We start from the raw sequence: 115,343 nt of genomic DNA on the forward strand, positions 1-115,343 counted from the left end.
ATTTCATTTTGGATGGAAGCCGCTTGCCCGGGCGAGGGAGGGGGTACGGCGCTGAGTTGATCTTGCAGTTCTTGGATAACGCGGCGGTATAAATCGCGAAAGGCTCTTGCCATCTGCTCGGCCAGGGAGGGAATGTGGCTTTGGCCCGGGCCGCCGCGGACTCCCGCGATGCGCTCGATCAAGTCGTCGACGCGATCCCGCGCGGTCTGCCGGTCGAGGCTGCAAAAGCCTTGCAGCGAGGGATGAAAGTCGGGAGAACCGCCTCCCCAGCCGAAGCGCACGCCGTAGGCTGGAAACTCATCGTCGCGGTCCAGAACGCGCAGGTCGATGCGCTGCGGCATGGCGAGGATGGCCCGTGCCGCTTGGACGTAGGCTGTTGAATATCCGGCCGGAGCGGTGGGCAACACATAGACGGCCGGTATGCGGTGATCGCCGTTGTGGCTTGCACCGGTACGAGAAAACTCCCAGCGATTGTCCATGAGTTCCGTTTCGGTGTCCATGCGATAGGGGCCTAGCGACGCCAAGAGCGGAAAATCCCTCGTCAATGCCGCGCGGCCGCTGCGGAAGTGCCGTCCGGGATCGAACAGGTCTCGGTTGACCGCAAAATCGCCCACCGTGGGGCCTCGCATGACGGGCATGTCCACCCGAGGGTCTTGCAGCGCAGCCGCATCGGGGTCGCCGCCGACCCCTAATTGCGCGTTGGCGGGCCAATATGCCGGTCGCGGGACGGCCTGGAGACTCCGCGGGTAGCGACTTGCCCAAACAGTCTGCCGGGCGGTCGCCAGCTCTCGGATGCGCCACGACGCAGCCGTTCCGAAATTGATCATCAAAGCCATGAGGAACAGCAGCAGCGGCAACGCGATTACCAACTCCAGCGGCGCCAACCCGGCGCGGTAGCGGCAAAGTGAGTCCCGCCGTCCCTGAGCGCGATGGCTCAGACCGATTGCGGACGATGCAGCCCGGAGATTTCGGCTCGGCACGCCCAGGCGTAAGAGATACCGGCCTGTGGTTCCGCTCATGGCAAGGTCACCGATCAATGGGGGCTGATTCGCTGAATATCCGCCGTGGAAAGGCCGGCCAGATTCGGGAGTTGTACATCCCAGCCGGCAAACTCCGGCAAGGGCGGTCTGGTCTGCAAGATCGCGGGGAGCGAATCGACCGTCGCCGGCGTCAATTGGCAGGTCCAGTGTTGATTCCACAGGTCCCAATGCTCGGGGACGGGCTGCCGAACGACCTCCCAATGACCGCCGCCCGGCGGCGGAGTTGCTTCATCATCGGACGGCAATTCCGGAAAGTCGCCCGGTATGCCGCCGAGCGGATTGTCTGAACCCGGCACGATATACATCCAAACCAATCTCTTTCGCGGAACGAAGACGCGGACCTGAGCAAAGGTCACCGTGTCGGCGGCGAGGGGATGGTGGAAGACTCCCGGCAGCATGGCCCGCATGGGACGCCAATACGCTACCCCGATGAACGTGAAATAGCGGTCGAGATGATCGTTGCCGTTGATGATTTCATCCCGCGTTTCTCGAATCAAAAATGGAAGATTGCGAGTCTCGTTTTCCTGCAACAATTGCTCCAATTGTCCGCAGGTGAAGCTTCGCCATAGACTCGAGAAGCGACTCATTTTCGCCTCGCGATCGAAAAAGTACATGGCGCGGTTGTTCCACATGCCCAGGTAGCGCCGCGCCTGACTGCGTCGCTGGCGCTGGGCCGCGGCGAGGTTTTGAGGCTGATCGGGCGAGGAATCGTGGACGGGATCCACGACCGGCAGCGTTGGTTCCACCCATTCGCCGGCACCGCCGACCGGCAGGACGGAGGTCCGCCAAAGCACGCCGAGCATCTCGCCGCGTCCCAAATCCGGGCGACCGTTTCGCCTTGCCGTCTCCAGGGCGGCCTGTTGGGCGATGTCCGGGAAAGCCGCCGCGACGGCTCGCTGGTATTGCGGGATCAGCTCTTCCGCCAAGATGAATTCCAGCGTCGGCAGGATCCGTTCGGATGCCGCCGCCGCCCAGTCGCTGTAGACTCGCACCAATTCCTGCTCCAAGGGAGTCTTGGCGGGAATGGCCGTTGCTAAAGGGATGAACTTGGCGAAATTGGACTGCGTAAAGATCGGCGCCTCTTCGTTCCAAGCAGCCAGAATGTCGGGAACGAAGGTCTCGGCGTTGCGGTCCCGGGCCTCGCGCATAAAGGCCGTCAACGCGAACACATCGCATAACAGGTGATTGCTGAAGGCGAGGGCATTCATGCCTCGGGCAATCGCCACGCCGCCGGAATAGGCCACGGCGTCGGCCGCATTCTGCATGCGAATCTTGTGGTCGGCGGCCTTGCCCACATTCATCACCATTCCCAGAAGGATGGTCAAAACGAGCACCGCGAACACCGACACCAGGCTCATGGCGCCGCTTTGGTCGTGCGGCAGGGCAAGAATGTTGCCGAAAGATTCGGCGAGGAACCGGGGCCGCTCGGCGGAGAGGCAGGATTCTCGAGTGATGGTCGATTCTCGAGTCATGGTCGATGCCTCCGGCGGGGGCGCCGCGTCGTAAAACGGGGCGGCTCCCTGCGTGCTAGGTCGCAGAAGGTGCTAGGTGCCGGATAATAGATACGTGTAAGGCACGACGGATTTCTCACCTTCATTCCCTAGGGTGATGCTTGCCGCGAGAGGGTAAACATAGATGCCGTTACGCAGCTTGATGTTTTGGGCCGCGGTGTCGGGGCGGCCGCCGGACGAAACGATGGGCCGCGCCAAGAATCGTCCGGGGCCGGGTAGCAACGCCATGTCGTGCCGGACCGTGACGGTGACCGAGTCCTGAAAACCGAGTTCGTTGGCATAGAACTCGCCCGGGTCATTCGGCAGGAGATACGGCACCAAGGGCGGATCTTGATTGGAGTGGAAGAATCGCACCTCGATATCCGTGAAGTTCAGGGCGTAGGCGAGCTTGTTTACCAGACGCCGGGCGATCCGCGGATTACGATCAAAATCCGGAACATTTTGGCGATAGATCGTTTGCAAGATTGCGGCCGGCGGGCCGGCATTTGCCGGTAGCGGCAACCCGAGGTCGCGGGAGGGACAGATGGGCATCACGGCCAGCGCAGCCGCGGAGGCGATCTTGGCGTATTTCGGCCCGCCCGGCAACACAAGAAAAGTCAACCCGCCCGAGCCTGGGCCGTAGTTGGGATCGCCGGGATCCAAGATCGGTGCCGTTTGATCTTCCGCGTACGGGTCCAAGTAGTAGCTGCTGATTCGGTTTTCCGGTTCGATCGACTCCACCCGAGCGGGAATCCAGACGATCGCCGCTCGCGCGGCCGCAAAGGCCGCATAATGAACGATCACCGTACCGATCATGATCTGACTGACTTGCACGATGAAGAGAATAATCAAGACGAAAAAGGGCAGGGTCAATACGAAACTTAGGCTCTGAACCGCTCCGCCTTGATCGGCATGAAGTCGCGAGAGTTTCCGAAAATCGGGGGCGGCTTGCGAGGCGCGGCAAATTGGTATTAATAGCAGAACGGCGGCCGCTAAGACGGCAAACCATGGCATGCAAGCCTGGAAGATCACGGTAGCCATCATGCCGATGCTCCCAATTCGGCATGCCCCAACTTTTCTCCAGAGCCGCACCCCGACCGGCAAACACCGCTTGCCGTGAGAACGGCGTTCGCCCAAGTCTTACCACGGTCTATGGAGAAAACAGAGGCAGCCATCGCTCGGCAAGCTCGAAACGGACGACGATCACGGCCAAAAAAGCGCTGGGCGCCAAAAACAACGGCGGCTCGAGTTGTTTCCTTTGGTCGGGCGTCAAGGGATTGAATCCACCCAAACGGATGCTCCAAAGCAAGTGACGTGTGACGGAGGCAACCAAGCGAATCGGACCGAGACGCCAAACCAGCAAGATCAATCCCGCGCACGCCCCGAGGACGAACGTCCAAAGCATGGCGACGACGCCATGTTCCGGGCCGAGAAAGGCCCCGATCATGGCGATCAACTTCACGTCCCCGCCCCCCACGCGAAAAAACACGTAGCAGGCGACCATCACCAGCCCGCATACAGCCAAGCCCATCAGGCTAGCCGTCATTCCGATCCAACCGGCTACTGCCGCCGAGTCTCGGGACCACCAGCCGGCCGCCAGGCCTAACGACCCGACGCCGTTCAATACGAACGCCGACACGATTCCAGGGTACGTGATCCAATTGAAGATCTTGCCCCACGCAACGTCCGTGACCACGGACGCGGCCAACAAGATCAAAAGCACGACGGTCGCCAACATGGGCCGGGCCTTTGTCGCTACTCGACCGGCCGAAACGTGGCGGTCTCGGGCTTACTGAATCGCGTTGGATCGCTCCGCCTCGAGGTCTTGCAGGCCTTGCGTGAAATAGCCTTTGACCCGCGGCCAACCCACGCGGATGAGGAAAATGAGGATCGGCAGCGCGATCGCTCCGATGATGAGGATCGTCTCCAAACTGACGGCTCCTCGTTCATCGCGGTGGATCCGCGCCAGCAGCGTCCGGATGCCAACTTTGCTCATGCGTCGGCCCTCGACAAGAGACAGGCTTCTCTGTACCGTTTTCCGAGCGGGGGAATTCGCCGGATGCGGAGACGCCCGACATCACGACCGCCTCCCCCTGTTTAACTATATCCGAATCAGCAACCCGCCACAACAAGAAAACGCCGGATCGGCGGTACGGCTCCTTTTACATGAAAGGCCAAACGAGCAAGACGTACACCATTTCGTAGGCCAGCCGAATGATGCGCGGGCCGGCCCACATCGAAAACGCCGCGGCGGGGAGAATGACCCCCATCACGAGGATGTAGTCCAGCGTGGCGGCGGCGCCTCGCCGATCTGCGGGCGCGTATTCCTTGCGACGGTTGCGTCGTTCTCGTCTTCCGAAACGGCAATTCATCTCGTGTTCTCGAACTTGCCGCCTGATGCCGGCAACGACATTCGTCGAAGCGTGCTCAACGCGTCTCCCACAGCTCGCCGGACGCCCGAACGCGATGCGCGATACCCTCCTGCTTGGGAGCATCCGCAAATGTCGGACGACGCCCGGAAAAGGCCAGTTCCGCTCGCAATCGCCCCTCGGCGTCCCGTCCCAACAATCTGGACGTGAAAAGGTCCTCCACGGTGTATTGTCCGGATTCGCTCAAACCTCGGACTTCAGCGATCCGCGTCACCTTTCGCGACCCGTCCTCTTGAAACCGAGCGATCTGGACCACGAGGTGGATCGCCGCCGCCACCTGCATTCTAGCCACGTGCACGGGGATTTCCACGTCCGACATCAGGGACAGGGTTTCCAGCCGTAGCAAGGCGTCGCGCGGCGAACTGGCGTGGATCGTCGTCAGGCTGCCGGAGTGGCCGCTCAACATCGACTGAATCATATCCAGGGCTTCACCGCCGCGTACTTCGCCCACGATGATACGATCGGGGCGCATCCGCAGCGAGTTGCTGAAAAGCTCGCGGATGGTCAAACCGCCCTGCCCGTCCCGGCCCCCGTGTCTGGCCTCCAGATACACGACGTGGGGCTGGCCGAGCTGAAGCTCCGAAGTATCCTCGATGACCACAATCCGCTCTTCCGCGGGGATCGCCCTTGTAATGGCCCCGAGCAGGACCGTCTTTCCCGTACCCGTTCCCCCGGAAATGAGAATGTTTTTCCTCAACAATACGCAGATTTCCAGGAACTCTTGGGCGGCTTCGGAGAGGCTGTTCAGACGCACCAGATCGTCCAAGGAACGCGCTTCGCGGGAAAACTTCCGAATGGTCAAGCACGTTCCATTTCGGGCACTGGGTGGAATGATGGCATGGACGCGCGAGCCGTCGGGGAGGCGGGCATCCAGAACCGGTCTCGCGTCGTCGATTTCCCGTCCCACCCACTGCGCAATATTGTGAATCGCGGACCGCAAAGCGTCCTCGCTGTTGAATTGAGCGGAGGTCTTTTCCAGCCGGCCGGCCCGCTCCACATAGACTTCGCTCGGTCCGTTCACCATGATCTCCGTTACGGCATCGTCGTCGATGAACGCCAAGATGGGCGCCAAGAAGTAGCGGGTGCTGGATTCGAAAATGGCGTGTCGGGACATCAGATGTTCGTGGTCGGAGAGGACGCCGGATGGAATGCCATTCGCAAGGACGGTTCGCGAGCCTATTGCCTGCCCGACTTCATGGTAACGTCCTTAAGGCCGGTAACGCAATCGAAGACCATGCCCTTTGGGTAATTCGACGCGGCAAAAATGTGAAACGCAGGTAATCGCGCGGAAAACGCGGCGAATGCCTCTCCCGGAAGACCCGCGGGAAGGGCAGCGCTCGGCCCGGACGCAGAGCGTTTTCGGGCTGTCGTGAGCGGACCGCTGAAACCGTGGGGGCCACGCCCAAGCCGTTGTTTTCCGGCTGATCGAAAGTCGGCTCATTCAGCGGTTGTGACGCGGGATGCCTCTCGTAGCGCTGGGATAAGAGACCTATCCCCCTACCCCCCCTTGGTGTAGTGTTGGGGGCTATCATCCTTTCCAAGGGGGCACGTAGTCGCTCATAGACGGAGCAGGCTGTCTTGCCGGGAACCGGATTTTTGCTATCTTAAAAGTTTCAGCTAGTGGGGGCTTCTTGAACCTACGTTCAGGATAGGGGGCTCTCCCTAGCATGTGTCAGAAGTTCGCCAGCGTAGCTCAGCCGGTAGAGCACTGCTTTCGTAAAGCAGAAGTCAAGGGTTCGAGTCCCTTCGCTGGCTCTGTTGCGTGTCTGCGCCGGGGTGTGGACGTCGGCGGTGCGCGGCGGCCTTTCGCGAGAAATTGACCAAGGCCTCCTGCGGTAATGCGGTGCTAATGCGGACGTAAAGTCGTCCGGGCGCTACCGCCTAATTGGGATGGCGGCAGTTCCGTGTCCTCGCTTTTCCCCCGGAGGCTTGGTGGGCAGTTGGGGCCTCCATCGGCGGCTTATTTACAGTCTTGGATGGGGCGCAGCCGAATGGACGTTGCCACTCGGAGATAATTGATGATCGAATCCACGGCATTCGATGTGCGGCAAACCGTTCTTAGCAACGCTTTTTTCGGACCGGAGGAGGTTCACCGTCTGGCGGCGGCCATGGCGGAGGACCCGTCTCAATTCCGGCAGTTGCGGGATGCGGTGGGAGAGTTGGAGCTTCGTGACGAGCAGACGCCGGCCAGCAACGTCCGGCTGGGATGCTGCTTGTACCTGCTCGGCCGTTATCCGCAAGCCATCGCTGCCTTGAAAAAAGGAGACGGCGGAGCGCTGGCGCACTTTTACCTCGGCAAGTGCTACGTTGCGGTGGAGCAATACGATTCGGCTTTGGAGTCGTTTGCCGCGGCCAAGAAAGCGGGCTATCACGCCGACGAGTGCGCCGTGGCCCAGGCGGAGGTGCTGCGGCTCAAGGGCGATCCGGCCGGTGCTTTGGCCGTCCTGGACAAGCTCTCCGGCGCGATCGAGCAAACGGCGGAGTACCTTTATCAACGGGGTGCCATCGTCGCGGCCTTGAAGGCCAATCCTGAGGAGGTGGTCGCTCTTTACGAAAGAGCCGTGCAGGTGGATCCCCACCATCCCGGTGCGTTGTTCGGGTTGGCCGTCGAGAACGATCGACACGGCAACGATGACGAGGCACTGCAACTCTACGAGCGGTGTGCCTCTCGCTTTCCGCCGCATCTAGGCGCCTTACTCAATTTGGGCGTCCTGTATGAAGACCGCGAGGATTACGAGCGGGCGGTGAAGTGCTATCAGAGGATCTTGGAATCGTATCCCGATCACCGCCGTGCGCGGCTCTATTTGAAGGATGCCCAGGCGGCGGGGAACATGGTGGTGGATGAGGATTCCGCCCGCAAGCACGACCGCCTCGCTCAGATTCTCAGCACCCCCGTCAGCAACTTCGAGCTTTCGGTCCGCAGTCGCAATTGTCTTCAGAAGATGGGAATCCATACGCTGGGCGATCTATGCCGGTGTTCCGAGCAGGAATTGCTCGCCAGCAAGAATTTCGGTGAGACCAGCCTCTCTGAAATCAAGGACATGCTGGCGTCGAAGGGATTGCGACTGGGGCAATTGCTGCCCGACCGCCGCGGCGAGCCGGTTCCCGAAGAAGAGGAGCCGCTCCCGGTGGGAGACGAGCCGGTCCTGTCGAAGTCCGTGATGGAGTTGAACCTCTCCGTGCGTGCCCGAAAGTGCTTGGGACGCCTCGGGATCAACACCGTCGGCGAGCTGATCCGGAAGACCGGCGACGAGCTGTTGGAGTGCAAGAACTTCGGGGTGACCAGCCTGAATGAGGTTCGGGAGCGCCTGCGCGATCTCGGCTTGAAACTGCGCGGCGAGTGAACCGGTAATTGCATCCCAAGACGGCGGCTTTGCCCGTGGTCCGATCCGATCCCGCCGGAAACGCGGATTCGTCCAGCCGTCCTCGGCTGCGCCGGATGTCCCAAGCGAATATCGCGCTTCGCCGTCGCCCGGGTGAGCGGTCGCGAGGCGAGATCCGACCGGTTCTCCAAAGTCTGATGCCCGGCCATGTCCAATGATTTCTTCCGGCTTCTCCATGTTGATAAGCAATCGGGCGCACGCCGCGGCCGATTGGCGACATCGCACGGACTTGTGGAGACGCCGGCGTTTATGCCCGTAGGCACTCAGGGTACCGTCAAAGGCGTGATGCCTGCGCAGTTGCAAGCGACGGGGACCCAGATGATCCTGGCCAACACCTATCATCTGATGTTGCGGCCGGGCGAAAGCGTCGTGGCGGAGTTGGGCGGTTTGCATCGGTTTGCCTGTTGGTCCGGCCCGATCTTGACCGACAGCGGCGGTTTTCAAATCTTCAGTTTGGCCAAGCTGACCCGCGTCGACGAATCCGCCGCGGTGTTTCGGTCCCACGTGGACGGGTCCGTCGTCGTGCTATCTCCCGAGCGCGCCGTGGCCGTTCAGGAGGCTTTAGGGGCGGACATCATCATGGCGCTGGATCATGTCATCGCATTGCCGGCACCACGGGACGCGGTCCAAGATGCGATGCAGCGGTCGATTCGCTGGGCCGAGCGATGCCGGGTTGCGCAATGCCGCCGCGATCAACGTTTGTTTGCGATCGTTCAGGGGGGCGTAGACGAGGATCTGCGGGTCTACTGTGCCCGCGAGTTGGCGGCCATGGACTTTCCCGGATATGCCGTGGGCGGGCTAAGCGTGGGGGAGACCGCCGCGGAGATGTACCGAGTTCTTGAGATCACGACGCCGCACTTGCCGGAAGGAAAACCGCGTTATTTGATGGGAGTGGGTCGGCCGACGGACCTGTTGGAGGCCGTTCGCCGGGGCATCGATCTCTTCGATTGCGTGATGCCCACCCGCAATGGAAGAAACGCCATGGCTTTTACGCACCGCGGTCCCATCCGCATTCGCAATCAACGATACGAACGAGACGCGAGCCCGCTTGAAAAAGGCTGCTCGTGTCCCGCCTGCCAATTTCCGCGTGCCTATCTGCGGCATCTATTCTTGGCGAGGGAAATGCTGGGCCCGATTCTACTGACGCTGCACAATATCACGTACTATCAACGCCTCATGCGGGAGGTCCGCGACGCGATCGAAGCGGATAGCTTCGGGGAATATTACCGGGAGCGCACGGCGCATTGGGGGTCGGCAACGGCGGATGCGGCGGAGTGATCGTAGCGTACGTGTTGGACCGCAGGGGTTTCGGCGGCCCGGCCGATGGAAGGGCGTGCCGCCCCCTTCTTTCCGCGAACACCTTGCGACGACCCGATCTTGGGAGGATCCGGCGGCGTTCGGCCATAGCAAGCGTTCATATCCGCCACTTCGGCGGCTATCGCCGCGCGCAGCTCGGGAGGGTCCAGCACTTCCGCGTGCCTGCCAAAACTGAGGATCCAGCGGGCGATCTCTTCGGTACCGTCCAGATCGAATTCGGCGATCACTCCCCCGCCGCGCTGGGGCAACAAGGTCTGCGACGGGTGCCACTGCGACTCGGAGACGTAGCGTGCGACTTCGGGCGAAAACAAAACCCGTACGTGATGATCGCCCTCCCCGTGGAAGATTCCGAACGATTTGGCGAGGTGCTCTTTGAGGCTGAAGTCCTGGGGGACGTCGAAGGTCTCGGACGTGGTTTCGACATTCTCGACCCGGTTCATCTTCCAGTGGCGAATCTCGCCGTGATTCACGGCCAAGCCGATCAGATAGAGCGATCCGCGGTGGAACGTGAATCCGTAGGGGCGGACGGGATACGTCGCCGTCTCCTTCGCCTTCAAAGATCGATACGAGAGATGAACGACCTTACGCTCTTCCACGGCGATGACCAGCTCGTCGATCAGGTCCGCCATTTTGGAATAGTCGGTTCGCCCGAACGTCGTGGAGTGAAACGCCCCCGCCAAATGCTGCACATACCGTAGGGCGTCCGGCTTGAGCATGGTACGAATCTTCTGGAAGGCGCTCTGGGCGGCCTCCCAAAACACGGTTCCCGCCAAGGGTTCCATGAACGAACGGCCGAGGTGAAGGGCGATGGCTTCATCGTACGCCAAGAATACGCCCGGGTGCGCGGCCTCGTCGCGAAGCTTCCAACGCTTTCGACCATACTCCACGACGGTCTCTTCAATGGGGAAACCGGCCAGCGCGAAGGTCTCCAGGTCGCGCCGGATCGTCTTGGTGCTGACGTTCAGTTCGGCGGCGAGTTCTCGTACCGTGACGCCGTAATGCCGCGACGACAAGGTGCGGAGAATCGTCCATTGACGCACCAAGGCGGATTGCCGTGACATGTTCCACTCCAGCAGTCCATCGTACGGCCCGGCGGCAGCGACCACGTCCCGGGCGACCCGGCGAAACAATCTCAGCATCGTCATGCCGCAGCCCCTTGAAAACGGCATTGGACGGCCCGCCTATTATAAGCTCTCGGCGGACCGCCGTTCAAACCGAAGAGTTGTCGTCTGCCGCTCGATGCCGAAGCACCGGCCCGGCGGATGAAAACGCGCGCGGCCGGGGGCCCGTCGCACGAGCTTCGCCTGACGGTTTTCGCTCGGCTCTGCCCTAGCTCGTGGACGGGCCTTTACCGCATCGGCGGCGGTCGGCCGGACTTCCCGGCGAAGACAGCGTCCAGCCGCCTTACCTCGCTCCGGCCCCGGGTCAGCTCAGCCCTCACGTCCTCGCTTTGCCCCGACGGTTTTTTCGTGCCTCATGCACGTCTTACGAAAACATCATAATGCCGGGGGCGGACAGGAGCGGTCCAACCCTACACGACGCCGACTCCGGCGATAAGGTCACCGCCCGCTCGCTCTGAGCGCGGCGATCGCGGGATGATGTTGGGGACGATGTCGATATGGTAAAATCGGCGAGCGCCGTGAAGCCGCGGAGGCAGCCCTAAAGGACCTGCCCCACGGAACGCTTGACCTCGCTCGCGTTGGAGATGATGCCATGAAGTCCTTCGGTGAGCTCGCACGCTTCGTCATCGCATCGTTCGCCCTGGTTGCCCTGACGCTTGTAGCCGATGACGCACGGGCGGAGTCGAACCGCGCGGTGCCGGTACCGCTACCCTCGCATCCGGGGAACGTCTTTCTCGAGGGCGAGGAGATCGTGGTGCCGTTGCTCGACGGCGCGTGGCAGCTCTTGGACGTCGATGACCGTGTCCTCGCAGCGGTCGAAGCGGTGAACGAAAAGGCCGCTCTCGGCAAACTACCGGTGGGCTTTTATCGGTTGAGGCGGGACGTTGCGGCGGACGACTGGGTTTCCTTAGCGGTTCTGAAGGCTTTGCGAGTACCGACGCCCGACACGTCGCCGGTGGCCGTCGATGTGGCGATGAGCTGGTTCTATCCGCCGGAGAAAATGCCCGACGTCGCCAGTTTGTGCGCTTTGGCCGGGGTCAATTGGGTTCGTGATCGGCTGGCGTGGCGGGAAATCGAACCGCAGCGCGGCGTCTTCGCAAATAACACGCGTTACGACGCGGCGGCGAAGGCCCAAAGCGCCGCCGGATTGAAAGTGCTTCAAGTGAACCACAGCTCGCCGGAATGGGCTAATTCCGATCACCGCCGTTTCCCACCGGACCTGCGAGACTGCTATAACTTCCACCGCCATATTGCCGCCCGCTGGGCAGGTCTCGTCCTTGCCTTCGAGCCTTGGAATGAAGCCGATATTCAGGTTTTCGGCGGTCACACGGGAGCGGAAATGGCATCGCTCCAAAAGGCGGCCTACTGGGGGATCAAAGCGGGCAATCCCGACGCCGTGGCATGCTGGAACGTTTTCGCTTCCCACAATCGTGCTCAATTGGAAGAGATCCGGGCGAATGAGACCGGGCCTTATTTCGAGACCTTCAATTTGCACCATTACGCGCCGTTCGATGCCTATCCCTCGCTGTACGCCGATTTCCGCGAGGTTTCGGGCGGGCGGCCCCTTTGGGTCACGGAATGCGCCATGCCGCTTCGCTGGAGCGGGGACGAGGCGAAAAAGGAGTTGTCCGACGAGGATCTCAAGGAACAGGCTCGGCGGCTGGTCAAGGTTTTTGCAGGTTCTCTCCATGAAGGATCGCGAGCCACGTTCTATTTTCTCTTGCCCCATTATGTCGAGGGCCCGACGCAGTTCGGCATCCTCCGTCCCGATCTGACTCCGCGACCGGCGTACGCGGCCTTGGCGGCGGTGGGACGATTGCTGGCGGATGCCCGGCCGATCGGGCGCGTGAATCACGATCGCTATCGAATCTACGGATTCAGCGCGCAGCCCGACGGGCAGGAGGCGATCGTGTTGGTCGCCTGGAGCGATCAAGGCATCGGGCCGTACTCACTGCCCGAGACGCCGAAAGCGAGTTACGATCACCTGGGCAGACCGTTGGTTCCCGCCAAGGATGTGGAGCTGACGGCGTCGCCGCAATACTTCCTTTTCGAAGGGCAGCCTTACGCGGCGACTGATCTTGAATCATCCCCGCCGCCGCCCGAGACGATTTCGGACCGACCGTGCCCCGTTGTTCTCCAGGCCGTGTGGCCGGAGAGCGCGACCGATCTCAAACAGTCGGCTTATCGGATACCGGCGAACGTGGGCGAGATTCCGATTTTCGTCTACCATTTCGGTGTGGGAACGGCCTTAGGAAAAGTCCAGGTAGACGCGCCGAGCGGCTGGACGTTCGATTTGCCGTCGGTTGCGGAGCTGGAGCCGGGCGATCGGTTGGCGTGGCGATTGCGTTTGCAACCGCCTCAGGGCATCGGGGCGGATGTCCATACCGTTCGCATCTCTGGTGATTTCGGCGAACTCGGCAATGCCGTGTTGTCGTTCCGCGTGGTTGTCGAAGACGCAGGGAAATAGCCGCGATCGAGACACGGTGCGCGACGATCGACGCGTCGTCAACTGCTAGGGAGCGACGTCCCACAATCGAACCAAAAGCACCCCGTGCCGCGCAATCCGGCGAGAAATGCCGGTCTCGAAAACGCCGAGATCCGTTTGAGGCCAGAGATCGCGGACGCGCTGCGCTGGCGATACCCCCAACTCTTCCCAAGTCACCGATATTTCTCGTGGAAACTCGCTCAGGTTGAACAACCCCAGCGCCCGAGATCCATCCGCCAAAGGCTTGATCAGAATCAATTCGTCCTCGTTGCGTCGCGCGATGCGGGCCTGTTTTCCCAATGGATCTTGATCAACGGCGATCACTTCTCGATTGCATAGGATGTTGAGCGTGAAGTCGTCCAGCTTGGTCATATCGCCGGAGAAAATCAAAGGCGCGGCCATCAGGCACCACATGGACATGTGCGAGTACTGCTCGTTGGGTGTGAGAGTGGTCGGGCGTCCCTCCCCGCCGGTCCGGGCGTCTCCCACCCAACCGATCAACAGATAGTCGGGATCGTTCCAATGGCCGGGACCGGCATACTCCCAAAGGCTTGCATTCTTCAGTCCCACCTGATAAATCCCGCGACTCAGTTGGCCGCCCTCTAGACCTAGGTCTCCGGTGGTCCGCCAGCAATGGCCGCCGACTTTCTCACCCCATTCCCAGACGCTATCCATTCCGTATTGGCACAGATTGAAAACGATGTCGCGATCCAGAAGGCTCAAAATGCCCCCCATCAAGGCGTAGGGACGCATGAAGTCCTCCCTGGTCTTGGCGGGTGCGACTCTACCGTAGGAACACCAGTCGTATTTCAGAAAGTCGAAACCCCACTCCGCGAATTTGCGGGCGTCGATTTCTTCGTGTTGGTAGCTTCCTACATATCCGCCGCACGTCAGCGGTCCGGGCGAAATGTAGATTCCCGCCTTCAGTCCCCGCGCGTGGATGTAATCGGTCAGGGACTTCATATCGGGAAACTTGCCGTTGGGGCGGACGGCCCCTTGTTCGTCCCGCGGCGGTCCTCCCAAAATCGGGTCGGGCGAGTTCGGATGGACCATCCAGCAATCGTCGATATTGACGTAAGCGTAGCCGAAATCGGCCATGCCCGAGGCGATCATGGCATCCGCCGCCGCCCGCATATCGGCGTCCGAAACGCGGTGATAATGGATGTACCAGCTATTCCAACCCATGGGCGGCGTGAGCGCCAGCGTTTGGCCGACGACGACGGTCAAGCGGCCGTCGTCCCGCCCGAACTCATTCTCGGCGTGGATATCGACGGCGTATTCGCCGGGCTGATCCGGAGCCGCTCCGCGTAGGATCCCCGTTTCGGCATCGAGGGCGATCGAAGGCGGCAAACCGTCGGCGGTAAACTGGATCGGCCGATGACCCGTGCACGGAATACGGTACAAAAAGGGGCGTCCCGGTCGGCAGCCGTAAACCGCTGCATGGTTCAGTACCGGCTTGGCCGGCGGTGGGGGCGTCAGGATGACCGCCTCCTCTTGGGGCGCGGCAACGGGCCGCGGGGGGCGGCCCTGGAACGTGAACCGCGCGTCCGCCCAATCCGCGTGGTCGAAATCGATGCCGTCGTCGGCCGACCCGACGTAAAGAACTAGTTGTTGCACCCCTTGCAGATCGACGTCCAAAGTCTTTACCTCCTCGCCTCCGCGGAGGATGCCGCTGTCGTAGAGGATTCGCCCGTCTCCGTAAACACGGAACACAACGCTCCCTTTTCCGCCCGCCGAGTCATCGACTCCTACCAATGCGGAAAAATTCGTAACCCGCCCGTCCAATTCCAAATGCATGACGGATACGGCATGCGTTCCCAGTCCGGCCTCGAACTGCCGACCCGCGATGGACATGGGCTTTTCCACGCAATTCTTGTCGGACTGCGGCTTACCCCAGCCCTGCGAAACATGGGACAGGTCCAATTGGCCAAGCCCTACGGTCGAGGTCGCGGCGGGCATCTCTCCGCGCGCAGCGGAAACTGAGGCGAAAAAATAAAGGGACAACAACAGGGACAAGAAGCGGTAGAATCGCATTGCGAAACCCTCTTCAGCCAGCGGAAATGGACGCCTTTTGGGCGCTAAAAGGACGTCGTGGCTGTCGCCTCTTCGTCGGGGCCGACGAATCTCGAACCACGATAACGCACGTAAGGCTTTCCAGCTCATCGAATGTACGGTACAGTATCGCAACGGAGTATGGCCGTCAACCGGCGCTTGCTCTTGCCGTTGTGGAACGACCGTGCATCTTGAAGCTTGACCGTTCCCCAAGAGTCCGTCGACCCCTACCTCGCGTTTTCCCCCCACTGCGGAGCAGGCATGGAAGGAATAATCCCTCGCAGCGCAATCGACGTCGTCTATTTCGACCTCGGACGCGTCATCGTACATTTCGACGTAGATCGCATGTGCCGCCGGATGGCCGCGGTCACCGAAGTGGCACCGGAGCATGTCCACACCGTCCTTTTTGAGGAAGGGCTGCAACGGGATTATGAGCTGGGACGGATTCAGGAGGACGAGTTCTATGAGCTTTATTGCCGCCGAATGGGCAGGCATCCCCCTCGCGCCAGGCTCTTTCAGGCCGCCAACGATATCTTTTGGCTCAATCTCGCCAACTTGCCGATCGTGGCTCAGTTACAAGCCGCCGCTGTTCCCTTGGGCATCCTATCCAATACCTGCGAGACGCATTGGCGGCATTGTTACGAAAAGTACGCAATTCTCCAGGGCTTTCGCTTTCACGCCTTGAGTTGCCGTATCGGCGCGATGAAACCGGAACCCGCGGTTTACCACGCCGCCGCGGATATCGCGGCAGCTCGGCCCGAACGCATTTTCTTCGTCGATGATATTGCCGCTCATGTGGAAGGGGCTCGCCGGGCCGGCTTTCACGCCTTCCATTATGCCGTGGACGCGGCTGGAAAAAATCAATGGGAAGCGACGCGAGCGTTGGCCGATCATCTGCGAAACCTTGGAATTCGGTTGAATTATTGAGAGGGTGACCGACCCGCCGTCGGCGATCTTGTGCCGGGAACGGGGTTGATGTCGGGCGCAATGAAAAAGCCCGAGCGAGGGTTTCGTGATCCCCGCTCGGGCGCTTGCCTGCACCGAAATCGCCTTACGGCGGATTTCAGAAGATATAACGGTTGACGATATTCTCGAACAACTCTTGCCGACCGCTCTTATTGGCGGCGGCGTCACCTTTCTCCAACATGTACTTTTCGAGAGACTTGAAGTCGTGCTTGCCGGCCTCGATCTCGGCTCCCACGCCGGAATCCCACGAGGAGTAGCGATCCTTGACCATGCGCTCGATCTCGCCGTCCGCTCGCATGGCTGCCGCGATCTTCAGCCCTTTGGCGAAACAGTCCATACCGCCGATATGGGCATAGAAGAGGTCCACCGGCTCGAAGCTTTCACGCCGCACCTTGGCGTCGAAATTGATTCCTCCCGGGGCGATTCCGCCATATTTCATGAACACGAGCATGATCTTGGCGGTGAGGTACACATCCGTGGGGAATTGATCGGTGTCCCAACCGAGCAGCAAGTCGCCCGTGTTGGCATCGACCGAACCCAGAAAACCTTGCATCCCGGCGTATTCCAACTCGTGTTCCACGTTGTGGGTCGCCAAGGTCGCGTGATTCGTCTCGATGTTGAGTTTGAAGTGCTTTTCCAGCCCGTAGGCGCGGAGGAAATTGATGCAGGCCGCGGCGTCGAAATCGTACTGGTGTTTGGTCGGCTCCTTGGGTTTCGGCTCGATGTAGAATTGGCCGGTGAAACCAATCTCCTTGGCATAATCGACGGCCATGTGAAGAAATCTACCGAGGTGGTCCAGCTCCCGTTTCATATCGGTGTTCCACCACGACTGATAACCCTCGCGGCCGCCCCAAAAAACGTAGCCCGAGCCGCCCAGCTCCTTCGTAACCTCGAGGGCCTTTTTCACTTGGGCCGCCGCGAAAGCGAAGGCGTCGGCGTTGCAACTGGTGGCCGCCCCGTGCATGTAGCGGGGATTGCTGAATAAATTTGCCGTGCCCCAGAGCAACTTGATTCCCGTGCGTTCACTCTCCTCCTTGATGACCTTGACGACGGCGTCCAAATTCTTGTTCGACTCGGCCAGCGTTTTGCCTTCCGGCGCCACGTCGCGATCGTGGAAGCAGAAGAAGGGCGCTCCCAGTTTCTCGCAGAATTCGAAGAAGACGCGAATCCGATTCACGGCGTTTTCTACCGTATCCTGGCCGCTCTCCCAGGGACGCAGCATGGTGCCGGGCCCGAACGGATCCGCTCCCGTACCTCGCATGGTGTGCCAAAACGCCACGCTGAAGCGGAAGTGGTCCTTCATCGGCTTACCTTCGACCAACTCTTCCGCGTTGTAATGCCGAAAGGCCAGAGGGTTGCGCGAATCGGGACCTTCGAACTTGATCTTCGAGATTTCGGGAAACGCAGCCATCGTCGTCCTCCAATGGAAAAAAGACTGCTACTCGGCCCGGCTTCCGCGGCGGAATGGGGGACTTTCCGTCTAACCATCGATCGCCGATCAGACATCGGCCCGAGCACACGAGCGTCGCACACGCGGTACGTGGGCGTTATCGTGGCAGATTCCAGGGGCACAATCAAGAGGGGGCGGAATCTCAATGGCCGCGGGTGCTCCAGCGAATCAAACGATCACCGAGGCTCGGGAAGAGTTGGCACAAGGCGAACAGCAGTCGCGCCTTGCCCGGAATCACGATCTCGGCTCGGCGCAGGCGGCAAGCTTCCAGAATCCGCAAGGCCAGCGTATCCGGGGAAATCGCGCGAACGCGAACTCCCGCACCGGGCTTTCGGGCTGATTCGGGCACGTCGTCCGCGCCTTCCAGCCGATAGAGACGGTCGCCGGCTCGGGCCACGGGACCCGGGCATACCAGCAGGACATGCAGCCCCTGTTCGCCGAATTCCAATCGCAATTGCTGCGAGTAAGCGGCCACGGCGTGTTTCGTGGCGGGATAGGCTCCCACAAAGCGAGCCGCCGCTTTGGAAGCCAAGGACCCGATGTTGACGATGTGCCCGCGACGGCGAATCAATTCCGGCAAAAAGGCTCGCGTTACGCTCACAAGAGCGATGAGATTCAACTCCATGAGTCGGCGGAATTGGTCGGGCGTGGTGTCCAGCAATCCGCCGCGCATGGATCGTCCCGCGTTGTTCACCAGCACGTCCAACTCACCGAAAGCGGCGTGCACCGTCTCGGCGATCCGCGCCACGTCGTGGTCGGCAGTGATGTCGGCCGTGATCCCAATGATCGCTTCCTCCGACACCGCTCGCCTGCGCAGCGTCTGCACGGCGGAATCGACCCCGTCCGGTTCCAAGCCCACGATCGCCACGCGAGATCCGGCCGCGGCAAAAGCCTGCGCGATAGCCGAGCCCAGGCCGCTGGACCCTCCGGTCACAAGGACCGCTTTGCCTCGCCAGAATGTCCCGAACCGCTCCGTGGACATGGTTGCCTCTGTTTGCACTCGAGCCGCGCATCGCCAAACGGACCGCGGTAGACCTATTCATTGGACTGCCGACCACGCGCATGCGTTGTGCCGAGAATCTCGACGGCGGGACGAGCCGCACCATCAACCGCACGCGATCGCGCGTTGCGACGCGCGACTCGAGGTTGCAAACATGATGTGGATCGCGGGCCTCAGAGAACGATCTGATACGGCTCCCGTTGCGGCCGCCGGGTCAATGCATTGGCCTCTTCATCGCCGGGGAATTCATATTTCTCAGGGTCCCACTTGACGGTACGGTTCAGCAACATGGCGATATTGGCCATGTGGCAGGCATTGACCGAATTGGTATGTGTGTAAACGTCCGAAACCGGCAGGCTGCGATCCTTGACACACTCGAAAAAGTTGCGCATATGGCTGCCGGGCTCCTTGCCGCGGTAGAGCTTGCGGACCTCGTCGTCCAGCCATTGCTTGTCGGCATCCGAGAGGTCTTCGATCGGCTTTCCGGTCAGACTGCCGCGATTGACGCGAATCTTACCAAGCTCGCCCTCGATGATCAGCTCGTTGCTTCCACTTACCAACTTCACTTCATTGCCGTTGGGAAGCAGCATATCGCAGTCGAACGATTTGGCGACATTGTACGAGACGGGCAGTTCCTGCCACGGACGTTTGCCCAACAAGGTTTCGAGCATCAATTCCCGGCCGAGGGGAAACTCGGATTTTACCGGCGTGACTTGAACCGGGCCGGTTTCCTCGCCGCTCAAGGCCCAGAGTGCGATGTCGGTGTGATGCACGCCCCAATCCGTGACCTGTCCGCCGGAATACTCGAACCACCAGCGGAAATTCCAGCCGATTCGGTTTTCGCAGAAGGGGACTTTGGGTGCTTGCCCCAACCAGAAGTCCCAATCGAGGAACTCGGGCGGATCGCTGTTGGGGAACGGACCGCCCGCCGTGGCCTGGCCGACGGAGCTAACGGCCCGGAGCTTCTTGCCCAGTCGCCCGCTGCGGGCCAAGACGACGGCCTTGAGGAACATGCTGTTGAATTCGCTGCGCTGCTGCGTTCCGACCTGAAAGACCTTGCCGGACTTTCGTACGGCCTCACAAATCAATTTGCTTTCCTCGATAGTCAGCGTAAGGGGCTTTTCGCAGTACACATCCTTACCGGCCTTCATGGCGTCGATCGCGATTTTGACGTGCCAGTGGTCCGGTGTGCCGATGGTGACGGCATCCACGTCTTGGCGGTCGAGAACTTTCCGGTAGTCCGTGTAGATTTCGCAACGGCCTTCGTACGGTTTCGCGAACTCCTCCGCGTTCTTGCGGTGGACATCCGCGCACGCCACCATGTTTCCCAGCGAAGCTGCTTGACGTCCGATTCCGGTACCGCGACCGCCCACACCGATCGATGCGACGTTGAGGCGTTCGTTCGGCGACTCGCCCCACGCCGAGCGGCCGAGCCATAGGTGCGGCAAAGCGGCTCCGGCGCAGGCGGCGGAACCGGCTCGCAAGAAAGCTCTTCTACTGTGCCGTGATGTGCGCATTTCGCTTCCCTTTGTCGAAAAAACCCGCGTGCGATGGAAAACTATGGTGGGGGCCTCCCCAACCCCTGCAGTCTAATACGGTCGGCACGCGCGTGCAATCGAAGGCGCATGCCGTCATCATGGGAGGATCGTACCGTCGCTCCCCACGGCACGAGCTTTGAGAAACACCGAATCCTAGGAGCCTTCCATGTCCTTTCCCATTCGTCCCAGCCAAACGAAGATCGTGGCGACCCTCGGCCCGGCGTGCGACGCTCCGAAAATGGTTCACGACATGATTCGGGCGGGCGTGGACGTGTTTCGCCTCAATGCCGCGCACGGTACGCCGGACGATCAGGAAAGGCGTTTGCGAACCGTACGTCAAGCCGAGGCTGAGCTTCGGCGTCCGGTGGCGGTACTGCTGGATCTGGCCGGCCCAAAGATTCGACTGGGTGAGATTCCCGGCGGAAGCTTCGAATGCCACCTCAACGACGTGGTCCGATTCGTCAAGGGCGCGACAGGGAACCCGGGTGAACTGTCGACCACCTTTCCTCCGATCTTGGACGACCTGGAGGCGGGAAACCGCGTCCTTCTGGCGGACGGACTGGTTGAACTTCAGGTGATCGGCAAGTCAACGGAGGCGGTCGAATGTCGCGTGGTTCAGCCCGGTGTTGTGCGGAGCCGCCAAGGGATTCACGTACCCGGGGCAAGGCTTCGCGTCCGCGCCATGGACGAAGCGGATTTCGCCGCGGCGGACTGGGCGGCGCTCCATGGGATCGATTTCGTGGGGTTGAGCTTCGTGCGGACGGCGGCGGATATCGCTGAATTGCGAGGCCGCCTCACCAAGCACGGTTCCGATGCCCATATCATCGCCAAAATCGAAAAAGCTGAGGCGCTCGATCGTTTGGACGAGATCGTCTCCGCTGCGGACGGCGTGATGGTAGCGAGGGGAGACTTGGGCGTAGAGACGGACATTGCCCGTTTGGCCGTCGCGCAAAAGGAAATCGTGAGCGTGGCGAGGAGGCATCGAAAACCGGTGATTGTGGCCACGCAGATGCTGGACAGCATGCAAAACTCTCCCTTGCCGACGCGGGCGGAAGTGACCGACGTTGCCAACGCCGTGCTCGACGGTGCTGATGCCTGCATGTTGTCGGGAGAGACCGCCATCGGCCGTTTTCCGTTGGAATCGGTCGCTATGATGCACCGCATCGCCTTGGCCGCCGAAGAGTACGCAGGTTCAGCCGCTTGCGATGCCGGAAAATCAGTCACCAAAAGCTTTGTCGGCGGAAGCGACGACGCAATTTCGGAGAGCACGGCCTTGCATGCGGGATGTGTCGCCGCGGAGCTGGGCGCCAAATTACTGCTGGTCGCGACTTGCTCGGGAAAGACCGCTCTGCGCATATCGAAACACCGCTTCAGCATGCCGACGGTAGGGGTTTCGGCCGACACGGCGACGCTCCGCCGTATGGCGCTCTACTGGGGTATTATTCCGCTTCCCGACGCTCCGACGGCGGAAGGCGATCGTCTCCTGGAGTTCGTCGCTCGGTGGGGATTGCAACAGCAGCTTCTTCGCACCGGCGATCTGATGGTTGCGATTCACGGGACGGGTTTGCCGGATACCGGCCACAACGGCATTCTTGTCCATCGCGTGACCGATTCCGTGCCTGATGAATCGCGTGAGCGCGAACGGTCGTAACGCGGCACGACCGGCACGCCGCCGTTCTTCACTTTCGGTAATATCGTTACTGTTGTTTTTATTGAACCGGTTGGAATGGATCGCCAAAATCCGCGGATGGCGTGTGTTCGATCCGTTCGGTACCTACCGTCATGCCCGCGGCGGCGTTTTTTTCTGACGGTCGGTACGGTGCTTCGCATGGGAAGGGACGTGCCGGGCGTCGCTAATGTAGCCGTGGTAGGGACGCGGGAAAAGAAAACCGAGTATCACCCTGGAGATGCCGATTTCGGCATAAGAGAATGCCTTACCGACGCCGCGTCGGACGTCGCATGCGAAGGAGACTCGCCGCCATGAAAAAGCAGACCATTCGCGTGGTAACTCGCGGAACCGACGGTCAGATTCGCATTCGAGATTACGACAGTCCCGAAGACCTTCTCAAGCGACATGCCCAGATCGGCATCGACGACTGTTGTACCGACCTGACCGTTCGCGGGTTGCCGGTATTTCGGGGACTGATCGGACCGATTCCCGAAGCCCCGGGGGTCGTGCGCTACGAGTCTCCGGAGGTCTTCGAAACGTTGACCAAGGAATGGTCGTCACCCAAGCCGGCGAGGGCGCGGACCCCCACGCAAAGAGGCAAGCGTCAGTCCCAGACCTCATAGCAGAAACGGAAAACGTCGCCCACGGTTTGCCGCACAACGCCATGCCCCTTGCGGATTCTCCATCGGGTGGCTCAGGGTTGCATTGTTCAAGGTTTCTGCGTGCCGCTCGTAGTTTTCAGGGTGTCGGGACCGGCGGTATGTCCCAGGCAAGCAGCTCCTCGTACGTTTGTCGGCGGCGCACCAAGCGTGCTTCGCCGTTGGTCACCAGAACTTCGGCGGCGTAGGGCTTCGAGTTGTAGTTCGACCCCATGACGAAACCGTAGGCCCCGGCGACTTCGATGACCAGATAGTCCCCGACCGCGGCGGCGGGAAGACGTCGCGTGCTCACATACCCGCCCTCGTCCTGCGTGAAAATGTCCCCCGACTCACAAAGCGGGCCGCCCACGACGGCTTGGACCCATTCACGAACAAGCTGCGGCTCGCGCGGAGCGAGAGAAATGGGGTGATACGCGCCGTAAAGGATGGGTCGCGCCAAATTGTTGAAGCCGGCATCCGCCAAATAGAACAGGTGATCGCCTTGCTTCTTGACGGCGCGAATCTCGCAAATGAGGAACCCGGCCTCCGCGACGAGATACCGCCCCGGCTCGATCTCCAGTCGCACGGCATGGCCGAAGGCGTCTTCCAGCCGCCGCCGCGTCCCGTTCCAAAGCTCGAAGTATGCCGCCAGGTCGATCCGCGGGTCTTGAGGGCGATAGGGGACGGGCAATCCCCCACCCGCGCTGATGGAGCGAACGTTGCGGCCTGCCTCCAAGGCCGCTTTTTCCATCGCGGTGCAGACCTGCGCGAGATGCTCCAAATCGGTGCCGGAGCCGATGTGCATATGGATGCCGGTGACGCTCAGGCCGTAATGCTCCGCTTCGACCAAGGCGTCGTGCAATTGGTCGTGCCAGATTCCGTGTTTCGATAGGTCGCCCCCGGTGTTGGTCTTGCGGCTGTGGCCGTGACCGAAGCCGGGATTGACTCGGAGCGTGATTTCCCGACCGGAAACCCGCTCTCCGTACTGCTCGATCATATCGCGGGAGCCGCAGTTCACGTGGATATTGCGAGCAATCACCAAATCTAAGGCATCGTGATCGAAAATGTCGGCCGTATAAACGATCGGCGGCGGGTCGCCCGAGGGTGTGTAACCGGCCGCCAAAGCCCGATGGATCTCCCCGGCGCTGACGGCGTCCACCAGCGCGCCCTCTCTGCGAAGCAAGTCCACGATGGCAAGATTCGAACAGGCCTTCTGGGCGTAGCGCACCACGTCGAAGCGGCGCAGGTCGCCCAGACGCGATCGAATGACGGCGGCGTCGTACACGTACAAGGGCGTGCCGAACTCTTTCACGAGATCGGCGATCGGCACACCTGCCACCTTTTCTCTTATCAATCCTGAATCGTTCTCTTGCGACGGATTCATGTGTTCACGCTCCCATCAACAGGGTCTGTTCATTGCAATCGGAGGAAACCGGCGCCGCTTGGCATCGCCGGATTGTCCCTTCCGGATCCCGGCCTTGCAGCTTGCCACCGCCGGAGGACGATTAAGGCTGCTTGTCGTCTTGGTGCGCGCTCTCTCCGTAATGCGCGGCCGTGAGGGCGATGCCGGAAAGCGTCAGGTCGGGCACGTGCTTTGCATCGCGCAAATACTCAGCGAATATCGCAGCGTGTCCTCCGGTAAGGAAGACGTCGGTTTGATGACCCAATAACTCGGCTTGGCGATGGAGCAGCTCTCGGATCGCACCCAAAATGCCCCAAAAAATTCCCGCCCGCATGGCCCCTTCCGTGTCCTTGCCAATGGCTTCGGAAGGCGAAAGGGTCTCGACTTCGAGGAGCGGGAGCATATCCGTGAATTGGTGGAGGGCGCGAGTCGTGGAGGCCAATCCCAGCAAGATTGCCCCGCCCAAAAATGCGCCGTCCGCGGACACGGCATCCACGGTGATCGCCGTGCCCAAGTCGATGACCACTGCGGGACGGCCGGGACGCCGCATCCGCTCAGCCGCCAGAGCGTTTACCAACCGATCAATGCCCACACGATCGGGATGCGGGAGTCGAACGGGCAACGGCACGTCCGCGGCACTGACCAGCACCAAACGGTGCTCGGGATGCGTCCGCTTCACGCAATCGAGCAACCTGCCGGCGGTAGGCCGGTTGACGCTGGCGATCCACCACGTCAACGGCGTCGCTCCATGTTTGCAGGTTACGGCCGTCTTAGCGTCTACGGTCCGGGAGACAAACGCCACAATCTCGGCCGGGTCTTCCGAAGCGAAGGCACTCTCGGGTTTCGGAATGGAAGCCCCGGCTTGGTCTAGGCAGAAGACTCCGCACTTGAGGCGATTGTTGCCGATATCCACTGCCACGAACATGCATCGATCTTTCCCGAAAAATGATATTGGATTCAAGCCGTGTGGAGGAGATATTTCCCAGTGCGACGGTCCTAAGACGCCGCAAACCGAACGCGAGCAACGTGATGCTGCCCGGTCGAAGCGTCAAGACGGCGGCGTCTCGGCGCGTTGTTGCCGGAGAACGTCCCAAAGTTTCTGCACCAATCGGTTCAAATTCCGGCCCGTCACCGACGAGATCGGGAGCACCTCTTGATTCAAATGGGATTCCAGCCTTGCACAAACCTCGCCGCACGATGGCAAATCGGCTTTGGTGACCGCGACTACTTCCGCCCGTTCGGCCAAATCGGGATCGAATCGCAGCATCTCCTGCCGGATAAGATGGTAGTTTTCCAAAGGGTCGCTGCCGTCGTAAGGCTCCGGTTCGACGAGATGGAGCAGAACCGCGGCGCGCTGCACGTGCCTGAGGAACTCGTGTCCAAGCCCCGCACCGGCGTGAGCGCCCTCGATCAAGCCGGGAATATCGGCCAGAACGAAGCTTCGCTCGTGATCGAGCACGACCTTGCCCAAATGCGGATACTTCGTAGTGAAGGGGTAAGCCGCGATCTCGGGCCGCGCTTTGGACAGGCGGCTAAGCAGGGTGCTCTTGCCGGCATTGGGCTTTCCCACCAGACCCACATCCGCAAGCATGCGGAGTTCCAGCCGCAGACGCCGAACTTCCCCATCTTCGCCGGGCGTGCTGTGGCGCGGCGCGCGGTTGGTGGCGGACTTGAAAGCGGCGTTCCCTTTGCCGCCCTTTCCACCGCGTGCGGCAACGACGCGATCGCCCGGGTCTCGAAGGTCCTTGAGGAGAAGCCGGCGTTCCGCGTCGAAAACCAGAGTTCCCGGCGGAACAGGGATGACGAGATCTTTTCCGGATCGCCCGTGGCAAAGCGCCCCGCTCCCCGGTCGACCGTCTTCGGCTCGCCAGTGATGCCGGTGCCCCAAGGCCGTCAAATGATCCACACCTTCTTCCGCCAGCAGAATGACGCTACCGCCGTCGCCGCCATCTCCCCCGTCGGGTCCCCCTCGCGGGACGTACTTCTCCCTCCGGAAGCTCACGCAGCCGTCACCTCCGCGCCCTCCCAATACGACGATTTCGACTTCATCGAGGAACATGTTGCCGCCGCAGGGGACTTATCCCGTAACGCGATTTCCGTGGATCGTTGTACCCGCGCTAGCGCCCAAAGCCGTACCGGTTTCGGCGCAAGAAAAAACGGGGGCGGCCAAAACCATCCCCGCTACGAAGCCTTGTCCGAAATCCACAGTTTTACTCGGAACGAACCGCAGCGACGTGTCAAGAGTTTTGCGGCAGGACGTGCACCCGACGGCCGCCGCGATCGAACGTTACGAAGCCGTCCACAAGGGCATACAACGTATAATCGCGACCCAAACCCACGCCCTTGCCCGGGTGAAACTTTGTCCCCAATTGGCGAACCAAAATGGAACCCGCCGTCACGTATTGACCGCCGAATCGCTTCACGCCGCGGTACTGCGGATTCGAATCGCGTCCGTTGCGGCTTGAACCTTGACCCTTCTTGTGCGCCATCGCGATATTCCTCTCAATGTCCCCCGTCGAACGGGCGACTGCCACGAAACGGGGAGATGGTTGACCGATACGGCGGAAAGAAATGCTCGCCGACAACCCGGCTGTTTGCCGCCCGCCCTTTCGCCTGCTCATGCGGAATGAATGGCAGCGAAAAAGCAGTAGAACCTTATTTCTAGCGGAAAACCCACTCGTAGTCAACCTGGCCGGGAATCCCAAAGCGGATTTGGCTTTCCTTGATGATGAACTCGTCGCCGGGACGCCAAAAATTGAGTTGCAGGCTTTTTCGTGAAAAGACCCGGCCTTGGCCGATCGGATCACCCGATTTGTAGGCACCCTGAGGATCTTGCCAGCGGTAGGCATTTGACAGACCGAGCACGAAAATCGAGAAGCGATTGAGGGAGGGATCGATGTCTTCCCAAGTTGCAATCCCCCAATAGGTCTCACCGACCGCAATTGGGCGTTCATTCATCTCCGTGCTGTCGAAGAAACGGATCGCCGGATCTTCGCGTCGGCGAATCTGGGCCACGGTGAGGGGATTAGGCCGATCCGGGTATTCTTTCCCCGATTCTAGGATTTTCAGCGTAAATCGCGGCACGAATCGCACCGTTTCCGCCACCTCTTCCACGCGATACGTTCCATCGGCTTCCGGAACGGGTTTCAAGGCCTTTCCCGTGTTGGTGACGGCGTAGACCAAATACAGCACGGGTTTGCGCTGCAATCGACCGCTCACCTGCGGTACGTCCACTTCAATCAATCGCGGCAGCTTGAATTGGAATTGCAGGCAGTACACAGTCCGACGAAAGTCGCAATCCTTCGCCCAGTCAAAGGTTGGGTCCAGCGTCACAAGCTCGACGATGTCTTGTCGATTGTGCGTCTCGTCGACCTGGACATCGGGCGGAATGGTTACGAGGACGCCCGGCGCCAGGTTGCGAGGCAAGCCTTCGATTTGAGATGTCGGCGGCGAAACAGGCTGTGGAGCAGCTTCCGGAGGGACCGGAGATTCCGGCGTCGTTTGTCCCGCTGCGGCCGGGGGAGCGTCTTCGGCCGCGTGCAATACGGCGTTGTATTCCGCGATTGTCGCGCCGAACAGCCCGATCACCAAGAACGCGCGAACCAATAGGTATCTCATTCCGGCTAGCCCTTGAGGCAAATAATCGGCCGAACCATCTTCGACTCGCGGCGTCACCACGAACCGATGGGGCATTCCACGGACACAGTCTCGAATCAAGTCGGGACGTGCTTAGCAGGACGGACGTCCAGCGCAATGCTCGCCCACATAAATCCTAGTTTACTCGGATTTCCCGGTTTCGCCAAATGCCGTCAGCGCGAAGCAACGATTTTTCCGAAATCTCGGTTGTATTCTTCCCAGAGCGGCGGAACGTCGCCGTTGCCGGCCGGCGGGAGAATTCGGCCCCGGTCGTCGGAATCGTTCGAGAAACCGCACCGACAACCATGATGCATCGAAGCGGCGCGGCATTGCTAGACGCGCAAAGCCTCAAGCTCGGCCAGTCGTCGAAGGACGTCTTCTTCTCTCGGCTCCGAGCCTGCGATCACCCGGCTGGCGTACTCGCTAGCCAGATCGTCCACTCGGTCCGCAACGGCCCAACGCCGCGTTGGAGTCAGCCGATCGATGAAAAGCGTACCGTCCAAATGGTCGAATTCGTGCTGAAACGCTCGAGCGAAAAGCCCTTTCAATCGCCATTGAATCTCCTCGCCTTTCAGGTTGTAGGCGAAGATATCGATTTCGGCGGAACGCCGCACCACCGCGTTGATGCCCGGGAGACTCAAGCACCCCTCGGTATCTTCTTCACTACCCTTTCTGGAGAGGATCTCAGGGTTGATGAAGACGAATTCCTCGTCCTTTTGCGTTGGGTCGCCGGAAAGATTTATGATGAAAAAGCGGTAAGGCAAATCGACTTGGTTGGCCGCCAAACCGATGCCGCGCTCTTCGTACATCAATTCGAACATCCGTCGAACAAGGGCGTGGAAATCCGAGTCCACTCTTCGGATGGGTTTGGATTTATACCGTAGCGTGGGGTGCGGATAGCGTACAACCCTCAAATCCATGTCGGCCTCTGCATTTCGAGCAGTTTTTCGATCAATTGCCATGAAGTGTCCCGAATCCCCTTGTCGAGATGCGGAAAGATCGGCCCGGGCGGCGGCAACTCATTTCCACTCAGGGTCCCTCGCCCGTACAAAAGCGCGAGAAACATGCCCCCTCTTAAAAGGGGGGCTGCGACGCGACGAAACCGCGATCCTGCTCTATTATACATCTAGAGGGGTAAGGATCCGGCCCCGACCGCGCGGTTCACCGTTCAGAAATTTTATCCGACGAGCTGACGCGTGACGGCGCCCTCTCCGGAGCAAGGAGGCCCTGGGCACGGGATGGAACGACGGACGCGTACCCAAGAATCCGTCGTTTCCCGGGTGCCGTATAGCGTCGCGTTGATGGTTGCTTCTCGGAATCCTTACTGAACTCCCTATTGAACTCCCTGCAAGTTCGGCGGGACAGGTTGTGAAATCAATCTCGGACAGTCAGCGTGGGCGGTCTCATGGGGTTGGGTCAGGCGCGGGTAGCGCTTCATCCCGGCACGTGACTCGCGGCGTGATTCCCGCGTGGTTGGCCTCCCTCGTTTTGCACGCAGTGGCATTCGTTTTTCTTGCCTGGATGTTGGGCGACCAGCGGCGGGCCGGTTTGAGCGACGAGAGATCCGCCGACGTCGGTATTGCACTGAAGTACCGAGACGGGCCGCGGGATTACTTCGTCGATTCCCAATCCGTGAAAGAGTCGCGTTCGTCCTCGCCGGATTCTGCGGCGGGGCCGCCCGATCTTGCCGAGTTGTCGCAATTACCCCCCGCCTTGGACGCCCGACAATTTTTACCGCAATCGCATCTCAGCGGATTGGGCCTCAGTGCGGCGGAGGAGGCCGACGGCGGGGCATCGGGTGACGCCTCGCGGAGCACCGGCGCGGGCGGTTTCGGACGGTCGCCGGGGAGCGGCGGCAGTGCCACCTTATTCGGGATTCGCAGCCAGGGGAGCAAATTCGTCTATGTCTTCGACCGTTCCGGAAGCATGGGCGGAGTGGGCAACAACGCCCTCCGATTCGCCCAGCAGGAGCTTTTGAACAGTATCCGGGACTTGCAGCCCACGCAACAGTTTCAAATCGTCTTTTACAATCATGTTCCGGTCGTTTTCAGCCCTTCCGGTCAAGCGGGCCGGCTCTCGTTCGCCACGGAGGAAAACAAGGCTCGAGCCGAGCGTTTTATCGCCGCCATTCAAGCGGTCGGAGGAACCGAGCACGAGGCCGCGTTGAACACAGCGATTCGACTCCGTCCGGACGTAATTTTCTTTCTCACGGACGCCGATGAACCGCGGCTCAGCGAAGTCCAAATGGAAGGAATTCGTCGCCGCGCGGCCGGCATCATCATTCACACGGTGGAGTTCGGCATGGGGCCGGCAAGTTCAAGCCGGAATTTCATCGCACGGCTCGCGGATCAAAACGGCGGCCAATACGTCTACATCGACATCACCAAGGTTCTTGCCTCGTCTCCGCGCGGTACGGAAGGGAATTGACCGATGCCGATGGTGCAAGCGCAAAACCGGCATGTATGGCTGCGAAGCACGCACGGCTTGCTTGACGTGTTTCGGGGTCGCTATCCATGGGTTTTCGTCTTTCTGTTGTTGCAGTGCCGGTGTTATCTCACGTCGGGAGCCTTGGCTGAGAAGATCGCGCGGGCGGACGCAGAGCCTGCACAAGACGTTGTCCGGATTCGAGGGAACAACGGCGAGCGGGCGATTCTGACAGGGGATATCGTCGATTACACGGGAGACGGTCTGCTGTTGCGCCCGCGAGCGGGGCCGGAACGAACCATCCCCGTTGAGCAGGTTCTCGCCGTGGAGACGAAACGGCAGGCACCGTTTCTCGAGGCGCAAGCCGCATTTACGGCCGGGCGAGCCGATGATGCTTTGGCCTTATTGCGCGATGCCATGAGCGCGGAATCTCGGGCTTGGGCGCGGCGCGAAATCGCCGCCGAGATCGTGCGTTGTTTGCAAGCGATCGGAAACGACCCGGCCGCTTGCGAAGTGTTTTTGAAGCTGATTTCGGAAGATCCGCGGACGCCGTACCTGGATTGCATCCCGCTGGCGTGGACTCCCGACCAGCAGTCATCGGCCGTCGAGAGCGCCGCCCAGGCTTGGCTTCTCGATACGCGGCCGGCGGCTCAACTCCTCGGAGCGAGCTATCTTCTTTTGGGATCGAGGGGAACCGAGGCGGCTGCGAGACTACGCAACTTGAGCCTCGGGCGAGAGGGCGATTCGCGGATTGCCTTGCTGGCGGTAGCGCAGTTGTGGCGAACGCAGATTCCGACCGCTCCGCCCGAGGAAGTGGAACGTTGGGAAGGGACGGCGGAAAAGCTGCCTTTGCCGTATCGTAGCGGACCTTACTATGTCATCGCTTCGGCCTGGGCGCGCCATGGCCGAGCCGACCAAGCCGCCACGTTTTACTTGAAGGTCGGGCTGCTTTGTGCAAACCCTCGGCCTCTGGTTGCCCGCTGTCTGTGGGAGGCCGCGGAGGCTCTCCCCAAGACCGGCTGGGAGGAGGATGCGGCCGGGGTCGAGAACTTGCGACGGGAATTGAAGCAAAGATTTCCTGAATCGCGTTGGGCCCGGCAACCCTAGCGTTACGATTAAGGATGGAGTTTTCGCCCTTCGGCATGGAACCAGAGGGAATATGAACACCGCCAAAGCGATGCGTCGGCACGTTGCGTCCGTGTTGCCGGTCCTGGTTATGACCTGCGGCTGGGCAAGTCATCTTCTCACTTTAGAGCCGGCGGTCGGCGCCTTGCGTGACGGTTGTCTTGTGGTCGCTCCCGTCGGTTATTTGATTCTGGGAAGTGTGGAATCCGGGCCGCCGTTGCCGCTGCCGCCGCCCGGTCCGGTGGCGGCTGAGAACGTTCCGGCTTCTTCCGCCGATTCGCCGTCGGGCACCGCGACGTCACGAGGGGAGCAAAATCCTCCATCGACGGCCAGCTCGAATCCGGTGGAACCCGGCGTTACGACGGCTCGCGACGGAGTTGCGGTGGATACCTCTTCACGCCGGCCCGAATCGAAGCTGACACTGTGGGGGATCCTGAAGGCGGGCGGGACGGTAGGATTCTTGATCATCTTGCTGTCCCTGGCCACTGCCGCGCTGGCCATTGAGCAAGCCCTGACCTTGCGAAAATCCATTCTCGTCCCCGATTCACTTGCGGCGCAGGTCCGCAACGCCCTAGCCGCACGTGACGGCAAGCAGGCGGTCGAGTTGTGTCGGCAACAGCCTTGCCTGTTGTCTCACGTATTGCTGGCGGGCATGGCCGAGCTGGAAGCCGGCTGGAGCGAGGTGGTGAAGGCCGTCGAGGATGCCTTATCCGAGCAGTCGGCCCGATTGCTGCGCAAAGTGGAATATCTCTCGGTCATCGGGAATCTTGCTCCTATGCTGGGGCTGCTGGGCACGGTGGTAGGGATGATCCTGGCCTTTCGCACGGTGGCGGAGACGCAGGGTGCGGCTCGTGCAGCGGATTTGGCCGAGGCGATTTATCTCGCCCTGGTCACCACGGTCGAAGGATTGATCGTGGCGATTCCCGCCCTGGCCCTTTATGCCTATTTTCGGAATCGCACGGACGAAGTGACGGCCGAGGCGGCGAGCGTGGCGCAACATGTGCTTCTGCCGCTGAAACGGCGGCGCGCGGCCAAACCGCCGGCCGCTCCCGTCCCCGAAGGAGGTCGCTGATGCGAACCCCATCCGTCACCGGCCGGCCTTCCGTCCGAATGAACATGACGCCCATGATCGACGTCACGTTTCAACTAATATTGTTTTTCATCTTGGCCGGCCATCTGGCGCAGCAGGAATCGCCGGTGGATGTTCGGTTGCCTGCTGCCGCGACCGGCGAGAAGGCGAAGGAGTCCGAGACTCGCCGCATCTTGATCAACATCACGCCCGACTCCCGGATACTCGTGGGTAGCCAAACGGTTGATGAGGCGAGCTTGCAAAGAGTGCTCGAGGCGGAATCCCTTCGCCACGGCGATTTGGAAGTGCGGATCAGGACGGATCGGCGGGCTCCCTATGCGGCTGTCGCTCCCGTCCTGGTTTGTTGTGCTAAAGCCGGTATCTGGAATGTGTCGTTCAGCGTTGTGGAGGAGCAGTGAGGCTTATTGTGCGGTATTCCCATCTGCTTTTCGCGTTCGTCGTCCCGTGCCGTCTTGAGTCTCGTTGCGACCGACGATATTGCGGCTAGTCCGGAGGATTTCATGGTCCGTCCTCGCCTCGCGATCCATGCCGGAACCGCACCGCTGGATTTGCCGATGACGCCGATGATTGACGTCGTCTTTCAGCTCATCATTTTTTTCTTGTGTACGACTTCTTTCCAGCCGCTGGAACTGAGGCTTCCCAGCCCCCTGAATTGGCCCGGCAGCCTGGGAGATGCAGCGGCGTTACCGCCGGAACTGGAGCATCTTACGGTCGTGGTGATCCGGCTGTTGCGTGAAGACGGGACGACGATTGTCATGCTCAATCAGCAGCCGTACCGATCGCTCGACGACGTGCGCCGCAAACTGCGTGAGCTGGGAAGCATTCGGCGCGATCTGCCGGTGGTCCTTGATCCTGCGGGAGACGTTGCCGTGGAGGAGGTGATTCGCCTCTACGACGTTTGTCGTGCGGAACGGTTTAGTCGCATTCAATTTGCCGCACCGGTGGAGCCGTGAGAACGGTCTTGTTCCTTGTTTTTGTCGCATCGCTCATCGGCGTCTTCTGCGGTACGGTGGAGAAGGCACGCGGTGAGACCCTCGCAATCGCCGATGAAACTGACGTCGATCGGCAATTCGTGACGGCCTTGCGAGAGCGGTTTCTGTTTCAAGCCGCCGAGCAATACTGCCGCGACCGCTTGGCCCGGAAGGACCTTTCCCAACGCAGGCGGGTATCGTTGCTGGTTCAATACCTCATCTGCCTGAGAGACCACGCCGAGTCGGTGCCGCCTCCGCGGCGAGAGGAGCTTTGGCAATCGGCGGCCCGCGCGGCCGGGGAATATCTTGCCTCCCAACCCGCCGATGATGACATGTCTTTGGTGGCGTTGCAGTTCGCGATGTTGCGGATTTCTCAAGGGCGGTTGCTTCGCGAAGAGCGGGAGCTGTTCTGCCGGCCGGGGCCTTCAGACGCCGATCCAAGTCGAGCGATGGAAGCGGCCCGAACACCATTGCGCGACGCGATTCGCGACTTGCGAGACTTGGAGAAGATCACCGCGGAGAAATTGAAAGCAGCTTCCGGTCGAGGGGGAGCGTCGTTGCCCAAGGAGGTGTGGAGGGAGGACGACTGGCTGGGATTCGAGAAAACGGTTCAATTCCAATTAGCCGCGGCTGAAACGGAGTTGGCGTTGACGTTTCCGGAGGACAGCCCGGACCGTGCCGCCGCATTGACCGAGTCGCAACGGCGATTGAACATCCTGGCGCGGCTTCCCGAGGATCATCCCTTGGCGTTGGATTCGCGACTGGCTTTGGCGCGCGTCTGCCGCCTCTTGCGCCAGTGGGAATCGGCACGCGCCGCCTTGGCAACCATCGACGAGGCGGCCCTGGGGCCGAGGGGCGTGCTGCGGGTGCGCGCCGAATCGCTTCGGCTAGCCTTGGATGCAGGGGACCGGGCGGCCGTGGAACGCATTCTTTCGCTAGGTCGCGAGTTCGAAGGAGAGGCACTTTCCGCCTACGATTTCGCCCTGCTGGAGGCATACTGGACGCTCCGGAATTGGGCGGAAAAGGAAGGTCGGCCGACCGAACCGTGGAACGTCAAGATCATGGAGCTTCTGGACATCCTTCGCAGGGCGGGGGATCGTTATTGGGTGCGCCGGGCCGAGTTGTTCCTCGCCGGGCGAGGAGGACCCGAATCCGGAGATGATGATGCGATGACTGCCGTCGCGGCGGAAAACGCTTTCCGCGCAGGACGCATCGAAGAGGCTCTGGCGGGCTACGATCATGCGCGAGCGGTCGCGGTACGCCGGGGGGCGGCAGCCGATGCCTTTCGCTTCGGCCTTACGGCCGCCGCGATTGCAAGCGAGCGCGGTGATCACGCGGACGCCTATCGCCGATTCGCGGAGTTGGCCGATCGGTTCCGGGATCAACCGCAGGCCGACCAGGCGGATTTGATGGCGATCCATCACTTGGGGCAACTCCTTCAAGCCGATCCCCAACGCCATCTCGAAGATTTCGCCGCGCGCCTTCGTGCCTTCTTGGACCGATACCCCGGTCATCCGCAAGGCCCGGAATTGCGTCTCCGCTTGGCGCGATCGCTGGAACTGTTGGAGAAGCGGAAAGAGGCCGCGGAGGAATACTGGAAGCTCGTGCTTTCTCTGCCGGGACCGACGGAGCCTGGTGACGATGCGGTTCGCGCTCGGCGGCTGTCGGCGCTGGACGGTTTCGGCCGCTGCGTGGACGGCTATTGCAGATCTCTGAAAGCTGCGGGGAAAGATCCCGCCGCCGAAATCACGGAAGCCGCCGACCGACTGGACGCTTGGGTGCGGCAGGTGTGGCAGTCCGACTCGGGCAACTCGGCCATCCGAGATCCCGCCGTGCGCGAGGCCGTCCGACTTTCGGCCCAGATGCGTCTGGAGTCCTCGGGGTCGACGCAGCAGGCCGCGGCCGGGCTTCAGAAGGCCGTCGAAAAGGCGGAGGCGGCTCAAATACAGCAACGCGAGTATGCGGACATTCTTTGTTTGCACGCGGTCGCGCGAATCGTGTCAGGAGAATCAACGCTGCCGCGGTTGAACGTCGGTGATTGGGACGCGGACACGCTGCGACGGGCGGCACAGCGCGGAGATCTCGTGCTCCATGCGATCACGGGCGAAACGGCGAAACGCAGGTTGGCCGAATTCCTTTTGGGGCTGACGGACGGTTTGGAGGCTTCCCGGAAGCAATGGAAACCCGCGGAACAAGAGGAGTTCTTGGAGAACCGGGCGAGGTGGTTCACGATTTCGGGCCGATTGGATGCCGCCCTGCAAGCCTACGGCGAATTAGCCGAGCGGCAACCGGCGCGCGGCGACGTCCAAGAGGCGATCGTGCTCCTCTTGGTGCGAAAAGGGGATACGGCGTCGGTGGAATCGGCCTTGCATCGACTGCGCGAATTGACGCAACGCAGCCCGGAGGGATCGCCTCGCTGGTTTCGAGCAAAGTACTTGACCGCGTGGTGCCTGATGCGGCTCGATCGTTGTCGGCAGGCCGCCGAGTTGATTGCCGTCGTGGAGGCCCTTTATCCCGACTTGGGCGGCAACGAAACGCGCGAACTGTTCGTTCAACTCAAACGGCAATGCGAGTCCGCCGGGAAATGATCGGTCGCGTGCTTTCACTTCTTTGCGGCGAGGATTTGGGCGACCTTCTGCCGCAGCAGCTCGTTCCAAATCTCATAGCCGCGCTGATTGAGGTGCAGACCGTCCTCTCGCAAGAGGTCGCTCCGCGGGAAGCCCTGGTCGTCGAGCATGGGCTTTTCGACGTCCAAATAATGCACGCCGTGCTCGGGGTGGTTTTCCGCCCACTCTCGAATCTTGCGATTGGCCTCGCGAATCTTGTCGATCAGGCGCCACCGCGCCACGCTCGGTTTAATGCCGATGAAGATGATAGGAGTCTGCGATCCCTCGCCGCGGAGTTTTGCCACAAAGGCCTGGAATCGTTCGAGAACCGTCTGCGGCTCCGCGCCGGCGGCGATGTCGTTGTCGCCCGCGTAGAAGACGATGAGCCGCGGTCGGTAGGGTAGGACGATGCGATCCGCGAATTGGGTGACCTCGTGAATTTGAGAGCCTCCGAAGCCGCGATTGATGGTGGGCCAATCCCGGAAGGAGTGGACCGTGTCCCACAACCGAATGCTGGAGCTGCCGACAAACAGCACGGCGTCTTCGGGCGGTAATTGATCGCGGTCTTGATCCTCAAATTTTCGAATATCGGATTCCCATCGCGTGGCATCGGCGGGACGTCCCGCTCGTTCCCCAGTTCCAGCCTCGGCATCGCTGAGTGCCGGTTGCCCGCGCGGACCGATTTCCTCGAACGGTGGCGCGCGGAACGCCGGCAACTTTGCGAAGACGGGGGATTGCGGGTTCCAACGCAATCGGCCGTTTTCGTCGAGCAGGCCGCTCTCATCGGCGGTGGGTACGACGAGGTTCTCCTCCGCTGTCAGATAGGATCGTGCCTTGGCCTCCACGGATTCCCAGGTGCCGCCCAGGCAAATATTGCGTCGAATGACATTTCCCCGCGGCGCCGCCGGTTCCTGTTCCAGGATGGGGGGCAGCTCGGGATAGCGTTCGGCCCAAAGGGTGTTTTGATACGGCATGGCGCGGAGCCGTTCCGTCATGGTCGTAGCGACGTGATAGGAGGCCCAACCCATAGCTCGGGCATCCACGTGAACGGCCGGTTTGCAGTCGATGAATAGGTTGTTCTCAACCAGATTATCTCGACCGCCGCCGATGAACGCCGCGCGCGTCACACGGACGAAGATATTGTCGGCGATGACCGTCCCGCAGAACATGTCGTCGAGATACACCCCCATGCATCCGCGATTCTGAAAACCTTGAATGTCGTGGAAGTAGTTCTTTTCGATCCGCGTACCCCGCATCGTCCAGTCTCGCCCGGAATAAACGGCACCGGCGTCGTTGGACTCCAGGCAGACGTGATGGATCTCGTTGAAGGCGATGAGGTGATCGTTGCCGGAGAATCCTACAGCCTGATGCGGGGCATGGTGAATGTGGTTATGGAGGACGCGTTGTCCCACGCCGCCGACGGAGACGCCCGCTCGATACATTGGGTAGATGCGACCGTATTCGGAGATTTCGCAATCCGCGACCTCATGTTGCGACGGAGTCAGAGTGGGACGATCGCCGCCGTTCAAGCTGACTCCTCCCTCTCCCAAAAGATAGAGGCGCGACCGCCGCACGGCACATTTTTCGCCGCCTTGGATGCGCACACCCCAGCCGCCGCCGTTGCGCAGCAGACAATCCTCCACCGCGACTTGGCGGCAGTCGCGTATGTCGATCATCGTACCTCTGGCATGCTCCAAGATTAGGCCCGAAAGGGTCACGTGTTGGACCTCGGCGATGCGGAAGAGCGTCTCCGATACGGAGACGGCCGGGCGGCCCGATTTCAGGGCGGCATCCACTTCCGCCGCCTTTTCCAGAGGCGGCAGGAAGTAGAGGATTCCCGTCTCGCGGTCGAGATACCACTCGCCGGGCTGATCGAGCTCGCACAGCAAATTGAAGCCGTAAAACCACTGCCCCTTGCGATACCCGTAGCTGTGATACGGGGGTTTGACCTCCAGAATCCGCTTTTGAGAATCGATCGACGCGACGGGATGGCGCTGGTCCGACCAGTCCCAGAACCAGTAGCCGTGGACCCAGGGATCTTTTTCCCCGATCCATCGCAGCGGGCGATCTCCCTCGAAAACGAACTTCCCCACTTTATCTCCGGGGATGCCGTGAATCGTTGTCGGTTGTTCCCCGAGTATGTCGGCGATGTGCGTGAAACCGGCGTCGGGCCAACGCGCGAGGGTCATCGGGCGATCATCGAAGAACAGCTCCGATCCGCCTCCGCCCGGCGATCCGAAATCACGGATCCCCAGATCCTTGAGGAAGGTTTGCCGCACGCGATCACGAACCTCCTCCGGCAGGCGGGCTTTCACGCCGGGGTCGGTGACCGGTTGCCACGACGTGAGTCGCCGGCCGCCGCTGATCCGAACCTTGCCCGGCACGGCCGCCCTGATTACCAGCGGCGGGAGCGACCTATTCGCCCCTGAAATCGTGACCGGGCGTTCCAGCGAGTACTCGCCGGGCTGGATCACAATCTCTACGCAAGATGCGTCCGCCGGAAATTGAGCCGCTAAATCGACGGCCCGGCCGATGGTCGCGACGGGGCCGTCACCGAGGTCCAAGTCGGGACGCTCCAAGCGACCGGCCCAAGCGTCGTTACCGTCCACGGCCACGTGGATGATCGTTGCCGGCGGCTCGCCCGCAGTGATCGACGAAATCCGGGGGTAATAAAGGATCGCGAGGGAGAGTATCGCCAAGCCCAGGGCAATTGGCCGACGAGAAAGTGCGAGCCTATGCGGAGCCGAGCGTCCGCTTCGGTTTGAGTTCCGTTCGGGCGGTTGCATAACGCCGACTCCTTTTCCGGCAAGACAAGCCCGGCACCAATCTCGTGCCAAGCTTACCAGTTGGTCCATCATCCAGTTTCAGGGGTGATCTCGGTCGAACTCATCCACGGGTCGGAGGTATTACACCGTGTCCGGGGTAGGGTGTTGCCAAGGTTCGCGGTAGGGTCTCGCCAAGCGTTGATTCGCCTCATCGTCCGCCGCAACTTGAAGGTTTTCCGCGTCCCAAGTCAGGGTGCGACCGAGTTCCAACGCCGAATTGGCGAGAATGCACGAGGACGACGAGATGAACCCTTGCTCGATGTCCGCTACCGGTCTTTCGCGAGAATCCACGCAGTCCAAGAAGTTGCGGACGTGACGCCGAAGGGCGGGCGCGACATGGCGCTCGAGGTCCTTTTCGGTTTTGTCCTCCGGATACTGGTCCAGCTCGTAAACGACATCCTGATGGATGACGTCTCCGCGCTGCGGGATGAAATCGTAGCGCATGACGCTCGCCTTGAGCGTGCCTTTGTCTCCGTATAGGGTCGCTCCCCAAGGATAATCGGAATCCGGCGCGCTTCCCCAGGTGCGATGTTGCCACACGACGGTCAGATCGCCGAAATCGAATGAGGCGAGCTGCGTATCGGGGACGTTGGCCTTGCTTTGCTTATCGGTGTAAATTCCGCCGCTGGATGCGATCCGCCGCGGCCAGCCCAAATCCAGCAACCACCGCACCATATCCAGCATATGCACGCACATATCCCCCAAGATTCCGTTGCCGTATTCCTTGAAGGACCGCCAGCGACGGGGGTGGAAGAGCGGATTGTACGGCCGCAGCGGAGCGGGGCCGGTCCAAAGATCCCAGTCCAGGTAGTCGGGAGGGTTTTCGTCCGGCGGATTTCCGGAGGTTCGCATGTGATAGTAGCAATAGATCTCGACCAGGCCGACCTTCCCGAGTTTGCCGTCGCGAACGATGCGGTCGCGGGCGTCGATCAGGTGCGGCGTGCTGCGACGTTCTAGGTTGATTTGCACGACGCGACCGTACTTGCGGGCGGCGGCCAGCATTGCGGCACCTTCGATGACATCGGTGCTGATGGGCTTTTCGCAAAAGACGTCCGCGCCGGCCTTCATGGCCGCGATCGCCGCCAAGGCATGCCAGTGATCGGGCGTGGACACCAGGACGACGTCGAATTCGTTGTCGGCCAGCATCTTGCGAAAGTCCCCGTACGTCGCGGGCGTCTTGCCGGAAGGTTGACGTCCCGCCACGATTTCCGCGGCCTCCGCCAGCATCCGTTGGTCGACATCCGCCAAAGCCACGACTTCGCACGGTTCAACTTGCAAAAACCGCAAAAGAACGCTCTTGCCGTACCAGCCGCTGCCGATCAAGCCCAGCCTTCGCGGTTTGCGGCGAGTCAGCCCCACGGCATAGCAGGGGGAAGTACCCAAAATCAAGCCGGCCGCAGCCGAGGTAAGAAATGTGCGTCGCTTCATGGATCTGATCCCTTGTGGTTCTCGAGGCCCCGAATGCCCTTTCCTTCCTCGCACGCGCTCCGGCGAACGGAGCGCTTTCCTGTTTCTCCAGGTGAGTTGTCCGTGTAATCCCGTTCCACGACAACCCGGCACCGCTTCACTCGATCTTGGCGACGTTCGTCGATGATCGCAACTCAAGAACCTGCAACTCGCCGTTCGGTTGGGCGATCAAGACCGCCTCGGGGTTGCGAAGATTTTCGGGAATCTCTGTTGCGCGGCGGATTTCCACCTGGGCATCGGCGGAGGTGAACAGGCGTTTCTCGACTCCTCCCACATGCCAACGAAAGACTCGCACGCGCCCGTGCAGGCCGTTGTTGGTTGCCGCATCCTTCCCAATCGTTTCCGTGGTTTCAACGATTTCCTCTCCGTGGGGTACCCAGGCGATGATCTTCTCCGTGGTTTCGACATTGCCGTTCTTGCCCTTGTGGGGCCGGAGTTCCACGATGTAATCCCGCGACGGGGTCAGACGGAGTTGGAGGACGGTTCCCGCCGGGGCGCCGCCCGCTCGTTGTGCCGTCCCATAAGTCAACTCGCCGTCCAGGCCGAGGTAAAGCGTATCGTCCAGGAGGGGATTGTCGGTATGCAATTCCACCTTGCTTCCGACGATCGGTCGGCCGTCGAGCAACAGCCGTGCCTTGACGGGATAATAGGGCTCACCGCCCGAGAATGTCCAATACAGCCCCGCCATAACCAGGACCAGCACTAGCGCGAAGACGCGGAAGTCCAGCAGGCCGCGCCAAGCCCCGTCGGCGCGGAGGGCTTCCCACGGCGTCTTCCAGACCAGCGATTCGCTCTCGGCGGTGTGGCGATGGGGAAAGATAAAAGAGAGCAACACGATCGCCACGGATTCCGCGGCAAAGAGAATGAAGGCCATGAACAGACTGTTGATCGTCAGGACCTTGGAAAGTGTCAGGAGGAAGACGACCAATCCGACTAGGGAACCGCCCACAAGCGTGAGGAACGCAGCCCGGGCGGAAGTTCCTCGCCAGAATACGCCCCACACAAACGTGACGGCGGTAGGCGGCGCGACCACGGGAAACACGTCGACCATGGCTTGGAAGATCGTGGTATCCCGTTGCCCCAAGGCCATGGTCCAGGCGATCGCCACGCACATCGCCACGAACGTGGCGCAACGTCCGATCCAAACCAGGTTGCGTTCCGAAACGTTCGGTACCCATCGCTTGTAGATGTCGTAACTGAACAGCGTCGCGATGGAGTTGAGCGCGCCGGATACCGTGCTCATGAGGGCGGCCAACAATGCGGCGATCACGATGCCCCGAAAGCCCGGGTTGAGCATCGTCTTGATCATGTGAGTGTAGGTCTGCTCGGTATTGGGCGAGCCGTCGGGCAATTCCGGCAGCGGGGGTAGCTTGCCGGTGTTCACCAGACCCAGGCAGATGACGCCGGGGAGCACGAACAAGAAGACCGGCAGAATCTTCAGGAACCCGGCGAAAAGCGGGCCGATGCGGGCGTGGTTTTCGTTCTTCGCCCCCAGCACGCGTTGCACGATGGTTTGATCCGTGCACCAATACCAAATGCCTAACACCGGATAACCGAGAAAGACGGCGTACCATGTGATTCCGGTGGGATCGGCGGATGAACGAAGAATGGTGAGATTCACGGGGTGGACGCTTTGCACCAAGGAGTTCCACCCGCCGATCATGTGGAATCCGATCCACGTGATGCAGGCCGCCCCGACAAGCAATACCACGGTTTGGATGGTTTCCGTCACCACCACGGCCAGCAAGCCGCCCACGATGGTATAGATCGCGGTGGCCCCGGCCATCGCCAAGACGGTCCAGAATCGGTATTGCTCGGGCGAATCCACGAACGCCGACAAGACGGTACCTTCCAAAACGATGGCTCCCGTTAGCAGGGAAAATCCGATGTGGACGACCACGGCGGAAAAAATCGAAAGAATGGCCAGGTAGTCTCGGCACGGTCGATTGAATCGCCGTTCCAGAAAATCCGGGAGCGTCGCCACGTTGGCTCGCAAGTAGAAAGGGGCGAAGAAGAGCGAGAGAATGACCAACGTGAAAGCGGCCATCCACTCGAAATTGCCGTACGTCAAACCGGATGTATAACCGTTCTGAGCAAAGCTTACCAAGTGAATCGTGGAAATGTTCGTGGCGAACAGGGCCATTCCGATCATGGGCCAGACCAAGGACTTGCTGGCAAGAAAATAGTCGCTCCCCTGAGACTCGCGGCGTCGCAGGCCTGCCAAACAGCCCAGGATTACGATTCCAAACAGATAACCGCCCACGATCCATAGGTCGAGAGCGGACATGGTGACGTATTGCGGTGCGGTGGGTACACTCCCCGTTTCGGTCGCTGCTTGGGCCGACACGGTCCACCCCAGCAGGACCGTCGCCGCCATCCAAACTCGGACCATCGGGCGAACGCGATTTCCCCCGAAACCTGCCATTGGCACGTAACCTTTTACTGTGTAATGGGTAGTGGAAAAAAACGGATGAACGGGACTTGCAGTTTGCCGCGGATTGACGCCCGGGATGCCACAGCCGCGAAGGTCAGCACGCGCGGCGGCGACGCGCCGCATCCGGTCCGCAGTCCATGGTGAATCGGGCAATGCGGGCCAATTTACTCTCGTTCCGGTCTGATCGCAAGCGACTGCGTTTCGGCCTTGCCATGAGCGGCGGTGTTCCAAGACCTGATCGGTTGAGCCTGCAGATCACTTCGGGCTTGGGGCGGAGCGGGAGGCCGCTTCTTCGCCCAAGAAGAAGCCGGGATGCGGCGGTTGATTATAGCCGACGTTTTGCGCTGCGACGGCCGAACGATAGACTGGGTCATGCATCAGCGTGACCATGCGGCACGTTGTGGGTATGGGGGAGGTGAATAGCAGCAAGCGTTTTCCATCGCGCGAGGGCCAGAGCACCTCCTCCCTCCAATCACCGAGGATGTCGGCAATCAGACTGGGATTCCCTTTGCTGCCGTTAATTGAGACGCAGCCAAAGGCGGCGGCATCCAGCAATAAGTCGGCGGTTTCGCGTTCCGGCAGCCATTTTTCGATTCTGGTACGGTCCAGCAGTTCCCGCAGCAGGTCGCCGTCCCACCAGACGGCCATGTTGCAGGAAAGCGGGCTTCGCCGGGCAATACGCCGTCCCCGGCAGTCGAACACGCCTTGAAGTCCGGCGCCGAACGCCCAGCATTCCAGCCCTCGGTATCGGGGATCGATATCCGCGGTCATTCCGCGGGCGACGTCTTGTGAAGGAAGCCCCCATAACACTTCGCCCGTCGCCGCGTCGCGCAAGTTGCAGGCATGGGGATGTCGGGGACGCTCGTGGATGCCGAATACCTCCAAGCCGGGGCGGTCGGGATCGATATCCGTCACGTGCAAGGCGTCGCCGTGGCCTAGGCCGGTGCTGTAAAGCGGCTCGCCCGAGTCGTCGATCGCGCACGCCCCGTAGATGATCTCGTCTCGTCCGTCTCCATCGACGTCCGCTACGGCCAAGTTGTGGTTGCCTTGACCGCGATACTCAGGATGCGGCGAGTTGCTTGCGTCGGTATCGAATATCCAGCGAAGGTCAAGTTGTCCGCCCTGCCAGTCCCAGGCCGCCAAGACCGTTCGCGTGTAATAGCCGCGGGCCATGATGATGCTGGGATGCCGGGCGTCCAGGTAGGCGACGCACGCCAAGAATCGGTCGGAGCGATTGCCGTAGTCGTCGCCCCAGCCTCGAACGTCGCCGCGGGGTGGGACGTACGGTTCGCTCGCCAAGGCCTCACCCGTCCTCCCGGAGAACAGGGTCAAAAACTCCGGACCGGCCAAGATCAAACCCCGGTTGTCCCGGTAGTTCGCCGAGGGATCTCCAAGGACTTTGCCGCCGCCGTCGATCGTGCCGTCCGACGTGCGGCAAGCCACCTCGGCGCAGCCGTCGCCGTCGAAGTCGTAGACGAGGAACGGCATGTAGTGGGCACCCTCGCGAATGTTCGGTCCTAAGTCGATACGCCACAGGAAGTGACCGGTGAGGGTATAGGCTTCGAGTTTCGTTCGTCCCGTGGCGCCGCGCTGCGAGTTGTCCCTCGGTCGCATCTCCTGTTTGATGACGATCTCATAGATGCCGTCTCCGTCGAGATCGCCCACGGAAGCGTCATTGGGAAAGTGCCCCGCCAGGGTTTGCAGGGGAATCTCCAAATAAGGTGTCGGGGACGGTGCGAGCGGGGGCGAACGCTCGATGACCCTTTCGCCGTTCAGCGTCTCGACGACGTATCGGTTTGCACCGACCCTCGCCGTGAAGTCGATGAAGAAAGTGGCTTGATCGAGGGCGTTCTCCGTCAACCGCAGCATGCTGCCGTCGTCTTCCACGCGATAGACGTGGAAGTGCGTTGCCGGGGCATCCGTGGCAAGCAGACGCCAAGAGACGGCGACCGTTCCGTCCTCGCGAGCGATCGCGACAACGCCGCGGTCCAATCGCTCCATCATGCGTGCGGGTTCGTCACCCACGAGCGGATGAAGACCGAGAATGGCTGCTGCGAGAAAGGCGGGTAGGATGCCTCCCAGGATACTCTTACCTGCCGGGATCTGATTACGAACGACCATCGGACAATCTCAGTTTGGAAAGGACGATCGGTACGGAGGAAATCACGGGCGGAGTAGTATTTGCGGACCCTTGCGGCGGACGTACACTGAAGGGATGCAATGGTCGGTCATCTTTTCCGGTTGCCGGCGGAGCCGTGCCGCGACCGCGAGGTCCTAATCCCATGAGCATAGAATTCCTCTGCCCGAACGGGCACCGCATCCGCTGTTCCGAAGACCGGGCCGGCAAACCGGCCAAGTGCCCTCGTTGCGGGATCAAGTTTCTGATTCCTACCTTAGAGGAGATCGCGGCTGCGGAAAAGGCGGAGGAAACCGCGGCGACCTTTTCGGCGGGAAGAGAAGAAAGAATCGAGTTCTTGTGTCCCAACGGTCATCGGCTTTTCGGACCGGCGGAATTGCAGGGAAAGCCCGGCAAGTGCCCGGAATGCGGCAGCACCTTTCGCATCCCCAGCTATGAAGAGCTGACGGAATCCGAGAAGACCGCAGCCGCTCAGGTGTCCGTGGCTACCGATTCCGCCATCGACACCAAACGCAATGCGCTCGCCGTAGGGCAGGGTTTGGGCGACTCCGCCATTACCTTCGACAGCGGTCTTCATTTGGAGCTGACAGGGGGCAGGCCGACGGCCGACTCCCAGCGGGCCTCGACGGCAACGGGCGGAAATGTCAAAGTCGGCGATAGCGGCGGCGCTTCCATGGCCGATATATTCCAGAGTATTTGGCAGGCGAAACCCCCGGGGGCGGAATTGCGAGTCGAGCTGGACGGCGGAAAGTCTCTTCTGGTGGAGCAGTGCTTCGCGTCTTGGACCGGCGAAAAGTTGCTCGTGGTGAGGGCGGAAGAGTCGCCCTACGGAAGAGGCCTGGTCGTGCTCCCTTGGGCTGCAATCCGTTTCATCCACATCAAGGGAATGACGGAGCCGCCGGCACACCCTACATAAAGCTTCGAGGAAACGGCCGGAAATCCCACGAAACGGGTTTGGAGCGGCTGCGGCCGGTGTCAAGTACCGGATTCTTCTTCCGGGCCGAAGAGGTCCTCTTCCGTCATGAGTTGGAAACCGTGTTCGCGGAGAATCTCGCAGGCGGAGGCGGCATCACTCACGCTGAGCAGCGCGATGGATCCGTGCTTGCCCGCCATGGCCAGCACTTGCCCGGAACGGACATCCACATGTTCTCTCGCCAAGGGCAAGCACACCTGCAACAGGGGTTGCGGGCCTGAAGCGAGCCGCACGGCAGGCAAGCGATTTTCGACGATGGGTAAGCCCGCCCGTTCCAACACCTCCCTACCGACCGAAGCGGGGTACAAGATGAAGCAGGCAATGGCGTACCCCAGTTCCCGTCGAAAGTCAAAGCTCACCAGCCGGCAATTCCGGGCTTCAAAGCGAAGCAGCAGGTCCGCCAAACGGGACGGTCCGTCATCCAAGAACACTGTGAATTGCGTGATACCGCAGTAACCTTCTCCGGAGCTACCCTTTTCGTTTGAATCGCTATTAGTAGGGGCCTGAGACATAACGTCCTCGATTTCTCGTGGCTACCGAAGGTCTTGTTATTATAGATTCCGCGCGGACGCTGCGACGAGGAGGCGGGATCGACCGCAGGTTCCCGGCAAATCTTCGGCCGAACGGGCGCGCGATCGCTGAAACCGATCCCAGGCCGAATCATCAGGCGCCCGGGAGAAGATAGCAGGATGTCGGGATATCGCGAGAGAGATTATTGAGGGAAGGGCACCGAAGGGCCGGGCGGCCAATGCGAAAAGGACGCGTTTCATCCATGAATCATCTCGATCGAGAAAACCGTGGGGCGGTTCGTAGAGGCGTCGTGGCCGTGATCCTACGCGGTCAGCGATTCCTCATCATTCGTCGCGCCGCTGAAGTCGTCGCGCCGGGGATGCTGTGCTTTCCCGGAGGCGGCATGGAACCCGGAGAAACCGAGGAAAAGGCCCTCGTCCGCGAGCTTTTCGAGGAATTGGGGGTGAGTGGCTCGCCTCGTTGCCGAATCTGGCGGCGAGCCACTCCTTGGGGCGTGGATCTGGCATGGTGGCTGGTGGAGCTGGCGGCGAGCCAGCAGGTCGCTCCCAATCCGGCCGAAGTCGCCGAGTGCCTATGGCTCACGGCAGACGAGCTGGAGCATCGCAAAGACTTGCTGGAAAGCAATCGTCAGTTTCTTACGGCCTGGAAAAACGGCGAGATCAAGCTTCCCTAGCGTCGCCTCGCGCAAGGTCTCGGCAAATCATTGGCGGAGCACACTTACCGCAACGCTGCGGCCGAGAAATCGGTGAAGCAGCCGAGGACAACGCGGCGCTCGGCGTACATGCTCGCGGAGAGTAGCGGGCACCCAATTTTCGTAGCCGAATCGCGCTCAGCGTGGACTATCTCGCCTGTGCAGACGGCTCTCGGCCTAAAAGGGAACATTGTCTCAGCAACGGACCGTCCGCGGGTGGCGGCGAGGAACGAGCGTTCGTCGCTTCGACGAGCGAAGAGCCTGTTCCCTTTTGCGGGCCGGATGGTTGACGCCCAGCACAGGTTGCCGATTAAGGGTGAGAGAGTCTTCTCTCAGCGTTTGACGCTGGATCAGCGCCGTGGGAATAGTGCCTCCCCCGGGAGGAGCCGCTCGGAACGGCATAGATTATTCTTAGGGAGGGATCGGGTGATAGGCCGGGCCGAAAGGGCTTAAGCATCTCGGTTGCTCTTGCCCTGCACACCCGTCCCGGTCCACTACCGATAGAAAAATTCGTTCTGCGGGGGGAGTGTGTCCCCAAAAGGCAGAACCTTGGGGGACTGCCGGTCCGCCGCCGCCTCGGTGCCCAATTCCTCTGTCACAACTCGTGACGTTGAGCGATCGCCAGCGATCGTGTCCTCCATCGGCTTGATTGTCCCGGCCATGGGCGTCTCTTGGAAACCCGTCAACGGCTCTGCCTCGACCGGGAGCCGACGCAGAGGAAGCGGAATCGACGACGACGCCTTCCCATCGTAGCCGGCACGAGTGTCACTTTCGGGGAAGCCCGGGAGGATTCGGCCGCTTTCTAGGGTTATGGAAGGTCCGTGCTCGCCGTGCTCGGTATACCACGCTGGAAAGAATCTCTGGTTCTCGTCTGCTGACGGAAGCAGGGCCGATCCCACCTCAGCCTCACAGGCAACGGCGGGCAGAACGGCCGACGGCGCTTCCAGCGCCGAGGCCGGGACCACGGGGCCGGGAGTCTCGGATCCGAACACGGGAGATGTCGCTTGCTGTAACTCGGGAGGAATGCCGCCGGGCATATCCATGCCCATTTCGTTGGGCGAAGGCTGTGAATTCTCGCCGCCATCCTTCCGCGTCACGGCAAATACCCAGTCCACCAACTCCCGATATTGGCGCGCCGAGGTGCCGGAAAAAATCGGCGCAGCGCCGCCGCCGTGCGCGCGGCTAGGTACCGCAAGCAGCGGGCTTGCACCGGGATTATCGAAGTCGATCCAGCCGAGCACGACTTCGAGGTTGTGGGCGGTTTCGGAGCGAGTGGCGGGGCGCCCATACGGAATGCGCAACAAGCGGCGTTCCTCCGGGGAGTTCGCGCCGTGGCAGCCCGCCGTGGCGCACTGATTACTCAGAATCGGCTGAATTACCCGAACAAAATCCGGACCTGTGTTTGCCGGCAGCCCGCGAAGGAGGACGGTCGGATCGCTTCGTCGAGCGGGAGCGACGGGACGGCTCGGAACCTCGATAATCCTGATTGAGAGCGGAGCCGTCTCGCGGTTTTGATCTTGACCGGACTGCATCGGTTGGGGGCCTGCGCCGGCTTGAACCGTGCCGGACAGCCAGGAGGGTAACGGCAGCGGATCGGCGGCGGAAGACGCCGCATGATCGAGTCCCCCGGCGTTCGGTGCCGAAGGTTCTCGTTGTTTGTGAGAGAAAGCAGAGCGAGCGGAATCGGACAATTCGATCCGTCGCTCGGCCAGGCTGAGCGTCGGGTGGTCCGGGCGGAGGGATCGAGCAAGCTGCAATTCTCGCCGGGCCTCTTGCTGGAGGCCGTGGTCGATGCACCAGACGGCGAGTTCCAGGTGTGCATCCGCCTCGCCCGGCGGCAGGCGATCACGCTGCCGGGCATACAATTCCAAAATGCTGCCGGCGATTTCCTTGACTTCTCGCTTGGGGATCAGGATTTCGCCGTGATTCACCGTGACGCGGACCTTTTCGCCGTCATCTTGAATTCGGCCCTCGATAACGGCTCCGCTGCGAAGCAGGACGGCCCGTTCGGTCGACGCCGGCGGCTCAACGATAGTTAAGAATGGTTCGCCGACGGCATGAGCGGAGTCGTGGAAAAAGGAAGCGCAAACGACAAGGGCAGCGCAGAGACCGAAAACCCGCGGCACCCGAGAGACACATTGGGGTCGGGGAAGCCCGAAGTTCGGGTCCCGTCGAAAGTTCCACGGTATCTGGTATTGCTTGAGGATCGTGCTCATGATGGAGGTAACGGTACAAAATCTTGGGCAGGGGGGGCAAGAGCGATCGCGTAACGAGGGAGTTTCCGGGGCTGCGACGCCAAGCGTTGCGGCGAAAGTGAGGGACGGGCGCGACTCCGCTCATTGCAAAACCCCGGAACGAGGCTTGCGGAAAGGGCGAAAGCGAGTCGAGGTGAGCCGGCGGATGGAACGGCGGGAAATCTACTACTCCGGTAGGGTGCAAGGCGTGGGGTTCCGGTATACCACGCTGCAAATCGCGGCGGGTTTCCAGGTCACCGGGTACGTGGAAAACCTCGCTGACGGCCGAGTTCACCTCGTAGTGGAAGGCCCCCCCGAAGAGCTGGAGCGTTTTACCCGTGCGGTCTCGGCGCGATTGCGGCACCATATTCGAACCGCAGAGGAGGCGCGCGGCCCGGCGACGGGAAGTTTCACCGGATTTACGATTCGTGGGTGAAGATCGATCAGATTCTTACCGCTACGGAGGGGTGCGCGGAGTTTCGATGAGAGTTTCCGCACCGTTTGAACCAAAATGGCGAGTGTGTCGTATTGCCCCAGTCGGCGGGTTGCACGGACGGTCGCGCCTTCCGTGAGATTGCCGGATTGCGGACGGATGGACTGCCGGATGAAAGCTGCACTCGGAGCTATGGCTTGGTATGAACACGTTGCAGACTGCTTCCGAATTATTCCAGCCGGTTTTCGCCAGTTGGCTTGGGCGGCTGGATACGCTTGTTGCGATGCTTCCCGTTTGGATGAAGCCGCTCTGGATCGTGGTCCTGGGCTTGCCTGCCGCTTTGGCGCTGATAGCTCTGGGTCTGCAAGCGCTTAGCCTCGTGGCTCCGCGCGTCACTGCGATCGCTCGGACGACGTCGAAGGAAGCCACGTCGCAACCGCTGTTTTACGTACTCTTGGCGTTCGGCATTGTGGCCCTGCTGTTGTTTCCCGTTCTCCCGTTCAATACCTTCGGCGAGGATATCAAGCTCGTCAAGGCCGACGGTTTAACGCTGATCAAGGTTTTGGCCGTGGTTTTGGCCGTCTGGACCGCCAGCGTATCCATTGCCGAGGAGATCGAGGGGAGAACCGCGTTGACTTTGCTCTCCAAGCCGATCGCCCGTTGGCAGATGGTCGTGGGCAAGTTCCTCGGCGTGATGTTGCCTGTAATTCTGCTTTTCCTCCTGCTGGGGTCCGTATTCCTTTGCAGCATCTCTTTCAAGGTGAGTTACGATTCGCGGGAGACGGCGCGGCCGGATCCGACCGTGCAAGAGTGCCGGAACGAGATGCTGCAAACCACGCCCGGCTTGGTGTTGGCATTTTTGGAGACCATGATCTTGGCCTCCGTGGCAACCGCAATCTCAACACGTCTTCCGCTTTTGCCAAACCTGGTGATTTGCGCTACCATTTACGCCTTGGGACACCTCTTGCAGACCGTCGTCCAACAAACCGCGGATCGGCTGGAATTCGTGGCCTTTGCGGCCAAACTATTGGCCGTGGTCCTGCCCGGGCTGGACTACTTCAGCATCGAAACGCCGATCGCCACGGGCCAACCGGTGCCGCTTGAGTACCTCGGTTTGAGCTTGTTGTACAGCGGCATTTATATCGGCATGGCCTTGTTGCTTGCCCTGCTGCTTTTCGAGGAGCGCGATTTGGCGTAGAAGACGGCCCGAAGTCATATCGGGCCGAATCTGTAAGCCGGCCGAAATCCAAGCCGGAAGCGCTGCGTCCGCTATTCCCGAATCGCTTGCACGGCAATCTCTTGGAATGTCTTCCGGATGGAGGACTCGTCGGCATTTGGTAGGCCCGCCCGTTGGATCAACAAGATGAAGATCATCTCTCGCCGGGGATCGATCCAACCTTGCGTCCCGAAGGCTCCGCCGTGACCGAAGGTTCCCGGAGAGAGCATTTGGGTAACGCCTTGAGGCCGGCGGACGATGCACCAGCCGAGGCCCCAGGCATTTCCCGGGGTGAAGCCGACGGTAAATTCACCGGTCTGGACGCGTAACATTTCGGCGACGGCCTCCGAAGATAGGATTCTTGTTCCGCAAAGCTCACCGCCGTTCAAAATCATTTGATAGAATCGGGCGAGATCGCGTGCCGTGGAGAACAGGCCGGCCGAGGGATTCGGTGCCCGGGTTCCGGCGTCATCCACAATCCACGAGGCAAAAGGGTCCAGGGCGTCTCCGTCATCGGCCTTCTTATACAGCCTGGCCGTTCGCGTCCGTTGCTCTTCACTCGGCAGAAATGTCGTGTCTCTCATGTGCAACGGTTCGAAGATGTTCTCTTCCAGGAACCGGTCAAACGGCCGGCCGCTTACGACCTCCACCAGGCGGCCGCAAACCGTCATACCGGGGCTGTAAGCCCAGCGGGTGCCGGGTTCAAAACTCAAGCCGCCGCCGACGATGGCCGAGACCGTTTTCTCCAAGGTTTCTTCCGTTCGCTGGCTGCCGCTGAAACCGGACGTGTGCGACAGCAAGTGCCGCACCGTGACCTGCCCTTCCGGTTGCTTATCGCCAATCTTGAGATTTGCAAACTCCGGGAGATATTTCGCGACGGGATCGTCCAGTCCCACCTTGCCCTGGTCGACCAAGATCATCAGGGCGGTGGCCGAGATCGGCTTCGTCATGGACGCGATCCCGAACAGGGTATCCTCGGTCATGGGGATTTGCCGCTCCAGGTCCGCCCGGCCGACCGCCGCATGATGGATGATTTGCCCTTTTCTTACCACCATCGTCACGGCTCCGCTGATTTCCTTCGCTTCAACAAAAGCCTCCATAGCCGGCCGAATCTTGGCGAGGATGGCCGGGTCCGCGCCCACGTTTTGCGGGTTTCCCTCGCGGAGACACGAATCACCTTCCTTGGCGTACGAGGCGGACGCGAAGGCCGTTGCAAACATCAAGCCGAAATACAGCGCGAGGCGGCCGAGACTTTTGTCTGTGGGTTTCATGAGTTCGTACTCCCGAATGACCTGGCCGGTTGCGAGCCTTGTTCCAACGAAGCAACGACACCATCCTAATCGGCGGCGCGAGCTTAGCAAAGAGCTAGGGCCGGCACCGGCGTAAACGAGACTGGTGTGGTGAAGAGAGGGCGGCGTACAAAAAACAGGGCGTGCCGTGCGGCACGCCCGACAAGTCGATCAACTGTTGTGGGAAGCAATCGGCGCCGAAACAGAGGCGATGCGACCGCTTACCGCGATGGTTTCTCACCCTCACTCGCGGCCGGAACGACCCACACCTTGAGGTCGGCGAATACTTCGCCGCCCAGATGCACTTGGACGGTGTAAAGCCCCAATTCCTTCAGCGGCCCTTGGAGCCGTACCTGGTCCGGAACGATGTTGATGTTTTCCCGTTTCAAAGCCTTGGAAATCTCGACGGGGCCGACCGATCCGTACAGATGCCCCTCTTCGTTGGCGTTGGCCTCGATGGAGATGCTGACCTGCGAGATGTTCTCGGCCAATTGACGGAGATTAGCCAGTTTCGCCCGTTCCAGCTCCAACAACTTGGCCTTGTGTTTTTCGACCATCCTGCGGTGATGATCGGTCGCCACGGTGGCCAAGCCTTGGGGCAACAGATAATTGACGGCATAGCCGCGTTTCACCTCGACCACGTCGCCGGGCTTGCCGAGGTGTTCGACGGTGCCCACCAGCAAAAGCTGCACTCCGCCGTGCGGGCCGCGGGGGAGACCGCGTGAAGGGTGTTTCCGTTTTTTCTGTTGGGAAGCTGCCATGAGTCCGCCTCAGTCCTGATTCTCTTGTTAGCCTCGCCGGCCTTCGTGATAAATCTTCGCTCGTGTTTAAGATTCAGTTCGACGCTTCGATTTCGACGCGAGCGGCACCATTATCTCCGGTCCCGGATCGATTCAGAACGGTACGTCATCGTCCGGCGGGATATCCGCGGGCGGGATGTCGTCCGCGGCGGCGCTGCTCCCAGCGGATGCCGCCGGGCGTCGCTGCCGGGCACTGCCGCCGCCGGCGCCCTCGCTCCCACCCCGCGCCCCCAGCATTTGCATACGTTCGCCCACCACGCGTAACCGGGACCGCTTTTGCCCATCCTGCGACTCCCAGGTGTCGAGCCGCAATCGCCCTTCGATCAAAACGGGCGACCCTTTGGTGAGATACTCGCCGGCGACTTCCGCGGTTCTTCCCCAAAGGGTCACATCGACGTACACAACCTCGTCAATCCACTCCCCGGCGGCATTTTTCCTGCGTTCGTTCACGGCAAGCCCCACGTCACAGACCGCCGTTCCCTGGGGCGTATAACGGACTTCCGGATCGCGGGTCAGGTTTCCCAACAAGATAACGCGATTGTAACTTGCCATGGATCCTCCCCGTGCCCCGGATTCGCGAGTTATCTCTCGATTCAATTGAATGTGATACTCGGAAGGTATCAGGCTCCCGGTGCGGATGCTTGACGCATTCAACCCGTTTTGCCGAGCCGCGGGAGCATGGATCAATTGTCGGCATCGGAATCGATCACCGCCTCCACGTCGACGTCATCGGAGACCTCCTCGGCCACATCCCCGCCTGCCGTGACCGTGCGCGGAGCTACCAGTCCGCCCCGGGCGTGCTCGACCAGCATATCGATGATCCGCGGATCGACGCGCACATGCATGTAACGAAGGATGTAATCCGCGTGCTGGAATCGAGCCCGGACCTCGTCCAAGCGAGTGCCTTCCAGTTTGAAGTACACCAGCCAATAGGTTCCTTTTCGCTGCTTTTTGATGGGATAGGCGAGCCTTCGCTCCTCCCACATGCGGCTGACCAGAACTTCGCCGCCGGCATCGGTGATGGCGCTGGTGATCTGTCGAACCGTACCATCCGGATCCCGAGCAAAACGGCCGGAATCCAAAATGTAAAGCCCTTCGTAGTAATTCAAAATGGCACTCCTTAAACCACCGGATGCCCGGGGCCGATTTCCTTGGCATCCGCCCAAATTGATCGACTTCGGCAGGGAGGACGGTCGACCCTCAATTATAACGGTTCATGCACGCGTCGATTCCCTGCTTGACCCACACTGCCACCGCATCGCATGCCTTGATGACGGCCTCACGAATGACTGCTCGTTCTTCCGCCGAAAATCGCGCCAGCACAAAGTCCGCGGCATCCAGGCCCTGCGGCGGCGAACCTATTCCCACCCGCAATCGGGGAAAGTTTTCCGTACCCAAACTACGAATAATATCTTCCAAGCCTTTATGGCCGCCGGAAGACCCCTTGCCGCGGATCCGAAGCTTCCCCAACGGAAGGCTCAGATCATCGCAGATCACCATCACGTCTTCCGGGGCAAGCTTGAAAAAACCGCGTGCTTCAGCCACGCTCCTGCCGCTGCGGTTCATGTACGTCGTCGGGCTGAGCAGCAGGACCCGCACCCCGTCGATCACCACATCAACCGTCTCGCCGGCGAAGCGGTTGCGGGGTTTCCCCGCTTCGAAGCGCCGCGCCAGTTCGGCCAGGACGTCATAGCCGACATTGTGGCGGGTCCCGTGGTATTTCGCGCCGGGATTGCCGAGACCGACGACCAGCTTCACCGGCGGTTCGCTTTCAGGTTCCCCTACGGTACCGCCGAGCCGTTCGATCAACCGTGACCACAATGCCCGCAGCACCGAGGATTCCTCGACTCATGTCCGCGTAACCGACTTTTCCGATTGCGGAGAGGGGATCGAGCCCCTATTCACTCTCCTCCTCGTCCTCCTTCTTGCGTCGAATGACCTCGGGCTCCACTTCCGCCGGTGCCGCTCCCTCCGTGCTCGGCTCCTCCTGTTCCACCGCCATCCGGCATTCGACGACGACCGTGGAAGGATCAAGCTCGGTAGTGGCACCCTCCGGCAATTTGAGATCGGCCACGGTCAAGAGCCGGTTCAATCCCAAGTCACCGATACTCACGTAAACGACCTCGGGCAGCTTATCGACGTCGCATTCGATCGTCAGCGAGTGGAGGTGCTGTACCACGACGCCGCCTTCTTTGACGCCCGGCGCTTCGCCGCGAAGCTCCAGCGCCACTTCTGCCTCGACGCGCTCGTGAGCCGAAACCCGTGTCAGATCGATGTGGAGGATATGCTTTCCCCAAGTATCGCGCTGCAATTCCTTGATGAACGCATCCTGCTGAACCGCCCCGGTCAAACGAATCAATCGGACTCCATGCCGAACGGCGTTCGCAACCGCGTCCGAGGGCAAGAGGAGGCAGACGGTCTCTTGTTTGTGGCCGTAGAGCACCGCCGGTAACTTGCCGGCCGCTCGCAAGCGGCGATTACTGCGCTTCCCGCCCGGCTGCCTCAGTTCCGCAATAATTTCTTCCATATCCGCAAGGCCCTTCCACAGTAAATCGCAGGCGACGCCCGCCTTCGCGTATGTTTTCGGATCAGATCGGGAATCCTTGATTTTCAACAAAACGGCGAAAATTTCAAGGGTGGGTGAAGCGATGGCCCTTAGTTGTCGCGCGAAGGAGCATGCTCCCGCGCCGACGTTCAAGGGGACGGCGGAGGCGTTCGTCGCCCTACCCCGTAGCCTCCGCTGCCGATCCGCGTCGGTGGAAGCACGAGCGTGCCGGCCATGTTTAGCGGTACATGCCGAACAGGCGACTCACGGACTCATTGCGATGGATGCGTTTGACGGCCTCCCCCAAGAGTTCCGAGACGGTAAGCACGCAAATATTTGGGAGTTGGCGCCCGGAGGACAGGGGGATGGTATCCGTAACGACGATCCGCTCGGCCGGGGCCGTGCTCAATCGTTCCAGACACGGCCCGCAAAAGACCGCGTGCGTCGCCGCCAAGTAGATCGCTTTGGCGCCCGCCTGTTTCACCATCCTGGCGGCACCGGTAATGGATCCCCCCGTGCTGATCATGTCGTCAAACAAGAGCGCGGTCTTCCCCTGAACCGATTCCCCGATCAGATGGGCTTGAGTGGTCGCCGCCCCCTCACGTCGCTTGTCCACAATGGCAAGCTTGCCCCCGAAAACGGGGAGATGGATCAACGTGCGTTTAATACTCCCTTCGTCCGGGCTGACGACGACGATATCGTCCAACGGGATGCCCAGGTTGAGAAAGTAACTGTCCAGGACGGGGGCGGCGTAAAGGTGGTCTACGGGGATATCGAAAAAGCCCTGGATTTGGGGGGCGTGAAGATCCATGGTCAGAATTCTGTCGGCGCCCGCCCGAGTTATTAGGTTCGCCACGAGCTTTGCGGTGATGGGGACACGCCCCTCATCCTTGCGATCCTGCCGGGCATAACCAAAATAGGGGATGACGGCGGTGATTCGTCCGGCGCTGGCCCGCTTGAAGCTGTCGATCATGATCAACAGCTCCATGAGGTTATCGTTGACCGGAGGGCAGGTCGATTGAACGATGAAGATGTCGCGACCGCGGACGTCTTCCTCGATCTTGACGGAGATTTCTCCATCGGCGAAATTGCCGAGAGCAATTCGTCCGAGGGGTAATCCGAGATATTGAGCGACCTTCTCGGCCAGCTCGCGATTGGACCGTCCGCTGAATACCTTGATCTCGTGCATGGCTCACGTCTCACCGCTGCGGCGGAATCAACCCCGGTGCGACAACACGTCTATCTTCGTATCGCTTTTCCCAACCTGCCAGGGGGATTGTCCCGATTCGCGGGTCGAACCGGTGATTCCCCCCCCATTCTTCAGCCGGTGAAAACGAGCCATGCTAAACTGATTGGGAGGGTTTTCGGACGGGTGAAATACCGCTTGAGTCTTCCGTGTGTGGCTGTGATTTGCAAAGGCCGATTCATGGATTTTCTTCGGTTTTTCGCGGTATCGACGGGCGTTGCGTTTACGATCGCGCTTTCGCCGGCATGGTGGACGCTTCTATGCGGCGGAGCGGCCGGAGAATCTCGGGAGATTTCCGAATCCGCCGGCGTCGGCGCGGAATCACCGTCGGCGCGGCAGCACGACTCCGGTCGGTTCACGACACTTGGGGACACGACACCTGCGGAGGAAGAACGCTCGCCGACGTCTCAACAAATCACGACGCAACAACTTCTGGATTTGCTCGTGCCCGAGGAAAGGCCGATTGCCGAATTGCTTCAAAGTAAGGCGGCGGTACTGGGAGTCGATAAGCCGACCAAACCCGCTCGGCTGGAAGTCGTCGATCTGTCGGGTTGCCGCATTGTCGATGCCGACGTTGCCGAAGTGAGTCGCTTGAAGAACGTCAAGTTTCTCCTGCTGGATGACACTCCGGTCACCGATGTCGGTTTGGCGTATGCGGCGGGGATGCCGAGTCTGGAGCGCATCAGCGTCAACGGCACCGCGGTGACGGGCGCCGGCTTGGCCGTCCTCGGCGACTTGCCGCGCTTAAAAGGCATTTCCGCGGCGGGCACGCGCGTGACCGATGCCGCCATGCCCATGATTGCCGCCATGCCGAATTTGGAGGAGCTGACGCTTGCGGGTACGGCCGTCACCGATCGGGGATTGAGCGAATTGTCCGCCGCCAAATCCCTGCTCTACTTGGACGTGAAGTTCACCCGCATCGGTGATGTGGGCCTCGAAAGCCTGAGCGACTTGGCCGCGCTCCGTTATCTCAACCTGCTGGGAACTCGTGTGACGGACAAAGGCGTCGCGGTCTTGGAAAAACTCGCTGCACTGGAGGAACTTTACCTGCCGGAAAAGATTACCGATGCCGGGCTGGTTCACGTCGCTCGGATGCCGTCCCTTCGTTATTTGGGGCTTCCCGGTGCTGCGATCTCCGACGCGGGTTTGGCGTCGCTGCGATCGCTGGAAAAGCTGCAAGGCTTGAACCTGGCGAAAACCCAGGTTACGGATTCCGGCTTACAGTTGCTGGCGGGATTGACGGAGATCCGGTACCTCGATCTGAGCGGGACCTTGATTACCGACGCCGCCGCGGCCACTATTCGACAGTTCGATAGATTGAGCTTCCTCAACTTGAGTGGAACGAAAATAGGGGATACGACCCTTCGGGAAGTGCGAAGTTTGCGGGGCTTGCAGAATCTGGGGCTGGAGGATACTTTAGTTAGCGACGAGGGTTTGGACGCTATTATCGAGATGGCGGGACTTCGCGTGGTGGGTTTGAGTCGCAGTCGCGTGACGGAAGAGGGCGTGAAACGGCTGCGGTCGGAAAAGCCGGATTTGAAAGTGATCTACTGAGCGATCTCCCGCCGATGCAGGAAATCACGAGGAATGGTCCGCGGTTTAACCTTTTTTGGCGCGGTCTCCGGCAAAGCCGTTGAACGATTCAGAGTAACCGTCGGTCGCGGTGATGCAGTTCGACATCGTAAAAGCGACGGACGGCGTCAATCAAGGACCGGATTCCTGGCCAAGGGTGGGTTTTATGTACCACTATTTTGGTGGTGCACTCGTGCTGCCTGGAAGTGCAGGATCGCGGTAACCCGCGAAGGCTGTTTCCGAGTTGCCGAGGCGCAATTTCGTTGACAGACGATTTCTAAGAGGTATTATCAGAGTGAGGATCTCACGAGGGGATGGCGGGCAGCGGTAAGGGAATGCCCGGACGACAGGGGCTTTTCGCTTGTGTGCTGTACCGGCGAGAGACACATCGTGCTCATCTCGCGGGCAAAGTCTGAGTCTTTTCCGGTTGTTTTTCGAAAGGAGTGCGGTTATGAGAACTTTGAGCGTCGTCGCGCGATGGCGCAAACGAGCGTTCACGTTGGTGGAACTGCTCGTTGTGATTGCCATTATTGGTATTTTGATCGCCTTGCTGCTGCCCGCGGTGCAGGCGGCGCGGGAGGCGGCTCGCCGCAGCCAATGCACGAACAACCTCAAGCAGTTCGCGCTGGCGGCGCAGAATTACCACGATGTTTACCGAGTTTTCCCTAGGCAGGGGTATCTTTATTGGATGCCGAATTTCGGCGTCAATCGCGACCCCTGGCGGATTTGGCAGGGCTTCAGCGTTCATACCATGATCCTGCCGTTCATCGAACAGCGGGCAGTGTACGACCAAACGATGGCGGAAGCTCAAGCCCGAGCGGCGAGCGGTGCCGAGGCCAACTGGTACGATACCTCGGAGCCGCTGCGCAAGACAGTCATCAACGCATACCTGTGCCCCTCCGACATGAAGGCCCCGCAGACGGGCTGGTTGAACGGCCCCGGCTGCAACTACGCCGTGAATAGCGGGCCGTGGCTCATTTGGTGGGATCACGACAGCCGCTGCCCAGGGGCGATCAAGCCGCAGAGCGAGACTTCGATGGCGGACATGATCGACGGCACGTCGAACACCATTTTGGCTTCGGAGGTCCTCAAGGGCGATGACAATGGTTCCCAATACCTGCCGGGCGAACCGGTCCGTAACCAAATCCCGAGCTGGTTCAACCATGGCGACCCGAACACGTTCCTCTCGCCCCTAATCACAGGCCAGAACCCGCAGACCATCATCGCCGCCTTGGAGGCCTGGGGCGTGCAATGTGAAGCCGGCAAAGGGGACCACCTCAGCAACAACGGTTGGAACTGGATGGGTGCCAACTACACCCAAACGGTGTTCAATACGGTGGTCCCGCCGAACTGGCGGTATCCCACCTGCATCGCTGAGGGCCCTCCGGGCATGGCGTCGGACCGCGACGGGTTGTACCCCGCCCGCAGCTATCACCCCGGCGGCTGCAATCACGCTATGGTGGACGGCTCGGTTCGCTTCATCTCGGCGACGATGGACATGCAGACCTATTGGGCGCTGGGTAGCCGGAACGGTCGCGAGCCGATTTCGACCCCATGACCCAATGGAGTCGGGTTGAGGTTCGGATTGCAGTAGGCACGTTCAACGGAAATGGAGGCGCGGGCACGAAAAGGTCGTCGTGCCTGCGCCCTTTCACGTTTCGATTACACGACCAAGGAACTGCAAAGGGGAACCGGTCATGATGGCTCACTGGAAAAACCTCTTGGGTTCGATTTTGGCGGTCGCCGTCCTCTTGGCGATCGGCTGCGGCAAGGGCGAATCCGTTAAGCCGGTGGAGCGGAACCCGAAGGAGGAGTTGACCAAGATCCTCCAGGACGTGTCCGCCGGAAAAATGCAGCAATTGGGAAGTGCGTTCGGGCAAGTCATGAACTTGGTCGAGGAGATCAAGAAGACCGATGCGGCTCTAGGAGCCTCTTTGGAAGAAGACGGCAAGAAACTGATGAGCGGCTCCGATCCTGCGGGTGCCAAAGGGATTGCCGAGCGGATGCTCCAGAAATTGGGAGCCTCGCCCGCTCCCGCTGCCGGATCGTGAGCTTCGGCGGCAAAATCGCAGCTTGAAGTCTGATTGCCGCAAAAGCGGTCATCCGTTGGTTCTCAAGCCCATGCCGCATCGAAACGTGCGAACGCGGCGTGGGCTTTTGCGTAGTTCGCGTCAGGGACCGTTGACGGCCGCGTTTGCGCGGATCGGGTTTGCCGACTCCCAAGCCGCGAGGCGTTCTGCGGAGGTTTTGAGTGGGCCATGTCATCTTTTCAGGCGGATTCCCAACAGCCGTCCATGCCGAAACCTGCGAGCGACGGCGGTGACACCTCGCCGATCGGGATCGATGCGTCGAAAACCGCAATGGTAAGCGAAGATTCGAGAGCACCGGCCGGTTTGGCGAAGCCAATCGGTTATCGTAGGGTCGTTGCGCTGTTCGGGGCCGTGGTGCTGTTGGTTGCGGCGGGCTTTGCCGTTTGGTTGAATCGGCCGCGCCCCAAGCCGCTGGAAGAAGTGGCCGCCAAAGCCGAGCCGGAGATAGCCTCGCTCATTTTGGAAACGTCGCGACTTGTCGAGGATACGTTGGCGCTGTTTCCCAACGACGCCTACGCCTGGGACTTGGCCGGTCGCATGTATAGCCGCTTCGGCAAGACCGAACAGGCCCAGCGGTGCTGGGAAAAGTGTCTGGAGTTGGATGGAAACTTCGTCGCTGCGCACCAAGCATTGGGCGTGGCGGCGTTGGAATCCGGCGATTTGAAGGCCGCGGCCGAGCATTACGAAAAGGCGTGGCGGCAATCTCCCGAGTCATCGGTCTATCCCACGCAATTGGCGGAGGTTCTGATCCAGGACGGGCAGCTTGCGAGGGCGCGCGACGTCTTGAAGGAGGCGCTGCGACGGCATCCGCGAGCCGTGGCCATGCGGGCCTTGCTGGGCCAGGCTTTGGTCCAACTTCGAGAGGACGTGGAGGCCGTCGAGCATCTCTCGCTGGTGATTCGCATGAATCCCGAGTACACCAACGGCTACTATCCGTTGGCTACGGCGCTAGATCGCTTGGGACAAAGGGAAGATGCGGCGGAGATGCGGCGTCTCTTCCAAGAGCGCAAACGGCAGGATGAGCTTCGTCATCGCGAGCAGCTCAAAGACGCGGACGTTCAAGCGGAGGCGGTACGGGTTTCGGTCGCCCAAGCCTATGTGTCCGCCGCGAAGATCCATATTTCGGTGGGAGATATCCCCACGGCCGAACGCTATTTGACGAGGGCCGCGGCGTTGGCCCCGCGATTCACCGACGCCTCGCTTTTGACGGCGTGGTTGAAGGACCGCATGGGTGATCGGTCGGGCGCTCGTGAGCAGCTCGAGCGGCTACTGAACGCGGAATCGTCTCATTTGGAGACGATCATGCAGGCGGCCAAGTTGTTCGCGGAATGGGAGGAATTCGACAAGGCCGAGTCGCTCTACCGCAAGGCGATCGAATTAACGCCCCACGAAGCGGGCGGCTATCTCGCCTTGGCGGGATTGTACGTCGCGACTGGAAAGCGTCCCTTCGAGGCCCAGGTACTGGCACTGAAGGCTGCCGCCAGGGAGCCCACCGCGGCTTGTTTCGGCCTGCTGATTTCGGCCGCCCAGCGAAACGGCGATCTGATTACCGCGGCGGCGGCGGCGAGGGAAGCCGTCAGGCTGGAACCGGAAAACCCTGATTATCGAAAAATCGCGAAAGCGCTGGGCGTTCAACCGTAACATGCTTCGACGTTGGATCGTCACGGGCTGCATCCTCGCGGTCTCCGCCGCACTCCTTGCCGGCTGGTCGTTACTTCGCCGCGCGTCGGATAAGAACGGACGTGCGGAGACGCTCCTTTTTCGCGACGTCACCTCTCAAACCGGGATTCGTTTCGTTCATACCGACGGCGGGAGCGGACAACGGTACATCGTGGAGACCGTTTCCGCGGGGTTGGCGGTTTTCGATTACGACGGCGACGGCGATCTCGACATCTACTTCTTGAATGGCGCACCCCTGAAAGGCACCGCGACGGACAGGCCGCCCAAAAACGCACTCTACCGCAACGACGGCAATTGGCGATTCACCGACGTCACGGACCAAGCCGGCGTGGGCGACACCGGTTACGGCTTGGGCGTGACCGTCGGCGACTACGACAATGACGGCCTGCCGGATATCTACGTCAACAACGACGGTCCCAACGTGCTCTACCGTAACAACGGCGACGGAACCTTTACTGATGTCACGGAACGGGCGGGCGTGTCGGGGGGAAGTCGCATGGGCGCCGGCGCCGCCTTCTTGGACTACGATCTCGACGGTGATCTCGATCTGTACGTTGCCAATTACGTCCAATTCAGTTACGACAGTCACCGCGTCCATGTCGTTAAAGGCTATCCCATGTATGCCGGCCCTCGCGACTACGCACCGGAGCCGGACATCCTTTACCGAAACAACGGCGATGGGACCTTCACCGACGTCAGTGTGGAGAGCGGGATCGGTCGAGTCGCCGGTTCGGGCATGGGGATGGTCTGTTGCGACTACGATGACGATGGGGATACGGACGTTTTCGTTTTGAACGACGTCTCCGGCAATTTCCTCTTTCGCAATAACGGAGATGGAACGTTTTCGGAGGTGGGGCTGGAGGCGGGATTCGCCTACAACGGTAGCGGCGATGAAACCGGCAGCATGGGCATCGATTGCGGGGACTACGACAACGACGGCCGGCTCGATCTCTTCATGACCTGTTACCAAGCGGAGTTGCCCGTTCTTTATCACAACCTGGGCGATGGTTCCTTCGAAGATACCACGGTCATCACCGGCGCGGGCAGCGGAAGCCTGCCCTATGTGAATTGGGGAACCGGATTGATCGACTTCGACAACGACGGTTGGCGTGACATTTTCATCGCCCAAGGGCATCTTCAAGACAATATCGATCTCTACGACGACACCACCGCCTACGAGGTGCCGAACTCGCTCTTGCGAAATCGCGGCGACGGCACCTTCGAGGACATCTCCCGTCGCTGTGGTGACGGTTTGGCTCCCAAGTTCAGCAGCCGCGGAGCCGTCTTTGGTGATTTGGACGGCGACGGCGATATGGATATCGTCGTCCTCAACTCGCGCAAACCGCCCACGCTGATTCGTAACGATCAAAGAGTCGGCAATCACTGGGTACAGTTGCGATTGCGCGGAACGACGTCCAACCGCGATGCGGTCGGCGCGAAGGTCACTTTGATCGCCGGCGACCTGCGACTTACCGACGAGGTCCACGCCGGGCGTGGTTACCAGAGTTATTGGGGGCCTTGGCTCCATTTCGGACTCGGTCGGCGTCTCAAGATCGACCGGATCGAAGTTCGCTGGCCGAGACGCGACGGCAAAGTCGAGACCTGGAGCGATTTGCCGACCGATCGGTTTATTTTGCTCACGGAAGGGGACTCGAGCCCCATCATTCGCACGAAGCCATGGTGAACAGGGGTCGCGTGAAAAGCGGCCGAGTATCTGCGAGGATCGAGTGGCACAACGGGTAAGCAGTTTCCGAACCGCCTTGGTAGCGATCGGCATGATGCTCGTGATCGCCGGGGGATGCCGCAGGCCGACCGGGGAACCAAGTGCGACCGGGCCGATTGCGCTGGAAGACGTTTCCGATCGCGTGGGCATCACCTTTCGGCACACCGACGGCAGCAGCGGACGCCGTTATATTTTGGAACCGATGAGCGCGGGCCTGGCCTTGTTCGACTATGACGGCGATGGCCGGATCGACATCTATTTCTTGAACGGGGCGCCGCTGCCCGGCTACGAATCCTCGACGATTCCGCGGAACGCCCTGTGGCGCAACAACGGCGACGGAACTTTCACGGATGTGACGGAGCGGGCGGGCGTGGGCGATACAGGCTTCGGGCTGGGCGTGGCCGTGGCAGACTACGACAATGACGGGCACCCCGACATCTTTCTCAACAACTACGGCCGCAACGTCTTGTACCACAATCAAGGCGACGGCACCTTCGAGGATGTGACCGGAAAAGCGGGAGTGGCAGGCCGAGACGATTGCGTCGGCGCGGGCGCGATTTTTCTGGATATCGAGGGAGACGGCGATCTCGATCTCTACGTCGGCAATTATCTACGCTTCGATCCCAGTATGAACGTGGAACGGATGGTGGACGGCATGCGGCATTATCCCTCGCCGCGGGACTATTTGCCGATTCCGGACAGCTTGTTTCGAAACGACGGAGACGGGAAGTTTACGGATATCAGCATGGAATCGGGAATCGCCGCGGTGGCGGGAACGGCGATGGGTATGATTGCCGCGGATATCGACGGCGACGGCGACACCGATGTGTTCGTGCTGAATGACGTGGCGGAGAACTTCCTCTTTGTGAACGACGGGGGCGGCCGCTTTGAGGAACGCGCGGTGGAGGCGGGTTTGGCGTACAACGCCCAAGGCGAGGAAAACGCCAGCATGGGTGTGGACGCCGCCGACTACGACCACGACGGATGGATCGATTTCTACATGACGGCTTACGAAGACGAGTTGACAATCCTCTACAAAAACTTGGGCGGCGGCTTCTTTGAAGACGTGACCCGCTTGACCGACGCCGGCCAGGGGACTTACTTCCACGTCAACTGGGGAGTCTGTTGGGCGGACTTTGATAACGATGGGAATCCCGATGTCTTCGTCGCCAACGGCCATACGGAGGACAATGCCGAATTGCGGCGTCCCGCCACGGCCTGGCGCGTGGCCAACCTGTTGCTCCGCAATACGGGCGATGGTAAGTTCGTGGATGTCTCGTCTCAGGCAGGCAGCGGTATGCGACCGGTCTTCGCGAGTCGCGGCGCCGCCGTGGCCGACCTGGATAATGACGGCGATCTCGATCTGGTAATCCTCAATTCGCGAGAAGCTCCGACGATTGTTCGAAACGACACCCGAAATGACAATCACTGGGTGCAAATCCTGCTTGAAGGGAAGACCGCGAATCGCGACGGAGTCGGTTCACAGGTCAAGGTGATTACCGGGGATCTTATCCAATTGCAGGAGCGCCACGCCGGGCGAGGATATCAAAGCCATTGGGGAGACCGGCTGCACTTTGGTTTGGGAAAGCATACCAAAATCGACCGCGTCGAAGTCCGCTGGCTGGGCGGAACGACGGAAGTGTATCACGATCTGCCCGTGGATCGGTTTATCCGTCTGCGGCAAGGATCGTCGCAATACGAGGTCCTAGACTTGCCGAAGGGCCGCTTAGGCCGATAGGTCGTTGCGTTCGGAACGGAACAGCACGTGAACAGAGTTCGAGGCGGCTAATAAACGAGTGAGACGATGTAAGCGAAACCAATCCGCATTTTGGCAGGGGCTGCTGCCATGCGAAGCGTCCAATTTCTCATCTTCCACAAATCTCCGACTCGAAGTTTGCTGATCGGGAGTATTCTTCTAATCTCGGTAATTGCCGGCTTGGTCGGGCTTTATCGGGTGGGACGTTTCCCCTTCCTGGATCCTTTCCTAAAGCATGGTGCCGGTCCGACGGCGTCTGCGGACGAGGATTTGCGTGCCGCCGAAATGTCGGCCGAACTACCCGACGAAGCCGCACCCATTCCCAAAAGCGCGGCCGACATCCGAGAGGAAATGCACCGCTTGGCCGCATGGTTGCGACGGTGGTTTCCCGATGCCGCCGACGCCGGGATTATCGCGGGCCGCTTGGAGTATCATCTGGGCGACATGGATGCCGCGGAGGATGCCTTTCAAAGCGTGTTGCGACTTGCTCCCGACAATGTCCACGCCCACCACGGCTTGGCCCTCATCGACGTGGCTCGCAGCCGGTTCGAACAGGCCGTGCCGCATTTTCGGCGCGTGGTCGGTCTTTCCCCGGGAGCCGTCGGTCCGATGCTCGAATTGGCCGACACCTTGATCCGGACCGGGCGGATGGACGAAGCCGTCGATTTGCTGGAAAAGGATTTCCCGAGTGAAGTCGAGTCCGTGTGGCGGGTCCAAATGCTGGGCCAATGCTATCTGCACCGCGGGGACTTGCGGCGCGCTCGGATGATGTACGAGTTGGCTTTGATGCTTCAACCGGAAGACCCCGTTGCGCTGACCGGTTTGGTGACGGTCTTCTCGCGTCTCAACGATCGCGAGCAAGCGGCGGCATTCACCGAGCGATTGCGTCGGGTCCGCGAACGGGAACGCGAGGTCGCGCGGCAAACGCGGCTGGCTCACGATGATGCCGCAGCGCTTGCTCAAAAATTGGCCGAGGCCTATGCCGATGCCGGGCGATTCTGTGCGGTTCAGGGCACGGGGCTGCTCGCGGAGCGATTGCTGTGTCGGGCCGTCGCCTTGCGGCCGGACGACGGCAAGACGCACATGGATCTGGCCGAATTGTATTTAAAACGGGCGGAGCGATTGAAGGATGCGATCGCCCACGCGGAAGCCGCGGCCGCCGCTTCGCCCGGCGCGGCGACGAGTCTCTTGTTGGCCCGCACCTACCAAGCGGCCGGGCGATCCGAGGAGGCATTGGACGCGGCGCGCAAGGCCTTAGCCTTCGGTGAGCGTCGGCCCGAGGCGTTGGCACTGTATCGTCAATTGACGGAGGACCGAGGGCGGAACGGTTCGGGAACTCCATTTTCCACGTCCCCCTCCGGATCGTCCGAGCGGCCATGAATATTCCTCTTCGCAATCGAAAGACCTTTTTGATCGGCTTGGGCCTGGTCCTCTTGGGCCTTGGGTACGTGCTTTGGAACGGCATCGCCGATCGTAATCGAGATGTATCGGACGGCGCCGCGAACATATCCGAGACTTCTTCTTCGGCCTTACCCGCTGCGATCGAGAAACGCGAATTCGTTACGGCAACGGCCCCGCAGCCCGGCCAAGCCCCGGCGGACTCCTCACCGTTTTATTTCGTGGAGGTCACATCCGAGACGGGCATCGACTTCCGCCATACGGACGGCAGCAGCGGACGGCGGTACGTGATCGAGCCGATGTCCGCCGGCCTCTTGATCTTTGATTACGATAGGGACACGCATGAAGACATCTACTTGCTCAACGGCGCGCCCTTGCCGGGATGCGATACGGAGGAAATCCTGCGTAATCGTCTTTATCGCAATCTAGGCGATTGGAAGTTCGTCGACGTGACCGACGCGGCGGGAGTGGGCGACTTGGGCTACGGGCTGGGGGTGGCCGCGGCGGATGTCGATAACGACGGGTTTGAAGATGTGTACGTGAACAATTTCGGCCCGAACGTCTTCTACCGCAACAACGGAGACGGTACGTTTTCCGAGGCGGCCGCGGAATGCGGTGTTCGCGGGGGCGAGCAGATGGGGGCGGGAGTCTGCTTCTTGGACGCCGACCGCGACGGTTGGGTCGATCTGTATGTCGGAAACTACATCGACTTTTCCTTCGACCAGCATATTGCCCGATCCATCAACGGTATTCCCTCGTATCCGGGACCGCTCGATTACCAACCGATTCCCGACACTTTCTACCGCAACCTAGGCAACGGCAAATTCCAAGACGGGAGCGAGACATCCGGAATAGGGACGCTGGCGGGAACATGCATGGGGTTGGTGGCGGGCGACTTCGACAACGACGGCGACGACGATATCTTTGTTTGCAACGACGTGAAAGAGAATTTCCTCTGGATCAATGATGGAACCGGCCGCTTCGAGGAGCGTGCCGTCTCCTGCGGTGTCGCTTATGACGCCTTCGGCGCTCCGCAAGCCAGCATGGGGGCGGATTCCGGCGATTTGGACAATGACGGCCTCGCCGACATCTTCATGACTTCCTACCAAAATGAAACGGTCACCTTCTACCGGAATCTCGGTGCGTTTTTCGAAGACGCGACCCCCACCAGCGGCGCCGGCGTCAGTTCCTATTCCTACGTTACTTGGGGCGTTATCATCGCGGACTTCGACAACGACGGCTTCCGCGACGTTTTTATCGCATGCGGGCATTTGGACGACAACGTGGAGTTGCGGGACCGCACGACTTCGTATTGGGCCAAGAATATCCTTCTCAAGAACCTGGGAAACGGAAAATTCCAGGATGTCAGCGAACGAAGCGGTCCGGGGCTTCAGGTCCGCTTGAGCAGCCGCGGAGCCGCCGCGGGCGACCTGGACAACGACGGGGACCTCGATATCGTCGTGCTCAATTCGCGGATGCCTGTCACCGTCTTGCGCAATGATACGCCCACGCGCAACCATTGGTTGCAGGTATTGCTGGAAGGCCGCGAGTCCAACCGCAGCGCGATCGGGGCAAGGGTGGAAATCACGGCCGGCGACTTACGAATTTGGGACGAAGTTCGAAGCGGGCGCGGCTATCAAAGCGATTGGGGCCGGCGCTTGCACTTCGGCCTCGGACCGCGGACGATGGTCGATCGCCTCGAGGTTCGCTGGCCGAGCGGCAACCGGGATGTGCTGAAAAACGTCCCCGGTGATCGCCTCATGTATGTGGTCGAAGGGCAAGCGCCGGTATCCGACTAGCAGTTGCTCCCCGGAACGTGCTCTGATTTCCCTCCGATTCCAATCGCGAGTTGTACTCGCTCTCAAGGTTGGACCAGGAAATAGATAGGCGCGTCGCTAAGCTCCAGCGTCACGGCTGAACCGGATGCCTTGAGATCGGCACTCGCTTTGCCGAGATAGTCCACCGCACGATACTCCCCGGCGGGGATCTCTACTGAGATACGCGCTATCTGGCCGTCGGACTGCGTCCAAGCGGCGATCGCGGGGCGACCATCTTTTTCGAACAGCAGGACGTGGCACTGGGCCGCTTGCTCGCCGCTAATCTCCAGACGTTTTACGAATCGGTAGCCTGACAGGACTCGATTAAGGGTCTGCGCTGCGACGTAGGCAGGCTTCGGATCGTAAACGGGGTCACGGCCCTCGTGGTAGGGAAACGCCGTCATGCCGAAGTGATGCTCCGGTTCCTTCGGGTCGGGACCGTCGTCATGCCAATCGTACCAGATCGACACAGGAATGTTCTCCGCCAAGTTCGTCAACCATTGGCGCGGAAGATATTTTCCTTGACGCTGCTCGTCGTAATTCTTCCACACCGCCGAGTATCCCCATTCGCCTGAGATAATGGGAATCGTTTTCCCGGCCGGTGCGTATTTCGCGATCAACTCTCGTAGGTTCCGATACTCGGGGATCACAGTTTCCGGAGCGGTTTGGCGATAGGGATGGACCGATACGGCGTCCCAGTATTCCAGCAGTCCGGCCTTGAAGCAGTCTTCGAGGAACTTCATGTCGATCTGCGAGGTGGCCGGGCCGATATAGATCTCGCCCGGGGCCTCGCGGCGGATCGCCTTGCCGACCTCGACGGCCAAGGCCGTGTAGTCGTCCACGTTGGGCTTGGGTTTCCAGAAGCCGATATTCGGTTCGTTGTACATTTCCCAAAGAATGCCGCGACCCCGAAAATGCTTGGCCGCGGCGGCGGCCCAGCGCGCGAAGGCTTGCCGTCCTTCCGCGGTGTGCGGCGACAGCCCGTCATCGTAGTGCCGATTCGAGTAGTCCAGGATGAGCAGGGCGCGAATGCCGTGCTTTTCCAGATCGTTCAGCAAATGATCATAGGCGGAGAAATCATAGACGCCTTTTTCACGCTCCGTGCCGCCCCATGAAAAGTCCATCCGAATCCATCGCATCCCCGAGGCGGCCAGCATCTCCATTTCGCCCGGTCTGGCGTGCGTGAAGTGGATGTTGGCTCCGAAACCGGCGGGCACCACGGGGGCGGGCCATGAGACTTCTGCCGACATAACTGCGCTCGCGAACCACAGTAAGCACACCGCGACCAACGATACGATCTTCATGGCAAGGTCCTTTCTTTGCCGGCGGGAAACCTCGGAGGCGGGCCGACTCAAGGGACTGGCGAGGAAAGCGGAAAACTTCCGCAGGCATCTTGTTACCGATTATGACCGCCCTCTATATTGGCGGCAAGTCGGCCGATGGGCAAAGTCTTGCGACGCGGGACTGCCTTGCCGGATGCGACGGCCGACCGGGCGGTTGCAGTTGGTTGTACCTTCGATGCCATTTTGAACCGAGCTTCACTCTTACCCATGGGAGGTCGATCGTATGCTTCGCGATGGCCATGCTTCACGACGTAGTTTCTTGGGCGGCTTGGGGGCGACCTCCGCGGCCGTACTGATGTCCGATCTCTTCGCCTGGAGGCAGGCCTTCGGGGAAGCCGCGGGCGGAGATGGACTGCACGTGGCTTCCAACGCCTATCCCTGGTACACGTACTACCGCCGCGAGAACCGCGATTTCAACGCCGATTTGGACGCGGGGTTGGCCGACGTAGCCGCCGCCGGGCTTCAAGGATTCGAGGCCCTGCTTGGATCGCCGGACGACGTGGATCGGTACGCTCCGCTGCTCAAGAAGCACGGCTTGGAGATGCGTTCCTTTTACATCGGCTCACCGCTGTACGACAAGGAAACGGCGAAGGCCTCGATGGCAGGAATTCTTGCCACCGCCGACAGGGCTAAGGAACGCCTGAATACGCAGATCGTGGTGATCAATCCCGCCCCGCTGTCCTGGAATCGGGAAACAGGCCCCGCCGACAAGACGGATGAGCAGCTCGAAGTCCAGGCGGACGCTTTGAACCGCCTGGGAGCGGCCTTGCGCGAGCGGGGTATGGTGCTTGCGCTGCACAATCACGACATGGAATTGCGCAATGCCGCCCGCGAATCTCAGCACATGATGCTGGCCACGGAACCGACCAACCTTACGCTGTGCCTGGATGCGCACTGGATGTATCGCGGTTCGGGCAATTCACAGGTATTCCTCTTCGATATCGTGAAGCTGTACGGCAAACGCGTGAGTGAGATTCATTTCCGCCAATCCCAGGACGGCGTGTGGACGGAGGTATTCGGGACGGGGGATATCGATTACGCGCGTCTGGCACGCGAGTTGATCGCGGAAGGCGTTCGCCCGCATCTCGTATTGGAACAGGCCGCCGAGGCGAGAACCCCGCACACCATGGACGGCGTTGCGGCCCATCGCCAAGGGCGAAAGTACGTCGTCGAGCTTTTCGGGCGAGCATAGCGGAAAGCGTCGTGGAACGTCGCGCGGAATAATCGGCGGGTATGCTTGAAGAAATCTCTTGCAAGGCATTTTCCGCTGCTATAATAGGCATCGGTTGCGTCCGCTAGCCGGATGCGCTCACGTCGGGATCGCCGTTATCGAACCGCGCCGCTCGCGGACAAAGGGGTTTGTGCGGGCGGCGGCGACGCTTGAGGTTCGGCAAGAAGCCGGGCCCGTTGCGCCATTTCGCGGCGGCGACAAGACATTTTCTTTTCCCATGCTTCCGGGAGGGCGAGCCGTGTCGAAACCGGTGATGAATCGCTGGTGGGTGGTCTTGGGTGCCATCCTCATTCAGTTGTGTCTGGGTGTCATCTACGCCTGGAGCGTATTCACAAAAGCGCTTACCGAAGAGCCTTTCGGGTTTCTCAAGACGCAAACTCAAGTCATTTTCAGCGTCGGTCTGGCGACATTCGCCGTGGTGACCGTGATCTCGGGCCGGCTCCAGGGCAGGATTCCGCCGAGAATCTTAGCCCTCGCCGGCGGAATCGTTTTGGGGGCGGGTTACGTCACGGCTTATTTTATGGGGACGAATTACGCCGGCTTGGTGCTGGCCATCGGGTTGGTCGGCGGAGCCGGGATCGGATTGGCGTACACCGTGCCCATCGCCGTCGGTGTTCGTTGGTTCCCGGACAAGAAGGGTCTGTTTACGGGCCTTGCCGTTGCGGGATTCGGTTTTGGGGCCTTGCTCTGGATCTATTTGGCCGGCAGTTTCGGCGGCTGGATCGCCAAGTTCGGCGTTCCACAGACTTTTCTGATGTTCGGCGTCCTCTTTGTCGTTCTGGTGGGAATCGGGTCGGTGTGGATGGTCAATCCGCCGGAGGGTTATTTGCCCGCCGGATGGGATCCGGAAAAGGCGAGATTGCGGAAAGGAACGGCTGCGGGACGCGATTTTACCAGCTTTCAAATGCTGCGGACCCCGCAGTTCTATCAACTCTGGCTGATGTTTGCCGCGGGGGCGATGGCCGGTTTGATGGTCATCGGCTGCATCAAGCTTTTCGGCAGCGAACGGCTGCTGGAGCATTTTCGGACGGCCGGTCTGGATGACGCCGGCGCCGCTGCCAAGGCCGCCGCGACGACCGAGTTGGCGATGGCGGTGTTCTTCGCCATCGCGAACGGATTGGGGCGAATTGCCTGGGGAGTCATCTCCGATGTCATTGGGCGGAAGGCATCCCTGGGAATCATGTTGTTTCTCCAATCCGCCGTGATGGCGTCGTTCTATTGGTTGGCCGCTTCGCCGACCGTGTTTTGTATCGCCGCAGCGCTGATCGGATTCAATTTCGGCGGCAACTTTGCGTTGTTTCCCGCTGCGACCGCAGACCTGTTCGGTAATAAGAACGTGGGCGCCAACTACGGCTGGGTTTTCACGTCCTACGGTTTAGGCGGGATTGTCGGTCCGATTCTCGGCGGTTGGTTCGGAGACTTTGCAAAAAACAGCGGCAGTCTTGCTGTCTGGCTGGTGCCGTTTCTCGTGGCGGCGGGCGCGTGCTTGCTTGCCGCCGTTCTGGCCGTCATACTGAAGTCGCCGAGTAGGGCGGACGACGCCCGCGAAGGGGAAGGGCCGGCGCCCGTTCTCCGCCAGGAGCGTGCCGTGCTTTCGGCAAGGTAAAAATTAAAGGTAGTCGCTTTCCGCCCGAGCCGGCTCGCCGCAGGTCGTTTAAGATGCCTGCGACGGGCCGGATCGGTGTGCCGTCCGGCAGGTTTTCTTCCCAAGGAAAAGAGGAGCGTCATACCATGGATAACGCGTCTTCCGTCAGCTCATCTCCCAATCGGCGTTCTTTCTTGCAGGCCGCGGCCGCAACCGGGGCGTTGAGTATGCTGCCGTTGACGCGAGCCGCCCATGCCGCGGGCAGTGACGTGGTGAAAATCGCCCTCAGTGGTTGCGGGGGCAGAGGTACGGGCGCTCTCGCGGACGCGCTTTCGAACAGCGTGGGCGCGAACGTGCAATTGATCGCGCTGCATGATGCGTTCGGGGAGCGAATCGAGAATTGTTTGCGTGCCATCTCGGCGCGCTTTCCCGACAAAGTGGATGTGCCGCCCGAGCGTTGCTTCAGCGGCTTGGACGGGTATCAGCGGCTGGCGGAGACCGGTGCCGACATCATCTTGGATTGCAGCCCGCCCGGCTTTCGGCCCATGCATTTCGAACATTACGTGCAGGCCGGTAAGCACGTCTTCATGGAAAAGCCGCTGGCGGTGGACGCACCCGGCGTCCGTCGCATCTTGGCCGCCAATGAGCAGGCCAAGGCCAAGGGGTTGCGAGTGGCCGTCGGCCATCATTTGCGCCACGAGTTGAAGCACAAGGAAATGATCGGCCGCATCTGGGACGGCGAGATCGGCAAAATCACCCATTTGCGCGTCTATTTCAACTCCAGCGGCGTTTGGGTTCGGCCTCGCAAGCCCGACCAAACGGAAATGGAATATCAAGTGAACAATTGGTACTATTTCACTTGGCTCAGCGGCGACCACATCGTCGAGCAGCACGTTCATGACCTCGATGTGATGAATTGGATGATGGGGAATCGCCACCCCGTGTCGGCGCAGGGTATGGGCGGGCGCCAATTCCGCATCGGCAAGGACTACGGTGATATCTTCGATCATCACGCCGTGGAATTCACGTACGAAGACGGCACCAAGGGCTTCAGCTATTGCCGCCACATTCCCGGCTGTTGGGACAGTTTCTCGGAACATGCCCACGGGACGAAAGGCTTCGTTAGCATCGAGGGCCACGGTCATGCCATTATCCAAGTGGAAGGGCGGGATCCCGTGCGGGTGGAGCGCGGGCCGGACGGTCACGGATTGGAATGGAATGACCTGCTCACGGCCCATCTCGACGGCCAAGCGTACAATGAGGTGGATAACACCATCCTCGGGACCATGACGGCGATCTTGGGTCGGATGGCAACCTATTCCGGTCAGATCGTCACCTGGGACGAGGCCGTCGCCTCGCAACTGGATCTGTCTCCCAGCGGCTACACCTGGGATGCCGAACCGCAGCCGAAGCCGGGGCCGGACGGGATTTATCCCTGCGCCATGCCGGGCCAGACCAAGGCCTATTGATGCCTTGCTTGTCGGGTGATCCGACGTTCGATCAGCGGCGGCTCGGCCGTCGGTGCCCATGATTCCATGAACCGGCGCACCGGAACCGTGGGAGTCACGCTCCTTCTGCTTTGCGATGGGGCGGCCGGTGTTCCCAAGGGGCGATTGCGTCCTGGTCCTCGTCCCCCGGAGGCGGTTCTTGATGCGCCGGCGGGTCCGGGCCGGCAAACGGACGTCGCGCGGTTCGCGGTTCGGTGTCATGCCGACCGCTTTCCGCGCCCGAGCGCGGAGGTATCTCGGGAGCAAATCTGCTTGCCGATGGTCCGGCTATGGTCGCGGGATCGGTTTGGTCGCTCGGCGGTACCAATAGGATCCGATTTTCCGGACGAGGCAGGCTTACGGGGCCGGTGACATTGCCGGACGGAGTATTGGTGGCCGCACGCGAGCCGCCCGGTGTCGGTCGAGGAATCTCTCCATTCCTGGCCTCCCATTCCTCCAGGCTGATGAGGACCTCGCGGGCTTGCGACCCGTTATAGGGGCCGACAATACCGTCTTCCGCCATGTAATCGATGAGCCGGGCCGCACGTCCGTATCCGATGCCGAGCGCGCGTTGAAGCAGCGAGACGCTCCCCCGTCCTTCCCGAATTACGATGTCCACGGCGGCTTCGTACAACTCATCACGGGTTTCCGTCGGCGAGGGCGAGCCGCCGGGGGACGCCGGCTTTAGTTGGACCAATTCTTGAACGAATTGCGGTTCGCGGACGGCCACGGCGTCGATCACACGATTGATTTCGTCATCGCTCACGTAGGTGCCTTGTCCCCGGATGAGGGTGCTGGTGCCGGGGCGGAGGAACAGCATATCGCCGTTGCCCAGCAGTTTTTCCGCTCCCATTTCGTCCAGCACTACGCGGCTGTCCACGCGGGAGGCGACCTCGAAGCAAATCCGGGCGGGCAGGTTGGACTTGATTAAACCCGTAATGACGTCAACCGTCGGTTTTTGCGTCGCCAACACCAGATGGATGCCCACTGCGCGGCTCTTCTGCGCCAGCCGGATGATGTGCGTTTCGACTTCCTTGGCCGAGGTCATCATCAAGTCCGCCATTTCATCCGCTACGATCACGATGTAAGGCATGTGCGTGGGTATCCGGGCGCGATCCTCGTCGCTTTCCGGTCGCATCCGCTCCATCAATTCCTCTTCGCCCAATTGGTTGTATACGCTCAGGTGTCGCACGCCGGCACGGGCTAGGAGGCCGTAGCGTTCTTCCATCTTTTCTACGGCCCATGCGAGAATGGCTTCCGCCTTGCGCATGTCGGTGACCACGGGGTGCATCAAGTGAGGGATTCGCTTGTACGGGCTAAGCTCCACCATTTTGGGATCGATGAGCAGAAGCCGCACGTCTTCCGGCGTTCGCGTCATCAAGATCGACATGATGATGGAGTTGAGGCAAACGCTCTTGCCGGTTCCCGTTCGCCCCGCGATCAAGAGGTGGGGCATGGTCGACAAGTCGACGACCAGCGGAGTTCCGGCGACGTCCTTCCCCAAGAAAATGGGAATGCGCATGGCCGAGAACTTGGCGTGCGATTCCTCGATGACCTCCCGCAACCGCACGAGCTGCCGTTCGCTGTTGGGGACTTCGATGCCGACCGTATTTTTGCCTGGGATGGGCGCCACGATGCGCACGCTCGGAACGCGCAGGGCGATGGCCAGATCATCCGCCAGCACCGTAATCTTGCTCAGCCGCAGCCCGGCTTCCAATTCGACCTCGAACTGGGCAATCACCGGGCCGGTTTGAATTTCCACGACGCGGACGCGGTAGCCGAAATCGGCAAAAGTCTTCTCCAGGATCGCGGCTTTGCGGCGGACGTCTTGCTCCTGCGTTTCGAATCGGAACGGTTCCGATTCCAGCAACAGGTCCAACGCCGGCAGCTTGTAATCGATTCGGGGAGCAGCGTGCGTAACCGATTCGATCTCTTCCAATAGCGATTCGCGGGAAGCCTTCTGAGGCTTGCGGATCTTGACGTCCTCGCGGCGGCTGGGAGCGGCCGGGGCCGATGAACCGGGAACGGGTGGGGGGGGCTCGACGGTCTTGGATTCGGTACCCGGCTTGATGACCCGAACGGTCTCTTCGCTCGGTTCTTCGTCGGCCGATGTCTGTTGACCGTCCACGGCTCGCGAAGTCGGTTTGCCGCTTCGGCGTTCTCCTCTGCCTTTGCCAATGCCGTCTTGGGAATCTTGGTTCGGCACCGGCAGCGGCAGGCCGTACGCTCCGGCGACCAGCACGATGCCCTGCAATAGCCCACGGAACGGCCACGAGAGAATTCGCGTCAGGCTATGAAGCTGGACGTTGGTGGCGATCAGGGCACCTCCTAAGAACGATACCACGGCGATGAGCAACGCGCCCGCCGTGCCCGCGTATTGCCTCAGAATCAAGGCCGTGAGGGCCCCCAGATAACCGCCGGGGCCTACCGCAATCCCAGGACTCCAGGCCGATATCACGATGTCGGCGGCGGCGGTGAGTCCTAACAGTGAGAAGAACCAACCGGAAATCCGCAGACCGGGCTGGGTAAACGGGATACGAAAAAGGAGGGCGGCCGTCAGCGCGCCCAGCGAAACCGCCGTGTAAGCCGCCCCGATTCCCGTCCACTCCAGCAGAAAATGGGCTGTCACGGAACCGGCCCAGCCGCAAACGTTGGACGGTTTCTGGTTGCCGGGATAGACGAGGTGAGAGGGCGGATCCGCGGGATCGAAAGTCGCCAGGGAAGCGATGAGGAACAAAGCCAGCGCGAGCGAGAATAGAGATAATAGGTCGCGTCGCAATTCGGATTGCACGGACATGGCGTCTTCGGCCTCGCCACGAGTAGGTGGAGGTCGGTGGGGATCCCTACTCATCTATCGGCACAGCCCGGTCGGCGCCGCAGTTTCGGGCCGGCTTGCCCGCCAGTCTTCGCGATCCTGTTTGGTGACAAGGTCGCTACGAAGCGGACGGGCCGACCACTTTTGCCATTCGATCCATTCGGATGCGGTAGTTCTGCGGCCCTGGTGGGCCGAGAAACCTTCTAAGCGGTAAACTTGGGAGAATACAACCCGTCGTTCCGGCTATTACGCTGACCGGAGGAGATTGAACGTGACGTGCTTTTCACCCCGTTTCAAGTCGGAGGAGCGAGGATTTGCCGCTATCCGCACGATCGTGACGGTTGCGACGGTCGCACTGGCGCTCAGTGTCGACAATCGGGCCGCGACGAGTTCCGAAAGCGGTCCTATGACGCGGCGCGTCCGGCTTGAACCGGACATGCTGCGGGCGGAAACGGAATACGCAGGCAACGTCGCGGTGTTGGCGGACGAGCAGGATCTCGTCGGCGATCCGCCGACGGGCAAACCCGTGAATGGTTGGGATTTCGACTACCGGCATGGGCAGACGCTACCCCATGCCGTAGTGATCGACCTGGGAAATGAGCGTGCCATCGCGAAGTTTTGGTTCTTCGATACCTTCAATGTCGGGAAATTGCGATTGGAGGCGGGCGAACCGGAGGCTTGGCAGGAGATCGCGGTAGTTTCTACCGAGCGTTTTCAGAGTTGGGTGGCGATTCCGGTAGACCGAACGTGCCGCTATCTGAGATTCTCGCGGTTGGACCCGGCGGCGAACGTTGCCGAGATCGCGATCGATGAGTACACACCGTCGGGGTTGGCCGATTTGGAAGCGCGGCGGAAGGCGGCGCGCGAGCGCGAGGCGGCGCTGAAAGCCGCCGAGGAAGAAGCGCGCCGCCGACCCACCGTCGATCTCGGCCCACCCTTTGGAAAGCTGTCTTTGGTGGATGAAATTGACTGCGCCGGCGAACCGCCGAGTCATGGTTTTAGCGAGAGTCTGCAGGGCGTTTCGGAGGTGCGCGAGATTCTGGGGCGACCGTGCAGGGTTCTTCGGCCGCTGCCGGACCAGGCCGGATACATCGCCTATCGTCTGGGCCGATTCAAGCTGTTGCGTCCCGGCGCGAGTTATCTCTTGGTGATCGATTATCCCGAGGATGCCCCGCGGCATTGGATCGTCGTCAACGGCGGTTGCGAGACGCGCCTGGGATTTCACACGGGTTCCACACTCCCCGATGCTTTGCACGCGAAGTACGTGGATTCCTTGCCGGAATCGGTGCGGCTTCCCATAGCTGGAGAATACCGTTCCTGGAAGATGCTGTTTCGACTCCACGATCGCTTTCCGGAATTGGGTATTCCCCGCGGGGAAGCCGAGCGACCGCTTTTGCCGGAGGACGGTTTCCCGATAATCATCGGCCAGTTTTCGGCCCCGAACATTCCCATGTCGATGGGAGCGGCGGTGTCGCGAATTCGACTATTCGAAGTGCCAAACGATTCCCGCCTGGAATGCCCCATCCGTTTTCCGCCGGAGCCGTTGCCGCGGCGGCACGTCTTTTGGCGAGAGGAAATGGCGGACGGCGTGATTGAGTCGAGGAGTGAGGAGAAGCGAGGACTGCGCGACCCCTTGGATTGGTATCGCTTTAAGCTCTCCACGATGAAGTTTCTCGGCATTCCCACTTACTGCAAGGATTTGCTGGAGTTTGGAGCCTGCCAAGCTTGGGATCCCACTCCCTACGGCGGAAATCGCTGGGTCCATTTCAATGATTTTCACAAAGGACTTTGGGAGCGGATCGTGGAGATCATGGGACAAGCCGGAGTGGAGGTCTTGCCTTATTACGAATATGCGGGCAGCCGGGGCGATCAGGGACTGGGTTATCAGCGGCGGGCACAGCCCTTGACCCGTGATGACGCTTACACCCACATCTCCTGGGTGGAGAACGCCAATGCCGATATTACCGACCTGGATACCTGGGAAGACTTTCGCAAGATGCTGGAACTCACCGTGGTGCGGCCGTCGAGCAAAGCTAGCTTTGTCGGGGTGTGGTTGCGATCTCGCGGTCAACTGCCCATCGGATTCGGCGATGCCACGCGACGGCGCTTCGCGGAAGAAACCAAGCAGGATACGGTGCCCACACGGGAACAGTTGCGAACCGACTCCGCCCTGCTGCAACGATACTATGACTGGTGGTTTGAAAAGCGGCGTGAGTTCTTGATTCGGGTAAGGGATTACATTCGTGCCCACGGAGCGCGACCGGACGCCGTGGTCTTGTACACGTCCTTGCTCGCGGAATCCGGGCCGTCATTTCCGACGTGGGATAAAACGCTCGTCACCGATGACCCAACGATGTGGGAGTCCTTGCTACAATCGCCCCCGCATCTCCAAGACAAAAAGTGGCGCGTGCTATCGCTCTCGGAAGTGGTAGAGCGGGATCTCTATTTGGAAGCCCTGCTGTCGCCGCCCTTGAATTGGGGGGGATGGGAGTGGCACCACGCGCACCCCGCTCCCGATCCGCAGCGTTATACTTCGACGGAAGGTGTGCTGATGACCTACGCTTTCAATCGTTTTTACACCGTCCTGTCGCCGCGGACGTTGGACCGGTTTCGCGGTCCCAGCGGATTGGCCGTCGTCCGTCACTATCCCTTGAACGAGGACATGATGTTCGATGCACACGATAAACCCAAGCTCGACTATTTCGTGGCGGACGTCGAGCACGCCGGGCCTTACTGTATGGCCGCCGAGGCCTTGGCCCTGGCGTACGGCGATCCTTGGTATATCGGTTACTTGACCGGAAACTCCCTGGCTCGCGGCTTTCCTGAGGTCGTCCGCGCATTCAACAGGGCCTTTTTGTCGCTTCCGGCGTTGCCCAGTGAACTTGCCCCGGGACTCGCTGCCGACGATGCCGTCGTCGTTCGCCGTATCGAGACCGGCGGTCACGGCACCTACTTCGCACTGGTGAACACCGATTACAACGCCAAAGTCGGTGTGGTTCTTCGGTTGCCGGAAGGCACCTATGAGGATACCGTTTCCGGAGAAGTCATCCATGTGACTCGGCCTGAGATCACGCATGATTTCACACCATTTGAGCTGTGGACGATCCGCCGGCTTCCGAAAGGCGAGTAGCGGTTGCGGTCCTGTCGGCGAAAGCGTTGGTGCGTAAGAGATATAAGAGATAGTTGTCTGCCCGGTCTCCGGAAGGACTTGCCAGGGTGGTTCGATATGGACATTTCAGACCAGAGCGGCGACGGAGTCGACCCGTCACGGAAATCGTGGTGGAATCCCACGGTAATCGGCGCCAGTATCACCAGTGGATTGGCGGACCTGTCTTACGAAACGGCGAACGTCATTCTGCCGGGGTTTCTTGCGGCCCTGGGTTTGTCGCCGTCGGTGTTGGGGACGATCGAAGGGATTGCGGACGGTATTGCCAGCTTTACCAAAATCGCCGCGGGATACCTGACTGACCGCATCGGCCATCGCAAGCCGCTGGTAGTGCTGGGTTATTCACTCACGGTTTTGGGCCAGGCCGTGATGGCTGTGGCAACCGCGTGGGGCATGATACTCTTGGGTCGGGCAATAGGCTGGATGGGACGGGGTATCCGCGGACCACTCCGGGACGCCATCGTTTCCGGCGCGATTCCCGAGGATCAGCGGGGACGTGCCTTCGGGTTTCATCGGGCCGCCGATACCTTGGGAGCGGTGCTAGGGCCGGCATTGGGAGCGGCTTCGCTTCCGCTTCTGGTGCAGTACGTCGCCGAGCGTCACTGGACGCCGGTGGCGGCATTTCAAATTGCTATGGGGTTGACGGTCATCCCCGGCGTCTTGGCCGTGCTCAGCTTCGCATTCCTGGTGCAGGATTACGGGTCCCGACCCAATCCCAAGCTTCGCTTTCATCGGGCGGTGGCAAGTCTTCCCAGGCCCTTCCGGCAATATCTTTTCGCCGTGGCTCTGTTCGGCATGGGGGATTTCGCACCAACCTTGCTCATTCTTGCCGCCTCGCAAGCCCTCCACCGTCATTTCGATCTTGGGACTGCGGCCGCCTTGGCGGGAGGATTGTATGTGTTGAGAAACGTCGTCCAAGCGACCGCTTCGTTTCCCGTCGGAGCCTGGGCCGACCGAATCGGATATCGAACCTTCTTGGTCTGGGGATACGCGGTGGGGGCGGCTACCATGCTCTTGCTCGTCCTGGCGTTTGTACTGCCGGTCTTAAACGCGGTCCCCGCCTTGACCGTGGCCGTAATGACGGCGGTGTTTGTCTTGGCCGGTTTCTACATGGCCGTGCAAGAGGCTTTGGAACCCGTCATCACGTCCACATTGGTCCCGCCCGACGTTAAGACGACGGGTTTCGGCGTGCTGGGAGCCGTGAACGGCTTGGGCGACCTCGGCTCGAGCATTCTGGTCGGAGCACTCTGGACTCATCTCTCGCCGCAAGCAGCTTTTGGTACGGCCGGTTTGCTCATGCTGGCGGGCGCGGCAGTCTTGGCGACGTTGGAAGCGGGGGCACCTTCGCAGAAATAGCTTGGCCGAACAGAAGTCTCACGACGCGGTTCATCACGGCTTCCCATGACACGTTGGTTCCGGCCAAGTGAGCGAGAACCATCAGGAAAAGGTGTTCTCCGGACCGGGAAAGCGTCCCGTTTGAATGTCGTCCGCGTAACTCCGGACCGCGTCGGTGATGATGGACCGGAGGTCGGCGTATCTGCGGGAGTGCTTGGGAATGCGTTCGTCGGGCGAATAACCCAACAAGTCGTGGTAGACCAGGATCTGTCCGTCGGTTTCATTGCCGGCTCCGATCCCGATCGTGGGGATGGTCAGCCGCCGCGTAATCTCACCGGCAACGACGGCGGGAATGCACTCGAGGACCACGGCAAAGGCCCCTGCCGCCTGGACCGCTTCGGCATCGGCCAAGAGTTGCTCCCGATCACGTTCGACCCGGTACCCGCCGAGGATGCGTACGCTTTGCGGTCGCAGGCCGAGATGAGCCATGACGGGGATGCCGGCATCGGTAAGGGTGGCAATCAAATCCGCCTGCTCTTTTCCGCCTTCGAGCTTGACGGCCTGCGCGGCGGTCTCCTTCAGGATCCGTCCGGCATTCTCGATCGCCCTTGCCGTACCCAACTGAAACGTGAGAAACGGCAGATCCACCACGACCAACGCGCGACGGACGGCCCTGGAGACCATCTCCGCGTGATACACCATCTGCTCGATGGTGACGGGCAAGGTGGTGTTTTTGCCCTGGACTACCATGCCCAGGCTGTCACCCACGAGGATGCCGTCCGCACCCGCTCGGTCCACGATCGCGGCCGACGGGTAATCATAGGCCGTAAGCATCACGATCTTGCGTCCGGAACTCTTAAGCCGGACGAATCGGGGTACCGTCAACTGCTCGGAACCTTCAGGCATGGTAAGATTCCCGAACGATTCGCTTGGTCTAATAGGGCTTCGCACGTCCATCGACGAGACAACGACCCAGCCTCCTCCCTTCACCATAACGGCGACGTGGAGCTTGAAGCAAGATCGTCATGCACGGCGGGGAGTCGGCAAAGCGGAACTCCGCGATGAACCGGCGACTGGCTGATTGCTATGCCGTGTCGCAACGGGAGCGGCAATATCGCTTCGTGCCCGTGCCGTCGTCGTTCAGCCGGATCCTGCCGACGAAGCTAAGACCCGCTCGATGGCCGCGTCAATGTTTTCAGCAGACGGCGGACTGCCGGCCACGCCGAAGGTTTCGACCAGCTTTCCGTCGCGATCGAGGAGTTTGAGATGGGGTAGGGCACCGTCGGATATTCCGAACTTTTCCACCGAGTCCGAACTGATGCCGTATTTGGAGATGAGCGGAATCACGTAACCACTTCTTTCTGCGAGCTTTGTGTCGACCGCATCGACTTCCGCCGGATCGTCGATGGCAACCGCGACCACGGTCAAACCCCGCGGTCCGTATTTTTCGGCCGCCGCCAGTGTGTGCGGCAGCAACTCCAGGCACGGGGCACACCAGGTACCCCAGAAATCGATCAAGACTACCTTTCCTTTCAGTTCGTCGAGAACGGCCTGAAACTGAGTCTCGTCGACAACCCGGACTTGGGAAATCGCGGGAGCAGGCCGGCTTTCGGCCTCGCCGGAGCTTGCCGTCCCCGAATTGTCCGAAGCAAGCGCCTTCGTCTCCTGTGATTGTGGACCGGCAGGGGCGTCACCCGGCCGGGCGCAACCCAAAAACGGGATGACCGCAAGCAACGCAAGAGAAAGGGAGAGAAAACGCATGGGGACGGTCCTCCTTCGAATTGTTGTGCCTTGGGTCTCGGTTTTGAAGCCTACCGCAACCTTCAAGCCGCACTGCCCGGTTTTCTTCTTGTGCTGTCTCACTACTTGCTCCAATTATTCGTAAATGGCTGACAAAAAGTGAACGGAATCGAGTCGGGCCGAACGATTCGGCGGAAGAATCCGGCGCAAATGTTTTGCTGAAAATTGCGGCAAGGACGCCGACCTTTCACCGCGTACATGTTATCCCTCATAATAACGATTTCTCGGGTTCTGCGAAGCGGCTCACTTGTCCGGCCCCGGTATCCCGCGAAGCCGGTTTGCTCCCGGCAATCCGGCTGGATAGCCGACACGTTACCTTGTTGCGGGTGTCCGGGGTGGATCGACGGATCTGGGGGATCCTCTGCTCTCCGTCAGGCACGACGGGCGGGCACGGCGGAGCGCATTGCTCCAACCATTGGTTGTTCCAGCAGGCGTTAGTTGACGATGCTTTCCTCCAATTCGAGGTTCGGACCGACCGCGGCTCGGGGGCGGAAGTGAAATCGAGGGAAGCAGCATGCCGTCGGTGCTAATAGGTTTAGGGAGCAATCAGGGTGATCGGCACGCGACCCTGTCTCGGGCCTTGGACCACATCTCTCGCCGCGCTTCGATCTCCGTTGGGGCGGTGAGCCGTTTTCAGGAATATCCAGCCGCCGGCGGTGATACCGCACAAGTGCCCTACCTTAATGCTGCCGCCTTGCTGCACACGCAGCTCACCCCGATGGAAGTGTTGCGATTGCTTCAGGAAACGGAGGAGCGACTGGGGCGCAAGCGAGCGGAACGCTGGGGGCCCCGGACGCTCGATCTCGACATCCTCCTGTTCGATGACCTGGTTTGTGTGACGTCGGAACTTACCATACCGCATCCGCGTTTGGCGGGACGAATTTTCGCTCTGGAACCTGCGGTCGAAATAGCTGCCGATCACGTCCATCCCGTCTGCGGAATGACCTTGGCTGCAATGCTGGCCCATCTATTGGAATCCCCGTGTTGGATCGCCCTTGCGCCGGCCGGTTTTTGGGTCGGTACCGCCGCACCTTCCGGTCCCGAAAACAACGCCTTCCCGGAGGATAGTGCGGAAGGTTTTTTTCGTGCATGCGAGCAGGCGACGGCTCGAGTGGCGGCGGATTGCGTGGCCTTGCTTCGCGCCCGTGCATGGGAAAAGAGTGTCTCATCGGGCTTGCCTGCCTTGTTTGATTTTCGCTTCCCGGCTGAAAATGCACATATCGTGCCGACCATGGGCGGTCTCCTCAGGAATAAGGGTTTGACGCCGGAGTCGGCCTCGAGGTTACACGATGCTTCGATTCGTGAGTCGCTGCCGGTCTCGATCACGGCGTTTTGGAAGCCCCTCGAATCCGCGCTTTCGAGGCGGGCGGCGGAGGCACCTCTTCCCACCGAGCGACGGCTGCCCCGAGTGGTTATCCACGGGCCGACCGCGTTGCAGTACCTTCCGCGAATATCGTCTGCTTGGCAACGCACGGAGGAATCGCAGAGGTCGCCCGATATTGGAACTTGCGATAGCCTACCAAGGTACGCAATCGGTTCCGAGCAACTTTTCGCGTGCTTGCGGAGAGAAATCGAGTCTTGCCGGGGCAAGGTGCCCATGGTCTTCGTGGAATCTCAGCCCCGTCCGTCGATCATCGCGGAGGTTGCGGGAATCGTTGAGGGTGTGCTTCAGTCGGCCGTTGCGTGATGGAGTTTTGAGATCGGCCGTCGGCCCGGCTTTTACGACGTCCGTCGGTCAAGCCGATGCCAAGATGTCAATCTATGCGGAATTATTCACGAAAACTACAATAGGCGATTCCGCGGGGGTACGGGATCCGGAGAGATGTCATGTCCACCGAACCTATAGCACCGCACGTCGTGAGTTACGTGCACGAGTTGCGGGCCGCCCTGAAAAAGGTGCGTCAGGCCGGGCGAACGATCGGCTTCGTGCCGACGATGGGGGCCTTGCACGAGGGGCACCTCAGCTTGGTTCGCGTCGCACGGAGCGAGTGTGATGTCGTGGTGGTCTCGATTTATGTCAACCCCACCCAATTCGGCAGGGGAGAAGACTTCGATCGGTATCCGCGAGACCTGCCGGCCGACACGCGGTTTTTGACGGATCTCGGCGTGGATTGGGTCTTCGCTCCGACCGACGGTGAGATGTATCCCGTCGGTTTCGACACCTGGGTGCAACCGGGCGGAATTGCCGAACGATGGGAGGGGGAATTTCGGCCGGGACACTTTCGGGGCGTTGCGACGGTGGTCTTGAAGCTGTTCTGCATGGTCGGTCCCGATCGGGCATACTTCGGGGAAAAGGACTATCAGCAATTGCTGGTCATCCGCCGCATGACCGAGGACTTCCATCTTCCGGTCACCGTTTGCGCGTGCCCCACCGTACGCGAGCCGGACGGATTGGCGATGAGTTCTCGAAATGCCTACCTTTCCCCGGAACACCGCCGGCAAGCGCGCGTCTTGTCGCAAAGCCTCTTTCATGCGGCGGATCGTGTGGCCTGCGGCGAAAGAACGGCGGAGAGAGTGGTTACGGAGATGCGAGAGATCATCGCCACGGCTGCGGATGCGGTCATCGACTACGTGGCGGTCGTCGATCCGAACACCCTGGAGCCGGTGTCCAACATCACGGCGCCCGTGCAGGCCTTGCTAGCCGTCCGAATCGGCGGCGTCAGGCTGATCGACAATCTAAGACTGATACCGTCCGAGATTTCCGCGTCGCCTTCTTGTAAATCGCTCTGAAAGCTGTACCCATGTGGCAAACCCTCATTTACATTCCGGCAGAATTGGGAGGAATTCCGCTCTTCGGGTTCGGTCTGCTAGCCGCGATTTGGGCGATCATCAGCCTTGTCGTGATGGCCTTGCAGATCCGGCGGAGCGGTTGGAACTCGGACGCAGCGGCGACGCTCGTCACCTTGGCCGTGTTGGGTGCGCTGATTTGTTTTGTCCTGCCGAAGGTCATGGTGGAGATTCCCGGCAAACGCTCCGCCGACGGCACGCCGGTTTACGGTTTGCCCATTCGCGGTTACGGCACGATGCTCCTTCTGGCGGTGGCGGCGGCGCTCCTCTTGGCGATGCATCGTGCCCGCCGGCGAGGACTGGACCCCGGAATGGTCATCAACCTGGCATTTTGGATTATCTTGCCCGGGATTCTCGGGGCGCGGCTATTCCACGTCATCGAGTATTGGCCGATCCACTACGGCCCGGTTTTGCGGGAGCAGGGGCCCGCCGCCGCGTTGGCCGCCGTAGCGAACATCTCGGCAGGAGGGCTGGTGGTCTACGGTTCCTTGATCGGCGGACTGCTGGGCGGTACGGCCTTCCTTCTGCGGAACGCTCTTCCGTTTTGGGCCACCTTGGACCTGATAGCGCCCAGTTTGGCCTTGGGATTGGCGATTGGGCGTCTCGGGTGTTTTCTGAACGGTTGTTGTTTCGGCGGGGCGTGCGACCTCCCCTGGGCCGTGCGGTTTCCCCCGAATTCACCGGCTTACGAGCATCAATTGGAGCATGGCGATCTGTACATCGCGGGCGTGAAGTTGGGAGCGGATTCCGCGTCGCCGCAGGGCGCGCCGGTTATTCGAGCCGTTTTGCCCGGCTCCCCCGCCGAAAAAGCCGGCGTCAAGCCCGGCATGCATGTGCTCACCGTCAACGGCTACGCCACGGCGGGCGAGAACGCAGAATCCCAGCCTCGGGTGTTGACGCCCGGCTGCGCCTGCGCCCTTTGTGCGCGGGCCGCTGAGAGCGGCCGTGCCGCAGGCTCGGTGCAAGCGGCCGTCCGTTTGCTGCTGCAAGCGATCGCAATTGCCTCGCGAAACGGCGTACCGGTCGAAATCACGCTACGAACACAGGAGGGCCGGACGCTGCGCTGGTCCGACGCTTCACCCTTGCCGGCGCGAGGTGAGCCATTGCATCCGAGCCAATTGTACAGCTCGCTGAACGCGCTGATTCTACTCTTGGTATTGCTCGCATTCGAGCCTTTTCAGAAAAGAGACGGCGAACTGTTCGCCTTGCTCTTGACCTTGTATCCCATTACGCGATTCACGATCGAGTTCATTCGCGACGACGAGCCCGGCGCGTACTGCGGATTGACGATCTCTCAGGTCGTCAGCATCGCGCTCTTGCTCCTGGCCGTCGGTTTATGGATCTACTTGCGGCGGCTCGGCAGTGCGAGAGTCCGCCCCACGGCTCAGTAGCGTTGCAAGAGATCAAGCAGGCGCCGATCCAGTTTGTGTCCGCGCCATTCCTCGTACTCGATGTCGGTGCGTCCCGAGTCCAACACGCCGAATGAGCCGCGAAAGTTCCATAAGGCGTAGCCGATGTCGTGACTTTTGAGGATGTCGAGCACGTCCTCCATCCAGGCGAAGAATACCTCGTAGGGCGTCTTGTTGAAACAGCCCGTCTCGCCGCAATGCACTCCGATGCCGTTTCGGCGCAGCTCGCCCCAGGGGGAAAAATAGCTTTCCAACTGCTCCCGACCCACGCGAACGGTTCCGTCCGGGTTGCGCAACGGCCACGTCGGGGTGGGAAAGCTGGAATCCCGATCTACCCACGATGCGCGGTAATGACTGATCTGCGCCGGATGATAGGCGTGAACGCTCTGCGCGATGCCCGTCGGTATCAAGCACTCGGCCACGCGCGTTCCCACGCTCAATCCGTCGGCGAAGATCAGGCGATCGGGGCTGACGGCTCGAATGGCGTCGACCGCCTGTTTCATGACTCGGCAGTAATCGTCGGCGGTCATATATCCTTCCCGCGGCCCCGGAGCTTCGTTGACCAGATTGAAGCTCAACACCTCATTGGGGATGCCGCGATAGCGCTTGGCGAACATCTCCCAGTGCGTGACGAAGGCCTTCTGGGCAAGCTCGTCCTTCCACAGGACGAACGGTTCTCGTTCGGGATCGTTGATGCAGTAACCGGGCGCGCGGTGGAAGTTCAACTGGATGTGCAAGCCGTGCTTGCGGCACCGCTCGACCGATTGATCGATCAGGTCCAAGGTACTTTCACGAATTTTGAAAACGTCGTCCGGACTCAGCTTTTTCGTGGTCGGCCAGTCCGATTCGATCCACAGCCAATAGTCCATGGGCAAACGGACGAAATCGAAGCCCAGCTCCGCGATCCAGATGCAATCTTCCTCCGGCACGGCTTCGACCTTGGGACGTCCGTTCTCGGTGGGGCGCCAAAACGCCTGAAAGAAGTCGAGCAGATTGAAGCCCCGCCAGCGCGGAACGCGGAAGGGCGCGGCTATTTCTTCACGTACGCCGGCGGGCGCTGAACGCACTCGGCTTGTCCCTCCAAGCGCCAAGCCGGCCGCCGTTATCGCGGAGGTCGCCAGAAACTGTCGACGATGCGTCTTGTTGGAACCCTGCATGATGGAATCCTCCGGTGGGGTAAGCGAACTCAAGCCTATGGTTCCCGAACGTATTTCGGCGAGACTTCATGATGAACGGGCCAGGAAGCGCGGAACTCGTCCTTATAAAGCCCGATCTCTTCAAACGGAATGGGGCGGAAGACGTATCGGCGGAAAATCGGCGAATCGCTGCGCAACCCGAATTGACGAGTCTTGGGGTCGACGAAGCCCACGTCACCGTTGTAGGCGTGGTTGTCCCAATAGACGTTGACACCTCGGTCCCGCACCGCAAAGTCGCCGCAACTGATGACGAGATTGCGAAGCAGGAAATTGCGATCAGGGTTACTTGCCAAATCACGGAGCTCGGGAAAGCGTTCGGAGAAGGGCGGCCGATTCACGTCAAGCCCACGGGCTTCGGCGGCCTGCAACCACTCCGCGACCCTTTCCTGCCAGCGGTTCGCGCCCCATGGCGAAAAGCTGACGGCCTGCTTGCACGCGATGAAGAGATTATTGTCGGCGATGTTGTCTTTCCCGCCGTGGATTTGCAATCCGCCGAATTGGCCGCCGGCGGCGCGATAGAAGACGTTCCCGTAGATCCATACGCCGCTGATCATGTCGTCAAGGCGAATACCGGCCTGGCCGGCCACGCTGTGGCCGCTTCCGATATGGTGCCAAAAGTTGTACCGCAACACGTTGCCACGGATGACCGGATCGCCGAACATGTCGATTCCCGATTGATCGTCCGATTCGTAGACCACGCTGTGGATCTCATTCAGCTCCACCAAATGATCGAATCCGCCGAGGCGGATCCCGTGGTGCGGCGAATCATGAAAAAGATTGTGGCGAATGACGTTACCCACGCCGTCCATGTTGACCGCCGGCGCGTAATTCCGGTCGACGCGCGTGAACTCCTGCACGTGGCAGTTTTCCACAAAAAAGCCGCCGGGCGTCAGTGTCGCAACGTCGCCGCCGCGGGCAATCACACCGCCGGCGCCGAGCGTGAGCAGATCACACCCCAGCACACCGTGTCCCATGCCGCCAAGCAAGACGGCGCCGTTCGTACCCAGTCGCGCCAAGGTGCAGCCGGCCAACAAGACATTCCTGCCACCTTCGACCACCACTCCTTCCGCACGACCGCATTCGAAGGTTAGGCCGCGCAGGACGACGTGGCTGGTGTTTCGCATGTGAACGAACGACCGGGCCAGTACGGGAAACTTGACTTCGGCTTGCGATAGATCGACGGGCGGATATACGTACAGCGTGCCGGCCTTGCGATCCAAGTACCATTCGCCGGGGGCGTCGATGGCTTCCAAGGCGTTGAAGAAATAATAGGGCATGCCTTCCGCGAAACCGTAGTTCGATGGCATGGCTGTCTTTAGACGTCGCGTCTGCGGGTCGATGCGGTCCACCCGAATCGTGTGACCCGCCCAGAGGTAGCGCCAGTAGCCGAACAGCCAGAGATCGTCCGCCGACCAGGCGGCCGGTTCCGGATCGATTTCGAACTCAGCGGGCGAGGCTCGCCCTTGTTCGCCGAGCGGTGTGGAAAAGGCTCGGGTTTTCACGAATCCATCGTTCGGCCGGCGTGCCAAGGTGGCCGGTACATCGTTGATGTAGAGGTCGACCCATGGATTGGCCGGATAGCCCGCCAGACCGAAACCTCGTTTCTGGATTTCCCCATAGTCCCGAACGCCCGCCGCCGCGAGGTCGAGCCGTACTACCTTGCCCCGGGCGTTTTCCGGCAGGCGAGCCAGTATCTTGGGATCTTGCACGAGCGAAAATCCGCGGAGCACGACACCGCCGGTGAAGATAGGTTTCTCTCCCTCGCCGGCCTGGTAAATGACGGGCCGCCCGTCCTCTCCCGAATCTTGCTCTTCCAATTCCCAGGCCGCGGTCCTGGGATAAATACCGCCGCGAATGATCACGGCGATACCGCCCTCCGGCAAGCCCGATCCCGCCTTGAGACGTCGAACGGCGTCGCGTGCGCCCTCGAGAGTGGCCAGGGGCTGATCCGCAGTGCCGGGCGCGGAGTCGTCGCCGTCCGGCGCCACGTAAAGGCGCGTCGCGGGTTGAGGGAGATCGACCCGTGTTCGGTGCTCGGCGGGATCGCGTCGAGGCAAGCCGCGCGCAGCGCGGTCCATGGCGGAGGCGGCCTCTTGAGCCTCCCAGCGGTGGAGCGGAATTAGGCGGGCATCGGCGGCGATCCTCTCGTAGGCTTGCTTGGCGGCGGTGAAGTCTTCCGACAGCTCGTAGGTGGATGCCCAACCCAGCAGCGCCAGGCTCCGCAACTCCGCAGGTGCCTTGGCATCGTCGGCGATTTCTCGGTAACGGGCACGCGCGGTATCCCAATCACCTTGAGCTCGGCTGCAATGGGCGAGCTGCAAGCCGACCTCCCAAACCGGGAGCCCCTTTTGCGCCTTGAGGGCGGCCAATTGCCGGTAGTAATCTTCGGCCTGTCGCGACTTGCCTTCGATGAAGGCCGCCTCCGCGGCCGAATCCAATAGGATTTGCCGATCTTCTTCGCTCCACCCTTGTTGCGTCAGAAGAGCTTGGTACACGTCCAGCGGTGCGGAAGCCCAATGGATATTCTTCATCTGTACCACGAGCATCCGCGCCGCCCCGTCACGGAGAAGCGCGGGAACTTGCGGGTCTTGCATCAAGGCAACAAACTCCGCGCAGGCATCGGGCAAGCGTCCTTGCAGACGCCTTGCCAGAGCCGCGCCGAATTTCGCGCCGGCAGCCGCCGGGGTATTCGGCGCAGCTTCCGCCGCTGCGGTGAACTCATTCCGCATCGTCTGCCAATCTCGGCGCGCCGCCGCATCGGCCGCCTTGACGAGCCTCTCCGCCGCCGGTCCGGTGGGGACGGTCTCCCACAAGGCGTGCGCGAGAATTTCCGCGGGAGACAGCGGACGAGAGAACCCCGCCAGTTCATCGACCTCCATTTGCAGGGAACCGATGCCGGCATCGGCAAAACCAAGGGTAAAGCCGGCAGTCTTCGGCGGCGTGTATGGTCCGCTATACTCACCTGCGGCGATCAGAATGCCATTCCAGTAGAGCCGCATTTCTCGCGTGTCCCAGACCGCGGCGACGTGATGCCAGGCCGAGTCCGGAAGAGGGACCGCCCCGGTAATGCCGACGGCGTTCTGCGGCTGCGGCCGACCGATCTCAAAATGTATCCGCATGTCCGGATAGTCGCACCAAACGCGGAATCCCTCCCAATAGCCGTTGCCCTGGGCAAAGACGGCGCCGTTGGTGCGTCCGTTGCCTAACTCCTTTCCTTGTCCCAATTTGCGAAAGACCACCTCCACGGTAAAACCTTGGTCGGCGGGAATGGCCGTGGTTCGCATCGGATCGGCGTCCAGCGAAATCGCCTTGGCCGCGGAGTCTCGTCCGGCGATTACGGCGGGCGGAGTACGGCCTTCGAACCGCATCAAGTCACGATTTCCGCCGAGACTTGCGCTTACCCGCTCTTGCGGCGAGAAATCCTCGAACGAATACAGCCAAACCAAACCTGGCGTTTCTCGAAGGCGCTCCTGATGACTCTTCCAGCGGAGGGTTGCCGTCGCCTCCTCGCCCGAAGCCATCGGGAGGAACAAACCGATCAAGCAGAGCATGAGGCAGACCGCAGCTTTCACGTAGGAAACGAATCGGGCGGGATGACGCTCGGCGGCGGTCGCGGGCACCACGCTGGTGATGAACGCCGTAAATGGTGACCTCGGTCGGCTCATGACGTTTTCCTTTCGACTCCTTCTGATGGCGAATTTCGTGCAAGTCATCTCCCGGCCGCTGGATCGCGGTCGTGCGTGAGTGGGGGCAGGGAGTGTTTTGGGGGCCGTCCGCGAGCTTGGGCGGGAAGCCGGAGGGCCGCCGCGGACCGGCCGACTCGAAGTGCGACCGGGCATCATTCCGCCCTAGGTCGTGAAGCGATCTCGGTCAAAATCGACGTCTCGGCTCAGCGGGCGGAATTGCTCGGCATCGTCTTGCCACATCGGCGACTCCGCGCCGGGCCGATACGGCACGGCCTCGAGGAAGGCTTGGATTTCGCCGTAGACCCATCTTTGCTCATCCTGATTGGTGCAACCAATCGGCAGTTTACCATTCTTGTAAACGATTTCCACGACGTGCGGCGCGAGAACCGTGGTTACCGAGTCGGCGCCTTCCTGCCGCGATGCGGGTGCCGCTTGCAGCCTGACTGTTCGCACTTGGTCCCGCGAGATGCTCCAACGCCAAGAGAACAAAAGCGCCTTGAGCCGGGTCATCAAAATGGAAGCGTCGAGGTACACCAGCCGTGAAGCGGTCATCGCCCAAAAACAACCGCCGAGCATCACAAAACCCACCAGCCAGAAAGGAATCGAAAAACAAGCGAAAAGGATGTTTTCAAATCGCATGCGACCGTTGAACAGTCCCAAAGCCCCCGCCGTCCAAAAGGCGACGAAAGCCAGCCAGAACACGGCAAAGCCCATCACGGGTAGGAGGGCCAACTTGAAGCCCATGGGAGGAACATAAATGAACAGCTTGTCCGGTCGCCGTTCAATCACGATGCGGGCGTCAACCGGCCTTTCGACCGGGCCGTCGAAAACGGGCGTCGCCGTGCCGGCCAGGGGCCCCGCGTCTCGTCGATTGGCTATTTCCGCAACTTGAAACAGCTCGTTGCAGTCCCGACAGCGAGCCCAGCCCGTGGAAAGATCGACGTCCTCGACGGGGATGTCCGTCTCGCAGTTGGGGCAGATGACCTTCACGCGATGTTTCCCGATTAGGAACTGGACCGTGGACTGCACTAGCGGCATTATCAGCTTCCTTCAGGGGCTTGTCAAAACCCGCCGACGCGGAATCTGCCGGTTGTTCCTTTCCGTGAGATGCCGAACGGTAGGGAAGAGAGGATACCCTAGCGGCCCGTGGGACCATGTCGGAACCGCCGACGATCGTTGCGGTTCTTCGCTGGGAGGCTGCTGCGATTGATCCACACCCTCCGCAGTAGGGGGGTATTCCGCTCTTTGCCGCAACGGCTTGGTCTGCTATCATGTCGGGCGCTGTACTCTGGTTCGACAGCATTACGCGCGGCGGATACCGATTTCTTTGCCATTTCGTCAAGGAGGACGAACATGGAGACGGTCAAAACGATTGCCGTTCTCGCCGTCCTGCTGGTGGTGGGTTATCTCGGCTATCAAGCGGTGACAAAGCCGCCGAAAGCTCCGGCGCCCGGTCAACAGGCCGCGGATTGGCCGGCGACCGGCAACCTGGATATAGCGGTGCCCGAGGTGCCGATGCAAGTGGCCGGTAGGGATTTCCGCAATGTTGGCGACTCCGTGGAAGGCTCGCCCGCCCTTCCCCCCGCCGCCATTGCCGGTCCCCCAGGGGCACAGGGAAGGACCGATGTCGGCGGCGGTGATACCGGATTCCTCGCCGTTGAACCACGGGGGCAAGTCGGACGCATGGCTCCGGACGGGCCGGCGTCAGTTTCGGCGCAGGATATATTGCGGGGCAATCCGGCGACCACAGCGACGCCGCAGCAGGGCGGAGCTTTGCCCTATTCCATGACCTCATCCGCTTTCCCAAGTTCTTCCTCGGAAAATCAAAGTCCTCCGACAGGGCCGGCCGTCGAGAACGTGCGGAAAGAGTTTGCGGAGTTTCTCGAGACGGCTCGGCGAAAGCTGGACGGGGGGGATTTTGCCACCGTGCACCAAGTCCTTTCGGCTTGGTTTGCGGACGATCGGCTGACGCCGGAAGAGAGCCGGCAATTGACGGACCTGCTGGATGAGGTGGCCGGGACCGTCATCTACTCCCGGCAATCCATCCTGGAGCAACCCCACGTCGTCGCGCCGGGCGAAACGTTGGATCGCATCGCGGAGGGCTACGGCGTGCCTTGGCAGCTCTTGGCCAAGATCAACGGTATTGCACGGCCGGAGCAGGTTGCTCCCGGGCAATCATTGAAAGTGATTCGCGGCCCGTTCGCGGCGAAAATCTATCTTTCTCGCGGCGAGTTGGTGCTCTTTTGTCAGGAGCTCTATGCGGGGCGCTTTCCCGTGATTTTAGGCGCGGACGCTGCGGCGGCTCCCGGCGTATACCGCGTTTGTGAGAAGATCGAGAACCCCAACTATTTCATGCCGACCGGTGTGTCGCCGCCCGGCGATCCCAACAATCCTCTGGGCCGACTTTGGATCGGACTGGGAGGTCGCCTGGGAATCCACGGGCCGGGGCGTGCCGACCTAATGCAACAACCGAATCCGCCGGGCGCGTTCATTTTGTCCGAGAAAGATTGCCAAGACGTTTACGATATTCTTTCGATCGGCTCGCAGGTCGCCATCGTTCCCTAGCCCTCGAAGAAAATCGCCCGTCACAAGGCACCGTCATTCGGCGCGCATCGGGGGATCGCTTTTTCGGAGCGACGGTTTGCGCCACAATGAAACCGGCGCTGCCGGCACGCCGCCGGCTACCGGCGCTGCCGCTTGCCGTTGCATCTTATGGATCATTTTGGGAGGTGCCTCCCCGTGTACGACCGCGAAGGCCTGCGACGATTGATTCTTCAGCGCGCGTTACGATTCGGCCAATTCACTTTGGCTTCCGGGAAAACGTCCACTTACTATCTCGACGGCAAACAAGTCACCCTGGATGCCGAGGGAGCACGTTTGATCGGTGAGGGCCTGCTGGATCTCTTCGGCGAGACCGCGATGCCGGATGCGGTCGGGGGGATGTCCATCGGTGCGGATCCGATAACTTCCGCCGTCATTACCATGTCCGCCGTGCGAGGCACGCCGATTCGCGGATTTCTGGTCCGTAAGCAACCGAAAGGGCATGGTACCAACAGATTCATCGAGGGTCCGGTTCAGCCGGGGGAAAGCGTCGTCATCGTCGAGGATGTGGTGACGACCGGCGGCTCCTCGCTGGAGGCGATCGAGCGGGTTGAAGCATTCGGCCTGAAGGTTATCCGCGTAGCTGCCGTCGTGGATCGGATGGAGGGGGGGGCCAAGGCCTTCGAGGAACGGGGGATCCCCTTTTCCAGCCTCTTTACGATCCGTGATTTCGGGATCGATCCGCCCACGTAGGGCGACGCCGCATTCGGGGCGGCGCCACGATCGCTCGGCGATGCGCTACGGGATGTCTGCGCCGTAGCCGGTCGCCCCGTCACGAAGATCGATGCCCCTCACGCTGGGAAGCGAATTCGGTTTCAGCCGCCGTAACGCGCAGGGAAGTGCCCGCTATGGAGTTCTCCCTCCATCGCCAATTGAAGGAACTTTACGCCGGACCGAAGGCGCGGCTGGAAGATCGGGTTGCCGACTACCGAATCGACGTCGTCTTGCCCGGCTGCCTGGTCGAAATTCAACTTGGTCCCTTGGCGGTTCTGCGGCGAAAAGCCGCAAGTTTGCTGGAGTCGCACAACTTACTGATCGTAAAACCCATCGTGATCGCCAAACAAATCGTCCGTCTTGGGACGGCCGCCGGCGGCGTCGTCGCGCGGCGCCGCAGTCCCAAACGCGGTGCGGGCTGGGAGTTTTTTCACGAATTGATTCACTTCTGCCGAATTTTTCCTCATCCTCGCTTGCGCATCCACGTTCCTTTGGTCGAAATTGAGGAGATACGTTATCCCGGCTCGAACCGACGTCGGGGACGACGGGGCTACCGCGTGGCGGATCAGCGTCTTCTCGCCGTTCGAGAACGCATCCAGCTTCGGCGGGGTCGCGATCTGTTGGATTTGCTGCCGAAGCGGCCGGACGGTCCGTTTTTTTCCCACGACTTGGCGGAGTCTCTCGGCGTACCCCATTGGGTCGCCCAGCGGATCGCCTACTGCCTTTATCAGTGCGGCGTGGCGCGGCGGACGGGGAAGACCAGACGCGGTTACGTATACGTCTGGAGCAGGGATGTCGTCGCTCGGCGGGCGGCTTGAGCGGCCGCGATATTGGTGCCGGCGCGACGTCGGGCAGAACCCCGTCGGAACGGTTTTCGCTCACGGTTTTCGGAATTCGGAGCGATGGATGACCCCGCCTTGCAAACGTACTCGCCGTTCGAAGTGTGTGCGAAAGTCCATATCGTTCTCAGCCGGCCTTTCAGGAACCGGTAACGGTCCGTCTAAGCAAGTGCATGCGGCGATGAGGGCTAGTGATTCGTGGAAGTACTCCGCCACGTCCGTCCAAAAGTGCAATCGACCGCCGGGAGCGAGCACTCGAGCGATGTCGCGAACAAAGCTTTCCCGCATCACACGCCGCTTCCAATGGCGTTTTTTCCACCACGGGTCGGGGAAGTACACATGGACGGCGTGGACGGATTGATCGGGAAGCCATTCCGCGAAGAACCTCACGGCGTCGCCGTGGATGACCGCCGCGTTGGTTAATCCCGCTTTGGCCAGGCCGGCGGCCGCGTATCTAGCATACTTGAGGGCGATCTCGATGCCCAAGAAGTCGACCTCGGGCGTTCCCGCCGCGGCCTTTCGCAGGAACATCCCTTTGCCGGTACCGACCTCGACCTCAAGCGGAGCTTGACGTCCGAAGAAGACCTCGGAACTCCAGGGCTGCGGCAAGGTGGCCGCCTCCAGGAAATGCCGGCTCAGATCCAGGGAGGGATCGATTTTCCGTAAGGCGGGACGGCCCATTTTGATTTCCGACGTTCACTTCACCGTTCGACGGCTGCAAACTTGGTGAGAAACGTGCGGCCGTCGGCGTCAGTCGCACATCGCAGTTCGGCTGCGGCGATCCCACCCGGGGCCGATCGGCTGAGTAAATGAGTCGCCTTCGAAGGCGGCCGAACATTCAGGACTTCTCGCCCTCGCCGTCGTTTTCGGCCATGATTTTCTCGGGCGTCAAGGGAATTCCGAGCATGATCCCTTCGCACACAAGCGCTTGTTTGACGAAGCATTGGAACTCGCACGTCATCATGGTCGCCCTTGCTCGCAACAAGCGCACAACGATCACGAAGCGGTCCCCAGGCCGAACGATTCCCCGAAATCGGACGTCCTGAAACCCGCCGAACCCGACCATCGGAGCGTTCATCAGCCGATGCTTCAGGGTGTAATAGCTGGCCAATTGAGCGGCAGCTTCACACATCAAAACACCCGGCATGAGCGGCATCCCCGGGAAGTGACCGCTCACCCAAAACTCGTTGGGACTCAAATCCTTGTAGCCCGCGCATACCGCCTGCTCCGAGTCTTCGTAGCAGACCGCCGTGAGCTGCTCCATATCGAACCGTTGCGGATTGTACTTGCGAATCTCGTGGATGTCCGCGATGACCGTTTCGGTATCGATTTGAGCAGGATCCAGAATGAACGGTTTCTTGGCCACGTCACACGACTCCTTGCGGAAACGGATCCGGCATCCGTTCGTTACGTGGTGGATTCCCTCCCGGCACACTCGTCTCGGCGAGACTCGGCGCAGCAGACCCCTTCGGCGAAATTATTAGGGCGCAAGTATCGACCGTTTCATGCTCATGTCTTCACGACCCAGCGCTTTTTCCGCCGCGCTTTGGCATTGGCGGGACGTCTACCGTGATTTGCTTTCTTGATTTGTCGGTGCGGTTTTGTCATTTCTCTCACCCGATCGATCTGCCTAAAGAATCGTCATCGCCCCAAAAACCGTGACGCAATCACTACCTTGAATCACTTTTCCATTCAGAATCCTATAGTGTACCGTGAGGGGGCCGAAACCAAAAGTGCTGCTTGAAGTGAAATGCGCTGAAAGTCCGGATGCCCGTCATTCCGGCCGACCGTCCCTGTTTTCGCCTCGTTTTGGATTCAGGTGTGCGGTGCGTCGTCTCCGGCGGAGATACTCACCAAGGCCGTCGGCGGCCCAAAATCGCTCCGGATCGCGCCGTCGGACCGCCTTCTGCCCGGTGACTCGTCAAAGCATCACCTCCTCCCGCTGGAGATCGGTCGAATGCGCGGGCTTTTCCAGGTCCCGCCTGAGGTTCACGTGACAACTGTTTATTCCCACAGGGACCATTCGCGGGGTGCACCGAGACGCTCGCACGGTACCAGCTCCCGAACGGTCGGAATGTTAGATCACATAACTCTTAAATGGTACAAAGATTTGCACTTACGATGGGTTTCAGTCCGCATCTTCGATTCTGCGGGCGAGTGGGAGATCCGTACCGCGCAATCTTCGAATCTGCCTTCTGGAGAAAACTTCCGCGCCAAGAATCGGATCGCGAACAACGCGCACGTGCCAGACGGGATACGTATTTAAGTGGTATATCATACCACACTAAAGGCGTAAATTCTTTAACACAACTTTAACAATTCCTTAACGAAATCCTAACAATCATTCTCTACAATGCTCCGTAGTTGATCTGGATTGCTGCGATCGTCCGCTTTGGGTTGGACGTGCGGCGTGTGTTGCAACGTGGAGATTTAGAAGAGGAGACCTTGAGTGATGGGACTTCGACTGTGTGGCTTCCTTCGGCCGTTGTCGGCCTCGCTGGCGGCGACCTTGGTGATGGGAGGATTGTGTTTCGCGCAAGTCACGGTGGATCCTGCGCTCCCGGACTACAAGCCGCGTCAGGGCGTGTCGGGCAACATCAAGAGTGTCGGATCCGACACCATGAATAACCTAATGACGTTGTGGGCGGAGGGGTTCCGCAAGTTTTATCCCAACGTTCAGATTGAGATCGAAGGCAAGGGGTCCTCGACTGCTCCGCCTGCGTTGATCGCCGGTACGGCCCAGTTTGGGCCGATGAGTCGGGCGATGAAGTCCGCCGAGATCGACCAATTCGAAGCCAAGTTCGGGTACAAGCCGATCGCGCTCCCGACCGCCCTCGACATGCTGGCCGTCTATGTCCACAAGGATAACCCGATTCAGGGGCTGACTTTGCAGCAGGTGGACGCCATCTTCTCCAAGACGCGAAAGGGAGGTTATCCGACCGACATCCGTACTTGGGGGCAAGCCGGATTGACGGGAGCCTGGGCATCGCGGCCGATCAGCCTTTACGGCCGGAATTCGGCTTCGGGCACGTATGGGTACTTCAAGGAACACGCTCTGTTCAACGGCGATTACAAGGATGAGGTCAAGGAACAGCCGGGGAGTTCCTCCGTGGTTCAGGGTGTAGCCAGCGACCGCTATGCGATCGGTTATAGCGGGATTGGATACAAGACCGCTGATGTACGAGCAATTCCCTTGGCTCTGGAGGCGAATTCCCCGATGGTCCCGGCCGACCCGACTCACGCCTATACGGGTGATTATCCGTTGGCCAGGTTCCTGTACCTATACGTCAACTACAAGCCTGGAACTCAGCTCGACCCCTTGCGGGCGGAGTTCGTCAGGTTCGTGTTCAGCAAGCAGGGACAGGCCGAGGTTGTCAAAGACGGATATTTTCCGGTTACCGCCGCGATTGCTAAGAAAGCCCTGGAGTCGGCGGGACTTTCCGCAGAGTGATTTCGGCTTGCGCGCTTGCGGTTGCGGGATGCCGCGCGAGTTTGGATGGGAATTAGGACGGGCCGACAGATTCCCATGCCAAGTCTGTACATCTTAGCTCCCGATGCCCTGCCGCCTTCGAGGTTATGCCCGTCCTCTCGTTGGCGGCAGGTGCTTTGTTGAGATGCTATCCATGGCTCCTCAGGAAAACGAGGTTCCTCGGCCGGGAGAAACTTGCGGCGAGCCGGAATCGGTGCCCAGCACTGCGGTAGGGCGGCGTCGGTCGCAGCTTCGGATCTTCCGAAACCGGTGGCGGGTACGCCTCGTCGACGGCGTAGCCAGGGCGTTGATCACGGTCGGCGGAATCGGGACGATCATCGCCGTATCGGGCGTCTTTCTCTTTCTTCTGTGGACCGTCATTCCACTTTTTCGGCCCGGCCGAATGGAGCCGGTGACAGCGCAATCCGCAGCCGATGAACACCACGCCGGAGACGGCATAACAGCGCCGAGTGTGACCCCAGGCGGCCCGGATCAATCACTGGAAGCGGCACAATCGCCTTCTCCCGGAAGCGCGCTTGCGGAACATTCACCGGCGATCGCGGGCTCGACCCGGCAAGGGATGAGCCTGGCCGGGTCGAAGCCTCGCTTGAACGGTGTGCCATGCCTGCTGGTAGGGGCCAGCGAATACGGTACCTGCCTGTGGAGTCTGGGGGACGACGGCGTAGTGCGACTTTACCCCGTGCAACCGACGGGCGAAGCGAGAGCCGTCCAAACCGTACGACTTTGGGCGGAGGGTGAGTCCCCGAGCTGGGCCTACGATCAGAGGACCGGGCGAGGCATTCTCGGCGGCGCTGACGGAACGGTGCGTCTATTCTCTTTGAACGTTACGGCATCGCTGGTGGCCGAGGCCGAGGTGCCCGCGGCCCTGGTTGGAGCCGCCCCGGGATCGGTCATGGCCTTTCGCGAAGGGGTGATTCAGAAGACCCGGGAAGGGCAGTTTCGCTGGGAGCGGTTGGCCTGCGAGATTTCGTCTCCCAATAAACTTAGCGAATCGGCGATCTTGGCGATTGATCTTACGCTTCGCGGCGAGGATCCGGCGTTCGCCGCCCTCGCGGCTGATGGAACGCTCTTCGTCGAGTCTGTACGCAAGCAACTTAATTTGTTGACGGGTGAGGAGAGCGTTCGGCTGACGGGCGGCTCGATTCGTCTGGACGAGCACCGGCGGGACATGGAGGCGAACGTCCCGAATGTCTTCCTGACCGGCGCGATGGACAATGTTCTGCTCGTTTGGCCGGACGGTCAATTGTTGCGATTTGATGTTCGTGATTTGACCGCGCCCCGGCTGGTCGAAAGGGTGAGCCTCTTTTCCGACGAAGACGCCGCCGTAACGGTTGCTCGATTTCTGATCGGGAAAACGACGCTTCTCATCGGGGACAGTCGCGGTCGCGTTCACGGCTGGTTTACCGTCAACCTTTCGGGCGGCGAACAGGGCGGAGAGAACGAAGCCGCCGGCATCCGCCTGCTTCGTGCGCATACCTATCCGGCCGGACCTGCCGCCGTCGCGGATATTTCCGCCTCGCAGCGTTCCCGGTTGTTTGCAGTTTCCTATGCGGACGGCACCGTTCAGCTTTTGCACGGCACGGCGGAGCAACTGGTCGCCCGAACGCGACTCTCGACGCCGGCTCCCGCCTTGATTCGTCTTACCCCCAAAGAGGACTTGCTGGTTGGCGTGCAACCCGAGGAAGTCAGCCTATGGCGGATCGACGCGCCGCACGCCGGTATTACTTTTCAGACGATTTTCGGCCGGGTGTGGTATGAGGGGATGCGGCAGCCCGAGTATATCTGGCAGTCCTCCAGCGGCACGGACGAGTTCGAACCCAAATACAGCCTGGTTCCGTTGATTTTCGGCACGTTCAAGGCCACCCTATTTGCCATGTTGTTCGCCGTTCCCTTGGCCTTGCCGGCGGCTGTGTACTCCAGTGAATTCGTTCACCCGATTTGGCGATCCCGAGTCAAGTCCACCATTGAACTGATGGCCGGTCTTCCCAGCGTCGTACTTGGCTTTATCGCGGCTTTGGTTTTGGCGCCGTGGGTCGAGATGCGTTTGTCATTCGTCTTGGCGGCATTGTTTTGTGTGCCGTTCATGACTCTGTTGGGCGGGCACCTTTGGGTCTTCCTGAATTTCAAGTGGGTGGCACGCTTGGAGCGTTTTCGCTTGGCCTTTGTGACGCTCCTCGCCCTGCTCGGCGTCGGCCTTGCCTATCGAATCGGTCCGATCGTGGAGGACTTGCTGTTCGATGGCAGCTTTCGGCACTGGCTGGACGGGGGGAAAGGCAGCGGGGCCGCGGGTTGGATAATCGTCTTGCTCCCGGCATCCGCCATCATCGTCGCATGGTTTTTCTCGCGGCGACTGCTGCATCCGCTTCGTTCCGCGTGGAGCGGAAGGTCGGCGACTTTTTGGGCGGCCGTCCAACTCCTCTCCTTCATCATCGGCACCGCCGCGACGCTGGGCCTGGCTTGGAGTTTAGGTTGGTTCATCTCCGAAATCCTGGGCTGGGACCCTCGCGGATCGGTTATGGGTACCTATATTCAGCGGAACGCCTTCGTTGTGGGGCTCGTGATGGGCTTCGCCATCATTCCGATCATCTTCACCATTGCGGAGGATGCGCTATCCGCCGTTCCGGGCCACCTCCGAGCCGCATCGCTCGGCTGCGGCGCAACACCGTGGCAAACAGCGGTCCGGGTTGTCATCCCGGCGGCCATCAGCGGATTCTTTTCCGCCCTCATGGTCGGTCTGGGTCGAGCCGCCGGCGAAACGATGATCGTTTTGATGGCGGCCGGGAACACTCCCATCATGGAATGGAATATCTTCAACGGCTTTCGCACGCTGTCGGCCAACATCGCCGTGGAATTGCCGGAAGCCGTGCAGAATAGTACCCATTACCGCATGCTGTTCTTGGCGGCATTGTGCCTGTTCCTTGTGACTTTCGTCGTGAATACCGCCGCGGAGACGGTTCGGATGCGTTTCCGCAAACGAGCTGCGCAATTGTAAGAATCGAACCGGACGGGTTGTAGTCTCATGAGTACTGCGACGATGGAACCGAGAGTCACCGCGGCGGAGGCGTCGCGCTTGCGGCGCCGAACGTCGCGGTCGGCCGAGTTGGTCTCCGCGCGAGGAGAGCCGCTGGTTTGGCTCAGCGGGGGAGCCTTGGTCGTGTCGTTGGCCATGATCGGCGGTCTCTTGGTGCTGATCGCGTATCATGCAATCCTCACGTTTTGGCCCACCGCCGTAATTCGCGTCGAACTCCGCGACGGTAGCGTCGCGATGGGAGAGGTGACGCGCCGCGAGCGTTTCAAGCCGGAGGAGGCCAAGCTCGCCGATCTGCCCGACGAAACACTCGCCGCCTATCGCGAGGCCATGCGGTCGAGCGAAGGATGGGTCTTTCGCCGTTTGCTGCGGACGGGCAATTTCGAGTTGACCAACGAGCATTTTCGCTGGGTCGCCGCGCCGGAAGTCGTTCCGGGGACGGAAACGCGCCCCGAGTGGGCCTTCGTTCTGGAACGTTTGGCTTGGGGCCGATTCTATGGGTTTCCCGAGGCCTTGTTGATCGGCGACCAAACCGCGGCCGAGACGCCGGAGAAAGTCTGGCAAGAGTTTCAACGCGTTTTTCCCCATGTCGTCGGGCAAAGAAGCGAGGTCAAGCGACTGGAGAAAGTCGCTCTCGGTGACATTAACCACGATATCGAAGAGGCCCGACTGAGGCTTCGCGAAGTGGAGCTGAAATACGGCAAGCATTCCGACCAATATCAAGAGGCCGAGAAGCGCTTCCAAGAAACGGAGGCGCAGTTGACGCAGAAGTACGAAGAGGTCGGCCGGCGCATCGCAGAACTTCGCGATGAGATGGCTCGATATAACTTGAAAATGAAGACGGCCGACGGCGCGGAGACGACGCTTAGCTTGGCGGATGTCGTGCGGGCCTATCCGGCCAACAAACTGACCCTCTCGGGAAAACTCAAGATCTACTTCGAACGCATTTGGGAATTCTTGAGCGACGAACCGCGCGAGGCGAACAGCGAAGGGGGAGTCTTCCCGGCCATTTTCGGGACGGTCATGATGACGCTCTTGATGAGCGTGGCGGTGGTCCCGCTGGGGGTGCTTGCCGCTTTGTACCTCCGCGAGTACGCCAAAAGCGGCGCCGTCGTCAGTGCCGTGCGGATTGCCATCAACAATCTGGCGGGGGTTCCCAGCATCGTGTTCGGTGTCTTCGGATTAGGCTTTTTCTGCTACATCGTGGGCGGCGGAATCGATCGCTGGTTTTTCGAGGCCCGGTTGCCGAATCCGACATTCGGTACGGGAGGCATTCTTTGGGCTTCGTTGACGTTGGCCTTGTTGACCTTGCCCGTGGTAATTGTCGCGACCGAGGAGGCATTGGCGTCCGTACCCAATTCCATGCGCGAGGGTTCCTACGCCTGCGGTGCCGGCAAATGGCAGACGTTGCGCCGGGTCGTCCTGCCGCAAGCGATGCCGGGAATTTTGACGGGTACCATTTTGGCCATGGCGCGGGGCGCGGGTGAAGTGGCTCCCCTCATGCTCGTCGGGGCCGTCAAACTCGCACCGGAATTGCCTTTCGATCATCGATTTCCTTTTTTCCATCTGGAACGGAGCTTCATGCACCTGGGATTCCATATCTACGACTTGGGGTTCCAAAGTCAGAACAGCGAGGCCGCCAAACCGATCGTCTACGCCACGACGTTGCTGCTGATCGTGGTGATTCTTACATTGAATTTGAGTGCGGTCTATCTTCGGAATCGTTTGCGGAAACGCTTTGTTGTGGGGCACTTTTGAGTGATAACCAGCGAGGCCGATTTCGCGATCGACAAGGTGTCCCGGTCGGGCATCGGTGAGCATCGTTTCGGCGGATCGCGGACGCGAGATTGCGACAACGGGAGATGAATGATGCGAGACTCGGTTTTGCCTGCGTCGGCTCGGACCGCTCCGTCCGATGTAGAGACCGGATCCGACGGGAGCCGCGACCGGCAGTTGTTGCGCCGGCCTGACGTTCTGAAGAACCTCGAAGCAGGGGCTTCGCGGCTGGAAGCTGTGGCCCGCGGCGAAAGCATTGCGAGCGAAATCCACGAGGAAATGCTGCGGCTCGATAGCATTCTGCATATCGACGCATTCTCGTTTTGGTACGGTCGGAAGCAAGCCCTTTTCAACATCAGCATGGGCATTCCGCGGGGCAAAGTGACGGCCTTGATCGGTCCCAGCGGCTGCGGCAAGTCCACGTTGTTGCGATGCATGAATCGCATGAACGACCTCATCGATGGGATTCGCGTATCCGGCGACATGCGATTGAACGGCGAGTCGATCGTCGGGCCTTCCGTGGACGTCATCGAATTGCGGAAACGGACGGGCATGGTGTTTCAAAAGCCGAATCCGTTTCCCATGAGCATCTATGAAAACGTCGTCTATCCGTTGCGCATCGACGGGGTTTCGAACCGCGCGGTCTTGCACGAGGTGTGCGAGAAGAGTCTCCGCTCGGCGGCCTTATGGGACGAAGTCAAGGATCGCCTGCACGAGAACGCCTTGCGGCTTTCCGGCGGGCAGCAGCAGCGGCTTTGTATCGCCCGGGCCATCGCCGGATCGCCCGAAGTCCTTCTCCTCGACGAACCGTGCTCAGCGCTCGATCCGATCGCTACCAACAAGATCGAGGAGTTGATTCACTCGTTGCGGAACGAATTTACCGTCGTCATCGTGACCCACAATATGCAGCAAGCGGCCCGTGTCAGCGATTTCACGGCCCTGTTCTATCTCGGGCGTCTGATCGAATACGGCCCTACCACCGCGATCTTCAGCAACCCGCACTTGGCCGAAACCGAGTCGTACATTACCGGGCGTTTTGGGTGAAAACCGCCGACCACGGTGAGCCCGGCAGTCGGGTGAGACGGGTGGGATGAACGGCCGCTCTGCGGAGACACGCGGTCGCCCCCACGATCACTTTCGACAACTGGGAACGGGCGGTTACCTAAAGCCGAACCCGTGTTGCCGAGCACGAACGTAGCCTACTTCCCGATACAGAAGCGAGAAAAGATCCGGTCCAAGATATCTTCGGTGTAGACGGCGCCGACGATTTCTCCTAAGGCCTCGAGTGCCGCCCGAACCGCGAGCGCTACGTATTCCTCTTCCAGGGATTCGCCCAGCCGCTTCAGGGCCTCGTCCAAGGCGGAGATCGCCGAAAGCACGCATTGTTGAGCATGGGGGCCGGAGGGCGGCAGTTCGTCGCGCGTGGTGCCCGGCTCCGTCAATCGCGTCACGATCATTTCGCGGAGATGATCGACGCCTTCGCGCGAGGCGGCACTCGTCCGAACGTCGGCGTGGGAAGTGTCTGAAGCTCCCGCCAAGTCGCACTTGGTGGCAGCCACGAGACAGCGCCGGCGAACGGCGGCGAGGAAACGTCGCTCTTGGTCCGTGAGCTCCCAGCGACAGTCCGTGCAAAAGACGATCAAATCGGCGGCTCTTATCGTTTCCCATGCGGAACGAGCCGCCGCCGCGCTCAAAGCATCGCCTCGGGGGGACGCTTCGACGTGGCGGACGACATCCGGGGGCAAGAGCTTGGGGACCGCTGAATGTTGGGATTCGAGTGCGGCGAATTCCTCTTCGCCCGCCGTGTCGATCAGCGTGAGGGGAATCCCACGGTGCTCCGTTTCCACGGCCAGATAGTCCCGGGTCGTCCCCGGCAGCTCCGATACGATGGCCTTTTCTCCTTCCAGAATCGCGTTGAAGAGGCTGCTCTTGCCCGCGTTCGGTCGACCGCATAGCACCACGCGGTAACTTCGTCGAGCATCCTCCCGCGAACGCAGTCGAACCAGAATTCGGCGAAGTTCGTCCTGGGCTTCGCGCACGCGTCGTTCCGCTTCATTGCGCGGTAAGAAGGAGATATCCTCCTCCGCGAAATCCAGCCCGGCCTCGATGTCCGCGAGCAGATCGATCAGATCTTCGCGAATTGCCTGAAGCGGTCGGCGAATGCCACCCGCCAATTGTCTCAACGACGCGGCCAGTTCTTCGTCATTGCCGGCTGCAATCACGGCGGCCACGGCTTCGGCCTGAACGAGATCGATGCGACCGGCGAGAAAGGCACGTAGCGTGAACTCTCCCGGCCTGGCGAGACGCACCTGCATTCCGGCGAGACAGGCTTCGAGGAGGACGGGGCTGCCCCAGGTATGAATTTCCACGCAGGTTTGGCCCGTGTAACTTCGGCCTTCCGGCCAATAAAAGATCTCACCCGGCCAAGCGTGACGGATTTCCGCCGGGCGAAGGAGCACCGGCATGACGGTTGCTTCGGAAGGAGGCGGTCGGTCTGCGAGGTCCGGCGAAGCCACCACGCGTGCAACCGCGATCCAAGCCTCAGGACCGGAAATCCGGACGATTCCCCTGGCGGCGGGCCCTAAGGGCGACGACACGGCGGCGATGGTCTCATCCCAACTCGCGCCCATAGTGATGCAGACTGATACCACTCAACTGCGTTGCCGGGCCTTGCCGGAATTGGGATTCCGCCGGGGCTTCCTCTCCTTCTCCACGGGTTTGGGAGGTTTGCGTCCGTCCACCGTTTGCCGCAGTGCACGGTCCCATTTCCGCACCCATTCCGCGACCGCGCTTCGCCATCGCGGCTGCGACGGCTTTTTCGGAGCGGCATCCCCGGCAGGCGCCATCTGCAACAAAACCTGGCGCTCCCCCAATCCCCATAGACTGGAAATGATGAAGTACAAGCATAAACCGCTGGGCACCTTATAGAACAGGACGCCCATAAAAATCATCATGAACGTCATCACCTTTTGCTGCATGGCCGCGGTCTCATCGGCGGGCGGCGGCATCATCTTCTTTTGTTGCCAAAGGAAGATCACAATGGTGAGGATGGGTAAAAGATTGAAGTAAGGCCCCAACGCGAACATGCCATGACCGCGATTGAACCAATCCGGCCACAAAAAACTCCAGTTAAACAACATATCCGGTGCCGCTAAATTGGCACACCAACGGATGCTTTCGGAGATCAGGGGAGCCTGTCTCAGTTCCACGTCGATCGCCAAGGCTTTGTATAAGCCGATGAAAATGGGTAACTGAATGAACAACACCAGGCAGCCGGAAAAAGGATTGTAGTTGTGTCGTCGAAATAGTTCTTGAATGCGTTCATTGCGCTCTTGCAAGTCTTTATATTGCTCTTGAATTCGCTTGATTTCCGGCTGCAACTCCTGCATCTTTTGGGCATTGAGCGTCTGCTTTCGGCTGACCGGAAACATGCATAGTCGCACCATGGCGGTCAGCATCAGGATGGCCAGGCCGTAGTTGAAGACCATGTAGTCGTGGAAAAAGTGCAGCAAACGAGTCATCGGCTCGGCGACAAACCAAAACCAGCCGTACTGAATCAATCCGCTCAAGCCGTATGCGCTGAGAAGGTCCTGGCGTTTAGGCCCCAGGAAGATCTGGTATGTGTGGCTGAGCGAGCCTCCGGGCGAGAGCGGCACCGGCAAGCTCGTGAGCCGGCACGAGACGTTCGTTAAGAACTCGTAATCGCGTTCGGGGGTGCCGATGCGATACGGACGCACGTCCTCGAACCAGTGCGTATCCGCGGCTTCCTTCTGCGGGATTAAAATGGCCGAAAAGTACTGCGCGTCGACGCCCACCGCCGTCACGTTGTCCGTTTCGTCCTTCCACGGAACGCCCGCTTTGTCCCGGGCGATGGAATAGCAGGACACCAACCGCAAGCTGCCGTTTCCCAGCTTGACGGCGACGTCGCGGAGGCCGACGGCGGACCAACTGTTGCTCATTTTGCGGGCATACCAGGAGCCTTCCGTGGGCAGGCCGTTGGGGCCGTCCAGTTGATAAGCCACGGCGGCCTCGCGATCGCCGACGTTGAAGCAGTCCAGGGTCAACGTCAAATGATAGTTGGTTTCGTCCAGGTTGGTTAGCTGTTGGAGGTTCCCCTTGGCGAGACGATAGGTCTTGGTGAGGACGAGATTCTTGTCAGGGAGCCAAACGGCGAAGCGGATCGTGGCACGAATGCCGTCTTCGAAACCGGCGGCGTCACGGGGCCAGCTTGCCGGCTTACGCGGGTCCGCGTCTTCAGGCAGGACCCGCCACGTTCGGCCGCGCAGAGAGACGCCGGGCAATTCCAGGTCCAGCTCCTGTCGAATCAGCTCCTCGCGTTCCATCGGGCTCTGGGTTTTTTGAATCTTCTCCTCAAACACGAGGCGCCGGTCCAGAAGGCGATCTTTGTCGAATTGTGCCAAAGTCGCCAAAAAGGATAGGGGAGCCGAATCTTCCGGACGAATGATTTCCAGCGGCTTGCGGCGCAAGGTGGCGGTCAGCTCGAGGGGCTCATCGTTTCGCAGGACGCTGAGCGTGACCTTCTGGCCCGGTCGCGTGCGAGCGAGAATAGCTTCGAGAGAGCGAAGACCTAGCACCTTTTGCCCGTCAATGGATCGCAAAAGATCGCCTGGGCGTAATCCCGCCTCAGCCGCCGGGGTACCGGGGCCGACGACCTCCACCGGGCAACCGTCCCCGATAAGCCCCGAGTCCTCGAAGATGTGGCCCAAATAGCCGCCCCAAGCCTCCGTGTCGCAATAACGGGGATTGTTCAGCTCAACTCGCACTACCGCCGCCCCCTGATTGGTGAGCGTGACCAGCATTCGATAAGGCTGATCGGAATCCAGGGTTCCCAAGGTGTAGTAAGCTGGAGGCGGATCGGGCGGAATCTCAACCGCATCCCGCTCTTCGGACCCCTCCTCCGTCGATGGGGAGGCTTGCTCGCCTGATTCACTGCCTGCCGCCGGCTGCTCAAGGACGGGGGCTTTGCCGGATTGCAAGGAATCGCCGCCGTCCGGCGCCGTCCCGGAAGAGTCGGATCGTACCGCCACTTCCGTCGCTTGGTTCGGATGTGCTTCGACCGGAGAAGCCGGGTTTTGGGCGACGTTGGGCCCCTCTTTTCGCGAAAACCGCGACATGAAATAGAAGTTGGCAACGATGATTGCCATGGATAGGGCGAGGAAGAGGAAATATCGCCCGAGTTCCGGCCGGTTGCCGTCGGAAGGCTCTAACATCCACAAAAACTCCATCCGATGGGGGGCGAATGCTGGCCAAGTATGGGTTTCGGAAGACCTAACAGCTCGGCCGCAATCGATTCGGCTGATCGCAAATCCGTGAAACTACTATTGTCCGGGTAATTCGCCGCCGATTCAAGCCGCAAGCCGGAGAGAAGCGAGGGAATTGAGGGAAATCCATGCCGCGGTTCTGCGTCGCGGATGGAACCCATATCGAGGCCGTCGTCGTCTGCGGGGCGGCCCGGATCCCCCGCACTACCTTTGCCGGGGGGCGGGAAGTGCCGCGTGTGAAGGACACGGGGTGACTTGCCGCTGACGTCGCGAGCGGATGCTATCGGGATGCCATTGCGGTCGAATCATCCCGGCGTTTCTGTTGACGACGTAGTTCAATCGCCTCGCCGATCGCTATGGCGAGATCGATTTCGTTACACGGTTTCGTGAAGAATCGGAAGACGCGTCCTTCATTGATGGCTTTCAGCGCGGTTTCGACGTCGGGCCGGCCGGTTAAGACGATGCGGGCAACGTCGGGGATGTGCTGGGCCGCCCAAATGAGTAAATCGCTCCCGCGCATCCCCGGCAATTGTTCATCGCAGACGATGACGTCCACGGGCCATTGTTTCAGGAGCAGCATGGCCTCTTCCGCGGAGCGTGCCGTCAGGAAACGATAAGGTTGTCGACGCAACGTGCGGGTCAGACCGTGGAGGATGTTGACGTCGTCATCGATCAAAAGGACCGTGGGGGGATGCATGGGCCTTTTCCGTTTCCTGAGATGCCGTGGGCGGTGGACGCGAACTCGTACATACTCGGGACGCTCTGCCCGAATACTGTGCCGCAGTCATCCGGACACAACGACCGCGGCTGGCGTCGCCGTTTCCGTTGCCGATGCCGGAGGAAGGCCGGTGGAGTTTTCGCTGCCGGTCTTTCCGCCTGTGCGTGATCGCGGGATACGAATAAAAAAGATCGTTCCTTCTCCCGGTTTACTCCGGAATTGAAGAGTTCCGCCATGCATTTTTACAATCGTGTGGTGAGCCGTCGTCAAGCCCTGCCCGGTGCCTTTACCGACCTCTTTGGTCGTAAAGAAGGCGTCGAAAACGCGATCTTGAATCTCCTTGGGAATGCCCGGCCCATTGTCTTCCACTTGGATTTCCACCCAGTCGTCGAGGGTCTTGGTGCGCACGACGATGATGCCCGGGCGTGAGGTAAGATCGGGACGTTCGGCGATCGCTTGGGCTGCGTTCACGATTAGATTCACCACGGCCATGTTGAATTCAGCAGCATGTAAAGGGACCTTTTGCAGCTTGGGATCAAATTCCGTTTGGATTGTCGCGACGTTCTTCCATTCGTTGCGAGAGATATCGATCGCGGCCTGTAGCATCCGGTGGAGATCGACGTCTTGCTTTTCTCGGCCGCCGTGGTGAGAGAAAACTTTCATGGCACGGACGATATGGGCGACCTGCTCGACGCCTCTCAGGGACTCCTCCAAGGCTTTAGGGACTTCGTCGCGATGATACTCCCAGTCGAAAGCTTGGAGCAGTTGCGAGTGGTTTTCGGCCGCGCTCGGCCCAAGCTCGGCCGCAGCATGATGCATGGCCTCGACCAATCGAAAAACGTGATGAAAGGCTTCAGCGAGATAAGATAGGTTGTCTCCGATATATTGAATGGGCGTATTGAGTTCGTGGGCAACGCCCGCGGCGAGTCGCCCAACCGATTCCATTCTTCTCGCGTGATTCAAAGCCGACTCCAATCGCTTTTGTTCCGTCACATCGACGGTGATGGTCGCGACGCACCACGAGTCTCCCGTGGGATCTTGGTACGGAATCGCCGTGGTTTGCGCAATTGCGTCATCCGGCCCACGGAGTCGATGCTCGAATGCCGTTTTCTTTCTGTCACGCAGGGCTTCGAGGACGTTTTGGATCCAGTCGGCGTCCTGAACGTTGCGGGCCAGGAAGTACGCGTCGACCGACGCGCCCTGAAAATCGCCGTGAACTTTTTTTTGCCACGGATCCACATAGCGCACCGTGCCGTTTTCGTCAATGACGCTCAACCGAATCTTTGTGGTTTCGAGGAGTACCTCCAAATGCCGTTTGGTGGCGGCGATTTCCTCCTCGGCGCGACGCCGAGAGAGGATGGAGCCGAGTCTCTCAGCGGCCTCCATCAAGAAAAGTCGCTCTTGATGGCGGTCTTCGTCGGGTATGTCCGCGGGATTGAAGCATAACTCAACAGCCCCGGCGTAGCTGGAATCGACGAAAATGCCTGCTGAGATCTTATTCGGTGTCTCTTCGAAATCGTGCGACTGATAAAGGCGTCCGTGAAGAATCAGCCGAATCGCTGAGTGCGGAAGGTCTTTTACGGCGTCCTCAAGCATCTGCAAGACGGTTTCCGCGAGGGAGTCTTCGTCAATATCCCCGTCCGCCAGATTGCCGATCGAGGCCAAGACCTGAAGCCTCTTCATCGAGCGGCGGAGGCGAGCAACGGACTTCTGAAGCTCAAGCTCGGCGCGTTCCCGTCGTTGTTCCTCGTCCAACCGTCTGCGCCATGCCTCCACGATCGGAGCCAAATAAACGCCGATTTGAGCCAGCAGTCGGGCCTCTTGTTCGTCATAATCTCGGGCGGAATTGGCGAGGAAAATGCAGCCGATCAAAGTCCCTTCCGAAACCATGGGGGCGCCGAGGAAATTGTGGATGGGAACGTGCCCCACGGGAACGGGCCGGGCTGTATTGCTGATCACCGTTCGCCGGTTTTGTAAGACTTCTCCCAGGACGCCGCCCAGTTCGGATATGTCGAAGACGATGCGCTTATCGGGCAGTGCACATCGATTCCAGACATGGCGAGTCAAGGTCGGGCACGTGAGGCGACCCTCCGCATCGAGGTAGCCCAAAATACCGAGCTCACTATGAAACTGCTCTAGCAACAACTGAAGGATCGCGTCGAGGGCACCCTGATCACGGTGTCGCAGGAATTGGTGAGAAATTCGGCTCAAGAGCGCGAAATGGGAAAACGGCTCAGATGCCGCCGAGGCCCCTGGGGTTTCGTTCCGGCATACCTCCGGGCACATGGCTTCGCCTCCCTCGGCATCGCATGTAGCACGCGACGAACGCAGCGAAAAAAGTATCGTCTATGCCGTGTTGCAATGGCATCCGCCCACTCTATAAGGTAGCACGTGATGGAATCACGGTGAGCGTGCAGCGCACGACAAGAGCCCTCGCGGCGCGGCGGAGACGATTCGCACGTCGGCGCTGCGGGGCGTTGATATCGCCCTGACCGAGACGAGCGACCTATGCAGCAGAATCGGAACAACCGTGTCTACGCGGAAGACCGTTTCTTTCGGAACAATGAGCTTTTGAGATACGGGCGTTTAGCCTGAACGGCCATCCGTCGGCGGGAAAAAGACGCTGTCCCCGCTTTCACTGGTTTTCGTGGCACGACCGAAAGATCAACGTCGGCGGACCACATGCCCGACAGCTTTTCCTTTACGGCCTACTCCGGGGGCCAACTCGACGGCTGCAACGACTCGCGCGGTCCCAGCCGTGGTCCCCGCCGTGTCTATTCGGGTGGCGACGACCGCGGCTCGCCGCAGACTCGGGTTGCTCCCTGCCACGGTTTTGGGAACGGCCGACCGGTGGTTTCGCATGATTCTTCACCGTGCGAGGCTCGCCCTTCGGGGGCTGCGCGAAAAGGCGCGGACCGTTCCGTCGTCGAGCTTGAGATCAGCGGCGGCTCTTTTGTAACAGAATGACCCAGTCTTCACCTTCATCCGCGGGAGGCGGCCCCGGCGAGACGGTTTTTCCGCCTGTTACCTCTTTCACCGAGCCGATCTGCAATTCTCCGCCGTTTCGAGGATCGTACCATCTCACCGCGAAATCTCCCGAGGTCTCCGAGAGGTCGATTTCGCACGTCCCGCCGGTCGGGAGATAGATCACATAGATTTCACCCGGCAGCGCCAAACAGTAGCGCGAATTGTCGCCCTTATGATTGCCGACCAATGCGTCGGCGTTGACCATGTTCCAGAACGGAACTTTGTGACGGGAAAAGAATTCCAAGGCGATGCGGCAATAATCCCAGGATTGTTGCCGGCTCCGATAGTCCTCGCACAAGAGATCGTTTTGCGGCAGTTGGTAGCCGAAGTAATACTCAACGCCGGCCCCGCCCGCCATCAAGTTGCCCCAAAGCGTGTGTTTGCGGATGTCGTGAAGAGTGTATCCTTTGTCGCCGGGTTTGGATTTGGCCGTGCCGTCGAAGCCCTCATACCCGGGGTCAGGGGGAACACCCAGCGAGGCAGGCCCTTGCTCGTCGTTGGCCACGACCCAGGGCCGCCCGGCCTCCGCGGAGGCTCGTACCCACTGCAACGTGCGTCGATGCACTTCATTCCAGCCGTTTTGCAGCGAGGCGCCCGTCAAAAGAGATTGATCTCCCAAGAGTTTGGAATAAACCCGATCCTGCCAATCCGGAAACGTGTGGATCACGATCGGATGTCGGTAGGGATCCGTCTCGTGAATGTATCGAATCATTGCTCTTTGCTCATCCGGCGACTGGGTATTCTCTTCGCCGATATTCCAGTTGAGCGCCAAGTTGTGGGCGAATCGCGCGATCAGTTCGCGACAATAGAGTTTGCGTTCCGGTCCCAGAGCGCCGCCATCGAGCGACTCAGGGACGGACGAGCTATTCTCGCGGCGGTTATCATCGTTTTCCTGTTCTTGGAGTTTGAAATGCAGGTACAACCCCAGGGATGTCGCATGATCGAAGACGATCGCCCATTGGTCTAGTTTCGAGCAATCGTAGTGCAGTTTGGCATTCCGCTCTACAAAAGGCCAGACGTTGTCTCCGTCGCCGCCGGCATTGTACGTTAGGAAGGAAAACGCATTGGTTCCCTGAGAGGCGAGGTAATTCAACGCTCCGATCATGCCCTTGCCTTTTCCGTCCTTCCAAGTGGGATCGCCGGGGCGCCAATCGCGGATATGCGGCGTCCACTTGTGCAGCGGGACGTTTTTCTTAGTCGCAACCGTTCCGTCAAAGTCTTCGTAAGCCAAAAAGGTTTCCGGAGCGTCGGCCCCGGCCTTGAGGAAGTACTCGCCGCTTCCCAGAAACTGCAAATGGTGCTTGCCGACATAGGCCAGGCGACCTCGCGCTCGAAAGTC

General features: G+C 60.6%; 85 protein-coding genes and 1 tRNA gene (2 of these 86 only partly in view). 40 read left to right on the plus strand and 46 right to left on the minus strand.

Translation table 11 applies throughout. From position 1 onward, the window contains the following. From ACZ5B4_RS03560 to ACZ5B4_RS03590, 7 genes are all read right to left on the minus strand, one after another. Positions 1-1,019: the 5' portion of a hypothetical protein gene (locus ACZ5B4_RS03560; RefSeq protein ID WP_464913062.1), read on the minus strand. Its footprint begins 70 nt before the window's first position; only the first 1,019 of its 1,089 coding nucleotides appear in the window; its start codon is at positions 1,017-1,019; its stop codon lies off the left edge, out of view. Positions 1,020-1,033: 14 nt separating this feature from the next. After that, positions 1,034-2,512, minus strand: a complete 1,479-nt coding sequence (locus tag ACZ5B4_RS03565; protein WP_464913063.1) for a Tad domain-containing protein — start codon at positions 2,510-2,512, stop codon at positions 1,034-1,036. A 72-nt stretch (positions 2,513-2,584) separates the two neighbouring features. Further along, positions 2,585-3,574 carry a hypothetical protein gene (locus ACZ5B4_RS03570; RefSeq protein ID WP_464913064.1) on the minus strand — a complete coding sequence of 330 codons (990 nt, stop codon included), beginning with the start codon at positions 3,572-3,574 and terminating at the stop codon, positions 2,585-2,587. 106 nt (positions 3,575-3,680) lie between these two features. Continuing rightward, entirely contained in the window at positions 3,681-4,268 is a 588-nt protein-coding gene (locus ACZ5B4_RS03575; RefSeq protein WP_464913065.1) for an A24 family peptidase, read from the minus strand. A 51-nt stretch (positions 4,269-4,319) separates the two neighbouring features. Then, a complete protein-coding gene (locus tag ACZ5B4_RS03580) occupies positions 4,320-4,526 on the minus strand; it encodes a TadE/TadG family type IV pilus assembly protein (protein ID WP_464913066.1) in 207 nt (68 codons plus the stop codon). A gap of 166 nt (positions 4,527-4,692) precedes the next feature. Continuing rightward, a complete protein-coding gene (locus ACZ5B4_RS03585; protein WP_464913067.1) occupies positions 4,693-4,902 on the minus strand; it encodes a hypothetical protein in 210 nt (69 codons plus the stop codon). A gap of 55 nt (positions 4,903-4,957) precedes the next feature. Continuing rightward, positions 4,958-6,073: a CpaF family protein gene (locus tag ACZ5B4_RS03590; RefSeq protein WP_464913068.1), complete on the minus strand. Its 1,116-nt coding sequence runs from the start codon at positions 6,071-6,073 to the stop codon at positions 4,958-4,960. Positions 6,074-6,641: 568 nt separating this feature from the next. Between ACZ5B4_RS03590 and ACZ5B4_RS03595 the strand changes: the two genes are divergently transcribed. From ACZ5B4_RS03595 to tgt, 3 genes are all read left to right on the plus strand, one after another. Continuing rightward, positions 6,642-6,714: transfer RNA gene (locus ACZ5B4_RS03595), tRNA-Thr, on the plus strand. 263 nt (positions 6,715-6,977) lie between these two features. Further along, positions 6,978-8,303 carry a tetratricopeptide repeat protein gene (locus tag ACZ5B4_RS03600; RefSeq protein ID WP_464913069.1) on the plus strand — a complete coding sequence of 442 codons (1,326 nt, stop codon included), beginning with the start codon at positions 6,978-6,980 and terminating at the stop codon, positions 8,301-8,303. A 186-nt stretch (positions 8,304-8,489) separates the two neighbouring features. After that, positions 8,490-9,620, plus strand: a complete 1,131-nt coding sequence (tgt, locus tag ACZ5B4_RS03605) for a tRNA guanosine(34) transglycosylase Tgt (RefSeq protein WP_464913070.1) — start codon at positions 8,490-8,492, stop codon at positions 9,618-9,620. On the opposite strand, the gene ACZ5B4_RS03610 is transcribed toward tgt, so the two are convergent. Beyond that, the gene (locus tag ACZ5B4_RS03610; RefSeq protein ID WP_464913071.1) at positions 9,566-10,804 is read right to left on the minus strand and encodes a helix-turn-helix transcriptional regulator; all 1,239 of its coding nucleotides are present in this window, start codon (positions 10,802-10,804) and stop codon (positions 9,566-9,568) included. The two genes, tgt and ACZ5B4_RS03610, sit on opposite strands and share 55 nt — an antisense overlap. Positions 10,805-11,372: 568 nt before the next feature. On the opposite strand from ACZ5B4_RS03610, the gene ACZ5B4_RS03615 reads away from it, so the two are divergent. Then, positions 11,373-13,247: a COG1470 family protein gene (locus ACZ5B4_RS03615; RefSeq protein ID WP_464913072.1), complete on the plus strand. Its 1,875-nt coding sequence runs from the start codon at positions 11,373-11,375 to the stop codon at positions 13,245-13,247. A 45-nt stretch (positions 13,248-13,292) separates the two neighbouring features. Here the strand turns inward: ACZ5B4_RS03615 and ACZ5B4_RS03620 are convergent, their stop codons facing one another. Beyond that, positions 13,293-15,299 (minus strand): NPCBM/NEW2 domain-containing protein, encoded by a 2,007-nt coding sequence (locus ACZ5B4_RS03620; protein ID WP_464913073.1) that lies wholly within the window; start codon positions 15,297-15,299, stop codon positions 13,293-13,295. A gap of 279 nt (positions 15,300-15,578) precedes the next feature. On the opposite strand from ACZ5B4_RS03620, the gene ACZ5B4_RS03625 reads away from it, so the two are divergent. After that, positions 15,579-16,244: an HAD family hydrolase gene (locus ACZ5B4_RS03625; RefSeq protein ID WP_464913074.1), complete on the plus strand. Its 666-nt coding sequence runs from the start codon at positions 15,579-15,581 to the stop codon at positions 16,242-16,244. A 136-nt stretch (positions 16,245-16,380) separates the two neighbouring features. On the opposite strand, the gene xylA is transcribed toward ACZ5B4_RS03625, so the two are convergent. The 3 genes from xylA to ACZ5B4_RS03640 form a co-directional block, all read right to left on the minus strand. Continuing rightward, entirely contained in the window at positions 16,381-17,694 is a 1,314-nt protein-coding gene (gene xylA, locus ACZ5B4_RS03630; protein WP_464913075.1) for a xylose isomerase, read from the minus strand. Between the two features lie 181 nt (positions 17,695-17,875). Further along, a complete protein-coding gene (locus tag ACZ5B4_RS03635) occupies positions 17,876-18,715 on the minus strand; it encodes an SDR family NAD(P)-dependent oxidoreductase (protein WP_464913076.1) in 840 nt (279 codons plus the stop codon). A 191-nt stretch (positions 18,716-18,906) separates the two neighbouring features. After that, on the minus strand, positions 18,907-20,217 hold the full coding sequence (locus ACZ5B4_RS03640) for a Gfo/Idh/MocA family oxidoreductase (RefSeq protein ID WP_464913077.1): 1,311 nt from the start codon (positions 20,215-20,217) through the stop codon (positions 18,907-18,909). A 220-nt stretch (positions 20,218-20,437) separates the two neighbouring features. Here ACZ5B4_RS03640 and pyk point away from each other — a divergent pair, with 220 nt between their 5' ends. Together pyk and ACZ5B4_RS03650 are read left to right on the plus strand one after the other, a co-directional pair. Next, positions 20,438-21,922, plus strand: coding sequence for a pyruvate kinase (gene pyk / locus ACZ5B4_RS03645; protein WP_464913078.1), 1,485 nt, complete (start codon positions 20,438-20,440; stop codon positions 21,920-21,922). Between the two features lie 329 nt (positions 21,923-22,251). Then, positions 22,252-22,563 (plus strand): hypothetical protein, encoded by a 312-nt coding sequence (locus tag ACZ5B4_RS03650; RefSeq protein ID WP_464913079.1) that lies wholly within the window; start codon positions 22,252-22,254, stop codon positions 22,561-22,563. Positions 22,564-22,678: 115 nt separating this feature from the next. On the opposite strand, the gene lysA is transcribed toward ACZ5B4_RS03650, so the two are convergent. The 6 genes from lysA to def all read right to left on the minus strand — a co-directional run bounded on the left by lysA (position 22,679) and on the right by def (position 28,536). Further along, entirely contained in the window at positions 22,679-23,962 is a 1,284-nt protein-coding gene (gene lysA, locus ACZ5B4_RS03655) for a diaminopimelate decarboxylase (RefSeq protein ID WP_464913080.1), read from the minus strand. Positions 23,963-24,083: 121 nt separating this feature from the next. Then, positions 24,084-24,905 carry a type III pantothenate kinase gene (locus ACZ5B4_RS03660; protein ID WP_464913081.1) on the minus strand — a complete coding sequence of 274 codons (822 nt, stop codon included), beginning with the start codon at positions 24,903-24,905 and terminating at the stop codon, positions 24,084-24,086. A 123-nt stretch (positions 24,906-25,028) separates the two neighbouring features. Beyond that, on the minus strand, positions 25,029-26,039 hold the full coding sequence (gene obgE / locus ACZ5B4_RS03665; RefSeq protein ID WP_464913082.1) for a GTPase ObgE: 1,011 nt from the start codon (positions 26,037-26,039) through the stop codon (positions 25,029-25,031). Positions 26,040-26,217: 178 nt separating this feature from the next. Continuing rightward, complete coding sequence (gene rpmA / locus ACZ5B4_RS03670; RefSeq protein ID WP_464913083.1) at positions 26,218-26,469, minus strand: 50S ribosomal protein L27; 252 nt, start codon at positions 26,467-26,469, stop codon at positions 26,218-26,220. Positions 26,470-26,641: 172 nt separating this feature from the next. After that, positions 26,642-27,598: a hypothetical protein gene (locus ACZ5B4_RS03675; protein ID WP_464913084.1), complete on the minus strand. Its 957-nt coding sequence runs from the start codon at positions 27,596-27,598 to the stop codon at positions 26,642-26,644. A gap of 350 nt (positions 27,599-27,948) precedes the next feature. Further along, complete coding sequence (gene def / locus ACZ5B4_RS03680; RefSeq protein WP_464913085.1) at positions 27,949-28,536, minus strand: peptide deformylase; 588 nt, start codon at positions 28,534-28,536, stop codon at positions 27,949-27,951. Between the two features lie 538 nt (positions 28,537-29,074). Here def and ACZ5B4_RS03685 point away from each other — a divergent pair. The 6 genes from ACZ5B4_RS03685 (at position 29,075) to ACZ5B4_RS03710 (ending at position 35,814) form a co-directional block, all read left to right on the plus strand. Then, positions 29,075-30,043: a VWA domain-containing protein gene (locus ACZ5B4_RS03685; protein ID WP_464913086.1), complete on the plus strand. Its 969-nt coding sequence runs from the start codon at positions 29,075-29,077 to the stop codon at positions 30,041-30,043. Positions 30,044-30,046: 3 nt separating this feature from the next. Further along, on the plus strand, positions 30,047-31,147 hold the full coding sequence (locus tag ACZ5B4_RS03690; RefSeq protein WP_464913087.1) for a hypothetical protein: 1,101 nt from the start codon (positions 30,047-30,049) through the stop codon (positions 31,145-31,147). 52 nt (positions 31,148-31,199) lie between these two features. Further along, entirely contained in the window at positions 31,200-32,237 is a 1,038-nt protein-coding gene (locus tag ACZ5B4_RS03695; RefSeq protein WP_464913088.1) for a MotA/TolQ/ExbB proton channel family protein, read from the plus strand. Further along, positions 32,237-32,653, plus strand: a complete 417-nt coding sequence (locus ACZ5B4_RS03700) for an ExbD/TolR family protein (RefSeq protein ID WP_464913089.1) — start codon at positions 32,237-32,239, stop codon at positions 32,651-32,653. The genes ACZ5B4_RS03695 and ACZ5B4_RS03700 overlap by 1 nt, the downstream gene beginning before the upstream one ends. A 102-nt stretch (positions 32,654-32,755) precedes the next feature. Further along, complete coding sequence (locus ACZ5B4_RS03705; RefSeq protein ID WP_464913090.1) at positions 32,756-33,208, plus strand: ExbD/TolR family protein; 453 nt, start codon at positions 32,756-32,758, stop codon at positions 33,206-33,208. Beyond that, positions 33,205-35,814: a hypothetical protein gene (locus ACZ5B4_RS03710; RefSeq protein ID WP_464913091.1), complete on the plus strand. Its 2,610-nt coding sequence runs from the start codon at positions 33,205-33,207 to the stop codon at positions 35,812-35,814. The genes ACZ5B4_RS03705 and ACZ5B4_RS03710 overlap by 4 nt, the downstream gene beginning before the upstream one ends. Before the next feature lie 14 nt (positions 35,815-35,828). On the opposite strand, the gene ACZ5B4_RS03715 is transcribed toward ACZ5B4_RS03710, so the two are convergent. The 4 genes from ACZ5B4_RS03715 to ACZ5B4_RS03730 all read right to left on the minus strand — a co-directional run bounded on the left by ACZ5B4_RS03715 (position 35,829) and on the right by ACZ5B4_RS03730 (position 44,679). After that, entirely contained in the window at positions 35,829-38,447 is a 2,619-nt protein-coding gene (locus ACZ5B4_RS03715) for a GDSL-type esterase/lipase family protein (RefSeq protein WP_464913092.1), read from the minus strand. Positions 38,448-38,738: 291 nt separating this feature from the next. Beyond that, positions 38,739-40,085 carry a Gfo/Idh/MocA family protein gene (locus tag ACZ5B4_RS03720; protein WP_464913093.1) on the minus strand — a complete coding sequence of 449 codons (1,347 nt, stop codon included), beginning with the start codon at positions 40,083-40,085 and terminating at the stop codon, positions 38,739-38,741. Between the two features lie 136 nt (positions 40,086-40,221). After that, positions 40,222-42,516 carry a sodium:solute symporter family transporter gene (locus tag ACZ5B4_RS03725; RefSeq protein ID WP_464913094.1) on the minus strand — a complete coding sequence of 765 codons (2,295 nt, stop codon included), beginning with the start codon at positions 42,514-42,516 and terminating at the stop codon, positions 40,222-40,224. Between the two features lie 297 nt (positions 42,517-42,813). Next, positions 42,814-44,679 carry a rhamnogalacturonan lyase gene (locus ACZ5B4_RS03730; RefSeq protein WP_464913095.1) on the minus strand — a complete coding sequence of 622 codons (1,866 nt, stop codon included), beginning with the start codon at positions 44,677-44,679 and terminating at the stop codon, positions 42,814-42,816. 161 nt (positions 44,680-44,840) lie between these two features. Here ACZ5B4_RS03730 and ACZ5B4_RS03735 point away from each other — a divergent pair, with 161 nt between their 5' ends. Continuing rightward, positions 44,841-45,611 carry a hypothetical protein gene (locus tag ACZ5B4_RS03735; protein WP_464913096.1) on the plus strand — a complete coding sequence of 257 codons (771 nt, stop codon included), beginning with the start codon at positions 44,841-44,843 and terminating at the stop codon, positions 45,609-45,611. Positions 45,612-45,670: 59 nt separating this feature from the next. On the opposite strand, the gene ACZ5B4_RS03740 is transcribed toward ACZ5B4_RS03735, so the two are convergent. Beyond that, entirely contained in the window at positions 45,671-46,180 is a 510-nt protein-coding gene (locus tag ACZ5B4_RS03740) for a hypothetical protein (RefSeq protein WP_464913097.1), read from the minus strand. Positions 46,181-46,440: 260 nt separating this feature from the next. On the opposite strand from ACZ5B4_RS03740, the gene ACZ5B4_RS03745 reads away from it, so the two are divergent. Continuing rightward, positions 46,441-46,872 (plus strand): NUDIX domain-containing protein, encoded by a 432-nt coding sequence (locus ACZ5B4_RS03745; RefSeq protein WP_464913098.1) that lies wholly within the window; start codon positions 46,441-46,443, stop codon positions 46,870-46,872. A gap of 512 nt (positions 46,873-47,384) precedes the next feature. Here the strand turns inward: ACZ5B4_RS03745 and ACZ5B4_RS03750 are convergent. Then, the gene (locus tag ACZ5B4_RS03750) at positions 47,385-49,106 is read right to left on the minus strand and encodes a hypothetical protein (protein WP_464913099.1); all 1,722 of its coding nucleotides are present in this window, start codon (positions 49,104-49,106) and stop codon (positions 47,385-47,387) included. 184 nt (positions 49,107-49,290) lie between these two features. Here ACZ5B4_RS03750 and ACZ5B4_RS03755 point away from each other — a divergent pair, with 184 nt between their 5' ends. Further along, complete coding sequence (locus ACZ5B4_RS03755; protein ID WP_464913100.1) at positions 49,291-49,560, plus strand: acylphosphatase; 270 nt, start codon at positions 49,291-49,293, stop codon at positions 49,558-49,560. Positions 49,561-49,759: 199 nt separating this feature from the next. Next, a complete protein-coding gene (locus ACZ5B4_RS03760) occupies positions 49,760-50,755 on the plus strand; it encodes an ABC transporter permease (RefSeq protein WP_464913101.1) in 996 nt (331 codons plus the stop codon). Positions 50,756-50,826: 71 nt separating this feature from the next. On the opposite strand, the gene ACZ5B4_RS03765 is transcribed toward ACZ5B4_RS03760, so the two are convergent. From ACZ5B4_RS03765 to ACZ5B4_RS03795, 7 genes are all read right to left on the minus strand, one after another. Continuing rightward, complete coding sequence (locus ACZ5B4_RS03765; protein ID WP_464913102.1) at positions 50,827-52,044, minus strand: serine hydrolase domain-containing protein; 1,218 nt, start codon at positions 52,042-52,044, stop codon at positions 50,827-50,829. Positions 52,045-52,283: 239 nt separating this feature from the next. Next, a complete protein-coding gene (gene rplI / locus ACZ5B4_RS03770; protein WP_464913103.1) occupies positions 52,284-52,823 on the minus strand; it encodes a 50S ribosomal protein L9 in 540 nt (179 codons plus the stop codon). A gap of 132 nt (positions 52,824-52,955) precedes the next feature. Beyond that, entirely contained in the window at positions 52,956-53,414 is a 459-nt protein-coding gene (locus ACZ5B4_RS03775) for a single-stranded DNA-binding protein (protein ID WP_464913104.1), read from the minus strand. A gap of 131 nt (positions 53,415-53,545) precedes the next feature. After that, a complete protein-coding gene (rpsF, locus tag ACZ5B4_RS03780; RefSeq protein WP_464913105.1) occupies positions 53,546-53,971 on the minus strand; it encodes a 30S ribosomal protein S6 in 426 nt (141 codons plus the stop codon). A gap of 91 nt (positions 53,972-54,062) precedes the next feature. Further along, entirely contained in the window at positions 54,063-54,620 is a 558-nt protein-coding gene (pth, locus tag ACZ5B4_RS03785; RefSeq protein ID WP_464913106.1) for an aminoacyl-tRNA hydrolase, read from the minus strand. Between the two features lie 139 nt (positions 54,621-54,759). Next, entirely contained in the window at positions 54,760-55,389 is a 630-nt protein-coding gene (locus tag ACZ5B4_RS03790; protein ID WP_464913107.1) for a 50S ribosomal protein L25, read from the minus strand. A 256-nt stretch (positions 55,390-55,645) separates the two neighbouring features. After that, positions 55,646-56,596, minus strand: coding sequence for a ribose-phosphate diphosphokinase (locus tag ACZ5B4_RS03795; RefSeq protein WP_464913108.1), 951 nt, complete (start codon positions 56,594-56,596; stop codon positions 55,646-55,648). A 237-nt stretch (positions 56,597-56,833) separates the two neighbouring features. Between ACZ5B4_RS03795 and ACZ5B4_RS03800 the strand changes: the two genes are divergently transcribed. The 8 genes from ACZ5B4_RS03800 (at position 56,834) to ACZ5B4_RS03835 (ending at position 68,671) form a co-directional block, all read left to right on the plus strand. Continuing rightward, the gene (locus ACZ5B4_RS03800; RefSeq protein ID WP_464913109.1) at positions 56,834-58,207 is read left to right on the plus strand and encodes a leucine-rich repeat domain-containing protein; all 1,374 of its coding nucleotides are present in this window, start codon (positions 56,834-56,836) and stop codon (positions 58,205-58,207) included. A 469-nt stretch (positions 58,208-58,676) separates the two neighbouring features. Next, the gene (locus ACZ5B4_RS03805) at positions 58,677-59,783 is read left to right on the plus strand and encodes a DUF1559 domain-containing protein (RefSeq protein ID WP_464913110.1); all 1,107 of its coding nucleotides are present in this window, start codon (positions 58,677-58,679) and stop codon (positions 59,781-59,783) included. Positions 59,784-59,922: 139 nt separating this feature from the next. Beyond that, positions 59,923-60,276, plus strand: coding sequence for a hypothetical protein (locus tag ACZ5B4_RS03810; protein ID WP_464913111.1), 354 nt, complete (start codon positions 59,923-59,925; stop codon positions 60,274-60,276). 342 nt (positions 60,277-60,618) lie between these two features. Beyond that, positions 60,619-61,956 carry a tetratricopeptide repeat protein gene (locus ACZ5B4_RS03815; RefSeq protein WP_464913112.1) on the plus strand — a complete coding sequence of 446 codons (1,338 nt, stop codon included), beginning with the start codon at positions 60,619-60,621 and terminating at the stop codon, positions 61,954-61,956. Between the two features lies 1 nt (position 61,957). Beyond that, positions 61,958-63,679: a CRTAC1 family protein gene (locus tag ACZ5B4_RS03820; RefSeq protein ID WP_464913113.1), complete on the plus strand. Its 1,722-nt coding sequence runs from the start codon at positions 61,958-61,960 to the stop codon at positions 63,677-63,679. Positions 63,680-63,722: 43 nt separating this feature from the next. Continuing rightward, complete coding sequence (locus ACZ5B4_RS03825) at positions 63,723-65,456, plus strand: CRTAC1 family protein (RefSeq protein WP_464913114.1); 1,734 nt, start codon at positions 63,723-63,725, stop codon at positions 65,454-65,456. A gap of 108 nt (positions 65,457-65,564) precedes the next feature. Continuing rightward, a complete protein-coding gene (locus ACZ5B4_RS03830; protein WP_464913115.1) occupies positions 65,565-66,854 on the plus strand; it encodes a tetratricopeptide repeat protein in 1,290 nt (429 codons plus the stop codon). Next, complete coding sequence (locus tag ACZ5B4_RS03835; RefSeq protein ID WP_464913116.1) at positions 66,851-68,671, plus strand: CRTAC1 family protein; 1,821 nt, start codon at positions 66,851-66,853, stop codon at positions 68,669-68,671. Before ACZ5B4_RS03830 ends, ACZ5B4_RS03835 begins: the two co-directional genes overlap by 4 nt. A 62-nt stretch (positions 68,672-68,733) precedes the next feature. Here the strand turns inward: ACZ5B4_RS03835 and ACZ5B4_RS03840 are convergent, their stop codons facing one another. After that, on the minus strand, positions 68,734-69,993 hold the full coding sequence (locus ACZ5B4_RS03840; RefSeq protein WP_464913117.1) for a cellulase family glycosylhydrolase: 1,260 nt from the start codon (positions 69,991-69,993) through the stop codon (positions 68,734-68,736). Between the two features lie 262 nt (positions 69,994-70,255). Between ACZ5B4_RS03840 and ACZ5B4_RS03845 the strand changes: the two genes are divergently transcribed. From ACZ5B4_RS03845 to ACZ5B4_RS03855, 3 genes are all read left to right on the plus strand, one after another. After that, positions 70,256-71,224, plus strand: a complete 969-nt coding sequence (locus ACZ5B4_RS03845; protein ID WP_464913118.1) for a sugar phosphate isomerase/epimerase family protein — start codon at positions 70,256-70,258, stop codon at positions 71,222-71,224. A gap of 277 nt (positions 71,225-71,501) precedes the next feature. After that, positions 71,502-72,869 (plus strand): L-lactate MFS transporter, encoded by a 1,368-nt coding sequence (locus ACZ5B4_RS03850; RefSeq protein WP_464913119.1) that lies wholly within the window; start codon positions 71,502-71,504, stop codon positions 72,867-72,869. A gap of 125 nt (positions 72,870-72,994) precedes the next feature. Continuing rightward, positions 72,995-74,317 carry a Gfo/Idh/MocA family protein gene (locus ACZ5B4_RS03855; RefSeq protein ID WP_464913120.1) on the plus strand — a complete coding sequence of 441 codons (1,323 nt, stop codon included), beginning with the start codon at positions 72,995-72,997 and terminating at the stop codon, positions 74,315-74,317. A gap of 94 nt (positions 74,318-74,411) precedes the next feature. Here ACZ5B4_RS03855 and ACZ5B4_RS03860 read toward each other — a convergent pair whose 3' ends face one another. Next, on the minus strand, positions 74,412-77,132 hold the full coding sequence (locus ACZ5B4_RS03860; protein WP_464913121.1) for an FtsK/SpoIIIE family DNA translocase: 2,721 nt from the start codon (positions 77,130-77,132) through the stop codon (positions 74,412-74,414). A gap of 424 nt (positions 77,133-77,556) precedes the next feature. Here ACZ5B4_RS03860 and ACZ5B4_RS03865 point away from each other — a divergent pair, with 424 nt between their 5' ends. Together ACZ5B4_RS03865 and ACZ5B4_RS03870 are read left to right on the plus strand one after the other, a co-directional pair. Then, complete coding sequence (locus ACZ5B4_RS03865) at positions 77,557-80,280, plus strand: hypothetical protein (protein WP_464913122.1); 2,724 nt, start codon at positions 77,557-77,559, stop codon at positions 80,278-80,280. Positions 80,281-80,376: 96 nt separating this feature from the next. After that, positions 80,377-81,672 (plus strand): MFS transporter, encoded by a 1,296-nt coding sequence (locus ACZ5B4_RS03870; RefSeq protein ID WP_464913123.1) that lies wholly within the window; start codon positions 80,377-80,379, stop codon positions 81,670-81,672. Between the two features lie 81 nt (positions 81,673-81,753). Here the strand turns inward: ACZ5B4_RS03870 and panB are convergent, their stop codons facing one another. Then, positions 81,754-82,557, minus strand: a complete 804-nt coding sequence (panB, locus tag ACZ5B4_RS03875; RefSeq protein ID WP_464913124.1) for a 3-methyl-2-oxobutanoate hydroxymethyltransferase — start codon at positions 82,555-82,557, stop codon at positions 81,754-81,756. 234 nt (positions 82,558-82,791) lie between these two features. Next, positions 82,792-83,412, minus strand: coding sequence for a TlpA family protein disulfide reductase (locus ACZ5B4_RS03880; RefSeq protein ID WP_464913125.1), 621 nt, complete (start codon positions 83,410-83,412; stop codon positions 82,792-82,794). A 553-nt stretch (positions 83,413-83,965) separates the two neighbouring features. Between ACZ5B4_RS03880 and folK the strand changes: the two genes are divergently transcribed. From folK to ACZ5B4_RS03895, 3 genes are all read left to right on the plus strand, one after another. Further along, complete coding sequence (folK, locus tag ACZ5B4_RS03885; protein ID WP_464913126.1) at positions 83,966-85,138, plus strand: 2-amino-4-hydroxy-6-hydroxymethyldihydropteridine diphosphokinase; 1,173 nt, start codon at positions 83,966-83,968, stop codon at positions 85,136-85,138. Between the two features lie 140 nt (positions 85,139-85,278). Beyond that, positions 85,279-86,181, plus strand: coding sequence for a pantoate--beta-alanine ligase (panC, locus tag ACZ5B4_RS03890; RefSeq protein ID WP_464913127.1), 903 nt, complete (start codon positions 85,279-85,281; stop codon positions 86,179-86,181). An 11-nt stretch (positions 86,182-86,192) separates the two neighbouring features. Next, entirely contained in the window at positions 86,193-87,629 is a 1,437-nt protein-coding gene (locus ACZ5B4_RS03895) for a prolipoprotein diacylglyceryl transferase family protein (protein ID WP_464913128.1), read from the plus strand. Here ACZ5B4_RS03895 and ACZ5B4_RS03900 read toward each other — a convergent pair. The 3 genes from ACZ5B4_RS03900 to ACZ5B4_RS03910 all read right to left on the minus strand — a co-directional run bounded on the left by ACZ5B4_RS03900 (position 87,623) and on the right by ACZ5B4_RS03910 (position 93,567). Then, complete coding sequence (locus ACZ5B4_RS03900) at positions 87,623-88,804, minus strand: cellulase family glycosylhydrolase (RefSeq protein WP_464913129.1); 1,182 nt, start codon at positions 88,802-88,804, stop codon at positions 87,623-87,625. The two genes, ACZ5B4_RS03895 and ACZ5B4_RS03900, sit on opposite strands and share 7 nt — an antisense overlap. A 35-nt stretch (positions 88,805-88,839) precedes the next feature. After that, positions 88,840-92,508, minus strand: coding sequence for a LamG-like jellyroll fold domain-containing protein (locus tag ACZ5B4_RS03905; protein WP_464913130.1), 3,669 nt, complete (start codon positions 92,506-92,508; stop codon positions 88,840-88,842). A 183-nt stretch (positions 92,509-92,691) separates the two neighbouring features. Then, positions 92,692-93,567 (minus strand): hypothetical protein, encoded by an 876-nt coding sequence (locus tag ACZ5B4_RS03910; protein ID WP_464913131.1) that lies wholly within the window; start codon positions 93,565-93,567, stop codon positions 92,692-92,694. A 315-nt stretch (positions 93,568-93,882) separates the two neighbouring features. Between ACZ5B4_RS03910 and ACZ5B4_RS03915 the strand changes: the two genes are divergently transcribed. From ACZ5B4_RS03915 to ACZ5B4_RS03925, 3 genes are all read left to right on the plus strand, one after another. Further along, positions 93,883-95,094: a LysM peptidoglycan-binding domain-containing protein gene (locus ACZ5B4_RS03915; RefSeq protein WP_464913132.1), complete on the plus strand. Its 1,212-nt coding sequence runs from the start codon at positions 93,883-93,885 to the stop codon at positions 95,092-95,094. Between the two features lie 174 nt (positions 95,095-95,268). Continuing rightward, the gene (gene pyrE / locus ACZ5B4_RS03920) at positions 95,269-95,823 is read left to right on the plus strand and encodes an orotate phosphoribosyltransferase (RefSeq protein ID WP_464913133.1); all 555 of its coding nucleotides are present in this window, start codon (positions 95,269-95,271) and stop codon (positions 95,821-95,823) included. A 155-nt stretch (positions 95,824-95,978) separates the two neighbouring features. Continuing rightward, the gene (locus ACZ5B4_RS03925) at positions 95,979-96,662 is read left to right on the plus strand and encodes a DUF8091 domain-containing protein (protein WP_464913134.1); all 684 of its coding nucleotides are present in this window, start codon (positions 95,979-95,981) and stop codon (positions 96,660-96,662) included. 60 nt (positions 96,663-96,722) lie between these two features. Here the strand turns inward: ACZ5B4_RS03925 and trmB are convergent, their stop codons facing one another. The 3 genes from trmB to ACZ5B4_RS03940 form a co-directional block, all read right to left on the minus strand. Then, entirely contained in the window at positions 96,723-97,364 is a 642-nt protein-coding gene (gene trmB / locus ACZ5B4_RS03930) for a tRNA (guanosine(46)-N7)-methyltransferase TrmB (protein ID WP_464913135.1), read from the minus strand. Between the two features lie 157 nt (positions 97,365-97,521). After that, complete coding sequence (locus tag ACZ5B4_RS03935) at positions 97,522-98,049, minus strand: 3-hydroxyacyl-ACP dehydratase FabZ family protein (protein ID WP_464913136.1); 528 nt, start codon at positions 98,047-98,049, stop codon at positions 97,522-97,524. Between the two features lie 143 nt (positions 98,050-98,192). Further along, entirely contained in the window at positions 98,193-98,291 is a 99-nt protein-coding gene (locus ACZ5B4_RS03940) for a 50S ribosomal protein bL37 (protein WP_464913137.1), read from the minus strand. Between the two features lie 844 nt (positions 98,292-99,135). Here ACZ5B4_RS03940 and ACZ5B4_RS03945 point away from each other — a divergent pair. From ACZ5B4_RS03945 to pstB, 4 genes are all read left to right on the plus strand, one after another. Next, positions 99,136-100,134, plus strand: coding sequence for a PstS family phosphate ABC transporter substrate-binding protein (locus ACZ5B4_RS03945; protein WP_464913993.1), 999 nt, complete (start codon positions 99,136-99,138; stop codon positions 100,132-100,134). A 172-nt stretch (positions 100,135-100,306) separates the two neighbouring features. Further along, positions 100,307-103,165 (plus strand): ABC transporter permease subunit, encoded by a 2,859-nt coding sequence (locus ACZ5B4_RS03950; protein WP_464913138.1) that lies wholly within the window; start codon positions 100,307-100,309, stop codon positions 103,163-103,165. A gap of 27 nt (positions 103,166-103,192) precedes the next feature. Further along, entirely contained in the window at positions 103,193-104,959 is a 1,767-nt protein-coding gene (gene pstA, locus ACZ5B4_RS03955; RefSeq protein ID WP_464913139.1) for a phosphate ABC transporter permease PstA, read from the plus strand. Positions 104,960-105,067: 108 nt separating this feature from the next. Continuing rightward, positions 105,068-106,021, plus strand: coding sequence for a phosphate ABC transporter ATP-binding protein PstB (gene pstB / locus ACZ5B4_RS03960; RefSeq protein WP_464913140.1), 954 nt, complete (start codon positions 105,068-105,070; stop codon positions 106,019-106,021). A 155-nt stretch (positions 106,022-106,176) separates the two neighbouring features. On the opposite strand, the gene ACZ5B4_RS03965 is transcribed toward pstB, so the two are convergent. From ACZ5B4_RS03965 to ACZ5B4_RS03985, 5 genes are all read right to left on the minus strand, one after another. Further along, on the minus strand, positions 106,177-107,607 hold the full coding sequence (locus tag ACZ5B4_RS03965) for a tRNA modification GTPase (RefSeq protein WP_464913994.1): 1,431 nt from the start codon (positions 107,605-107,607) through the stop codon (positions 106,177-106,179). 21 nt (positions 107,608-107,628) lie between these two features. Further along, positions 107,629-110,208, minus strand: a complete 2,580-nt coding sequence (locus tag ACZ5B4_RS03970) for a YidC/Oxa1 family insertase periplasmic-domain containing protein (protein ID WP_464913141.1) — start codon at positions 110,206-110,208, stop codon at positions 107,629-107,631. 331 nt (positions 110,209-110,539) lie between these two features. Then, on the minus strand, positions 110,540-110,956 hold the full coding sequence (locus tag ACZ5B4_RS03975; protein ID WP_464913142.1) for a response regulator: 417 nt from the start codon (positions 110,954-110,956) through the stop codon (positions 110,540-110,542). A gap of 87 nt (positions 110,957-111,043) precedes the next feature. Then, positions 111,044-113,263: an ATP-binding protein gene (locus tag ACZ5B4_RS03980; RefSeq protein WP_464913143.1), complete on the minus strand. Its 2,220-nt coding sequence runs from the start codon at positions 113,261-113,263 to the stop codon at positions 111,044-111,046. A 652-nt stretch (positions 113,264-113,915) separates the two neighbouring features. Further along, positions 113,916-115,343, minus strand: partial view of a glycoside hydrolase family 140 protein gene (locus tag ACZ5B4_RS03985; protein WP_464913144.1) — the 3' portion only. 492 nt of this gene lie beyond the right edge of the window; the window shows 1,428 of its 1,920 coding nt (coding positions 493-1,920); its start codon lies beyond the right edge, outside the window; the stop codon is at positions 113,916-113,918.

The organism is Thermogutta hypogea (genome assembly GCF_055386265.1).

What these genes read in the sequence shown, in the direction of transcription:
- ACZ5B4_RS03565 (WP_464913063.1), bottom strand. Translation starts at nt 2,512, where the DNA reads ATGACTCGAGAATCGACCATCACTCGAGAATCCTGCCTCTCCGCCGAG.
- ACZ5B4_RS03570 (WP_464913064.1), bottom strand. Translation starts at nt 3,574, where the DNA reads ATGATGGCTACCGTGATCTTCCAGGCTTGCATGCCATGGTTTGCCGTC.
- ACZ5B4_RS03575 (WP_464913065.1), bottom strand. Translation starts at nt 4,268, where the DNA reads ATGTTGGCGACCGTCGTGCTTTTGATCTTGTTGGCCGCGTCCGTGGTC.
- ACZ5B4_RS03580 (WP_464913066.1), bottom strand. Translation starts at nt 4,526, where the DNA reads ATGAGCAAAGTTGGCATCCGGACGCTGCTGGCGCGGATCCACCGCGAT.
- ACZ5B4_RS03585 (WP_464913067.1), bottom strand. Translation starts at nt 4,902, where the DNA reads ATGAATTGCCGTTTCGGAAGACGAGAACGACGCAACCGTCGCAAGGAA.
- ACZ5B4_RS03590 (WP_464913068.1), bottom strand. Translation starts at nt 6,073, where the DNA reads ATGTCCCGACACGCCATTTTCGAATCCAGCACCCGCTACTTCTTGGCG.
- ACZ5B4_RS03600 (WP_464913069.1), top strand. Translation starts at nt 6,978, where the DNA reads ATGATCGAATCCACGGCATTCGATGTGCGGCAAACCGTTCTTAGCAAC.
- tgt (WP_464913070.1), top strand. Translation starts at nt 8,490, where the DNA reads ATGTCCAATGATTTCTTCCGGCTTCTCCATGTTGATAAGCAATCGGGC.
- ACZ5B4_RS03610 (WP_464913071.1), bottom strand. Translation starts at nt 10,804, where the DNA reads ATGACGATGCTGAGATTGTTTCGCCGGGTCGCCCGGGACGTGGTCGCT.
- ACZ5B4_RS03615 (WP_464913072.1), top strand. Translation starts at nt 11,373, where the DNA reads ATGAAGTCCTTCGGTGAGCTCGCACGCTTCGTCATCGCATCGTTCGCC.
- ACZ5B4_RS03620 (WP_464913073.1), bottom strand. Translation starts at nt 15,299, where the DNA reads ATGCGATTCTACCGCTTCTTGTCCCTGTTGTTGTCCCTTTATTTTTTC.
- ACZ5B4_RS03625 (WP_464913074.1), top strand. Translation starts at nt 15,579, where the DNA reads ATGGAAGGAATAATCCCTCGCAGCGCAATCGACGTCGTCTATTTCGAC.
- xylA (WP_464913075.1), bottom strand. Translation starts at nt 17,694, where the DNA reads ATGGCTGCGTTTCCCGAAATCTCGAAGATCAAGTTCGAAGGTCCCGAT.
- ACZ5B4_RS03635 (WP_464913076.1), bottom strand. Translation starts at nt 18,715, where the DNA reads ATGTCCACGGAGCGGTTCGGGACATTCTGGCGAGGCAAAGCGGTCCTT.
- pyk (WP_464913078.1), top strand. Translation starts at nt 20,438, where the DNA reads ATGTCCTTTCCCATTCGTCCCAGCCAAACGAAGATCGTGGCGACCCTC.
- ACZ5B4_RS03650 (WP_464913079.1), top strand. Translation starts at nt 22,252, where the DNA reads ATGAAAAAGCAGACCATTCGCGTGGTAACTCGCGGAACCGACGGTCAG.
- lysA (WP_464913080.1), bottom strand. Translation starts at nt 23,962, where the DNA reads ATGAATCCGTCGCAAGAGAACGATTCAGGATTGATAAGAGAAAAGGTG.
- ACZ5B4_RS03660 (WP_464913081.1), bottom strand. Translation starts at nt 24,905, where the DNA reads ATGTTCGTGGCAGTGGATATCGGCAACAATCGCCTCAAGTGCGGAGTC.
- obgE (WP_464913082.1), bottom strand. Translation starts at nt 26,039, where the DNA reads ATGTTCCTCGATGAAGTCGAAATCGTCGTATTGGGAGGGCGCGGAGGT.
- rpmA (WP_464913083.1), bottom strand. Translation starts at nt 26,469, where the DNA reads ATGGCGCACAAGAAGGGTCAAGGTTCAAGCCGCAACGGACGCGATTCG.
- ACZ5B4_RS03675 (WP_464913084.1), bottom strand. Translation starts at nt 27,598, where the DNA reads ATGAGATACCTATTGGTTCGCGCGTTCTTGGTGATCGGGCTGTTCGGC.
- def (WP_464913085.1), bottom strand. Translation starts at nt 28,536, where the DNA reads ATGGATTTGAGGGTTGTACGCTATCCGCACCCCACGCTACGGTATAAA.
- ACZ5B4_RS03690 (WP_464913087.1), top strand. Translation starts at nt 30,047, where the DNA reads ATGCCGATGGTGCAAGCGCAAAACCGGCATGTATGGCTGCGAAGCACG.
- ACZ5B4_RS03695 (WP_464913088.1), top strand. Translation starts at nt 31,200, where the DNA reads ATGAACACCGCCAAAGCGATGCGTCGGCACGTTGCGTCCGTGTTGCCG.
- ACZ5B4_RS03700 (WP_464913089.1), top strand. Translation starts at nt 32,237, where the DNA reads ATGCGAACCCCATCCGTCACCGGCCGGCCTTCCGTCCGAATGAACATG.
- ACZ5B4_RS03705 (WP_464913090.1), top strand. Translation starts at nt 32,756, where the DNA reads ATGGTCCGTCCTCGCCTCGCGATCCATGCCGGAACCGCACCGCTGGAT.
- ACZ5B4_RS03720 (WP_464913093.1), bottom strand. Translation starts at nt 40,085, where the DNA reads ATGAAGCGACGCACATTTCTTACCTCGGCTGCGGCCGGCTTGATTTTG.
- ACZ5B4_RS03725 (WP_464913094.1), bottom strand. Translation starts at nt 42,516, where the DNA reads ATGGTCCGAGTTTGGATGGCGGCGACGGTCCTGCTGGGGTGGACCGTG.
- ACZ5B4_RS03730 (WP_464913095.1), bottom strand. Translation starts at nt 44,679, where the DNA reads ATGGTCGTTCGTAATCAGATCCCGGCAGGTAAGAGTATCCTGGGAGGC.
- ACZ5B4_RS03735 (WP_464913096.1), top strand. Translation starts at nt 44,841, where the DNA reads ATGAGCATAGAATTCCTCTGCCCGAACGGGCACCGCATCCGCTGTTCC.
- ACZ5B4_RS03740 (WP_464913097.1), bottom strand. Translation starts at nt 46,180, where the DNA reads ATGTCTCAGGCCCCTACTAATAGCGATTCAAACGAAAAGGGTAGCTCC.
- ACZ5B4_RS03745 (WP_464913098.1), top strand. Translation starts at nt 46,441, where the DNA reads ATGAATCATCTCGATCGAGAAAACCGTGGGGCGGTTCGTAGAGGCGTC.
- ACZ5B4_RS03750 (WP_464913099.1), bottom strand. Translation starts at nt 49,106, where the DNA reads ATGAGCACGATCCTCAAGCAATACCAGATACCGTGGAACTTTCGACGG.
- ACZ5B4_RS03755 (WP_464913100.1), top strand. Translation starts at nt 49,291, where the DNA reads ATGGAACGGCGGGAAATCTACTACTCCGGTAGGGTGCAAGGCGTGGGG.
- ACZ5B4_RS03760 (WP_464913101.1), top strand. Translation starts at nt 49,760, where the DNA reads ATGAACACGTTGCAGACTGCTTCCGAATTATTCCAGCCGGTTTTCGCC.
- ACZ5B4_RS03765 (WP_464913102.1), bottom strand. Translation starts at nt 52,044, where the DNA reads ATGAAACCCACAGACAAAAGTCTCGGCCGCCTCGCGCTGTATTTCGGC.
- rplI (WP_464913103.1), bottom strand. Translation starts at nt 52,823, where the DNA reads ATGGCAGCTTCCCAACAGAAAAAACGGAAACACCCTTCACGCGGTCTC.
- ACZ5B4_RS03775 (WP_464913104.1), bottom strand. Translation starts at nt 53,414, where the DNA reads ATGGCAAGTTACAATCGCGTTATCTTGTTGGGAAACCTGACCCGCGAT.
- ACZ5B4_RS03790 (WP_464913107.1), bottom strand. Translation starts at nt 55,389, where the DNA reads ATGGAAGAAATTATTGCGGAACTGAGGCAGCCGGGCGGGAAGCGCAGT.
- ACZ5B4_RS03795 (WP_464913108.1), bottom strand. Translation starts at nt 56,596, where the DNA reads ATGCACGAGATCAAGGTATTCAGCGGACGGTCCAATCGCGAGCTGGCC.
- ACZ5B4_RS03800 (WP_464913109.1), top strand. Translation starts at nt 56,834, where the DNA reads ATGGATTTTCTTCGGTTTTTCGCGGTATCGACGGGCGTTGCGTTTACG.
- ACZ5B4_RS03805 (WP_464913110.1), top strand. Translation starts at nt 58,677, where the DNA reads ATGAGAACTTTGAGCGTCGTCGCGCGATGGCGCAAACGAGCGTTCACG.
- ACZ5B4_RS03810 (WP_464913111.1), top strand. Translation starts at nt 59,923, where the DNA reads ATGATGGCTCACTGGAAAAACCTCTTGGGTTCGATTTTGGCGGTCGCC.
- ACZ5B4_RS03820 (WP_464913113.1), top strand. Translation starts at nt 61,958, where the DNA reads ATGCTTCGACGTTGGATCGTCACGGGCTGCATCCTCGCGGTCTCCGCC.
- ACZ5B4_RS03830 (WP_464913115.1), top strand. Translation starts at nt 65,565, where the DNA reads ATGCGAAGCGTCCAATTTCTCATCTTCCACAAATCTCCGACTCGAAGT.
- ACZ5B4_RS03835 (WP_464913116.1), top strand. Translation starts at nt 66,851, where the DNA reads ATGAATATTCCTCTTCGCAATCGAAAGACCTTTTTGATCGGCTTGGGC.
- ACZ5B4_RS03840 (WP_464913117.1), bottom strand. Translation starts at nt 69,993, where the DNA reads ATGAAGATCGTATCGTTGGTCGCGGTGTGCTTACTGTGGTTCGCGAGC.
- ACZ5B4_RS03845 (WP_464913118.1), top strand. Translation starts at nt 70,256, where the DNA reads ATGCTTCGCGATGGCCATGCTTCACGACGTAGTTTCTTGGGCGGCTTG.
- ACZ5B4_RS03855 (WP_464913120.1), top strand. Translation starts at nt 72,995, where the DNA reads ATGGATAACGCGTCTTCCGTCAGCTCATCTCCCAATCGGCGTTCTTTC.
- ACZ5B4_RS03860 (WP_464913121.1), bottom strand. Translation starts at nt 77,132, where the DNA reads ATGTCCGTGCAATCCGAATTGCGACGCGACCTATTATCTCTATTCTCG.
- ACZ5B4_RS03865 (WP_464913122.1), top strand. Translation starts at nt 77,557, where the DNA reads ATGACGCGGCGCGTCCGGCTTGAACCGGACATGCTGCGGGCGGAAACG.
- ACZ5B4_RS03870 (WP_464913123.1), top strand. Translation starts at nt 80,377, where the DNA reads ATGGACATTTCAGACCAGAGCGGCGACGGAGTCGACCCGTCACGGAAA.
- panB (WP_464913124.1), bottom strand. Translation starts at nt 82,557, where the DNA reads ATGCCTGAAGGTTCCGAGCAGTTGACGGTACCCCGATTCGTCCGGCTT.
- ACZ5B4_RS03880 (WP_464913125.1), bottom strand. Translation starts at nt 83,412, where the DNA reads ATGCGTTTTCTCTCCCTTTCTCTTGCGTTGCTTGCGGTCATCCCGTTT.
- folK (WP_464913126.1), top strand. Translation starts at nt 83,966, where the DNA reads ATGCCGTCGGTGCTAATAGGTTTAGGGAGCAATCAGGGTGATCGGCAC.
- panC (WP_464913127.1), top strand. Translation starts at nt 85,279, where the DNA reads ATGTCCACCGAACCTATAGCACCGCACGTCGTGAGTTACGTGCACGAG.
- ACZ5B4_RS03895 (WP_464913128.1), top strand. Translation starts at nt 86,193, where the DNA reads ATGTGGCAAACCCTCATTTACATTCCGGCAGAATTGGGAGGAATTCCG.
- ACZ5B4_RS03900 (WP_464913129.1), bottom strand. Translation starts at nt 88,804, where the DNA reads ATGCAGGGTTCCAACAAGACGCATCGTCGACAGTTTCTGGCGACCTCC.
- ACZ5B4_RS03905 (WP_464913130.1), bottom strand. Translation starts at nt 92,508, where the DNA reads ATGAGCCGACCGAGGTCACCATTTACGGCGTTCATCACCAGCGTGGTG.
- ACZ5B4_RS03910 (WP_464913131.1), bottom strand. Translation starts at nt 93,567, where the DNA reads ATGCCGCTAGTGCAGTCCACGGTCCAGTTCCTAATCGGGAAACATCGC.
- ACZ5B4_RS03915 (WP_464913132.1), top strand. Translation starts at nt 93,883, where the DNA reads ATGGAGACGGTCAAAACGATTGCCGTTCTCGCCGTCCTGCTGGTGGTG.
- ACZ5B4_RS03925 (WP_464913134.1), top strand. Translation starts at nt 95,979, where the DNA reads ATGGAGTTCTCCCTCCATCGCCAATTGAAGGAACTTTACGCCGGACCG.
- trmB (WP_464913135.1), bottom strand. Translation starts at nt 97,364, where the DNA reads ATGGGCCGTCCCGCCTTACGGAAAATCGATCCCTCCCTGGATCTGAGC.
- ACZ5B4_RS03940 (WP_464913137.1), bottom strand. Translation starts at nt 98,291, where the DNA reads ATGACAAAACCGCACCGACAAATCAAGAAAGCAAATCACGGTAGACGT.
- ACZ5B4_RS03945 (WP_464913993.1), top strand. Translation starts at nt 99,136, where the DNA reads ATGGGACTTCGACTGTGTGGCTTCCTTCGGCCGTTGTCGGCCTCGCTG.
- ACZ5B4_RS03950 (WP_464913138.1), top strand. Translation starts at nt 100,307, where the DNA reads ATGGCTCCTCAGGAAAACGAGGTTCCTCGGCCGGGAGAAACTTGCGGC.
- pstA (WP_464913139.1), top strand. Translation starts at nt 103,193, where the DNA reads ATGAGTACTGCGACGATGGAACCGAGAGTCACCGCGGCGGAGGCGTCG.
- pstB (WP_464913140.1), top strand. Translation starts at nt 105,068, where the DNA reads ATGATGCGAGACTCGGTTTTGCCTGCGTCGGCTCGGACCGCTCCGTCC.
- ACZ5B4_RS03965 (WP_464913994.1), bottom strand. Translation starts at nt 107,607, where the DNA reads ATGGGCGCGAGTTGGGATGAGACCATCGCCGCCGTGTCGTCGCCCTTA.
- ACZ5B4_RS03970 (WP_464913141.1), bottom strand. Translation starts at nt 110,208, where the DNA reads ATGTTAGAGCCTTCCGACGGCAACCGGCCGGAACTCGGGCGATATTTC.
- ACZ5B4_RS03975 (WP_464913142.1), bottom strand. Translation starts at nt 110,956, where the DNA reads ATGCATCCCCCCACGGTCCTTTTGATCGATGACGACGTCAACATCCTC.
- ACZ5B4_RS03980 (WP_464913143.1), bottom strand. Translation starts at nt 113,263, where the DNA reads ATGTGCCCGGAGGTATGCCGGAACGAAACCCCAGGGGCCTCGGCGGCA.